Raw genomic sequence first — 115,343 nt, 5'->3', positions numbered from 1 at the left:
GATAATAGATTGCGCTTTATCGTCAGGCGTTGGTTGATTAAACATCCACCAGTAACCGCCGCCGATAACAAGCAACAACAACGCCACCACAATCGCAATATTGATAGGTGAACCAATGATTGAGCGAATAATAATCCTTTTTTCCACTTTCAATTCTCCTAAGGCCATTAGCTCACCGGGCAAAGGTTGCGCTTTTTTAAATGCATTTCGCACCCGAGATTCTGACTCATCATCGACATATCGAATCACCAGTGACTCAAAGAAATGTTCAGCTTCTGGTTGCGAAAGATCATCGATCTCAAGGGCGATAGGTTTGTGCGGCTGACCGTAACTAAGTCGTGTTAATAGCGTGTCTAGGTGACCAGTTTGCGAGAACAGAACGATATTAATCGTCCATTGAGGGTTTGATTGAGATTCAAGTACCAACATCCATAATTCTGATACCAGTAGCTCAGACAATCGGTGGGCGTCATCAATGACAATAAGCACATTACACGTATCTCCATCCAGTAACCTAGCAAGGCTATCAGATAAAGAATCATGTTGATTAAAGAGTGGGTCAGAAACAATCTGACTAAGAATAAGTGCGCGGCGCTGTTGATCGTCTTGGCTTGGGTGACAAAGCAGTAAACACTGATTTTTTTCTGTCGACCATGCTTCAAGATAACGCTGAGCTAACCAAGATCGGCCAGAACCCGTTTTACCAGCAACATTTACAAAGTTTGAACCAAAGTTAGTTAAAAGCTGTAAACGCTCTAGCAACTCAACTTGAGACTCTAACTCCAATACTCTTAAATCATGAGCCAAACTCATTGGGGATCCCTACTGATAAGTTCGATCTGTAAAGCGCTTCAGTTGCCTAACTTTTAGCTAGGCAACCTCACAACCGAATTTAAAGAGTACGGCAGAAATCAATCGCTTGTTTAATGATGTCTTGAGGTACATCAGCAACCACTTCAGCAGTACCAATACTTGTTGGTAATACCAGACGCAACTGACCAGACAGCACTTTTTTATCGCGCATCATGTGCTTCATAAAGTCTTCAAAAGACATGCTTTCTGGCGTATGGATTGGTAGTTTCGCATTCTTGAGTATAGAAATAATTCGCTCAAGTTGCTGCTGAGAAATCAGTCCCTGTAATTGGGCGGTTTTTGCTGCCATTACAGTGCCTGACGACACAGCTTCACCATGTAGCCAATTACCATAGCCTAGTTCTGCTTCAATCGCATGACCAAATGTATGACCTAGGTTCAATAACGCTCTGATTCCTGACTCTTTTTCATCGATAGCAACCACTTCAGCCTTAATTGCACAACAACGAGCAATCGCGGTAATCAGTGCGTCTTCATCAAGTTGATACAGTTTCTCTAGATTCTGTTCCAACCAGCCAAAAAAGGCTTCATCGTAAATGATGCCGTATTTGATCACCTCAGCCATACCCGCTGCAAACTCACGCTCTGGAAGCGTTGATAGGCAGTTAGTATCGATGATGACAGATTTTGGTTGGTAAAAAGCGCCGATCATATTCTTGCCAAGGGGATGGTTCACTGCAGTTTTACCACCTACAGAGGAGTCCACTTGAGAAAGAAGGGTCGTCGGGATTTGAATGAAATCAATACCGCGCTGGTAGCAAGAGGCAGCAAAACCGACCAAATCACCGATAACACCACCACCCAAAGCAATCACCACCACATCGCGGCTGTAATTTCCTTCAAGCATGTAGCTCATCACTGAGTTGAACGTTTCAAGTGTTTTGTATTGCTCACCGTCTGGCAACTCTAAAAGAGATGTCTGACAGCCGACTTGATCCAATAGCGATAAAATTTTATCAGCATAAAGAGGCGCTACTGTCACATTACTGATAACAACAACTTTCTGCTTACCTGATAAAAAAGAAAGGTACGCCGGGTCTTCAAATAACCCGGCGCCAATAGAGATAGGGTAGCTACGCTCAGCTAGATTGACCGTAATCCGTTCCATGGGTTTGCTCTCCGAAAAATGAACTTAACGTTCTTCTAGCATTTTTACGATCTGGTTGGCTACCACTTTTGCACTTTGGTCGTCAGTACGAACTGTGTAGTCCGCCACTTCTTCGTATAGTGCGTTGCGAGATACAGCTAGATCTTCTAGCACATCACGCGGGTTGTCTGTTTGAAGTAGAGGGCGTTTCTTGTCGCGGTTAGTGCGAGCAAGTTGCTTTTCAATTGTTGTCTCTAGGTATACAACAATGCCTCGTGCAGATAGACGGTTACGGTTTTCTTTGCTCAGCACTGAACCACCACCTGTCGCAAGAACAATACCTTGTTCTTCTGTCAGATCGTTGATTACAGATTCTTCGCGCTTACGGAAACCATCTTCGCCCTCAACATCAAAAACCCATGCGATGTCTGCGCCAGTGCGCTCTTCGATCACAGTGTCAGAGTCTAGAAACTCCATATGAAGTTGGGAAGCTAGGTGTCTACCAATTGTACTTTTGCCGGCGCCCATTGGGCCAACAAGAAAAATATTGCGTTTCTCAGCCATGTTTTTAGCAGTAATTTACAACGTTAATTCAATGACATCGCCACAAGGTAGGTCAGTACAAGTACTGAAATTAAAAGGCCCGTGGCACCGATTCCTCACAGATAATTCGTGATAAGACCCGAAATTATCAAGGTTAGGTGCCACTAATGCAACTTTATTTTTAATCTAATTGCTCATTACTGAATCACAACTTTAGGTGTAACAAAAATAAGTAGTTCACTTTTGCCTACATTTTCATAGCTACGACGGAACAATGCGCCAAGAACAGGAAGGTCTCCTAACAGTGGAACTTTATCAACTTGGCTGCTCACACTGTGTTGAAAAATACCACCTAACACGACCGTTTCACCATTATTAACAAGTACTTGCGTTCCAATTCTTTGCGTATCAATAGCGACAGCTTCACCGGTGCCGGTTTTCACCACTTGCCCCGGTCTATCTTGAGTCACGCTCAAATCCAATACCAAACGATTGTCGGGTGTGATCTGCGGAGTCACCTTGAGACTCAATACCGCTTTCTTAAATGCGACTGAAGTAGCACCACTTGAAGAAGACTCTAAATAAGGGATTTCAGTACCTTGCTCAATATAAGCGGGTTTTTTATTGGTGGTAATTAAGCGTGGGCTAGAAATAATCTCTGCTTTCGACTCTTGTTGCAGTGCTGACAATTCAAGATCAAGCAAGGTATCAGAACCCAGCTTGGCTACCTGAAACGCAATACTCGACGCGCTCGGGGAAGTTGCTCCTAAATTAACGTTGAGGAAATCGTCAATCGCACTATTCCCACCATTATCGTCATACGGTGTAATTTGCGATGGATGGTTGCCCTCTATCGAGCCGCCAACTTTGAAGCTTCCGTTGGTCGAGGAAACGCCCCAACGCACTCCTAGTTCATCAAGATTACCCTCAGTAACAGTGACAATACGTGCTTCTATCTGAACTTGCTTCACGGGAATGTCTAGCGATTCAATAATACCTCGTATCACCGCAATGTTTTCTTCCAATTCACGGATCAACAGGGAGTTAGTTCGCTCATCAATGGTAATCGAGCCTCGCTCGGACAACATGCTTACCGCCCCTTCCCCACCAATCATGTCGGCAATGTCGGTGGCTTTGGCAAAGTTAATCTTGATGATTTCCGACTTGAGTTCACCTAGCTCTTCTTCCAAACGAGATTTCTCTAGCGCTTGTTGCTCTCTAAGGTCGAGATCAGCTTTAGGTGCCACCAAGATAACGTTGCCATCAACACGCTTATCCAATCCCTTAACTTGCAAGATAATGTCGAGAACTTGCTGCCAAGGCACACCATCTAAACGTAAAGTCAGATTACCCGTGACTGAATCAGAAACAACGAGATTGAAATCGTTGTAATCAGCAATAAGCTGCAAAACATTACGTACAGGGATATCTTGGAAGTTAATCGATATCACCTTGCCTTCTTTTTCTAAAACATTTTTCTCTATTGTCACTTCATCAATAGTAGGCCTACTGATCATTACCTCAATAAAGCGACCTTTTAAGTTGTATTCATATTGATAGTCACCAGCGATCGTTGCCAACAATCGCGTACTGGGCGTTTCCTTATACACCTCAATACCTTCAACTGAGGTCGCGAAGTCCTTCACATCCAGGAGGTAAAGCTTATCGTCATTCACCTGAGTATTGAGTAACTCGATACTTAAACCTTCCTGAGCACGTTGAACATCCACCACAGCAGTGCTGGTTGCCAATTCGATAATGATGACGGCGTCTTTCTCCTTGTTGACCCTAAAATCAATATTTTCCAATTGATTTGGCAAGCTCTCGGCATAGCTGAACACGCTAACCACCAACATCACAGACACAACTAGGCTTTGCAGCCCTTTGTTTATTAACTTACTTAGTCCTTTAATCATATTTACATCTCATATCCACATCATGTGACATTGGTTTACTTCAGAGCGAGCTTAACGTTGCGCTTATGCCAACAACCTAAACCATCTGGAAGGGTTTCATTAATCTGTACGTACTGGCTCGTCACCTTAGTCACTCGACCATTATTTAAGCCAATAAACTGACCTTTTTTCACATTGACCACGTTCCCTTTCGGGGTTTGTACTAACCCTGAAACGCTTGTTCCACTGCCCATTACGCCTCTTAAACGCAGCTTACTCAGCGGGTATTTTTCTAGCTTGCCATTGCGAGAGCGTGCGTTCGGCTGCCAACAATCTTTCTTCACCAAGGGTTGGTTTTGTACGATGGCTTCTTTAGGGAGCTCAAAGGGAGGACGAAAGGCGTGGCGTTGATAAGTTGCGGCCAAGAACTCCGTTTCTGGGACAAGTTTTTCTACCTCTTTTCTCGCCTTAGCTTCAACTTGCCTCACAAAATCTTCTAACGAATCCTGATTGGCTTTACAGCCTGAAAGCACAAGCAGTAACAATAGGGACAAAAGGACGCTACTGAATTTCATCATTCACCTCCGATTTAAACTGATAGGTGTAAGCTCGAACCCTGAAATGTAGCGTGCTACTTTCTTGACTGACTCGCTGCCAATTCACATCATCGAAGCTAATAATGCGCGGCAGTTTTGCGATGGCCGCGGAGAAATCGCCAATCTCGTGGTAATCACCGGTTAGCTCAATATTGAGGGGTAACCGATAAAGGAATTCCTTGTTCTGCTTTTGCCCCCAATCAATGCGCGTAAAGGTTAGCGCATTATCCAAACCAAGTTCATTCACTGAGGCCAACATACTGGCGAGCTCCTTTTGAACTGGCAACTGTTCTAGCAGATAGTCGTAGCGACTGGTTAGCTCATCCAACTGACTCTGAAGCTTAGGCAAAGCCGCAACCTTGTTCGCTTTTATCCTTAATGTTGCTTTCAAAGTCTGCTCTTGCTGCTTCATCTGCTGCAGTTCATCGTCTAAAGGCAGCACATACAGCCAAGTCCCGACACCTTGGATTAATATCATCAGCAACAGAATAACGAGCAGTTGGGGCAACAACGGCCATTCGGTAATCTCATCAGCATCGAGATCTTGCAAGCTCACACTATTTTGCCAGCTAATCCTACTTTTAAGGTTAGCCATGATTTGCCCCCTTCTCTTTTCTGCTTGCGGTTGCGCTCTCTGCGGTTGTGTTTTCTAAAGAAACAGGGCTAAACACAAAAGAGACCTTGAAGGTCTGAAACTCTTTATTGAAGCGCTTTCGGTTATGGATAATAGAGTGCATCTCGACCCCTTTAAGAGAATCAGAACGCTCTAGATTGTCCAACATTGTGGCGAGGCGAGCCGTACTGTCGCTGATACCTGCCATCTCAATCTCCTGACCATTCATCTTCATCTTGTCGACATACACGCCCTCAGGAATCAGCTCCGGCATTAGATTCATAAAGTCGGTGGTCTTATTACGGCCAAGCTGTAACGACTCCACGACATCAAGTCGAGTCAGAATGGCTTTGTGTTCTTGTTCTGCAACTTTTAACGATTGAATTTGTCGGTCGAGCTCGGCAATGTATTGATTAAGATAATTGAGGCGAGCTTGCTGTTTGGCTTGTTGACCCTGAAAATAGTGACCAACCGCCCATTGCCCTGTAAGTACAATGATGACGCCAAGAATGACTAGGTGGATAAAACGCTTCTTGTGCTGAGCGCGAATCTCATCACGCCACGGCAGCAGGTTAATTTGATGCAACATGCTTCTCTCCTTGCCACTTGAGTCCACTCATCGCCATACCCGCGGCAATGCCGTAATGTTGCCAGTTCATCGGCAGTTGGTGCCGCTTCGCCACCTTGTTCTCAAATAACGATAAAGGATTGAGCGATTCACAACTCATCTGAAAATGGCGCTCTAGATCTTCAACTACCATCGGAATGCTGGCTCCTTCGCCCATCAGCCAGATCCCGGATATCGGCTCAAGTGCATTCACTGAGGAATAGAGTTGCAACTGCCGCTTAAGCTTTTCAACCAAATTGACAATAAACCGATGTGTCTCCTCTGCGTTGCCGAACACATCTTCTGTATAACTCGGGCTGTCAGCGCCGCGAAGATCTTGAGTACCAAAGGCGATGTCTTTATAGAAAGGTGCTGAATCCTGCGGGATAATGCCTAACGACGTTTGGTCAACTCCTACGTCCACCAGCAACCAGTTACTTTTTTCAGGATAAAGGCGTGAAGCCAACTGCCAAATATTGAGCAGACCATGTGCTTGGGTGTCGATGACAACAGGTTTAAATCCGGCTTTATTTAAAGCATCCGCTCGACTGTCTACAACTTCCTTACGAGTCGCATATATCTGATAGCTACTTGTCGATCCTTTACCAAATCGTTTGTCTTCCAGCTTTACAAAATCTAAACTCAGCTCCTCGATAGGAAAGGGAGATTGATGAGCAAAGGTTTGATAGATAGAAAACTCCTTTTCTCTGTCTTCTAAATCACTCTCTATTTGCAGTACTTTGCTGATCACCGTGTTATCGGGTACCGAAATGGCGACGTTGCGACAGCCAAAAGGCAGTCCTTTCCTAAGTTCTTTAAGTTTCTTAACAGTTTTCTGATACTCCAAAGTATGGTTAGCTGTAAAAATGTCGTCCGAAATCGGCAGCTCTTTGTATCCCACTAGGGCATACAACTCCCCCACGGGTTTTAGTACCACGGCTTTGATGCTGTGATGATTTATATCTATACCTGTAATTAATGATGAACCCATGTGACCTAGCTCCTGAAGTGCCAAGCATTTCGTTGATTATCTAGGGGTTGTGATTATTAGTTAAATAAGCGTTAATAAACGAAAGCTAAGTTTTTAACCTAGAGTACAAGGGTTTGCTGCTTATCAGCCTTAACTAATCAGGGATTATCCGGTGAAGTTCATAAAGCGATTATTCATATTTACATTGATTTGCATGATTCTTGGAGTCAGTACAATTTTCGGGTTTTACTATTACGTAAAACCAGAGTTGCCTGATGTTGCCACTTTGCGTGACGTAGAACTCCAAACGCCAATGCAAGTCTTCAGTCAAGACGGTAAATTGATCTCTCAATTTGGTGAAAAGCGTCGTAATCCAGTGACTTATGACGAGATTCCTCGCCACCTAGTTGAAGCTTTGATTGCTACCGAAGATAGCCGCTTCTACGAGCACCCTGGTATTGATCCAATTGGTATTACTCGAGCAGCACTCGTGGTTGCTATGTCCGGTTCAGCCAAACAAGGGGCGAGTACCATAACTCAGCAGCTTGCGCGTAACTTCTTCTTATCTAATGAGAAAAAGATTATGCGTAAAATCAAAGAGATCTTCATTGCGATCCACATTGAGCAACTTCTTAGTAAAGAAGAGATCATGGAGCTTTACGTAAACAAGATCTTCCTTGGCCACCGTTCATATGGTTTCGGCGCAGCAGCGCGTGTTTATTTTGGTAAGGATCTTCCTGAGCTCACCTTAAGTGAATTGGCTACGCTTGCGGGCATGCCAAAAGCACCTTCAACTATGAACCCTATTTATTCTGTTGAGCGTGCGACCAACCGTCGTAACGTGGTATTACGTCGTATGCTAGACGAAAAATACATCACTCAATCAGAGTACGATGAAGCTCGCAGTGAAGAGCTTATCTCGAAATATCACGGTGCCGAAATTGAACTGAGCGCGCCGTATGTAGCAGAAGTTGCACGAGCTTGGATGGTTGAACGCTATGGTGAAGCCGCTTACACATCAGGCATGAAGGTTTACACGACCGTTGATTCAAAACTGCAAAAAGCAGCGAACCAAGCCGCGATTAAGAACCTACTTGGCTACGATGAACGCCACGGTTACCGTGGTGCTGAAAAAGTATTGTGGCAAACGGCGCAGTCGGCTTGGGATCAAAAACAAATCGTTAAGCACCTTAAGTCTCAACCAACCTATGGTGACTTAGTACCAGCAGTTGTAACCGCTGTTGATTCGAAAAGCGCTCAAGTTTGGGTTAAGAACCAAGGCGAAGGCACTATCGAGTGGCAAGGCATGAACTGGGCGCGTAAATTCCTAACGGACAACCGCCAAGGTCCAGCGCCTTCTCAAGCGAAAGAGATTTTGGCTGTTGGTGAGCAAGTTTGGGTTCGCCATGAAGCAGTAACCGGCGATGAAGTATCTGAAGAGCCTACCGAAGAAACAACAACTGAACCTGAAACACCGGTTGTATGGCGACTAAGCCAAGTGCCAAATGCAAACACCGCGTTTGTTGCCATGAACCCTAACAACGGCGCAGTATTGTCGATGGTGGGTGGCTTTAACTTTGTACACAACAAATTCAACCGTGCGACCCAATCTATTCGTCAGGTGGGTTCTGGTATCAAACCATTTATCTACTCAGCAGCGATTGAAAAAGGCTTAACGCTAGCCTCACTGATCAACGATGCGCCTATCAATCAATGGGATAAGAGCCAAGGTACGGCATGGCGACCAAAGAACTCACCACCGACCTATGTGGGTCCAACTCGTTTACGTATTGGCTTAGCTCAATCTAAAAACGTAATGGCGGTACGTGTACTGCGCGAAGTGGGCTTGGATGATACTCGTAACTACCTAACTCGATTTGGTTTTGATATTGACGAAGTACCGCGTTCTGAAACCATTGCTCTGGGTGCGGGTAGCTTAACGCCAATGAAGGTAGCACAAGGTTACTCAGTATTTGCGAATGGCGGCTACTACGTTGAACCTTTCTACATCAGCCGTATTGAGACACCATTTGGTGAGACTGAATTCCAAGCGACACCGAAAGTTGTGTGTAAAGACGATTGCCAACAGCCAATGACCTCAGATTCAATGGCTAATGAGTTTGCAGAGCAAGATGTGGATGCCCAAGTACAGTACGCACCTCAAGTGATCACTGAGCAGAACGCGTTCCTTGTTCGTGAAATGATGTACAGCAACATCTGGGGTGGCGGTGATTGGAGCGCAGGTACGGGTTGGAACGGTACAGGTTGGCGTGCACAGCCGTTGAAGCGTCGTGACATTGGCGGCAAAACGGGAACCACCAACGATTCGAAAGATACTTGGTACAGCGGTTACGGCCCTGGCATGGTTGCAACGGTATGGGTTGGTTTTGATAACCACAACCGCAACCTAGGCAGAACCAAAGCGAACTCGAACCTTGGTAAAAATCAGATTACTGGTGCAGAAGCTGGCGCAAAAACAGCAGAACCGGCATGGGTTGATTTCATGGGTACGGCGTTAGCGGGCGTTCCTGCTGAGCGTAAAGAGATTCCGGAGAACATCGTCCGTGTTCGTATCGACCGTGAAACTGGCTTACTGACCAACAAGTTCGATAGCTCATCAATGTTCGAGTACTTCGAAAAAGGCACAGAGCCAACCGAGTACATCACTGAACGTTTCAATGACGACATCTACTCAACCTCATCAGGTGAAGCAGTAGAAGAACTGTTCTAACTAGGGTTTGTAGAACCTAGTAACATGAACCAATAAAAAGGGTTGATATGCATTCATATCAACCCTTTTTTTATATCTATATCTGACAGACTAGGCTCTAAACTCAAGCGCTAAGCCGTCTTCTCCAGTTGAGTTCGAATCGTCTCAGCCAATTGCTCGAAACGTCCCTTCAATGGAGAGCCCGGACGGTAAGCCACGACAATTCTACGTGAAGGTGTTGGATTCACTGCTGGCACGTAACACACACCATCTTTCTGCTTTTCCTTTGGCACCGATAACTGAGGTAGTAAGGTAATACCCGCCCCCGCCGCGACCATGTTACGCAGCGTTTCTAAGCTGGTTGCCTTAAAGCGCTCATCGTCTTTCGCACCCGCAGCAAAACAGAAGCCCAAGGCTTGGTCTCTTAAACAGTGACCGTCACCTAGCGCCAGTACGGTTTGTCCATTTAGCTGCAGCATATCGACAGTGTCTTGCTGAGCCCACTCGTGGTCACATGGAACAGCAACACTTAACGGCTCGTCATACACATCAATCTCTTTGAACACCGCGGTTTCATCAACCGCAGCCAGTACCAAGCAATCCAGCTTGCCATCTTCAAGTTGGCTCACTAATTGATGAGTCTGCGCTTCATGCAGGTAAAGCTCAAGATCGGGAAAGCACTCTTTAAGATGAGGAATGATCTTAGGTAAAATATAAGGGCCAACGGTCGGAATAAAACCAATGTGCATCGGCCCCGTCATCGCTTCACCGTGTCCACTTGCCATATCTTTAAAAGTCTTTACTTCATTGAGAATACGCTTGGCTTGTTCAACAAGTTGTAACCCTGATTCTGTAAATATTACCTTCCTTGGACTACGCTCGGTTAACTGAAGTCCAATTTCATCTTCGAGTTTGCGTATTTGACCGCTTAGTGTCGGCTGACTGACAAAGCACGCTTCTGCCGCTTTTCGGAAGTGTTTATGCTCTGCGAGCGCCACCAAGTATTCAAAGTCACGAATGTTCATGATCAGTCTCTTACCTCAGGTTTTAATAAGAACAAGGGTTCTAATAGAAACATTTAAAAGAAAAATGCTCTTGATAGAATTTACCTATCAAAACCATAACATCAAACGATTAGAGCTATCAAAGGATTTATCTAATAATGGGCTCAACGAAACGAAACAGAGCGAAGAAAAACGTTAAGCTCTGATAGAACAAAATTAAAAATACTATTTAAGGAAATCAATATGTTTGCATCTAAAGAAGGTCAATCAATCCCTCAAGTAACATTCCCAACTCGCCAAGGTGATGCATGGGTTAACGTAACGACTGAAGAGCTATTCAAAGACAAGACAGTTATCGTATTCAGCCTACCAGGTGCGTTTACGCCAACATGTTCGTCAAGCCACCTTCCTCGTTACAACGAGCTACACTCTGTATTCAAAGAAAACGGTGTTGATGACATTCTGTGTGTTTCAGTAAACGACACATTCGTAATGAACGCTTGGAAAGCAGACCAAGAAGCGGAAAACATCACATTCATCCCAGATGGTAACGGTGATTTCACAGACGGCATGGGTATGCTAGTTGAGAAAAACGACATCGGCTTCGGCAAACGTTCATGGCGCTACAGCATGCTGGTTAAAAACGGCGTGGTAGAAAAAATGTTCATCGAAGAAGACGTACCAGGCGACCCGTTCAAGGTTTCTGATGCTGATACTATGCTTAACTACCTTGCTCCTGAGCACAAAGAGCAAGAGTCAATCACAGTATTCACTAAGCCAGGCTGTCCTTTCTGTATGAAAGCAAAACAGAACCTAATCGACAAAGGTCTGAACTACGAAGAAGTGGTTCTAGGTAAAGATGCAACAACAGTAAGTCTGCGTGCAATCTCTGGTCGCACTACCGTTCCTCAAGTATTCATCGGTGGCAAACACATCGGTGGTAGCGAAGAACTAGAAACTTTCCTAGGCTAATCGCTTCATCGCCGATATAGGCTTAGAAGTATCCGCTAACCCACCCTCTTGTGGGTTAGCCATTCCAAACACTCTTATCTAAGTTTTGGAAAAAAGAATATAGCTGGTGACTCGCCTGTCTTTTACTAACCTATAGTTAGTAATAAAAGCAGAGTCACAAGCTAAACCTAATAAAACAGAATCACAAAACTGACCCACTATCCTGACTCTCAAGAAATCACCAGAGTTGGAGGGGTTCGTTCAAACCAAATTTAGCCATTGCGAGAAAATTATTATGAAACAAGTCAATGTAGATGTAGCAGTTATCGGGGGCGGTACGGCAGGTTTAGGTTCTTACCGCGCTGCAAAAGCACACACTGACAGTGTTGTGATGATTGAAGGCGGCCCTTACGGTACAACCTGTGCTCGTGTTGGTTGTATGCCATCCAAACTGCTTATTGCAGCAGCGGAAAGCGTACACCAAATCGAGAAAGCTCCGGCTTTTGGCGTTCACCCACAAGGTGATATCGTGATTAACGGCCGTGAAGTGATGGACCGAGTGAAGTTTGAACGTGACCGTTTTGTTGGTTTTGTTTTAGAAGGTGTTGATGAAATCCCAGAGCAAGACAAGATCTCTGGTTACGCAAAATTTTTAGACGACAACACACTACAAATTGATGACCACACGGTTGTCACCGCTAAACGTATTGTTATCGCGACCGGCTCTCGCCCTGCATACCCTGCCGTTTGGAATGAGCTTGGTGATCGTCTGATCATTAACGATGACGTGTTCAGCTGGGATGACTTACCAGAATCGGTTGCCGTATTTGGCCCTGGTGTTATTGGTCTTGAGCTTGGTCAGTCACTGCACCGCTTGGGTGTAAAAACAAAACTGTTCGGTTTAGGTGGTCAAGTTGGTCCAGTTACCGACCCAGAGATCATGGCTTACGCAGATAAAGCCTTCAATGAAGAGTTCTATCTAGATGCCGACGTGAAAATCGAAAGCATGAAGCGCATTACCACTGAATCGGGTGAGGCTCGCGTTGAAATCCAGTTCATCAATAAACAAGGTGAATTAGAAACTAACGTCGTTGAGTACGTACTGGCAGCGACAGGCCGTCGCCCTAACACTGACAAGCTTGGCTTAGAGAATACCTCTCTAGAACTTGATGAACGTGGTGTGCCAATCGCAGACCACTACACGCTACAAACATCGCTACCATCAGTATTTATCGCTGGTGATGCGAGTAACCAACTGCCTCTACTACATGAAGCAGCAGACCAAGCGCGTATTGCGGGTGACAATGCAGGTCGTTTCCCAGAAATTCGTGCAGGCCTACGCCGCTCTAAAATCTCGGCGGTATTCTCTGACCCGCAAATCGCGATGGTTGGTGAAACCTACAAAGAGATCATAACCCGCTTAGGCACATGTGGCTGTTTCGCAACGGGTGAAGTGTCTTTCGAGAACCAAGGTCGTTCTCGAGTGATGCTACGCAACAAAGGTATTCTGCATGTTTACGGCGAGCAAGGTACAGGTCGCTTCCTAGGTGCTGAAATGATGGGACCAAACGCGGAACACTTGGCTCACTTATTAGCATGGGCACACCAGAACAAGATGACGGTTTCTGAAATGCTAGACATGCCGTTCTACCACCCAGTAATCGAAGAGGGTGTGCGAACAGCGCTACGTGACCTCAATGCGAAACTGCACCTAGGTCCAGAGATGGTGAAACACTGTCTGGATTGTGGTCCGGGTTGTTAATCTCAGGCTATCGTTAGTCAGTTAACAAACGCTAGATACTAAAAAGGAAAGCCAGTGGCTTTCCTTTTTGTTTTTGGCAACAAGTAAACTATAGATTCCCGATTACGCTCCTTCGTCGCTCTCGGGAATGACAGCTATTTTCATACACGTCTAGGCGAAGCTAACCAGAATAGCGGTGCTCTTCAAACGCGTCTAAACTGAAGCAAATCAAAGTGACGCATCAGCTAAACCAAAACTAAACTCGTCATTCCAGAACCGCGGGACGAGGTATCTGGAATCTCTTGAAGCCATTGCTTATAGCTAAAGGCTTAGCAATTACTTCTCAGCAGCAATCACAGAGATCTCAACAAGTAGCGCTTCACGAGCCATATCACCCGTTACACATGCGCGAGCTGGAGCGTGACCTTCAGGAACCCATGCATCCCATACTGCGTTCATTTCTTGGAAGTCTTTCATGTCTTTCAAGTAAATCGTTGCTGACAGCATATGCTCTTTATCGCTGCCCGCTTGCTCAAGTAGGGCTTCCACTTTATCCAGCATCGTTTGTGTTTGCTCAGTGATGTCTTTGGTTGCATCAGCACACACTTGGCCACATAGGTAGATAGTGCCGTTGTGTTTCACAATACGGCTCATGCGTTGTTTGGTTTCTTGACGCTCAATCATCGACTTTCTCTCTCTGTGTCACCGTGATCCAATATCTTGTGACGTGTTATTATCAAGGCAACAAGCATAACGCGAATCAAACCCAAGATGACATGCATTCATTGCAATAAAAGTGAAAAAATCCGTAACAAACTCGGCCGCTGCCAGCGCTGCATGAATCAGCTGATGGTGTTGTCGATTTTAAGTTGGGGAGCATGGTGGGTATTTTTCAGAGAAGACCCAAAAACCATCAATGCCATCGCCTTGATGATGGCCGCTTTCGCGTTCAGTGGGTTGCTGTCGTTGCATTGGATAATGAAATTTGTCGTGCTGCCTTTAAGGAACAAAAAGCGTTAACAGAGAGACGTTGCTAGATAAGCGATAAAGGCCAGACGCCCAATTAAATGCCCCTACTTAGCAAGCTCCCATCATTTCCCAAACAGCAGATAGAAAAAAGCCCCAGAACCAATCGATTCTAGGGCTTTCTTAGAAAATTCTAAGAAAAAGCAGTGGTACTTTAATAGACCGGACTTTTCTCAGTTTGTTCCCAAAAAAGATCAGATTTTTGATCTTTTTTTTAGGCGCCATAAAATCAATGCCTTATGCAACATTTACCTTTGCGATGATCTGTTCAACCAAGTTCACTTCCAACGCCACTTCATCACATGCATGTTGGCGAGGACACTGATCACAATCTTTCAGTACCTTCTCAGGCAACAGAGATTTTGATGTCGGTAAAAAGTCATGCTTCATAAAGAACTCTGGGGTACGAGTCAGCACAAACACCTTCTTGATCGCCATTTGTCGCGCTTTATCAACCAAGTGCTGCACAATCGCGGTGCCCTGCCCTTGACCTTGCCAGCCAGCTTCAACACCTAACGAACGGATTTCCGCTAAACCAGAGTCATACACATAGAGTGATGCACAACCCGTCACCTCGCCATGATGCTCTGCGACGGCAAACGAGCCAATATCACGCACCAGTTCATTACGAGAACGAGGCAGGTTTTCACCCATATTCGCCCAGTAGGCCACCATGCCTTCCAACGCTTCAATATCGGTCAGACGAGCAGAACGAACCTTAACGATAGAAGTATCACGCTGTGATAAACGCTTCTCTGCTTGGTCAACCGCGTAAGCCACTTGTTGTGGAGATACACCGCCTAGCGCGCTACGTTTTTCAAGACACGACTCAATGGTCAGGATGTCATACACATCCTCTTCAATCACCTCAGAGAACTCTTTCATCTCCGCGATGGTTAATTCTTCTAATGCGCAGCCTTTAGCAATCGCAGCAACTACCGTCACACCAACAATATGGTGAGCTTCACGGAAAGGAATGCCTTTCGCTACTAAGTAATCAGCCAATTCTGTTGAGTTCGCATAACCTTGCTTCGCTGCTTCAAGTGTACGTTCGCCGTTCACTTTAATGCCATCAAAACAAAGAGCAGCCATTTCCATACAATCATTCCAAGTATCTAAAGCGTCGAACAGACCTTCTTTATCTTCTTGCATGTCTTTGTTGTACGCCAAAGGCAGAGCTTTTACAGTCATCATCATTGCAGCTAATGAACCGTACACACGGCCAGTTTTGCCACGGATTAGCTCTAGCGCATCTGGGTTTTTCTTTTGTGGCATCAGAGATGAACCTGATGTCACGGTATCTGCTAACTCGATGAAGTTCGATTCACCCGAGTTGTAGAAAATCATATCTTCTGCAAGACGCGAAAGGTGAAGCATAGAAATAGATGCAATCGACATCAGCTCCATCACATGATCACGGTCAGATACTGAATCTAGAGAGTTACGCGTTGCACGATGGAAACCTAAGTTGTGAGCTAACTCTTCACGGTCCATCGGGTAAGCAGTTCCAGCAAGGGCACCAGAACCCAGCGGACATGTATCTAGACGCTTAATCGCATCATTCAAACGAGAATAATCACGCTCAAGCATTTCAACGTAAGCCAAGCACCAGTGAGCAAAAGTTACCGGCTGAGCACGTTGTAAGTGAGTGTAGCCAGGAAGCACGGTTTCTTGATGCTGAGAAGCAACGTTCACCATTTGGCTTTGTAGGCGATCCAATGCCAGTAGCAGTTGATTACCTTGCTGACGACACCATAATTTCAGGTCGGTCGCCACTTGGTCATTACGAGAACGGCCAGTGTGAAGTTTTTTGCCCAAGTCACCGACTTTGCCGATAAGTTGTTGCTCAACCCAGCTGTGAATATCTTCTGCATCAGAACGTAGAATCTGTTCAGGATCTTCCATCACCTCAAGTTTTAGCTCATTCAACGCTAACTCAAGCTTCTGTTGCTCTTCTTCTGTTAATACGTTGACCGACAGTAGAGCTTTAGACCAGGCAATTGAGCCCACAATGTCTTGCTCAGCCAATCGGTAATCAAAACGAAGAGAATCGTTAAAATCTTTAAACCGGGTGTCTGCTGCTTGGGTAAATCTACCGCCCCATAATGCCATTGTGTATCTCCTAATTGCACAGTGCTCACTGTTTTTGCAAATGATAATTCTGATTAAAATTCAGTATTTTTCTGATGGTTTAAACTTACGGCAATTCAAAATAAAAATAAAGTATTAATTCACTATTTTCACATATTTATTCACCAATAGTTTAATCCATTATTTATTTTCAGCGTGATTCGCGAATTATATGCCATTCAATGATAAAAACCGAAGCTGATTTATTAGACTAATCGATAGAAAAAAGCCCATTCACTAATCAATAGTGGATGGGCTTTGCATAATAATGTCTATTTGCTAGCCTTCCGTTATTCGTAAAAGGCTAGCTCACTAACTCATGGTTATGATTACTTTTGGCTATTCAGAGCACGAATACGGCTTGATAACGAGTAAAGACGGATAAAGCCTTCAGCGTGGCTTTGGTCGTAAACTTCATCTTCACCAAAGGTTGCAAACTCTTCTGAGTACAAGCTGTTGTCAGAACGCTTCTGAGTCACCGTTGCATGGCCTTTGTAAAGTTTGATAACCACTTCACCATTCACGTCTTGTGCTAGCTCATCTGTTGCTGCAAGAATTGACTTACATAGCGGAGTGAACCAACGGCCATCGTATACAAGGTGAGAAGCTTTAACACCTAGCTCTTCACGGAATTCGAATGCCGCTTTATCAAGAACCAGTTGCTCTACTGCACGCAGTGCTTCCATCATGATTGTGCCACCTGGAGTTTCGTAACAACCACGAGACTTCATGCCAACAAGACGGTTTTCTACGATATCGATACGACCAACACCGTGCTTCGCACCCTTCTCATTTAGGTAAACCAGTGCGTTGTATGGCGTCATTGTTTCGCCATCAACCGCTACCACTTCACCTTTTTCAACTTTAAGCGTCACAGTTTCAGATTCGTTTGGCGCTTGCTCTGGGTCTACAGTCCAAGCCCAGCAATCTTCATCCGGTGCGTTCCATGTATTTTCTAGCACGCCGCCTTCTGTAGAGATGTGCCATGCGTTTGCATCACGCGAGTAGATCTTAGTAAGAGAAGCCGTACAAGGGATGTTACGTTCAGCTAGGTAATCTAGACACTCTTCACGGCTCACTAGATCCCATTCACGCCAAGGTGCAATTACGTGTAGATCCGGTGCTAGTGCAGCAAATGCGCCTTCAAAACGAACTTGGTCGTTACCCTTACCTGTACAGCCGTGACACAGTGCGTCTGCACCGACTTTACGTGCAACCTCAACCTGAGCTTTCGCGATAATTGGACGAGCCATTGAAGTACCTAGTAGGTATTTACCTTCGTAGTAAGCGCCAGTTTTTAGCGTTGGGTAGATGTAGTCAGCCACCATCTCTTCTTTAAGGTCTGCGATGTAGCACTCAGATGCACCAGAAGCTTTTGCTTTCTCTTCAATACCAATCAGCTCTTCATCGCCTTGGCCTACATCTGCAACAAATGCGATAACTTCGCAATCATAGTTCTCTTTCAACCATGGAATAATTACTGATGTGTCTAGACCGCCAGAGTAGGCTACTACAACTTTCTTTACGTTAACTTTGCTCATTTTCTTTCTCCTAGTTTCCATACTGCACATGGCGGTCAGCGTTGGAAATGACTTCATTATTATGTGTTAAATTTATTTGTCTAAATTCTTTAAGTAGTAACTCGTTGTGAGGTCTACTGAGGTAAAAACTGCGTTCCTATGCTTTTACCTGAAAACAGTTGTGTTAGCTTTTCTGGGTATCGCCAAGTGGCAACTTCGATTGGTCGCCCAAGGTCGTTAGCGGCTTCTAGTGCGGCTTGAACCTTAACGATCATGCCATCGGTAATCACTTTGCCTGTAATAAGGTCATCAGCTTGTTGTTGATTAAGGCTTGGAATCAGGTGACCTTTGCCATCCAACACACCGCTTACATCAGAAAGCAGTACCAGTTCAGCATCAAGCGCGCCTGCAACGGCAACCGCAGCTTGGTCGGCATTCACATTCATCAGTTGGCCTTGCTCAGTCAGACCAATTGAGCTAATGATTGGCAGTGCGCCCGCATTAAGAATCGCTTGCAGAACGGTTGAGTCGCCCGGCTCCGCTTTTCCTACCGCGCCCAGTTCAGGGTTCAGTTCGCTCACTTTGCATAAACCACCATCTGCAAGGCTCAAACCAACGGCATTGATACCGTCTTTAATTGCCTGACCTTGAAGTAGTTTGTTGGCCGTGCCCGCTAGCGCGCCAGCGATAACAGGGATCTGATCATAAGGAGTAACACGTAGCCCCTCTTTCTTAACGGTTTCGAGGTTCAACTTATTCATCAAATCATCAACAAGGTAACCGCCGCCGTGAACAATCACGATTGGTCGCTGTGCCTGTTGTTGGTAAGCTGAAATCGCACCAAATAACTTGCTAAGTGTTTCACCACAAGATAGCGCAGCGCCACCTAACTTTATGATTAATGGTTGATTATTAAGGCTCATATCTAGATTTCCTTACACTAACGCAGTTAATGGCGCAAAACCATAACGTAAATTTAAACACTGCATCGCTTGGCTAGATGCACCCTTTAATAAGTTATCAATCGCTGAAACAACGATGATGTGCTGACCTTGTACCTTCCAGCCTAAATCGCAGAAAGGTGTCTGTTCTACATCTTGAATTCTTGGCAATGTCTCTTCGAGCAATCTCACAGCTGGCTTACCTTGATAAGCTTGCTCGAAGGCATCTTGTATCTGTTGTTCTGCCACACCGTCAGCCAGTTTCATGGTAATGGTCGCTAAAATGCCACGCTTAAAGTTGCCGAGGTGCGGGGTGAAAATCACATCACGTCCTAAATGTGCGGCCATTTCAGGTTGATGACGGTGATTGAAGACGCCATAAGCTTGCAGGCTCACTTCGCAGAAGCTGTTAACCATGGTCGCCTTGCGGCCTGCGCCAGTCACACCGCTGGTTGCGTTAATCACTGGCCATTGGTTCTCATCAAGTAACTTGGCTTCAACCAAAGGCTTAATCGCCAGTTGTGATGCCGTTGGGTAACAACCCGCTACCGCAACAAGCTGAGCTTCTTTGATTTCTTGTTCGTTCCATTCCGCTAAACCGTAAGCCGCTTTGTCTAGCCATTGTTCGTGTTGATGTTCAAAACCGTAAAACTCTTGATAGAAGTTTTCACCTTTAACTCTGAATGCACCCGATAGGTCGAACACTTGGCAGTCGTTCTCTAGAAAAATTGGCGCTAGGTCGTGACTGACTTCGTGTGCCGTTGCTAGAAAAATCACATCAGACTGTTTGGCCACTTCTTCCGGATTTGTTAAAGGTTGTACTGGCATATCAATCAGGCCAGCTAACTTACCGTGCAGTGCAGCGATAGGTTTGCCCGCATCTACACTATTGGCTGAGACATATAAACCTGATAGCGTGAGCTCAGGGTGTCTGTTTATCATTAGAGCCAGTTCTGCTCCTGTATAGCCGCTTGCACCAATGATCGTGGTTTTCAACATCTCAACACATCCATTCTTGAGGTAAGTTATATTTCAAATTTGACTATTCATACTTAATTTTTAGCTATATTTGATTTCTTATGCATTAAATATGATTTAATATGTGTTTTACCGACTTATGGTTTTCCTGTCAATAGTAGAAGTGAAGATATTATGCAATTACCGAGTTTCCTTGAGGTCTATAAAGGCCTAATTTCCACCGACTCCATTAGCTCAACAGATCCAAGCTGGGATCATGGCAACGAGAAAGTGATCGAAAAAATGGCTCAATGGTTTGAAGACGTAGGCTTTAGCGTTGAGGTCGTGGAAGTCGAACCCGGCAAGCATAATATGGTCGCAAAGATGGGTTCAGGCGAAGGGGGCTTATTGCTTGCAGGACACAGCGATACCGTGCCATTCGATGAAGGACGTTGGAACTTCGACCCTCACGCATTGACAGAACACAACAACCGCTTCTACGGATTAGGCACCGCCGATATGAAAGGCTTTTTTGCCTTCGTTTATGAAGCTGCTAAGAAAATGGATTGGAGCAAGCAAACCAAGCCGCTTTATGTTTTAGCTACGTGTGACGAAGAAACCACTATGCTAGGTGCACGTCATTTCACTGAAAATGCGCCGTTTAAACCGGACTACTGCATTATTGGTGAGCCAACCAGCCTAGTGCCTATTCGCGGTCATAAAGGTCACGTCGCTAATGCCGTGCGAGTAACGGGTAAATCAGGTCACTCTTCTGATCCTGCATTAGGCGTTAACGCCATCGAGATCATGCATGAAGTGCTGTTTGCTTTAATGCAGCTGCGTGACAAGTTAGTCAAAGAGTACCATCACCCGGGTTTCGCGATACCAAGCCCTACTCTAAATCTTGGGCATATTCACGGAGGAGATAGCGCTAACCGAATCTGTGGTTGTTGTGAATTACACTACGACGTTCGTCCTTTACCGGGCATCAGCTTAGATGGTTTGGATAACATGCTGCGCAGCGCGCTCAAGGAAGTAGAAGCAAAATGGCCGGGCAGGATTGAGATTACTCCCCTGCATGAGCCGATTCCGGGTTACGAGTGTCAGCACGATCATCCATTTATCGGTGGCATGGAATCGGTGTGTGAAACCGAATCTCAAACCGTGAACTATTGTACTGAAGCACCTTTCCTTCAGGAGTTATGTCCAACCTTAGTGTTAGGCCCAGGCTCAATCGACCAAGCTCACCAACCGGATGAGTTCTTAAGCTTCGATTTTATTGACCCTACAATTGATGTTCTGAGTAAATCGATCCGTAAATATTGTTTCTAGTTATTACTTTCCTTCCGATATTTTCGTATAAAAGCCACCCGAAAAGGTGGCTTTTATTCTGTTATCCCTGACACAGCCCGATCTTGTAATTAAATTTCACTTTTTCCCTAAGTTTTGAAAAATTTACTTCTCCCGCATTTTTAAACCTAATAATTGCAAACTTAGAATGCTTTATTTGACTAGATACAGCACTTTTCGCTAGATTGTGTACTTAACAAGGAACAATGGATGTAATTTTTTTACGAGGCAGGATGACAATGAACGAGAAATACGCCGCTCTCAAGAGTAACGTAAGCATGCTGGGACGCTTGCTAGGTAACACAATCCAAGATGCACATGGTGACGTTATCTTAGAGAAAGTGGAGACTATCCGTAAACTTTCCAAATCCGCCCGCGCAGGCAACAAAGCTGACCGTGACAGCCTAGTTGAAGAAATCAAAAACCTGCCGAACGAACAACTCACTCCTGTTGCTCGTGCATTTAACCAATTTCTCAACCTCACCAACATGGCAGAGCAATACCATACGATCTCTCGCCACTGTGAGGAGCATGTTTGTGAACCAGATGTGCTGCAATCTCTATTTTCCAAATTAAATCAGAATGACATCAGCAAGCTAGACGCAGCTCAAGCCGTTCGCGACCTGAACATTGAACTCGTTCTGACTGCACACCCAACAGAAATCACTCGTCGCACCATGATCAACAAACTGGTTAAGATCAACGAGTGTCTGTCTAAATTAGAATTAAGCGACCTATCACACAAAGAGCGTGCCAAGACAGAACGCCGCCTAGAGCAACTTATTGCTCAAGGTTGGCACTCGGATGTGATTCGTCAGCAACGTCCTACTCCACTTGATGAAGCTAAGTGGGGCTTTGCGGTTGTCGAAAACTCACTTTGGGAAGCTGTGCCTGATTTCCTACGTGAAATGGATGGTCGATTAAAAGGTTACCTTGGTGAAGGCCTGCCAATTGATGCGCGCCCTGTTCATTTCTCATCTTGGATGGGTGGTGACCGCGATGGTAACCCATTCGTAACGCACACCATCACTAAAGAAGTACTGCGTCTGTCTCGCTGGAAAGCCGCTGATCTATACCTAGGTGACGTGAACGAGTTGATTACCGAACTGTCGATGACCAAGTGTAATGATGCCGTTCGTGAATTGGCTGGCGATGAGCACGAAGCTTACCGTGCAATCCTGAAGAGCCTACGTACTCTGCTGAACAACACGCTAGAAGTGCTTGATGCAAAACTGCACGACGCAGAAGTACCGAAGAAAGAAACTCTCCAGAACATAGACCAACTTTGGACACCACTTTACGCATGTTACCAATCACTGCACGAATGTGGCATGGGCGTAATCGCGGACGGTTCTCTACTTGATACGCTACGCCGCCTAAAAGCATTCGGCGTGCATTTGGTTCGTCTCGATGTTCGTCAAGAAAGTACTCGTCACTCAGATGTGCTATCTGAATTGACTCGCTACCTAGGCATTGGTGATTACGACCAATGGAGCGAGCAAGATAAGGTTGCTTTCTTAACCAATGAACTAAGCTCAAAGCGCCCACTGTTACCACGCGACTGGGAACCATCTGAGCAGGTCAAAGAGGTTTTAGACACCTGTAAGGTCGTTGCTGCTCAACCTCGTGAAGCCTTTGGTGCTTACGTGATCTCTATGGCTCGTACTGCCTCGGATGTATTGGCTGTACATTTGCTTCTACAAGAATGTGGTTGCCCGTACCGCATGGACGTATGTCCATTGTTCGAAACGCTAGACGACTTGAACAACTCAGAAGCCGTAATGAAACAGCTAATGAGCATCGATTTATACCGTGGCTTTATCCAGAACCACCAAATGGTGATGATCGGATATTCTGACTCAGCTAAAGATGCCGGTGTAATGTCTGCAGGCTGGGCGCAATACGATGCAATGGACAAGCTAGTTAAGGCTTGTGAAGAAGAAGGCATTGAACTGACTCTATTCCACGGTCGTGGTGGTACGGTTGGTCGTGGTGGTGCGCCAGCGCACGCAGCTCTTCTTTCTCAGCCACCTAAAAGCTTGAAAGGCGGCTTACGTGTAACTGAACAAGGCGAAATGATTCGCTTTAAACTTGGCTTGCCAGATGTTGCAGTTAATAGCTTCAACCTATACGCAAGTGCGATTCTAGAAGCGAACCTTCTGCCACCACCAGAGCCAAAACAAGAATGGCGCGACCTAATGGAAGTGCTGTCTGAAGTATCTTGCGAAGCTTACCGCAACGTCGTTCGTGGTGAAGAGAAGTTTGTTCCTTACTTCCGCCAAGCGACGCCAGAGCTAGAGTTAGGCAAGTTACCTCTTGGTTCTCGTCCTGCGAAACGTAACCCGAACGGCGGCGTAGAAAGCCTACGTGCGATCCCATGGATCTTCTCATGGAGCCAAAACCGTTTGGTACTTCCTGCATGGTTAGGCGCTGGTGAAGCGATTCAATACTCTGTCGATCAAGGCCATCAAGCGCTACTTGAAGAGATGTGTCGTGAATGGCCATTCTTCTCGACTCGTCTAGGTATGCTGGAAATGGTGTACTCGAAGTGCAACATGGAAATCGCTAAGTACTACGACCAGCGACTTGTTGACGAAGAGCTATTACCTCTGGGTGAGTTACTGCGTGAACAGCTGCAAAAAGACATCAAAGCGGTGCTGAATGTAGAAAATAACGAGAACTTGATGCAAAGCGACCCTTGGGGACTTGAGTCAATTCGTCTACGTAACATCTATGTTGAGCCACTAAACATGCTTCAAGCGGAACTGCTTTACCGTACTCGTAAGTGTGAAACACCACCAGCAGAGCTAGAAGAAGCGCTAATGGTGACGATTGCAGGTATTGCAGCAGGTATGCGAAACACTGGTTAATTAGTGATTCCTACTATAACCTGACCAGCATTTACATCTACAAAAAGAACAAAAGGTCGCCATTGGCGGCCTTTTTATTTTACCAAATGACCACTAATGAGTATTTTGTCAGTTTTTTGGGTTATTTTGTCCATGTATTCTACTTTATGCTTATTATTTAGATATACTACTGCTCCGCTGCAGAAACACTCCAAAATAATAATCTGCGGCACTCGACCAATAAACTGGTCAACCTAGGTGATAAACGGCTTTGTAAGGTGACATAACCAACGATTGAGTTGGTGCTACTTGAACATAACCAATATAACGTGCCATAGAAGCACACTTGTTGTTCAAGTATTTGTTTACTGTTTACCATTTGGATTTCAGACATGTCATTACCACACGTAATTTTAACCGTTTTAAGTACACGCGATGCTACTGGTTACGATATCACAAAAGAATTCTCCGCAAGCATTGGTTACTTCTGGAAAGCTAGCCACCAACAAGTTTACCGCGAGCTAAATAAAATGGCTCAGAACGACCAGGTAACTTGCGTACTTGAGCCTCAAGAAGGCAAACCTGATCGTAAAGTTTACTCTATCACCGATGCTGGCCGTGGCGCGCTAGGTGAATGGTTTGAACAACCAACTGCACACCCAACCGTTCGTGACGAGTTCTCAGCTAAGTTAATCGCTTGTGCTGTACAACCTTCTGATGCGTACCGTGTACAACTTGCTGAACTAGTAGAAGAGTCTCGCAAACTGGTTTCTCACTACAAAGAAATCGAAGCGGCTTACTACGCAACGCCATCTACACTAGACAAGCAAGCACGCCTAGAGCGTCTAACGCTTCGCCGTAACCTACTGATCCGTGAAGCATGGATTGTATGGGCTGACGAAGTACTGCTTGAACTTGGCGCTCTTGCTTAAGTTAAGCTAGAAGCTAGAAGCTAGAAGCTAGAAGCTAGAAAAGCAAAAGGCTTGAACTCTTAGAGTCCAAGCCTTTTTTGTATCTATAGGGTTTGAAATGTTACTACCAGAAGCTTTTACAAGCGCTTGGGCTTTACTTCCTAGACTTTACTTAAAGCGCAGCGACTTGTGGACGAACACCTAATGTGTGGCAAAGTGCATAAGTCATTTCTGCACGGTTTAGCGTGTAAAAGTGGAAATCTTTCACACCTTCACGGCTTAGCGTACGAACCATATCGATCGCTTGGCTAGCACCAACTAACTGACGAGTTGTTGGATCATCATCCAACCCTTCGAACTGCTTCGCCATCCAACCTGGTACTTTTACGTTATTCATCGCAGCAAAACGAGACGCTTGCTTGAAGTTAGAAACCGGCAAGATACCCGGTACAATCTCTACGTCAACGCCAGCCGCCACACAACGGTCACGAAAACGTAAGTAGCTTTCGACATCGAAGAAGAACTGAGTGATTGCACGGTTTGCACCCGCATCCACTTTACGTTTTAGGTTAATAAGATCAGATTGAGCGCTTTTTGCTTCAGGGTGAACCTCAGGGAATGCCGCTACTGATATATCAAAGTCGTGACGAGATTTAAGCAGCTCGACTAAATCAGACGCATACATATCTGGCGCACCACCGCCTGCTGGAATATCACCACGCAACGCAACAATACTTTCAATGCCATTTGCCCAGTAATCGTCGGCAATTTGAATAAGCTCTTCGCGGCTAGCATCAATACACGTTAAATGTGGCGCAGCAACTAAGCCTGTTTGGTTCTTAATTTCTTTAATGATTGAGTGGGTACGATCACGCTCACCCGAGTTTGCACCATAGGTTACTGATACAAATTTAGGTTGAAGTGTTTTAAGACGGTGAACAGAATTCCACAGGGTCTCTTCCATCTTCTCACTGCTTGGTGGGAAAAATTCAAATGACACATTGATGTTGTCAGAAAGCTCTGCAATATTCTGATTTAAAGCGTCGATATGACTTGCGTGTGTGTATCCCATCTTACTCTCCCTGTGGCAAAAGCAACCACTAAATAATCTCAAATCCCTAGCGACGTTTAGACGTCTATATGTCTCCAGAATGAATTGAATACGATTTAATGTCAACAGATCCATTATGAATTTTTTTCAAGTAGATAGTGAGAAAAGCTCAAGCCGATAGGTGGGTCGCAAAGAAGAAATAATGTAGAAAAAAGACTGAAAACACATCGTGCTTTCAGCCTTATTTATCTTAGTGGATAGTATGCTATTTACGCATTTAAACAATTAATCTGAGTATTAAAGCAATTGATCTGACTATTAAGCCAATCGCTCTAAGTATTAAGCCAACCGCTCTCAGTATTAAAACAGGCTAGACATTCTGTTTAAATCAGACTGAATTGCACCAGCTGTTACTTCACGACCAGCACCCGGGCCACGAATAACCAATGGATTATCTTTGTACCATTTGCTCTCAATCGCAAAGATGTTGTCGCAAGGCAGTAAGTTCGCCAGAGCGTGTTCTTTAGATAACGCTTCAACGCCTACCGTTGCCTTACCATTCTTCTCTAAACGCGCTACGTAACGAAGGACCTTCTGTTGAGACTGCGCTTTCTCTAAACGCTCGGCCAACTCTTCACTCAGTACAGAAGCTTTATCAAAGAAGTCATCCACTGACAGATCTTGTAATTCTTCAGGTACCAATGATTCTACTTTGACGTTTTCAGGCTCAATATCTAAACCCGATTCACGCGCCAGAATCACTAGCTTACGCATCACGTCTGAGCCATCGAGGTCAGCGCGAGGATCCGGTTCCGTCAGGCCTTGCTGCCACGCTAAGTCAACCAACTCGCTGAATGACACCGTGCCATCAAACTGTTGGAATAACCAAGATAGAGTGCCCGAGAAGATACCTGACAGAGCGATAATATCGTCACCGCTTTCACGCAAGTCACGTACCGTGTGGTTAATCGGTAAGCCAGCGCCGACTGTCGCGTTGTACAACCAGTGACGGCTGATCTTAGCGAAAGCATCCTGTACTTGATGGTAATACTCACTTGATGCAGAACCTGCCACCTTGTTAGCCGAGATCAGGTGAATACCTTGTTGTGCAATTTGCAAGTACTTTGCTGCAAGCACAGGGCTTGCAGTGACATCTAACACAACCGCTTCATCGTAGCCCTGAATAGAACCCAAACGCTCTAGCCAGTCGTTGCCGTTATTGGCAATCGCTTCATCATCAAAACGCTTGCTCACAGAAGTCGCATCAATGCCTTGATCATCGAACCAATAAGTTTGGCTATCAACCACCGCAACCAATTCAAAGTTCATTCCACGACGCTTTTCAAGTTCAGCCTTTTGTTCAGCAAACAAGCTTAACCAACTTGAACCAATGTTGCCCTTACCACACAAGGCAATCGCAACACGCTTTTGCGCTTGGAACAGTTGAGAGTGAATGCCTTTCACTAGGCTTGATGTTTCACTCTTACGAATCACAGCCACCAAGCTTAAGCCAGAGTTCGCTTCTGAAATGAACTCAACCGGCGAGCTCTTGAGTTGTTGGTAGAATCCATAACAATGGTTCGGGTTCTTAGTCACACCAGCACCCACCGCCGCAATCAGAGAGAAGCCTTCTTTAAGCTTAATTTCCGCTTCAATCGCGTGATCTTGTAGATATTCTAAAGCGCCACCAGCGATCTCTTCTGTATAAGCAAGGCGCAAACAGTGCTGATCGGGTTCAAGCTCATAAGCAAGCGGCTCAAGTTGAGCGCGCTTAAGCCCTTCCAGTACTTCACTTTCTAGACGGTCAAAATCATGACCGTGACCAAAAGTCAGCTGCACGATCAGAACTTCATCCAGAGAGGTAATGATTTTTGCGCCACGACCCGATGCCAGTACACGCTCTATCTGTGTAGAGCCCGCCTCTGGCTGGTAGCTGCAGCGCAAGCTGAGATCCATAGCACTTTGAGCCACAGGCTGTAGCGTTCGGCTATGGAGCACTGGAGCCGCCAGACGAGCGAGTTCACTCGCTTCATCAAGGCGAAGCAGAGGCAGTAAACACGCATCCGAAACCAAACGAGGGTCAGCGCTGTATACGCCCGCCACGTCACTCCAAATCGTCACACGTTCAACTTCAGCCAAGGCGCCAATCACAGTTGCTGAGTAATCCGAGCCGTTACGACCTAGCAGTACCGTTTCGCCTTCGCAGTTCTGAGCCATAAAGCCCGTAATCACCACTCGGCAATGCGTATGCTGAGCCAAAACTTCTTTAATCAGAGGATAAGAACGCGCGCGATCCACTTCGGGTTGAGCCCCCGCTTCTGCACGTAAAAAGGCACGCGCATCTTGAGCAACTGCTTGTAAGTCATGTTGGCACAACAGAGCAGCTAACAAACGTGAAGACCAAACCTCACCGTGTCCTAACACCTGTGCTTTTTGCGATTCGCTTAGAGGAGCAGTTAGCTCACCTAAAGCAGTAAATTCTTGTTGAATAGTGGCCGTTAGCTGAGCCGCAGACTCACCTTCAAGCAGCGCTTCAATCAGCTCAAGCTGGAACTGACGAAGGGTTTGTAGACATTCATGCGCAATACGACCATCTTTGTCGAGCGCTTCAACAAACTCAATCAAGCGGTTAGTTGTTTTACCCGCAGCCGATACCACGACCAAGTCAGTAGCTGACGAGTATTCTCTAAGAATATTGACCACGCGTTGGTAACACTCTGGGTTCGCTAAACTGCTGCCACCAAATTTATGTAGCTGGCGAAAGGTTGTCATTATTAAACCTCCCCTTCTGCGATAAAGCCTTGTGTTTTTTCAAACGCTTGCTTGAGATCATCAATCAAGTCTTCTGCATCTTCAAGGCCAACAGAAAGGCGCAGTAATTGTTGAGAAACACCCGCTTCTGCCAATGCTTCTTCGCCCATAGCACGGTGAGTCATCGACGCTGGATGACAAATCAGGCTTTCAACACCGCCCAATGATTCAGCCAAAGAAAATAGCTCTAATTTATCCACAAAATATTTAAGTGCCTCGAATGAACCCGCAAATTCAAAGCTCAACATTGAGCCAAAACCTGATTGCTGTTTCTTGGCAATATCATGACCCGGGTGTTCAGGCAGGCTTGGGTGGTAAATCGTACCCACCAGATCTTGTTGTTGCAGAGCCGTCAGAATTTCACGTGAGCTCTCTTCGTGAACGCGCATACGTGCACCTAGCGTACGAATACCACGTAGCGTCATGTAACTATCAAATGGTGTGCCGGTTGCACCAATACAGTTACCCCACCATGCTAGCTCTTCAGCGTGCTCTTCTGTCTTAGTAACTACAACACCACCAATGACATCTGAGTGTCCGTTGATGTATTTAGTGGTTGAGTGGATAACAAAATCCGCACCCAGCTCTAAAGGCTTTTGGAACACAGGCGTCAAAAACGTGTTGTCGACAGCAACCAGAGCACCTACTTCTTTCGCTTTACGGCAAGTTTCTGCAATATCAACCACACGAACCAATGGATTCGATGGCGTTTCAATTAAGATCAACTTTGGCTTAAGCGCGATCGCCGCATCCAGTGCAGCTTGATCCGATTGATCAACAAACAGAACTTTGAAGTCACCTTTGAGCGAGCGTGTGTTAAACAGACGGTAAGTACCGCCATAGCAGTCGTGCGGTGCAATAATAAGATCATCGCCACCTAAAAAAGCGGATACCCATAAGTTAAGTGCCGACGTACCACAGTTAGTGACAACCGCGCCTTTACCAGACTCAAGCTCAAATAGTGCCGTTTCTAATAGGCCGCGGTTTGGGTTACCAGAGCGGGTATAATCATACTTTGGCACTTCACCAAAAGCGGGAAACCCATAGTTAGTCGAAAGATAAATAGGTGGGACAACGGCATGGTGTTGCGTGTCTGACTCGATGCCAGTACGTACTGCGATGGTTGCTGGCTTCCGGCTGCTCATAGGTGCTTCCTTACAAGTTTTGCGTCTGAGAATCACAGCTGCTTGTCGGCATTTTGTGGCTGTGTTAGATATATGTTACTCACTTTACTTTCATAAACGTGAGACGTCAACACTTCTGGACGTCTATATGTCTTTGCTTATGGCAGTAAATCCCGCTAAAATCAGCACTATTAATTTATTCTAACAACTAAAGTGATGAAGGTACGCAATGGCCGACTGGAATGGTGAATACATAAGCCCATATGCTGAGCATGGAAAGAAAAGCGAACAAGTAAAGAAAATTACAGTTTCTATCCCTCTAAAAGTGTTAAAGGTTCTTACTGACGAGCGCACTCGCCGCCAGATCAATAACCTACGCCATGCAACAAACAGTGAGCTACTGTGCGAAGCCTTTCTACATGCGTACACAGGCCAACCACTGCCAACGGATGAAGACCTTCGTAAAGATCGTCCAGACGACATCCCAACTGAAGTCAAAAAACTGATGACAGAGATGGGCATCGAGTTCGAAGCGTTTGACGAAGAATAAAAACAACTCAGTCACCGCCTTCATTATTGATTCGCTATAGCTGAACCCTATTTGTCACATCACCCACTACGTTATCTGTAGCTGCGCTGTGAATGATAGACATAAAAAAACCGACTCCTATGAGTCGGTTTTTTATTATTCTTTTTCGCTCAATAGAGCAACAGCTACTGAGCTACTAAGCTACTAAGCTACTAAGCTACTAAGGCATTAAGGCATTAAGCCATATAGTTAGCAGGCATCTCAATTCGAGCAACGCCAGACTCAACAGCCGCTTCAGCAACTGCTTTTGCAACGCGAGGAAGCAGACGCGGGTCCATTGGCTTAGGAATGATGTAACCCTTACCGAACTCCAGTGCAGTCTCGCCCGCAGCTGCCAATACTTCAGCAGGAACTTCTTCTTTCGCTAGTTCACGAATCGCTTTAACCGCCGCTAGCTTCATTTCGTCATTGATTTCGCTCGCACGCACGTCTAGTGCACCACGGAAAATGAATGGAAAACAAAGTACGTTGTTTACTTGGTTAGGGTAATCACTACGGCCTGTACCCATGATTAGGTCAGAACGAACTTCATGTGCAAGCTCAGGTTTGATCTCTGGATCTGGGTTTGAACATGCAAACACAACAGGCTTATCAGCCATCAGCGTAAGTGCCTTAGCTGGTAGCAGATTAGGACCCGATACACCCAAGAACAGGTCAGCGCCTTCGATAACATCTTCAAGCGTGCGCTTGTCGGTGTTATTTGCGAACAGCTCTTTGTATTCATTCAAGTCATCACGACGAGTGTGGATCACACCTTTACGGTCAAGCATGTAGATCTTCTCACGCTGAGCGCCACACTTAATCAGTAGCTCCATACAAGCAACCGCTGCTGCGCCAGCACCTAAACAAACGATCTTACACTCTTCCAGTTTCTTACCTTGAAGCTCGATCGCGTTAAGCATACCCGCTGCCGTTACAATCGCAGTACCGTGTTGATCATCATGGAAAACAGGTACATCACAACGCTCAATCAGGCGACGCTCGATTTCAAAACAGTCTGGTGCTTTGATGTCTTCTAGGTTAATACCACCAAATGTATCTGCGATATTCGCAACCGTATCAACGAACTCATCGATTGTGCGGTGTTTTACTTCAATATCGATAGAATCTAAACCAGCAAAACGCTTAAACAGTAGCGCTTTACCTTCCATGACCGGTTTAGAAGCAATAGGACCAAGATTACCTAAGCCAAGAATTGCAGTACCGTTAGAGATAACTGCAACCATGTTGCCTTTACCTGTGTACTTATAAACGTTATCGACATTCTGTGCGATCTCGCGAACAGGCTCAGCTACGCCAGGGCTGTATGCCAGTGCTAGGTCTTCTGCAGAGTTTGCAGGCTTCGTCAGTTCTACGGCAATTTTGCCTGGAATTGGGAACTCATGATAATCAAGAGCTTGCTGACGGAATTGTTCTTGAGGCGATAATTCTTGAGGGGATTGATCTTGGCGGCTGTCTTCAGACATAGGTGTAGGTTCCTAGGATATTATTATTTGGGGGATCTTGTTCATGTTAATGGATGTACTTCAAAGTTCCTAGGTGGTTGAAGCATCTGTATCATTAAAAAACGAGATTTCACTACTAATAAGACCAGTGGGCAGTTGAAATTACTGTCGCCTGCTCAACTTTAGAGCGAATTTCGAGGAAGGAGTGTTGGGGTAAGCGATGAAATAAAATTTACGCCAGTAACCTACCACTTTAAATGAGCTAATAATGAAATACGATTCAGTATTTTTTCAAATTTAAGGCAACAAAAAAGGACACCGAAGTGTCCTTTTTATGTCTAAATAGCGAGAATTACTTCTTGCTAGAAAGAGCACCGAAACGCTTGTTGAAGCGATCAACACGGCCGCCCGTATCTACGATACGTTGCTTACCAGTGTAGAACGGGTGACATTTGTCACATACGTCTAGGTGGATTGATTCTTTTGCTAGCGTTGAGTTGAACTCAAATGTGTTGCCGCAAGAACAAGTTGCAGAAACTGCTTTGTATTCTGGGTGGATACCAACTTTCATGGGAAAACCTCAATTAGGCCGTGTCGCCATCCGATTCTAAGCCGGACACCACACGTAGTTAAAAAATAAATAAAGACACCGCTGTATCACTAAACCGCGATAAAGCCATACCTTTAAGGCGCAGTATAGTAATGAATCTGTGAGGTAGGATCAACTGATTTGATACATTTTTCACCAACACTGTCCTTAAACCTTCTATTAAGCGTTATTTTCTGGCTCCAGTAGCATTCAAGCCTCAAGTAAGCTCTGTCATCTAAACTGCTCCTCGAATTTAACGCCCTTATCCATTAGACTGTTCGCTCTCGTCAACTCAGATAAAGCCGTCCCTTTATGCGTCCAATGATTGCCCGTGTGGCACTGCCTGTTCCACTCGACAAGCAGTTCGATTACAAGATTCCTAGCCACCTATTTCCGATTATTGGCGGTCGAGTCTCTGTGCCTTTTGGACGACAAACCTTAACAGGCATTGTTACGGCTCTGGTTAACGAATCTGAATTCGAGTTAGACAAACTCAAGCCCATTAAAGCCTTACTAGACAACCAACCCGTTTGGCCGGAATCGGTCTACTCACTCTTGGTATGGTGCAGCCAGTTCTATCAGTATCCACTAGGTGAAACCTTGGCCAACGCACTACCAAGCGCCTTACGAAAGGGCAAAGCGGCCGATTTCGCGACGCTTGTTGAATGGCAACTGACCCCGTCAGGTAGAGATCAACTGATGCAGGGCTTTGGCCGTGCCGTCAAACAAGCCAAAGTAATGCACATGCTTGAGCACGGCCCAGTTCCCCATCAAGAATTCATTGATGAAGAAGTGGGCAGCGCGGTACTTAAGACGTTGGAAGAGAAAGGCTGGATTGAATCGGTAGAGAAAAAGCCAAAATGTCAGCCGTGGCCGGTTGATCTTGAAAACGACCAAGACAAACCTAAGCTCAATGAAGAACAGGCTATAGCAATAGCGACAGTAAATAGTCAAACCGACTTTGGTTGCTTCTTGCTAGAGGGTGTAACTGGCTCAGGTAAGACCGAAGTCTACCTGAATATGATCAAGCCGATTCTCGACCAAGGTAAACAAGCGTTAGTGTTAGTGCCCGAGATCGGTCTAACCCCTCAAACGATTAACCGCTTTAAGCGACGCTTTAATGTTCCAGTTGAGGTTATCCATTCTGGTTTAAACGATTCTGAGCGACTGAATGCTTGGTTATCGGCGCGTGATAAAATAGCGGGCATTGTGATCGGTACTCGTTCAGCTCTGTTCACACCGTTCGCGGATCTGGGCATTATCATTGTCGATGAAGAGCACGACGCCTCTTATAAGCAGCAAGATAGCCTGCGCTACCACGCTCGTGATGTTGCCATCATGCGTGCCCATAAAGCGCAGATTCCGGTTGTGTTAGGCTCGGCGACTCCGGCCTTTGAAACGCTGCACAACGCTCAGATCGGTAAATACAGTTACCTCACCCTGACCTCTCGTGCAGGTGTCGCGCTGCCGACCACCAATAAAGTGTTGGACGTTAAGGGTGAATATCTAGAAAGTGGCTTGTCTGCGTCGTTGATTGCTGAAATGCAAAGACACCTCAAAGCAGGCAACCAAGTGATGTTGTTCCTCAATCGTCGTGGGTTTTCTCCCGCATTAATGTGTCACGATTGTGGTTGGACAGCGGAATGTAAGCGTTGTGATGCCTACTACACCTATCATCAATACAGCAATGAGATGCGCTGCCACCACTGTGGCTCGCAGCAGCATATCGTGCATCATTGCCAAGGTTGTGGTTCAGCAAACTTAGTGACAGTAGGTGTTGGTACCGAACAGTTAGAGGCTCAACTGGGTCAACTATTCCCTGAATACAAAACAATTCGTATTGACCGAGACAGCACTCGCCGCAAAGGCAGTTTAGAAAGCGCGTTAGAATCGATTCGTAAAGGTGAATACCAAATTCTGATTGGTACACAGATGCTTGCTAAAGGGCATCACTTCCCGGATGTGACACTTGTGGCATTGCTGGACGTTGATGCCTCTTTATATAGCAGTGACTTCCGCGCCTCTGAGCGATTGGCTCAATTGTTTACTCAAGTCGCCGGTCGAGCAGGACGAGCCAGTAAGCCGGGGGAAGTTATCTTACAAACTCACCATCCAGAACACGGCTTATTACAGGCATTACTGCACAAAAACTACAACCACTTTGCTCAGACTGCATTAGCAGAGCGTAAACAAGCGATGTTGCCGCCTTATACCTTCATGACTCTGTTTAGAGCGGAAGCCAATGACACTCGCTTAGTGGAAGAATTTTTGCGTCAAGTGCGCCACACATTGGAATCGCATCCGTTATTTGACCAATATTGTATGGTGCTAGGGCCAACCCCTGCACCACTAGCCAAACGAGCAGGTAAATCTCGCTGGCAGCTTATTTTACAAACACAGACTCGCTCGTTGATGCAAAAGCTATTAATGAGCGCCAAGCCAGTAATAAATATGTTACCCGCTGCGAAAAAAGTCCGTTGGTCACTCGATATTGAGCCGCAAGATCTGAGCTAAACCCACTTGGGTTAAAACTAATGATAAGTTTGTTCACAAATATTTCATATTTCTCGTGAGCAACTTCACACTAGTCATGTGATTTTTGTTAATCTAGCCGTAACTTTACATGGGTGAAACGAATAAAATATTGCAATAAAAAAGTGTTAGCAACACTTTCACAATATCTATTCGATTACATTTATTATTCATGCCTTAGATACTTAGGCAGCAAAGGAATTAAAAAGAGGGTTTAATTTATGGCGACAATGAAGGATGTTGCCCAGCTAGCAGGCGTTTCAACAGCTACGGTATCACGTGCATTGATGAACCCTGAAAAAGTCTCGGTTTCTACTCGTAAGCGAGTTGAGACAGCAGTACTTGAAGCTGGATACTCACCCAATACATTAGCTAGAAACTTACGTCGCAACGAATCAAAAACCATCATCACTATTGTTCCTGATATCTGTGACCCGTATTTCGCAGAGATCATTCGTGGTATCGAAGATGCCGCAGTAGAAAATGACTACCTCGTTTTACTGGGTGATAGCGGCCAACAGAAGAAGCGTGAGTCTTCATTTGTTAACTTAGTATTCACCAAACAAGCTGACGGCATGCTACTACTTGGCACCGACCACCCGTTTGATGTCAGTAAGCCTGAACAAAAAAATTTACCGCCGATGGTGATGGCGTGTGAGTTTGCCCCTGAGCTTGAACTCCCTACCGTACACATCGATAACCTGACCTCAGCATTTGAAGCGGTGAATTACCTAGCTCAGTTAGGCCATAAACGTATTGCTCAAATCTCTGGTCCTATATCGGCAACGCTTTGTAAGTTCCGACAACAAGGCTACCAACAAGCGCTACGTCGTGCAGGAGTATCAATGAATCCTGCCTACAGCACTGTCGGCGACTTTACCTTTGAAGCGGGCGCTCAAGCTGTTCGTCAATTACTCGCTCTTCCTGAACAACCTACAGCGATCTTCTGTCATAACGATGCGATGGCCATCGGCGCGATTCAAGAAGCGAAAAAATTAGGCTTACGCGTTCCTCAAGACCTATCGATTGTCGGCTTTGATGACATCCAATTCGCTCAATACTGCGATCCACCGCTAACCACTATTTCTCAGCCTCGTTATGAGATTGGACGCCAAGCAATGTTGATGATGCTCGACGTACTTAAAGGCAACGATGTGCAAGCGGGGTCGCGTCTGCTTGAAGCCAAATTAGTCGTTCGAGGTAGTACAGCGCCGCCTCGAATCTAATCTGAAGAAATATCCTTATAATTCTGCGGCACATTTTGATGTGCCGCTTCCATTTCTGCACTGTTATCCTCGCTCAATCTGGATTACCATGAGAGCAGAATCAGCAACTATTGAATTGTCTTGTGGCTAATAGAGATTATGTAAAGCGCGGTCGTGGCACAAAAAAACCGACCAAGAAACAAGCCCCTCGCCGTAAACCATGGCGTAGTGGTCTTTTGGCGATCCTCCTTGCCGGTGGTTTTGGTTACGGTCTTTACCTATTGAGTAATGATCCTGAGCCGCCAGCACCGACTCCAGTGGTAACCAAACCAAAGCCTAAGCCGAAACCAGCAAAAGTAATTCCGCCGCCTCCAGAGGAGAAGTGGGATTACGTTGAAACCTTGCCAAGTCGTGAGATTGAAGTAAAAGCCAAAGAGCAACAGATCTCGAAGATCCCTTACATCATGCAATGTGGCGCTTACAAAACCTCAAGCCAAGCTGAAGCACGTAAGTTGGATATTGCTTTCCAAGGTATCTCAAGTTCAATCCGTAAAAAAGATGGAAGTAGCTGGTACCGTGTGGTTCTAGGGCCATATAAATTGAAGCGTGATGCAGAGCGAGATCGCCATAAGCTGCAGCGAGCGAAAATCGAACCTTGTGCTATTTGGAAAGACACCGAGTAGTTATAGATTTAGCCGCAGAAGCAGAAGCAGAAGCAGAAGCAGAAAACCAAACACCGAAAGCCTCCCATTGTGGAGGTTTTCTTTTATCTACACCCTTTAGCCAAATTTCCTTACAACTTCCGCCGATAAGTTGCGCGACATCACTCGACCTTCCTTGAATTATCCGAGCACCATCCTCATATACTTTTTATACCCAAAGATAAGAAATATTAAGAGGCCCTACTCGTGACTACCATTGTATCTGTACGTCGTAATAATAAAGTCGTCATCGCGGGTGATGGACAAGTATCTCTAGGCAATACTGTAATGAAGGGCAATGCCCGTAAAGTACGTCGCCTATACAACAACAAAGTACTGGCTGGTTTTGCTGGCGGTACCGCAGATGCTTTCACGCTATTCGAAAAATTTGAAAGCAAGCTGCAAATGCACCAAGGCCACCTAACCAAAGCTGCCGTTGAGCTGGCGAAGGATTGGCGTAGCGACCGTGCTCTACGTAAATTAGAAGCACTGCTAGCAGTAGCGGATGAAACTGCTTCATTGATCATCACAGGTAACGGTGACGTAGTTCAACCAGAGAACGACCTGATTGCTATCGGTTCCGGCGGTAACTTCGCTCAAGCAGCAGCCACTGCACTATTAGAAAATACAGATTTAGATGCGCGTGAAATCGCAGAAAAGTCGCTGAACATTGCGGGCGATATCTGTGTATTCACCAACCATCACCACACTATTGAAGAACTAGAAAGCACCGTTGAGCTACCAAAACCAGAGTAACGACCGCTTCCATCAATAACGTTGTATTCAACAGTGATTAAAGAATTAAGGAAAAACCATGTCTGAGATGACTCCTCGCGAAATTGTTCACGAACTCAATCGCCACATTATCGGCCAAGACAACGCTAAGCGCTCAGTGGCCATTGCACTGCGTAACCGCTGGCGTCGTATGCAGCTTGAAGAAAGCCTGCGTGTTGAAGTATCACCAAAAAACATCCTGATGATCGGCCCAACCGGTGTCGGTAAAACTGAAATTGCTCGCCGTCTTGCGAAACTAGCAAACGCGCCTTTCATCAAGGTAGAAGCGACTAAGTTCACTGAAGTTGGCTACGTAGGTAAAGAAGTTGAAACCATCATCCGTGACCTAACGGACGTTGCAATCAAGATGACACATCAACAAGCGATGGAAAAAGTACAATACCGCGCTGAAGAACAAGCTGAAGAACGTATTCTTGATGCCCTTCTACCACCAGCGCGTGATGCTTGGGGTCAGAACGAGCAATCAACTGAAGACACCACCTCTTCAAACACTCGCCAGATTTTCCGTAAGAAACTGCGTGAAGGTAAGCTAGACGACAAAGAGATTGAAGTTGATGTAGCGGCGCCACAAATGGGCGTAGAAATCATGTCACCTCCTGGCATGGAAGAGATGACCAACCAGCTGCAAGGCATGTTCCAAAACCTCGCTGGCGATACCAAGAAAAAGCGTAAGATGAAAATCAAAGACGCATTCAAAGCACTGACGGAAGAAGAAGCTGCGAAACTTGTGAACCAAGAAGAGCTAAAAGAGAGCGCAATCTTCAATGCTGAAAACAACGGCATCGTATTCATCGATGAGATCGACAAAATCTGTAAACGTGGCGACAGCTCTGGCCCAGACGTATCTCGTGAAGGTGTTCAGCGCGACCTACTGCCTCTAATCGAAGGCAGCACAGTATCAACGAAGCACGGCATGGTTAAAACTGACCACATCTTGTTTATCACATCAGGTGCATTCCAAGTGGCTAAGCCATCTGACCTGATCCCTGAACTGCAAGGTCGTCTGCCAATCCGCGTCGAACTTGAAGCACTATCAGCACATGATTTCAAACGTATTCTTACTGAGCCAAAGGCATCACTGACAGAGCAGTACATTGCCCTGATGAAAACAGAAGATGTCGGCATTGAGTTCACTGAAGATGGCATCAACCAAATTGCTGATGCAGCATGGCGTGTGAACGAAACCACAGAAAACATCGGTGCGCGTCGTCTGCACACAGTCATGGAACGCCTAATGGATGAGATTTCATTCGACGCAACAGACCGAGCAGGCAGCAAATTGGTGATTGATGAAGCTTATGTAATATCTAAGCTTGGCGAGCTCGTAGAAGACGAAGACCTAAGCCGCTTCATCCTGTAGCACACCAAACTCCAACTTATTGCTCTATCTCAAAGAAATAGCAGCTAATAAGCGAATTCAAGGCCCACTTTCGAGTGGGCTTTTTATTACCTGAAAAATGGGCGTATACTCAAATCACAGTATGATACGAAGACTTACAAAGAATTAGACCTACGATGAAACAATCTCTACTGATTTGGCTTGATGCCGCACGCCCAAAAACTCTGCCTCTCGCACTTGTCTCTATTCTTACAGGAAGTAGTTTAGCGTTCGCTGGTGGTCATTTTTCTTTATCAATCGCACTATTGGCTTTTTTAACCGCCACTCTATTACAGATTCTGTCGAACTTAGCCAATGACTATGGCGACGCGGTAAAAGGCACAGACAACGAAAACCGTCTAGGGCCAACACGTGCAATGCAATCTGGCGCGGTGACCGCGAAAACCATGAAGCAAGCGATCATCCTCAACATCGTATTTACCATGCTCGCTGGGCTGATTCTTATCTTTCATGCCTTAACCTCGATTGAGAGTATCTTATCTTTCATTGCGTTGGGCGTATTAGCCATTGTTGCAGCCATCGCTTACACCGTCGGCAATAAACCTTATGGTTATATTGGCCTTGGTGACTTATCGGTGTTTATCTTCTTCGGTTTGTTAGGCGTTTCAGGGACTTATTTCTTACACACTGGCCATGTTGAACCAAGCCTATTCCTTCCGGCATTGGGCTGCGGCTTGATGGCGGTTGCGGTACTCAATATCAACAACATGCGTGATATTGAAAACGACAGCGAATGTGGCAAACGCACCATGGCTGTTCGCCTAGGGCAGCGCAAAGCCAAACACTATCATTTTGCACTGCTTGGGCTCGCCCTTGCCTCTTTCGCTATCTATCTACTGATTCAAGAAAAACCGGTCTGGATCAGCCTGCCGTTTTTACTGAGCATTATTATTGTTTATAAGCACGGTAAGGCCGTTTGGGAAACCGAAAAGCCAGCACAGATTGCACCAATGATGCCCGTGATAGTGAAATGTTCACTGGTCACTAACCTATTGTTTGCAGGGGTTGTCGTAGCTCAAACTCTATTGAGTTAAATAAGACTAATCATTGCAAAGGGATCAAGCACCGATATACTCAAAGTAAGCTCATTGTTCAAAAGGTATACTAATGGAATACAACACTTCAGCACTGTGCGACATATATTTGGATCAAGTTGATGTCGTGGAGCCAATGTTCAGCAACTTCGGTGGACGTGCATCCTTCGCAGGACAGATCACGACATTAAAGTGTTTTGAAGACAATGCTTTAATTCGCTCCGTATTAGAACAAGATGGTTTGGGGCGTGTGTTGTTAATCGATGGTGGCGGCTCACTGCGTAAAGCGCTGATCGATGCTGAGATTGCCCTACTTGCTGAAGACAATGAGTGGGAAGGTATTGTGGTTTACGGCTGCGTACGCGAAGTCGATGAGTTAGAAGACATGAATCTTGGTATTCAGGCTTTAGCCTCTATTCCTGTGGGTGCAAGCCAAGAAGGTGTCGGCGAATTGGATGTACCTGTGAACTTTGGCAGCGTGACCTTCTTACCGGAAGATTACCTCTATGCAGACAACACTGGCATTATTCTTTCGGCAGAGCCTTTGGATGTAGAACTCGATCTGGATGTTGAAGAAGAAGAGGCCGAGTAACTCACTCAGCTTCAAATAATAAAACAAGCCAAAGAACACAAAGCATAAGAATACAAACGAAAACGCCCGCTACTGAGTAGCGGGCGTTTTTTTAAATCTGAAGAGTCGATTACTCTACGTCATCCATTTTACCAAGAAGGTTACGGATGCGATCTTGCCATGCTGAATGCTCTTCCTGCATTTGCTGAGTTTTTTGCTCTAGCTCGTGACGGCTTGCTTTAAGCTCACCAGCTTCTGTTGCTAGTGCTTGTTTCTCTTCTTTAAGCTCTTCCACTTCCATTTGAAGAAGTGCAATTGTATCTACTGCTGTTTGAATTTTTGCTTCTAGCTGCTCTAGTACTTCAAAAGACATTCTGGCCTACCTTTAAGTTATCCGTTTGATGGTGAAGGTTCACTCCACTTATTTCCCCATTCTACTCAGCAGAGCAAGGATAAACACTCAATATATTCGATATTTTGCGCCATTCGATGAAAAAAACAGCGCTTTTTACCGAATATTGACGTGAGTGATTACCGCCACAAGGGCAAACCGATTATTTTGATGAATAATAACTGTTTTCCACTGCGAATTGATCGAGAGCAATCTCCAAAAAACAAAAAAGCAAACGTTTCCTTTGGGATATGGTAAAATTCGCCGCGAAATTTCTATTCCCCCTTTGATAATTTTGGAGTCCGCATGAAACGCGATTTAGCAATGTCATTCTCTCGTGTCACAGAAGGTGCAGCACTAGCTGGTTACAAGTGGCTTGGTCGTGGCGATAAAAACGCTGCAGATGGCGCTGCTGTAGAAGTAATGCGTAGCCTACTAAACAAAACCGAAATTAGCGGTGAGATTGTTATCGGCGAAGGTGAAATCGATGATGCACCTATGCTATATATCGGTGAAAACGTCGGTGTGGGCGGCGATGCTGTCGATATCGCCGTAGACCCAATTGAAGGGACTCGCATGACAGCTATGGGTCAATCAAATGCATTGGCGGTATTGGCTGCAGGCGAAAAAGGCAGCTTCCTTAAAGCGCCTGACATGTACATGGAAAAATTGGTTGTTGGCCCTGGCGCTAAAGGCGTAATTGACCTAGAGCTGCCACTAACAGAAAACCTAGAAAACATCGCGAAAGCATTAGGTAAAACACTCGATACGCTAGTAGTAACCACACTGGCTAAGCCTCGTCACGATCAAGTCATTGCCGACATGCAAGCCATGGGCGTTCGTGTATTTGCTGTACCAGACGGTGATGTTGCTGCTTCTATCCTAACGTGTATGCCAGACAGCGAAGTAGACGTAATGTACTGCATCGGCGGCGCGCCTGAAGGTGTCGTTTCTGCTGCTGTTATTCGCGCACTCGACGGTGACATGCACGCTCGTCTTCTTCCTCGTCATGAAGTAAAAGGCGATACAGAAGAGAACCGCAAGCACGGTGAGCTTGAACTAGAGCGTTGTGCAGAAATGGGCGTAACGGCAGGCATCGTCTTGAAAATGGAAGACATGGCACGCAGCGATAATGTTGTATTCTCGGCAACAGGTATTACTAAGGGTGATCTTCTAGAGGGCATCACTCGCACAGGCAATATCGCAACCACAGAAACTCTGCTTATCCGTGGTCGCTGTCGTACGATTCGCCGCATCAAATCTATCCACTACCTAGAGCGTAAAGACCCAGAAGTAATCGGTCACATCCTGTAGACCTAAACTAGCTCTAACAGAAACGTTCCAAGGCTGATACCAAGTATCAGCCTTTTGTTTTATTAGTGCACCAGAATCTCACCATTTGCTGTCGCTAGAGTAAAACGCTGTCTATATAGTAAATCCCCATCAATATAGTAAATGGTTTGCTTTATAAACACCTTGCCTCATAATAGTAAGGTTGATGAGGTAGGGATAGTATGAAAACAAGCGACAAAATCTTACAGACCATTAAGCGTCAAGGCGCGGTAACCGCGAAACAACTGTCAGAAGAGTTTGGCATGACGACAATGGGTGCAAGGCAACATCTGCAAAGTCTGGAAGATGACGGTATTCTTGCGTTTCATGATGTGAAAGTAAAAGTGGGTCGCCCGACTCGCCACTGGTCCCTGACTCAACAAGGCCATAGCCAATTTTCAGACCGACACGGTGAACTCACTATTCAAGTAATTGATGCCGTAGAAAATCTATTTGGTCAAGAAGGGTTGGCTAAGGTTGCTGCCGAGCGAGAACAACACACTCTGAAGCAGTATCAATCTGCACTGTCTGGCTGTGATTCGCTCATGAGTAAGCTTGAAAAACTCACACAGCTTCGTGAAGACGAAGGCTACATGGCTGAACTTCAAGAGCATGATGAGCACTACATCTTAATTGAGAACCACTGCCCCATCTGTAAAGCAGCAACTCGCTGCCCTAGCCTATGCCAATCTGAGCTCAATGTTTTCACTGAACTGCTCAAAAATGAGTGTCATGTAAGCCGCACTGAACACATTATTGCCGGCGAGAGACGCTGTACTTATACCTTAACGCCCACGCCTTTATCGTAATACCAAGTGCTAAGGGCTAGTCCCAACCCACCGATTCCGTCTCAATATTGAGAAAATGAGAATAGATTAAAATTTGTACAAATTTATTTCTTAAGCTTAAAGCATATGAAACACGCTTAATGCTAAGGAAGGAATCATGGCACAGCCACAGCCAAATCAAAAACTGCCCCCCTTTGATGAACTGGTCCAACTCGCCAAAAGCGATCCGAAAGCATTCAATCAATTCAAACACGAAATGTGCGAGCAGATGATTTGTTCGGCCTCGGAAACTATGCAAGACAGGCTACGCGCTCAGCAAAGTCACATCGATTTGGTGGTCGGTCGCTGTAAAAATCCACATCATGTTAATGTCGTGCTCATGCAGGAGCTTCGTTGTCAGGTCTGTAAATTCCAAGATTCACTCGAAGGTCGCTGTAGTTTTGAAGAACCTAAAACTGAAAATGTCGTGCCTTTCAGGCCGAATACAGAACCCAAAATGTACTAAAAGTAGAAAAGTATCAAAAAGAAAAAAGGGAGCGCAATGCTCCCTTTTTACTGATGAATCATCCAATCTTTAAACTGGATCTTCACCGTAATCATTACGGCCTTCTGTGCCTTTCAACAAACCACACTCAATCAGAATCCATAAGCCACACACTAACGCTGCAACGGTCGCAACCATATGGATTGGCGATACCGGCTCAGTGGTAGTCGCTGCCATTGGCGAAGCCAAACGACCCAGTACTAGGGGCACATTTAGTAGTAACCAGTAATTCGACTTATTGCGGTCGTGCCAGCGCTTAGCGGTGACCGCAAGATCTGGGATCACTAGCAGCAATAGGAATACTGGCAGTAGGATGTAAGAGTAAGCAGGGAACAACACAGAGATACCAGAAGCAAAACCAGTAATCGCTATGTAGTAGAAAATATTCCAAATCCAGTAAGTCTTACGACCAATTCTCCCTTTGAAAGAGAGCAATAAATCTTTCATCGACATCTTAAAACACTCAAAAATTAATACGCTACCAAAAAGTTAGCAGCAAATAGTTAGTGAATCACTTTTAGTTAGTTGATTATTTTTAGCTAGTTAATCACTTTCTGAAAGCAACTTTTATCCATATCCCGTATGTTGACCGTTAGGCTACGGATATGGCTTGCCTGTTCTTGTAAGGTTTGCATTAACAAACGCGACAATTCTCTTTTCTGTTCTTCAGTACGTCCAGAAAGTAACTCGAAGCTAATATGAACAAAATCTACATTGTCCTCTTCATCACCGACCAACCAGTTATGACAGCGTAGTGAACGAGACTTCACAGAAGGTACATCAAACAAACCACAGTTTAATGTAACTTGATGAAGGTCTTCCAGTAAACCTTGGATATTCACTCGCTCATCCACTGAATTTGAGTACTCTAGAACTAGATTCGGCATTATTACTTCCTATTGTTAACGCAATCGTTTGTCCCTTAATAGCAACTAACGATGAAAAATCCGAGAAGTTAGCTATTATTCTGTCTGCCGGATCACTGATATTTGCTCAAAATCTACTCTGACCATTGAGTAAGATCCAAGAAAGTCATGACCACAGTCATGATCTGTTGATATTATTCTGTTATATTATTTCGTAATAAAGTTTACTTTTTTACATTCGATTTATTTAAATACTTTGGAGATATTCCTATGCGTCATCCTGTAGTTATGGGTAACTGGAAACTAAACGGCAGCAAAGAAATGGTTGTTGATCTACTAAACGGTCTTAACGCTGAACTTGAAGGCGTAACAGGCGTAGACGTAGCAGTTGCTCCACCAGCACTTTTCGTTGATCTTGCTGAGCGTACGCTTACTGAAGCGGGCAGCGCTATCATCCTAGGTGCTCAAAACTCTGACCTAAACAACAGCGGTGCATTCACTGGCGACATGTCTCCAGCAATGCTTAAAGAGTTCGGCGCATCTCACATCATCATCGGTCACTCTGAGCGTCGTGAATACCACGCTGAGTCTGACGAATTCGTTGCTAAGAAATTCGCATTCCTAAAAGAGAACGGCCTAACTCCAGTTCTTTGTATCGGTGAATCTGAAGCACAAAACGAAGCAGGCGAAACTGTTGCTGTATGTGCTCGTCAACTTGACGCTGTTATCAACACTCAAGGTGTTGAAGCTCTTGAAGGCGCTATCATCGCTTACGAACCAATCTGGGCTATCGGTACTGGTAAAGCAGCTACAGCTGAAGATGCACAACGCATCCACGCTCAAATCCGTGCACACATCGCAGAGAAATCTGAAGACGTTGCTAAGAAAGTTGTTATCCAATACGGCGGTTCTGTTAAGCCAGAAAACGCAGCAGCTTACTTCGCACAACCAGACATCGATGGTGCTCTAGTTGGCGGCGCAGCACTTGACGCGAAAAGCTTCGCAGCTATCGCTAAAGCAGCAGCTGAAGCAAAAGCTTAATTTAAACTTCACCGTTTAGATTAGATGAAAGGTCAACTTAGGTTGGCCTTTTTTGTGCCTGCCGTTTGTAAAAACTCAAACGACAGGCACAAAAAAACCGCTGAACAATCAGCGGTTTTTAATATTTTTTAAGCGAACGCTAAGCTTGGCTTAGAATAACTCTTCTGCAACGCGGAACAACTCAGAACGGTCTGGGTTCTGCATGTTCTCGATACAGTCGATGATATCGTGGTGAACAAGAGCTTCTTTCTCGATACCAACACAACGACCACCTTGACCTTCTTGAAGAAGGTGAACAGCGTAGTTGCCCATACGAGAAGCCAGTACACGGTCAAATGCAGTAGGACGACCACCACGTTGAATGTGACCAAGAACGGTTGCGCGAGTCTCACGACCTGTTGCCGTTTCAATCTCTTTAGCCAATTCGTTCGCGTCCATCATTAGCTCAGTTAGAGCGATAATTGCGTGCTTCTTGCCTTTCGCAATACCATCTTGGATATTGCTGATTAGCTGATCTTTATCTAGGCCAGTCTCAGGTGTAATGATGTACTCACAACCACCCGCGATTGCTGACATAAGCGTAAGGTCACCACAGTGACGGCCCATGATTTCAACAATAGAAATACGTTGGTGAGAAGAAGACGTATCACGTAGACGGTCGATTGAATCGATAACAGTGTTAAGCGCAGTTAGGTAACCGATAGTGTAATCAGTACCCGCGATATCATTATCGATTGTGCCTGGAAGACCGATACATGGGTAACCCATCTCAGTCAGTTTCTTAGCACCCATGTAAGAACCGTCACCACCGATAACAACAAGTGCTTCGATACCGTGCTTCTTAAGGTTCTCGATGCCTTTCTCACGAACAGCAACGTCTTTGAACTCAGGGAAACGTGCAGAACCTAAGAAAGTACCACCACGGTTGATCACGTCAGATACGCTTGAACGGTCAAGCTTTTCGATACGGTCTTCCACAAGGCCTTGGTAGCCGTCGTAAATGCCGTAAACTTCAATGCCAACTGATAGCGCAGTACGAACTACACCGCGAACTGCTGCGTTCATGCCTGGAGCGTCACCACCACTGGTCAAAACACCGATCTTCTTAATCATGCTCACCCTCGATTTTTGGGAATCTATTATTCAATTCTTGTTCTTGCTGATTGTATATCAACAAGATTTTAAATCTATATTTGTACGTTATGTTACATTTCCTCAACAGGAATAGCACTTAAATCACGTAAAATTATGTAACATTTCTACTTCTGTAAGAGTATTACAGTTTTACTCAATAACTTTGTTGATTCACATCAGAATCAACATTAATTGTTACTAAGGTGATTTTTGAATCACCTTCGAGTTAGCAATTTTTACTCACTTTAGTTCAAAAGCCATTCACTTGCCATTTGCTGCCTGATTTTTAGACGCATTACCATGAGTGAAATTTCTGCTGCTTCTCTGGTCCAAATACGACCGAATATGGATCTTGATGAATTAATACATCAGCATCAGGGAACACTGAAATAAGCTTGTCCTCTACTTCATCAGAAATGCGGTGTGCTTCAATCAGTGGGATATTGTCTTCGAGTTCTAAATGCAATTGAATGAAACGAACAGGCCCAGAACGGCGCGTTCTTAGTTGATGTACACCCAGTACCCCTTCCACACTCAACGATGCCTCTTTAATTTGTTTGAGCTCTTCATCGGGTAGCTTGTGATCAAGTAGAGATTGCACCGCTTCCATCGCCATTTGGTAAGCACTGTAAAGAATGTAGATGCCGATACCAATCGCGAATACCGAGTCTGCTTGACCGATACCAAACCAGCTCAGTGCTAGCGCCAGCATAATCGCCGCATTCATATAGAGGTCAGATTGATAATGCAGTGAGTCAGCCGCAATTGCTTGGCTACCCGTTTTGCTCACAACATGCTTTTGGAATCGAACCAAACCGAAGGTCATGACCATTGCGAACAAGCTGACATAAATACCAATTTCAGGAGAGTTCAGTTCATGCGGTCGGAAGAAACGTTCAATACCGTTAAGAATAAGGAAACAAGCAGAACCAGAAATAAACATCGCTTGTGCTAATGCAGCAAGAGATTCGGCCTTGCCATGACCAAAGGTATGTTCTTTATCAGCTGGCTGCAGAGAGTAACGAACCACCACAAGGTTGACGACAGAAGCGGCGATATCCAACAGTGAGTCAACAACAGAAGCTAATAAACTGACTGAGCCTGTCACCCACCACGCTGCAACCTTCACAACCAATAATATGGAGGCAATGATGGTGGCAGCCCAAGCGGCGAGCGTAACTAAACGTGCGTATTCTTGTTTCATAAATTGGCTATAAAGTGACTGATAGCACAAAGTATAACCCGCAAAACACCGCTTGAATATGACAGCTAGGATCTAATACATTCATTTTAAAGATCAAAAAAAGCGGCACTAGGCCGCTTCTTTCTAAACACTTTCAATCAATCCAGCTTTTTCAAACCATGAATTACTTGTCTTTGTTCATGCGTTTTTCCATTTTGTCCGCACATTTAGCCATGCGATCTTGCTGGATTTCTTTCAGTTGAGTCTTCTGTTCAGGTGTTAGTACGCTCATCATTTGATGTTGCTTCTTCAGCATGGTTAAACGACGCTCTGTTTGCTTCTCTACCATTTGGCTTGCTAGGTCGTTTGCCGCCGCTTCATCAAAGGTATCGGCTAGAACTAAATCTTGAACTTTCTCGTGGTGCGCTTTCATCTGCGCCATCTTGTCCGCTTTATTACCTGAATGTTTTGCTTTCATCTCAGCACGGTTCGCTTCACGTATCTCTTTTAGCTCTGCTTTTTGAGCATCCGTCAGATCCAGTTGACGCATCACTTTTTTGTCAAAGCCGCCACACTTGCCGTGCATGCCTTTGTGGTCACCTTTATCGCCACCGCCATATGCGAACGCGCTTGCTGTACCTAACATAAGTGGAAGTGCCGCAGCTACTAGTACAAGTTTCTTAGTCATTTTCATAATTTTTGCCTCAATTCGGTATAATCAGTCATGTGTTGCGTTTGTTTTCAGCGCTTAGATATAGATTAGTCTTTCCCTCGTAAAGCGACGTTTAGAAAGCGTAAAGAATCGTAAAGAGTGAAAGTTGACGAATAATTAGCAGTATTATTAACCTATAAACAACTGATTAAGGCTTCCCAATGGCGAACATTCTTCTTATAGATGACGACACCGAGCTAACCGGCTTACTTAAAGACATACTGAGCTTTGAGGGATTCACTGTTTCCGAAGCCAATGACGGCTATGCGGGGTTGGAAGCTATCAATGATGAGATAGATTTGATTCTTTTGGACGTGATGATGCCGCGCCTTAACGGTATGGAAACGCTAAAGAAACTAAGAGAAAATTGGGAAACGCCAGTACTGATGCTGACAGCTAAAGGTGAAGAGATCGACCGTGTTATTGGCCTTGAGCTTGGCGCAGATGATTACTTGCCAAAGCCTTTCAGTGACCGAGAGCTGCTCGCTCGTATTCGTGCCATCTTACGTAGAACGCAGATCAACACCGCTCCTAAAGCTGCCAGTGATAAGATTCAATATCAAGACATTGAAGTGTTCCCCGGCAAGCAAGAAGCTTATTGTAATGGCCAGCTTATCGATCTTACCACCACCGAGTTCGCTTTGCTGAGTCACCTAATCCAGAACCCAGGGCAAGTGATCACCAAGGAAGCGTTGAGTTTGGATGTGCTGGGCAAAAGGCTTGCAGCATTTGACCGTGCGATAGACATGCACATATCCAACCTACGTAAAAAAATCCCAGAACGCAGTGACGGTAAATCTCGCATCAAAACCTTACGAGGCCGTGGCTACTTATTGGTAGAGGAAGATTAATGCGTATACCTAAAATCACCAGCTTATATGGACGTATCTTTGCTATCTTTTGGTTCACCATGTTACTGGTGCTTTTGTCGGTACTGTCACTTCCCCATTTAGACCCGCGAGTGGCGCGCGATGTGCCTGCCGATCATCTCGATAAACTCGAACGTATCGCTAAATTCACAGAAAAGCGCTACGCCAAAGAATCTAACCTGGGAAAAATAGTGTTCCAACTTGAGGCACCGCGTAGCCGCAAGGATTCTCGTGCTCGTATTTACCTAACCGACCTTGAAGGCGCAGTCCTTACATCGAAAAGACACTCAAATTACAAACTTAAAGCAATTCGTAATTTTGTTACCTCGATAGATAACCCTGAATTACCCAAGCAAAAGTTATACGGACATTACATGGTAGCAGGGCCAGTGCCGATTACACTCGCAGGTGAAGAACTGTTGATGTACGCCGGAGTAAAGTGGAATCAACCTCCTCCATTTTTGCTGCGCTTATTTGATAGACCTTTACAGCTCTTGCTTGCGGTAATGCTAGCAAGTACCCCACTGCTATTATGGTTAGCTTGGGCATTGAGCCAACCTGCTCGTAGACTTGAACGCGCAGCGCAACGTGTGGCGAAAGGTCAGTTTGAGGTCGATCCCACACTCGAAAAAGGCACCTCAGAATTCAGACAAGCGGGTGAGAGCTTTAACCAGATGGTCGAAGCGGTTAATCAGATGATTTCGGGGCAACAACGCCTACTTTCTGATATCTCACACGAGCTACGATCGCCATTGACCCGCCTACGCATGGCGAATGCACTGGCGATTCGTAAACAAGGTGAGAGCCAAGAGTTAGAACGTATCGATATGGAAGCTCAGCGATTAGAGCAAATGATCAGTGAACTACTGACGCTATCACGCATGCAGGTCGACAGCCACATTACTCGTGAGGTTCAACCTATTTCGAGCTTATGGGAAGAGATCTTAAAAGATGCAGAATTTGAAGCTGAACAGATGGGTAAATTACTGACGTTTTCGGAGATCCCAGAGCGTTCTATTTCGGGTAACCCTAAGCTACTGATGAGTGCCTTGGACAATATTACGCGCAATGCTATCTACTACGGTAAAGACCAAGTCGATGTGCAATTCGATGTTGTCCAAGATCGGCTAACGATTTGCGTCAATGATAATGGCGATGGTGTGCCTGATGACGAACTGGATTCAATCTTTAGGCCTTTCTACCGCGTTTCTACCGCTCGAGATCGTAATTCCGGCGGCACAGGGCTTGGCCTAACCATTACAGAGAGTGCGATTCGTCAACACAGCGGAACCATCACTGCAAGCCGTAGCCAGCTCGGTGGATTACAACTTAAAATCACCCTGCCTATCCTGCCAGTGTAATACCCCTACAAAGATCACAGTTGATAATGATTTCTATTATCACTATGGTAAGTCCTCTAATTAAGGAGGATTTACCATGTCACACTCTTTTCCTGCTCTACCCTACGCCTACGACGCCCTAGAACCTTACATTGACGCTAAGACGATGGAAGTGCATTACAGCAAGCACCATAGAACCTACTACGATAAGTTTGTTGCGGCGATTTCTGGCAGTGAACTTGAGCAGCAATCTCTGACCGAGATCTTCGCTAACATCTCTCAGCACAGCCCTGCCGTTCGCAACAATGGCGGCGGTTACTACAACCATATTTTATATTGGAACTGCATGGCTCAAGATGGCGGGGGTGAACCGGCAGGTAAACTTGGCGACGCGATCCAAAGTACTTTCGGAGATTTCGAGACGTTCCAAGATCAGTTCGCTCAAGCTGCAATCAATACCTTCGGTTCAGGCTTTGCTTGGTTGGTAGTAGAAGAAGGACAATTGAAAATCATCTCGACCTCAAACCAAGACAACCCGTGGATGGATACCATCGCCAGCAACGGTGAGCCGATTCTTGCACTGGATGTCTGGGAACACGCCTACTACATCAGCTACCAAAACCGTCGCCCTGATTACATCAACGCATGGTGGAACGTGGTGAATTGGAATGCGGTTTCTGAAAACTACGCACAAGCACTCGCGAATAAAGCGTAAGCCAATGGTGGTGAACTGTACTCACTCAGCTTGCCACCGTATACTCTGGCTATCTTTGATTATTCTTGTGAACCAACATGTTTGATATCGCTCTATACGAACCTGAAATTGCGCCCAATACGGGTAACATCATCCGCCTATGTGCTAACTGCGGAGCAAACCTGCACCTGATTGAGCCGCTTGGCTTTGATTTTGAAGAGAAGAAAGTTCGTCGTGCTGGCTTGGATTACCACGACCTAGCGCGTGTTAAGCGTCACAAGAACCTAGAAGCCTTTCTTGAGTATCTAGAGAATGAACGCGAGGGTGACTTCCGCATCTTTGCTTGCACGACAAAGACCACAGGTCACCACGTGGATGCGAAATTCCAACAAGGTGATGTGTTGATGTTTGGCCCTGAGACACGTGGCCTGCCTGCAGAGTTCATCGAAAGCATGCCAATGGAACAACGCATTCGTATTCCAATGATGCCAGATGCGCGTAGCCTCAACCTATCTAACGCGGTTGCTATTATTGCATTCGAAGCGTGGCGACAAATGGGCTTTGAAGGCGCGGTATAACCGAAAGCTCCCCCCCCTGCTAGCAATAAAAAAGGCTCTTACCATTATCACTTTCTTGCGAAGGATAAAGGTAAAAGCCTTTTCTGTTTTTCCCTCTATATAAAGAAGAGATAAAAACAAAGAAGAGAAAAAACGGATTAGTTTAAGCGGTTACGATCGTTGTCATCGTCTTTCTTCTCAAATTCACCCTCAAAGGTGTTGCCGTCTTTTGATTGGTCTGATGGGTCGCGATTGAATGGGTCTTGTCCAAATAGGCTCTGACCAAAACCAGCCTGTCCACCCGCATGGAAACCGCCAGACATATTGGTCACCACCATTTTTTCCATCATTTTCTTAGCAATCATCGCTCTTGGTGCTGGTAGCAATACCAACATACCGAGTGCGTCCGTCATAAAGCCAGGAGTCAGCAGCAATACACCAGCAACCGCAAGCATCACGCCTTCAAGAATCTGTTGTGCTGGCATTTCGCCTTGTTGTAATCGACCTTGCACAGACATAAGTGTTTGAATGCCTTGGCTACGAACAAGCGATGCACCAACAAATGCAGTAATCAAAACCAACGCAATAGTTGGCCACAATCCTAAGAAGCCACCAACTTGAATAAATAGCCCAATCTCAATGATGGGTACGAAGATAAATAGTAATAATAAGATAGGAAACACACGCCCTCCTTTGTTACATCCAGTTTACGCTGAAAGCCCTATCAATCTCAAATTTATCCTGTAAATAAGCGTGTTTATTGACCGAGAATAACTTTGCAAAATATTGACGAAACAAAACCGAAAAAGGTGATCAACTTAATATTTTTATGCGCTAAGTACAGTATCATGTGCCACATAAGTCAGGACGGATTTATCAGCCCAATATTCTAGCGAACGGAGTATTTGCACACAGAATAGGCTAATAACTAACTATATAATCAGAATAATTCTCTAAGGATCCTGTTATGGCTAATCTATCAGAAGCTCAAGTTGAAGCTCCTCAAGCTACTCGTCTCGAAGAAGATCTACTAGGTCAACGTCATGTTCCGGCTGATGCTTACTACGGCATCCACACTCTACGCGCAGTTGAAAACTTCAACATCTCAAATGTAACGATCTCAGATGTACCTGAATTCGTTCGCGGTATGGTGATGACAAAAAAAGCAGCGGCTTTAGCAAACAAAGAGTTAGGTGTAATCCCAAGCGAAGTAGCTAAATACATCATCGAAGCTTGTGACCTCATTCTAGACACTGGTAAGTGCATGGATCAGTTCCCATCGGATGTATTCCAAGGTGGTGCTGGTACTTCTGTAAACATGAATGCTAACGAAGTAGTGGCAAACGTGGCTCTTGAACTTATGGGCAAAGAAAAAGGCCAATATGAGTTCATCAACCCAAATGACCATGTAAACCGCAGCCAATCAACTAACTGTGCTTACCCTACAGGTTTCCGTATCTCTGTTTACAACAGCGTTCGTAAACTGATCGATGCTATCGAATACCTAAAAGGTGCATTTGAGCTTAAGAGCCAAGAATTCAACACAATTTTGAAAATGGGTCGTACTCAACTTCAAGATGCTGTGCCTATGACGGTTGGCCAAGAGTTCCACGCTTGGGCTGTAACCATCAACGAAGAAATCAAAAACCTAGAATACACTTCAAAACTACTGCTTGAAGTTAACCTAGGCGCAACAGCTATCGGTACTGGTCTGAACGCAGCTCCGGGTTACCAAGGCCTAGCAGTTAAGCACCTAGCAGAAGTAACTGGCTTAGAGTGTGTAGCGGCTGAAGATTTAATCGAAGCAACGTCTGACTGTGGCGCATACGTAATGACGCACGGTGCACTTAAACGTCTAGCCGTTAAACTGTCTAAGATTTGTAACGACTTACGTCTTCTTTCTTCAGGTCCACGTACTGGCTTCAACGAGCTAAACCTACCTGAACTGCAAGCGGGTTCTTCAATCATGCCTGCTAAAGTAAACCCAGTTGTACCTGAAGTAGTAAACCAAGTTTGCTTTAAAGTTCTAGGTAACGACAACACGGTTTCTTTCGCAGCAGAAGGCGGTCAGCTTCAACTGAACGTAATGGAACCTGTTATCGCACAAAGCATGTTTGAGTCTCTAGACATTCTAACAAACGCATGTGTGAACCTACGCGACAAGTGTGTAGACGGCATTACTGTGAACAAAGAAGTGTGTGAATCTCACGTATTTAACTCTATCGGTATCGTCACTTACCTAAACCCATACATTGGCCACCACGAGGGTGATGTTGTTGGTAAGATCTGTGCTGAAACAGGTAAAAGCGTTCGTGATGTAGTTCTAGAGCGCGGGTTATTAACCGAAGAAGAACTTGATGACATTTTCTCTGTTGAAAATTTGATGCATCCTCAGTATAAAGCAAAACGCTACGAATAACGTTAGCGAAAAAGGGCTCCAAACGGAGCCCTTTTTTAGGCTCCAATACGGTTAACCATGTTAATTTTGTGGATTTCTGTTGGTTGCACTTTTGCGAAATAGAATCTAAACCATAGAACTATTATGTGAACATTCCAGCCGTGAATGCTCACATAATAAAATCTAAAATGAGGTGTTACTTATGATTGCAGTAGAACTATTTGTCGTCCTGCTCTTTATCTTTTTGGGGGCCAGAATTGGCGGTATCGGTATAGGTTTTGCCGGTGGTGCTGGTGTTATTGCCCTTTCACTGATTCTTGGCGTTCCAACAAGCCAGTCTTTCATCCCGATCGACGTAATCTTGATCATCATGTCGGTTATCACCGCAATTGCTGCTATGCAGGTTGCTGGCGGTATGGACTGGTTGGTGCAAATTGCAGAAAACTTTTTGCGTAAACACCCTGAACGCATCACCTTTTACGCGCCGATTGTGACCTTTGTAATGACACTAATGGCCGGTACTGGTCACACAGCATTCTCTACGCTTCCTGTAATCGCAGAAGTAGCGAAAGGCCAAGGTGTTCGTCCTTCTCGTCCACTGTCTATCGCAGTTGTCGCCTCTCAAATTGCTATCACAGCTTCGCCAATCTCGGCTGCCGTTGTCGCTTTCGCAGCAATGCTGGCACCGTTTGGTGTTGATTACCTAACGCTATTGATGGTTTGTATCCCAACAACCTTCATCGCTTGTATGGTTGGTGCGGTTGTTGCTAACTACATGGGTAGCGAACTGAAAGACGATCCTGTTTACCAAGAACGTCTAGAGAAAGGTCTAATCAAACTGGCGACAGAAGAGAAGCGTGAAATTCTACCAACAGCGAAGAGAGCAACGTACATCTTCCTAACAGCGATTGGTTTCGTGGTTTGCTACGCAGCGGCTATCTCTAGCTCTGTTGGCCTAATTGAAAACCCAGCGCTTGGTCGTAACGAAGCGATCATGTCTGTGATGCTAGCAGCAGCAGCGGCTATCGTGATGTTCACTAAGATTGATGCTGCGAAGATTTCTTCAGCGCCAACATTCCGCTCTGGTATGACAGCGTGTGTTTGTGTACTGGGTGTGGCTTGGTTAGGCTCAACGTTTGTAAACGCACACGTTGCTGAAATCAAAGACGTAGCCGGCGCTCTACTGGCTGACTACCCTTGGATGCTGGCTCTTGTTCTGTTCTTCGCTTCTATGCTGCTTTACTCTCAAGGCGCAACCACGGTTGCACTAATGCCTGCAGCTCTAGCGATTGGCGTAGCACCACTAACAGCCGTGGCTTCTTTTGCTGCAGTAAGTGCACTGTTCGTACTTCCAACTTACCCTACGCTACTGGCAGCGGTTGAGATGGATGACACAGGCTCAACGCGTATCGGTAAGTACGTATTCAACCACCCATTCTTCATTCCTGGTGTGGCAACAATCAGTACTGCGGTAGCACTCGGCTTCGCATTCGGCGGTCTGTTCATCTAACATTCGCTGATGATTAAAACTTTAAAAGGAAGCTTCGGCTTCCTTTTTTGTTTTCTACTCAATGTGTTATTTGATACACATCAAATAACTATTATAAACTTTAAAACCCGCCTAAAAATAAAATTTGAATAAAATTCCAAGATTATTCAACCCAACTAATAACAACACTTACCTAATCAATCTCCCCTCGCTTTCATCTAATCCACATCGAATATTAATCCAAGCTAACTAACCAAAAAACCTTGCTGTTTTTATGCCATTTTCAAGCCATCTTATTGGCCACTATTTTTGTGAACAGCACCAAACTTAAATAGTTAGGTAAGTAATAAAATAACCGCAGCTAAATTAAATCTAACTTCATTTGGATCAGTAAATATAAAAACGAACTTAATTTAAAGTCAGCAACTTTATATCGTTGGGAACTTTATAAGAATCAGTATATTTACAATCTATAAATCATTAGTCGCTAATTCACATCACTTTTATTTAAGATGGTGTAAGGAGATAGCTATGACGACTCAGACAATACCAAGCGAGACAAAAAAGGGCGGCTTCTTTGCCAATTTTAAATTCCCTTCTGCCTACACCATTTTATTTATCCTTATTGCGTTCGTAGCGCTCCTTACCTGGATTGTTCCGGCAGGCCAATACGACCGAGCCATGAATGAAGAACTCGGTCGAGAAGTACCCGTAACCGGAACCTATCAAGCCGTAGAAGGTAACCCTCAAGGTGTGATTGACGTACTGCTTGCGCCTATTGACGGTTTCTACGACCACAATAGCTATGAAGCTGCGGCCATCGACGTTTCACTGTTCATTCTAATCATTGGTGGCTTCTTAGGACTAGTAACCAAAACTGGCGCTATTGATGCCGGTATCGAACGTGTCACCGCCCGCCTAGAAGGGCGAGAAGAGTTGATGATACCGATACTGATGGCTCTGTTTGCTGCTGGCGGTACCGTCTACGGCATGGCGGAAGAATCACTGCCATTCTATACGCTGCTAGTACCAGTAATGATGGCCGCTCGCTTTGACCCTCTAGTGGCAGCTGCCACGGTATTGCTTGGCGCAGGCATTGGGGTGCTAGGCTCTACCATTAACCCATTCGCGACCGTTATTGCTGCCAACGCCTCTGGTATTCCATTTACCGACGGTATCGCGCTGCGTATTGGAATGCTGATTATTGGTTGGGGTATCTGTGTCGCCTACGTCATGCGCTACGCAAGAATGGTACAAGCCGATCCAACAACATCGATTGTTTACGACAAATACGAAGAGAACAAAGCGCACTTCCTTGGCAACGCAAGTGGTGAAAAACTGGAGTTCACCGCGACTCGCAAACTGATCCTGGCCATTTTTGGTGGCTCTTTCGCTGTGATGATTTACGGTGTATCCGTTGCTGGATGGTGGATGGCAGAGATCTCCGCGATGTTCTTAGCAGCGACTATTATTGTCGGTATTGTGTCTCGCATGAGCGAGGAAGAGTTCACAACTAGCTTCATTGACGGTGCTCGAGACCTACTGGGCGTTGCACTTATCATAGGTATCGCACGTGGTATCGTAGTCGTAATGGACCGCGGTATGATCACCGACACTATTCTTTTCTCAGCAGAACAAATGGTGACTGGTCTTTCTTCAGTTGTCTTCATTAACGTGATGTTCTTCTTAGAAATTCTACTGTCATTCTTAGTACCTTCGACCTCTGGTCTAGCAGTGCTGACTATGCCAATCATGGCGCCATTAGCCGATTTTGCTGGCGTAGGTCGTGACCTTGTTATCACCGCTTACCAATCAGCATCTGGCTTGGTCAACTTAATCACTCCAACCTCTGCAGTGGTAATGGGCGGCTTGGCGATTGCTCGTGTCCCTTACGTGCGCTGGGTTAAATGGGTGATGCCATTAATCGGAATCTTGATGGTGTTCTGCATCGTTGTACTAAGTATTGGTGCGCTTATCTAAAACCTACACACCAGCTTCTCGTTCAAAGCCGCTTTCTTAGCGGCTTTTTTGTTGCTATCGCCCTCAGAGCCATTCCCCAAAACAACCTCACGAGCTGCACACACTCTATTTAAAGCCTCTCTATAGTCAACCTCATCAGCCAACCTTAAACAATCCAAGGACACCTTCGACAAAGCGTAAATCAACGTTTTAATATTGATGTTAAGGCTAATAAAAAACAATCCATTCCTCTCCATTATTTTTATAAAAATATTTAGTCATTTATTAACGCTAATTATATTTAAAGTTATTCACCTTGTAATAATCAAAGGGGGAATAAAAGCTATTTTTATAGAAAACCGGCTTAAAAAAACCAATTATAAAGTGTGACCACAACAGCTTTATTCGCATTTATTTTGTTAATAAATAATTAATTTCACATCCAAAATTAAATATCTAAATAGAAACATTGCATACTTCCAAGCTAAGTACATTCTTATCAATAAAACTATTATGCATATAATACCTAACAATTTTGATTCTAGGCAGGTTCATCAAAAAAGCGTGCATAAAGTTCCCTAACAGCTAACTATTTAGAATGTAATCATCATGACTAAAAGTGCATAAAGTTTGTTAAAACCCTTAATTTTAAAGGGCTGCAGGATAAAAAACGATTTGTGATAGATCTCTAAGAATACCTGACTAGCAGGCGTAATATTAACTCCAGACAAGAGATATGAATAAAATAATTCATTATTCTCCACTGAAAATAAATAATTACTCTTAGCGATAAAAGTAATTCAAATATATAAGAGAGAGACGATCATGAGTAAGTTCTATGTAGGTTCTGAAATAGGTCAATTGCGCCGCGTTCTAGTTCACCGCCCAAGACGCGCACTGACTCACCTAACACCCTCTAACTGTCACGATTTACTATTTGATGACGTACTGGCTGTTGAGCGCGCAGGTAAAGAGCATGACGCATTTACTAAAACGCTACGTGATCAGGGTGTTGAAGTTCTTCTTCTTACTGACCTACTAGCAGACACACTAGCAGTGCCAGAAGCGAAAGACTGGCTACTAAGCTGCCAGGTATCTGATTACCGTTTGGGTAAAACATTCGCTAATGATGTGCGCTGCTACTTGGGCGACTTACCAAACTTAGAGCTAGCAAAAATCCTAACGGGCGGTCTGTCTTACGCTGAAATGCCAATGAAATCATCTTCAATGATGCAAGGCATGCACGCACCAACTGACTTCATTATCGAACCTCTACCAAACCACCTATTTACTCGTGACACATCTTGCTGGGTATACGGTGGCGTATCTATCAACCCGATGGCGAAACCTGCTCGTCAACGTGAAACAAACCACGTTCGCGCTATTTACCGCTGGCACCCAACATTCGCAGGCGAAGACTTCATTAAATACTTCGGTGATGAAGAAAACATCAACTACGACAACTCAACAATCGAAGGTGGTGACGTTCTTGTTCTCGGCCGTGGCGCGGTTCTTATCGGTATGTCTGAGCGTACAACAGCACAAGGTGTTGAACACTTAGCGTCTAGCCTATTCAAACACGGTCAAGCGACACAAGTTATCGCAATGCAGCTACCAAAACACCGTTCTTGCATGCACTTAGACACCGTGATGACTCACATGAACGAAGATACGTTCTCTGTTTACCCTGAAGTGGTAAGTAAAGACGTGCAGTGCTGGAACCTAACTGGCGATGAGTCAGGCGCAGTGAAAGTGAAAGAAGAAGGCTACTTCGTAACAGCTATCGAGAAAGCACTTGGCGTAGACAAGCTAAACCTAATCACAACGGGTGGCGACAACTTCCATGCAGAACGTGAGCAGTGGAACGATGCAAACAACGTTCTAACGGTTAAACCTGGCGTTGTTATTGGCTACGAAGGCAACACATACACCAACGAAAAATACGACAAAGCAGGCATCACGGTTCTTCCGATTCCAGGAGACGAACTTGGTCGCGGTCGCGGTGGTGCACGCTGCATGAGCTGCCCAATTGAGCGTGATGGTATCTAATCACTAAGACGAAACGGCCAAGTTGAACGACCTTAAATAATCTCAACTTGGCCAAAATGAGAGAACACAATTATGACTAAGCAAACTGTTGTTGTTGCACTCGGCGGTAATGCCCTACTTCGTCGCGGTGAGCCGTTAGAAGCCGATGTTCAACGCCGTAATATTGAAACGGCTGTTAAAACCATCTCTGAAATCGCGAAAGTGTACAACGTGGTTCTAGTGCACGGTAATGGTCCACAAGTTGGCTTACTTGCTCTGCAAGGTTTGGAGTACAAAAAAGTAAACCCGTATCCATTGGATGTATTGGGCAGTGAGACTCAAGGCATGATCGGCTACATGCTGATGCAAGAGTTCAAAAACTACCTGCCTGACCGCAACATCTCATGCATGTTGACGCAAATGACCGTTGATCCAAACGATCCTGCATTCGCAGATCCAACTAAGCCAATTGGCCCGATCTACGAAGAAGCAGAAGCGCGTGAGTTAGCGGAGAAATTCCACTGGATCGTAAAACCAGACGGTCAACATTTCCGTCGAGTAGTGCCAAGCCCACGCCCTACTGGCATTGTTGAACACGAAGCGATCACTCAACTTATCGATGCAGGTCACCTCGTAATTTGTACTGGCGGTGGTGGCATCCCAGTGAAAAAAGAAAATGGCAAATTAGTCGGCGTTGAAGCGGTTATCGACAAAGACATGTCAGCGGCTTTCTTGGCGAAACAATTGGATGCGGATGCACTACTTATTCTGACCGATGCTGACGCTGTTTATCTTGATTGGGGCAAACCGACTCAACACGCACTGCGCAGTACTACACCAAGTGAATTGGCGAAGTTTACATTTGATGCAGGCTCAATGGGGCCAAAAATCGAAGCATCGTGCGAGTTCATTCAGCAAGGCGGCAAAGTAGTGGGTATCGGCGCACTCGAAGATGGTTTGCAAATCCTGCAAGGCCAAGCGGGCACCAATATCACCAAAGGTTAATGCACTAGCGAGCTTTATCATCTTGAGAGCCTTAAACCTTGAGAGCTTTTAAAGCTTGCGAAAACAGATTAAACGAAACAAACAAAACCGAACAACTTTAACTAAAAATTGAATCGCGCTTTCTTGAATTTTATTTCCCTGTAACAAGGAAGCGCCTAAATCTAAGAAGGAATACATCATGGCTTTTAACCTACGCAATCGTAACTTCCTAAAACTACTAGATTTCACTCCACGCGAAATTCAACACTTGTTAGATCTTTCTATGGAGCTAAAAAAAGCGAAGTACAACGGTTACGAACAGCCAACACTGACTGGCAAAAACATTGCGCTTATCTTTGAAAAAACCTCAACTCGTACTCGCTGTGCATTCGAAGTAGCAGCATTCGACCAAGGTGCTCGAGTTTCTTACTTAGGCCCATCTGGCTCTCAAATTGGCCACAAAGAATCAATGAAAGACACCGCTCGCGTTCTAGGCCGTATGTACGATGGCATCGAATACCGCGGCTTTGGTCAAGAAATCGTTGAAGAGCTAGGCGCTTACGCTGGCGTTCCTGTGTGGAATGGCCTGACTGACGAATTCCACCCAACACAAATCCTAGCTGACTTCCTAACTATGACGGAATACGGCCGTGGCAAGCAACTGCATGAAATCAAGTTTGCTTACCTAGGTGATGCTCGCAACAACATGGGTAACTCTCTAATGGTTGGCGCTGCGAAAATGGGCATGGACATTCGCCTTGTTGCTCCAAAGCAATTCTGGCCAGAAGAAGAGCTATTAGCTCAATGTCGTGAAATCGCAGAACACACTGGCGGCAAAATCACGCTAACAGAAGATGTTCAAGAAGGCGTGCAAGGTTGTGACTTCCTATACACCGACGTTTGGGTATCAATGGGCGAAGCGAAAGAAGCATGGGCTGAGCGTATCAACCTAATGATGCCTTACCAAGTCAACATGGACATGATCAAAGCAACAGGCAACCCACATGTGAAATTCATGCACTGCCTACCGGCTTTCCACGGCGAAGATACCACAGTAGGCAAACAGCTTGCTGCTGAATATCCGCAGCTTAAAGATGGCGTAGAAGTGACAGATGAAGTGGTTGAGTCTGAATACTCTATCGTGTTCGATGAAGCAGAAAACCGCATGCACACCATTAAAGCAGTAATGGTTGCGACATTAGGCAGCTAATTACCTAAGAAACGAAACAGTTAAGACGTTAAAAATTAAGAAGCTAGGCACTCACTTGTTCGAAATACGTTGATAAGTTAAGTGCAATGACAGGGAAATGCGGGTGGCGTTCTTGGGATTTTGACCTTGAATAAAACTCGCATTTTTTTTCATGCGGTTGAAGAGATAATTTCCTAGAAAACCCTGCAAGTCTCAGCCCCAACAAAGACTTAAATGGGAGTTTAAAATGGACGTAATCTCGCATAAAAATCCATTAAATGAATACTTTACAGAAAGTATTGCATGGCCTTTTTATCTGAGTATAATCCTCCGCAATTTGTCTTAAGAGAGCAAAAAATGAACCGCAATTTTTTCGCACATGATTGTCAGCCAATACGCCTTAGAACGGCGTTGGTGTCATTTTTATTTTGCTCTATTGATCATTTCGAAGCCTCCTATTTTTAGGGGGCTTTTTTTTGTCCGCAATTTGACTGTATGCATAAAAAAAGGAAGACCCGTTATGGCGCATTCGTTATTTAACAAGCACATCATCTCCATTCCAGAACTATCTCGTGATGAACTGGAGCTTATCGTCGATACTGCAGCAAGACTCAAAGCAGAACCAAACCCTGAGCTGCTGAAAAATAAAGTCGTTGCGAGCTGCTTCTTTGAGCCTTCAACTCGAACTCGCCTCTCATTTGAAACCGCAGTTCAACGCCTTGGCGGCACAGTCATCGGCTTTGATAATGGCGGCAACACATCGCTGGCGAAAAAAGGCGAAACACTTGCCGATTCCGTTCAAGTGATTTCATCTTACGTGGATGCCTTTGTGATGCGTCACCCACAAGAAGGCGCGGCGCGCTTAGCGTCTGAATTTTCTAACGGTGTGCCAATTGTGAATGGTGGCGACGGTGCAAACCAACACCCAACGCAAACCTTATTGGATCTGTTCTCGATTTACGAAACGCAAGGCACGCTCGATAACCTCAATGTGGCTTTCGTCGGCGACCTAAAATATGGCCGTACCGTACACTCTTTGACGCAAGCACTATCAAAATTCAATAACGTGCGTTTCTTCTTTATCGCGCCAGAAGTGTTAGCGATGCCTGATTACATCTGTGAAGAATTGGAAGAGATGGGCATCCAATACAGCACCCACAGCAGCATTGAAGAAGTGGTGCCTGAACTGGATGTCCTGTACATGACTCGCGTACAGAAAGAGCGCTTTGATGCGTCAGAATACGCGCACATGAAGTCGGCTTACATTCTAACGGCCGATACCTTGAAAGATGCACGCCAGAACATGAAGGTGCTTCACCCATTACCACGCGTCGATGAAATCACAACCGACGTAGATAAAACGCCACACGCTTACTACTTTGAACAAGCTGAAAACGGTGTATACGCTCGCGAAGCCCTATTGGCCCTAGTTCTTAACGACACTTTATAAGCAGGAGAAACAGTCATGGTTAAACAAACTCAGCTACAAGTAGAAGCGATCCGTAACGGCAGCGTGATTGACCACATCCCTGCTCATCTTGGTATCAAAATCCTTAAACTGTTTAAGCTACACAAAACAGAACAACGCATCACCATGGGGTTGAATCTGCCATCATCTGCGCTTGGTCATAAAGATCTGATCAAGATTGAGAACATCTTTCTGACCAAGGAACAAGCCAACCAATTGGCTCTGTATGCGCCGCAAGCGACGGTAAATCAGATTGAAGAGTACAAGGTGGTTAATAAGCTAACATTAGTACTGCCAGACCAAATCAACAGTGTGTACTCTTGCCCGAATAGCAACTGTATTTCGCACGGTGAACCCGTTGAAAGTAGCTTTAAAGTGCAGCTAAAACACGAAAACGTCCAACTAAAATGTCACTATTGTGAAAAAGTATTCTCTCGCGAGATCATGAGTGAAATCCGCTAGCCCTTAGCGCTCTTACCTTCGTAAAAGAAACCGCTCAAACTACATGGATATTTATTCCTAACCCGGAATAAATATCCACTTACCTAAAGAATAAAATTCCACAAAAAAAGCAAATAACCAGAATTTTGTTTGGTGATCACCTTCAAAAAGATAACTATTCTTTAGTGGTAGACTGGATGAATAGAAGATCATACATCACGCATACCCTTCCTATTTATTTCGGGATTCATCGGTAAGCCCTAATTAACAATCGTACTCTACGGCTTTGGGAGTGCGTTCTGCGCTATGGACAAGCGATACCCACACGTTGGCTTTAAGGAGTTGTTCATGAACCAAATCACTGAGCACGGTTGCTTGTATTCAGCTGAAGATAAAACACTGACCGCAGCGTGCAAACGCTTACTACAACAGCAAAGCTTCTCGACCCAGAACCAGCTGCGAGAGAAACTCGTCGACATTGGTTATACAGGCATTAGCCAGTCGACTGTGTCTCGTATTTTGTCACAACTCGGTGTTGTCAAAATCCAGAACGCCTGTGGCAAAAAGGTTTACTGCATCACCGTAGAAAGCGCACCGGTACGTGTCGATGCGTCAATCTCATCACAAATCGAATTAATTACTCACAACCAAGCAATGGTGATCGTAAAAACAAACCCTGGTTGCGCACAGTTGGTCGCAAGATTGGTTGATATCGACCCACATACCGAGATTATCGGTACGGTTGGCGGCAATGACACGGTGTTAATTATTCCGAAAGACACCACGAATATAGATGCTTGCGAACAAGTAGTAAGAGCACGCTTAGGAGTGGCTTAAATGTCTTATTGGCAAAAGCTGACAACTCATGTTGAGCGACTGACACTCTCTCGACTGCCCCAGAAAATAGCCCACCCGCCTTAGGGGATATTTGCTGGTCGATGAAACTAATCACAAACTATTACGGTCTGATTGAGTTAAGATACCTTCAACTCCATTTTGATGACTAAATAGTATGCGACGACTTGCCACATTACTTTTTGTTTGTGTTTCCCTGTTCACCCAGCCTGCGTGGGCGCTTTTTGGAAACGACAACGCCGAGCCAAGCTTCGGAGGCAATAACAACGGTTTTGTCCCTGTAGACCAAGCTTTCCCTTTCAATTACTACCAGCAAGACGGCAAGGTCCTTCTCGACTGGCAAGTAAAAGAGGGCTACTACCTCTATCAACATAGCCTCTCGTTCACTGGCCAAAATCTCACTATCGGCAATGTTGAAATGGAAAATGGCCAACCACACCAAGATGAATTCTTCGGTGAGGTGAGCATTTATACTCAGCCGTTATTCGTGCAAGTTCCTCTACAGAGTTACCAAGATGGCTCACAGCTGATCGTTAAGTATCAAGGCTGTGCAGATGCTGGTTTCTGTTACCCACCAGAGATCCGAGTAATCGACATTGAACCGTTTACTGCGACGAGTTCTGGGGATATGAAAAGCAGTGATGTGCAAAACAGTGGTGCTTTACAAGGTTCTTCTGATGCAGCTGGTGAAGCTGACAATTCAGTACAAGCCTCTTCTCCTACCGCTGACGCAGCAAGCAATACCACTCAACAAACCAATGCTCCCGTTTCAAAAGAAGCAGGCTTAGCCGATAAGCTGGGTGACAGTTGGTGGACGCCATTATTATTCCTCGCACTCGGTGTTGGCTTGGCCTTTACGCCGTGTGTCCTGCCTATGTATCCGATTCTAACGGGTATTGTGCTAGGTGGCGGTAAGCTCAGCCAAGGTCGTGCGCTGATGCTGTCCTTCATCTACGTGCAAGGCATGGCGCTGACCTACACCTTATTAGGTTTAGTGGTTGCTTCAGCTGGCATGCAGTTCCAAGCTGCGATGCAACACCCTTACGTATTAATCGCGCTGAGTGTTCTGTTCGTGACGTTGGCGATGTCGATGTTCGGCGTTTATAACCTACAACTGCCAAGCAGTATCCAAACTTGGCTTAATAACCAAAGCAACAAACAACAAGGTGGTAATACCTTGGGCGTGTTCGCAATGGGCGCTATCTCTGGCTTGGTGTGTTCACCTTGTACCACAGCGCCACTGTCAGGCGCGTTATTGTATGTGGCTCAAAGTGGCGACCTATTAACCGGAGCGATCGCTCTGTATGCGTTAGCGATGGGTATGGGTATTCCGCTGATTTTGGTTGCGGTGTTTGGTAATAAGCTACTACCAAAAGCAGGCAGCTGGATGGACAAGGTGAAGATCGTATTCGGCTTTATCTTGCTGGCAGCGCCTATCTTCCTGCTAGAGCGAATTATTCCTGAATTGTGGGCAACGGTACTTTGGTCTGGTCTTGGGTTCATCGCCTTTGGTTGGCTTTACCACAGCAAGAATGCACTGCCATTCGGTGGTTGGAAACAGAGCGCTGTAGGTATCATCGCGATGCTTGGCCTGTTCGCATCAGCTCAACCTGCGCTAAATTACTGGTTCGCAGAAAAGAGCGTTGTGGTTGAGCAACAAATCCAATTTGCCCGTGTCAACACGGTTGAAGAGTTAGAAATCCAGCTCATCGAAGCCAAGAAACTCGGTAAGCCAGTGATGCTCGATTTCTACGCCGATTGGTGTGTGGCATGTAAAGAGTTTGAGAAGTACACCTTCCACCAAGCTGATGTTGAGAACAAGCTTTCTGATTTCGTCCTGCTTCAGGCTGATGTAACGAGAAACATGCCTCAAGACATTGAACTGCTTAAACAATTACAAGTGCTCGGTTTGCCAACCATTGAGTTCTGGGATGGCGAGGGTAACCATGTTCCAAATGCTCGTGTGACGGGCTTTATGCCTGCCGATGTATTCTTGAAACACATGCAAAACCACCAGCTATAACGGCAATATTCACCGGAATATCCGCCTAAACGAAAGCCGCACCGCCCCTCCGTAACGAGATGGCAGTGCGGCTTTTTTGTTATTCAGAGTAACGCTTTCTTATTCTGGGGATAAAAGTCGATATGGTTCAGACTTTTAATGCATAAATATTGTCCACATACTCAATCAGGATGATAATAAATATTAACTAAATTGTTAAAAGTATGAACGTCATGGACTCGACCTATACCATCATCATTGCTGATGACCACCCTCTCTTTCGCAACGCCCTGTTTCAGTCAGTTCATATGGCTATCAGCGGTGCGAACCTGCTTGAGGCTGATTCTCTCGATGCCTTACTGACTCTACTAAAAAAAGAAGATGAACCCGACCTGTTGCTTCTCGACCTTAAAATGCCGGGAGCAAACGGGATGTCGGGCTTAATTCAACTGCGTGCTGAATATCCAGATTTACCGATTGTGGTGATCTCAGCCAGCGAGGATGCCAGCGTTGTCACTCAAGTGAAGAGCCACGGTGCCTTTGGCTTCATTCCTAAGTCGAGTGATATGCGTGAATTGGTGAGTGCGCTGAATCAAGTGCTGAATGGCGACCCGTTCTTTCCTGAAGGCCTTATCACCAACAATGCAGCCTGTAGCGACCTTGCGGAAAAGCTTTCCACACTGACGCCTCAGCAATACAAGGTGTTAGGGATGCTTTCAGACGGCCTGCTAAACAAGCAAATCGCCTATGAATTGAATGTTTCGGAAGCGACCATCAAGGCACATATGACAGCCATCTTCCGTAAACTGGATGTGAAAAACCGAACTCAAGCAGTTATCTTGCTACAAGAAGTCCACAACTAAGCTTCACTTATATCCTCTTCTAAAGTCGTCTTTGGTAAACATAAACCCAACCTGACGACTTTATGATCATCGATCTCTGCAACCACCCAAGTAATGTCATGCCACACAAAACTATCGCCTAATACAGGGTGGGCACCAAGCTCTCGCTCAGCCAATTGTTTTAGCGTCATTTCTCGCTCTTCTTCCGAGCCCAGTTCAATGCCATAACAATCACTGACCGCTGCAACCGATAGTTCGACATCCAAGAAGAAATCACCAAAGAATCGAGCGGCCTCTTCAGCTAGAGGAGCCTCACTAAATAGGGCACTTAAGCTGTCTAGGTCTTTATCTTGACCAAGCACACAGAGAATATCGTTCGCCTCTAACACGGTGCTACCCGATGGGTGAAGCAAAGCATCTTTTCTAAACAGTGCCGTAATTCGCGTCCCTTCTGGCATAGACAAACGCTTAAGCGGTTCACCAACACACCACTTTTCCTCTTTCAGCTTGTAGACAAACATCTCCCACTCACTGGTCGGATAAATCTCCATGCCGGTACGAGAAATCGGTGTTGGTGTCGGTGGTAAGGTCACCTGAGCCAACCTCGCCACTTTCATCAAGCTACCGCCCTGAACAATCAGCGAAACCATAACCACGAAGAAGGCGATGTTGAAGTAAAGTTGGGCATTAGGCAGGCCAGCCATCATCGGGAACACCGCCAAAATGATCGGTACAGCGCCACGTAAACCTACCCAAGAAACAAACCAACGTTCTTTGGTGGTAAAGCTTCTGAACGGCAGTAAACCCAACCAAACAGACAACGGGCGAGCAAACAAGATCATACCGAAAGCCAATGCTAACGCAGGAAGTGCAATGTCCATCAACGTTGATGGCGTCACCAATAAACCCAATACCAAGAACATCACGATCTGGCTTAGCCACGTCATGCCATCAAGAACATTAAGGATAGAGTGTCGAGAGCGCGTCGGACGATTACCAATGAACAGACCGACTAGGTAAATCGATAAGATGCCACTACCACCAAGCATGTTAGAGAACGCAAACAGAGCCACGCCCCCGCTGAGCACCAGAATCGAGTAAAGGCCATCGGCCAGCTGCACTCGGTTAATTAGACTCCATAGAACCCAACCGCCACCAATACCAACAAGGGTGCCGATACCAAACTGCATCGCGAAGCTTTTGAGTAGGAAGTTCATTCCCATCTCGGCGTCTGGGGTGCCCAGTAGCGCAATTAAAGTCACTGTCAGGAAGACCGCCATTGGGTCATTGGTACCGGATTCGATCTCTAGGGTTGAGCCAACGCGTTCATTGAGGCTCTGCCCTTTCAACAAAAAAAATACCGCAGCGGCATCGGTCGAACCCACAATCGCACCAACTAAGATACCCTGCATCAATGACAAGTCGAACAGCCAAGCCGCCATTAAACCGGTTAGGGTTGCGGTACATGCGACACCTATCGTCGCCAGCGAGAGCGATGGCCAAAACGCGACCTTGAAGCTTGCGACCTTGGTTCGCATACCGCCATCAAGCAGGATCACAGCCAGCGCAAGATTACTCACCAAGTAGGTCAGCGAGTAATCATTGAAATTAATGCCGCCGGGGCCATCTTCGCCCGCCAACATACCAACGAACAAAAAGATTAAAAGAATCGGAACGCCCAATCGAGAGGACACTTGTGAGAAAAGTACACTGATGGCGATGAGTACGGCACCAGTCAAAAATAAGTGATTAATGGTTATTGCGTCCAATTCGTTCCCCCAAAGAATAAAACCCGAGCTTTAAGCCTGTTGATCTTTTGTCACTAGCTTGTTGATCTTCTGCCGTTAAGCAAGTCGCGGCCGGTGAAAGTACCGTAGTTACTATAACAAACTTATATTTCGCTTCGTGTCATAGGCAGGACTAAATACCGTTTCTCAGTCATTTAGTTGTTAAATTTTATGACTCGCACTCTAATTCATCCCTTTTTGTTAGACCTTTGGCTAATTTAACATCATTGCAACATCACGTTTTTCTATGGTTCTGTCTCCTAGCTCCCATATTTCAGTACATTAGCGCTAATAGCGTCCCGACTAAAGTTGCACAGATCCCTTGACTTATCCTTGCTACATTCTAAATCGTAACATTACGTTAACACAGCAATTTCTACAGAAACGGTTTCTACGAAAACGGAATTAAAGGAGAAGGCAATGGCGTTCGAATCTACGGAACATGCTCAAGCCTACTGGAAGGAAAACTTGGGAATAATGGGAACACTACTCGCAGTCTGGTTTGTGGTGTCTTATGGCGCTGGCATCTTATTTGTGGATGTCCTAAATACCATTCAATTTGGCGGATTTAAGCTAGGTTTTTGGTTCGCTCAACAAGGTTCAATTTATACCTTCGTGGCGTTGATATTTATTTACGTTGTTCGCATGAATAAGCTGGACAAAAAATACAACGTACAGGAAGACTAGAGGCTAGAACATGGATATTCAAACTTGGACGTTTATTCTCGTCGGTATTACTTTCGCAGTCTATATCGGCATCGCAATCTGGGCTCGCGCTGGAACAACGAGTGAATTCTACGTTGCTGGCGGCGGCGTACACCCAGTAGCAAACGGCATGGCAACAGCCGCTGACTGGATGTCGGCAGCATCATTCATCTCAATGGCTGGTATCATCTCATTCGTTGGTTACGACGGTGCGGTTTACCTAATGGGTTGGACAGGTGGCTATGTACTACTTGCGCTATGTTTAGCACCTTACCTACGTAAGTTCGGTCAGTTTACGGTTCCTGATTTCATCGGTGAACGTTACTACTCGAAAACAGCACGTATGGTAGCGGTATTCTGTGCAATCTTCGTATCATTTACGTACGTTGCAGGCCAGATGCGTGGTGTTGGCGTTGTATTCTCTCGTTTCCTAGAAGTTGATATTAACCTAGGCATCATCATTGGTATGGGTATTGTGTTCTTCTACGCAGTGCTTGGTGGCATGAAAGGCATCACTTATACGCAGGTAGCTCAATTCTGTGTCCTCATTTTCGCCTTCCTTGTTCCAGCAATCTTTACCTCAATCATGATGACAGGTAACCCACTTCCACAAGTTGGTATGGGCTCGACTCTATCAGGTACAGATGTATACCTACTTGATAAACTGGATGGACTAACAGAAGAACTCGGATTTACCGCCTATACCGAAGGTAACAAGAGTATGGTAGATGTATTCTTCATCTGTGCAGCTCTAATGGTAGGTACTGCTGGTCTTCCACACGTAATCATTCGTTTCTTTACGGTACCAAAAGTACGTGATGCTCGTATCTCAGCGGGTTGGGCACTACTGTTCATCTCATTGCTATACACAACAGCACCAGGCGTTGCAGCCTTCGCTCGTGTAAACATGATCGAAACGATTAACGGCCCAGACATGCAAGGTGTCGCAGCTGCAGAAGCACCAAGCTGGTACAAAAACTGGGAAAGCACTGGCCTAGTTGGTTGGGAAGATAAGAACGGCGATGGCAAAATGTTCTACTCGGGCGATGAGCGCAACGAGATGAAGATTAACCGTGACATCATCGTACTGGCTTCTCCAGAGCTAGCAAAACTACCAAACTGGGTTGTAGCACTACTTGCAGCCGGTGGCCTAGCAGCCGCACTATCAACAGCCGCGGGTCTACTATTGGTAATCTCAACGTCGATTTCACATGACTTGTTGAAGAAAGGCTTCAGACCAAACATGACCGACAAGCAGGAGCTGTTAGCCGCTCGTTTAGCTGCCATGATCGCGATTGTAGGTGCAGGTTACTTGGGTATTAACCCACCAGGCTTTGTAGCACAGGTAGTAGCGTTTGCCTTCGGCTTAGCCGCAGCATCCTTCTTCCCAGCGATCATCCTAGGTATCTTCTACAAGAAGATGAATAAGGAAGGCGCAATTGCAGGTATGTTGTCAGGTATTGCCTTCACAGCAAGCTACATCATCTACTTCAAGTTCATCAACCCAGCAGCAAGCACACCGGAAAACTGGTGGTTTGGTATCAGCCCAGAAGGCATCGGTACGCTAGGTATGTGTCTAAACTTCGTAGTATCAATTGCAGTGAACAAAGTGACCGCTGAAGTTCCTGAAGATGTACAAGAGATGGTTGAGAACATTCGTTACCCGAAAGGTGCTGGTGAAGCTCACGACCACTAAGCACTACCACGAAACAAAGATGTTTAGCAAAAAAGAATCAGTACTTACATTGTAGGGATTAGGTACTGAATCTCAGAAAGCCGATACGTCATGTATCGGCTTTTTCTTTTCCCCTCCATTTTATAAAAAGATAAACAAAGGGTTGTTTTTAAAACCTCATTTGATAATAATTATCATTAACATCTATTAAAGAGATGCAAATAATGATGAAAGAACAGCAGAGCCTCTATTCGAGGTTTTACAAAGCACAAGATCGCTTTGCTTCATTAGAGCAAGTTCAAGGCCATGAGCCGTTTGTGATTCGAGACTACATCGAGTGTGCACTAACGCTTTCCGCTTACTATGAAAAGCATGCCGCCCAAGAAAACATCTTGTTGTGCGAGCTGTACCTGCGCCAAGTTTTCTTCCATTTGATAGAAGCGATTGAGTCTCCAGAACGCAGTTTCGCCTTTCGTCATATCTGCCTAGACTCTATTCACTCACCACTATTTTATTTGAAACGCCACTACTGCCAGCAGCCTCAAGGCCAAGCGCGTTTTTTGAATCTCAGCCAAACACTACAACAAGTCCAAGCCCCACTTGGCTAACAAGGATAGAAGATGACCCTACAATTTCGGATAGAAAAAGACAGCATGGGCGAAGTGAAAGTTCCTGCCGATGCGCTATACCAAGCTCAAACTCAACGTGCCGCTGATAACTTCGCGTTTAGTTCACACAAGATGCCAACCAGCTTCATTCAAGCACTGGCGTTAATTAAGCTGGCCGCCGCCGATACTAATGCTCAGCTAGGTTTACTGGAAGGTGATATTGCCAACGCGATAGCCGAAGCCAGCCAAGAGATCATCGATGGTAAACACCTCGAGCAATTCCCTATTGATGTCTATCAGACGGGCTCTGGCACCAGCTCTAACATGAATGCTAACGAAGTGATTGCGACACTCGCTTCAAGAAGCCTGCAAGGAGACGTGAACCCGAATGATCACGTAAACATGGGGCAAAGCAGTAACGATGTCGTGCCAACAGCAATTCAAGTCAGTGTCGCTTTGATGGCAGAAAATAAACTACTGCCTGCACTTACCCACCTTTCTGCGGCACTTACCGTAAAACAGCATGAACTTGCTGAGGTAGTCAAAACTGGCCGTACCCATCTAATGGATGCAATGCCGATTACCTTTGCTCAAGAGCTTGGTGGTTGGAAATTTCAGATTGAACATGCCAAGCAAGCGATAGAAAGCAGCTTGCCAGCAGTCAAGGCGCTTGCTCAAGGTGGCACAGCGGTTGGTACGGGGATCAATGCCGACCCACGCTTTGCCGATAAGTTTGCAAGTAACCTGTCTCAATCGACAAAGATCAGTTTTACCTCGAGTGAAAACTTCTTTTTTAACCTCAGCAGCCAAGACGCGATCGTTGCGCTGTCAGGCCAGCTCAAAACTGCAGCAGTTTCGATCATGAAGATCTCAAACGATCTTCGCTGGATGAATTCAGGGCCGTTGGCTGGCTTAGGGGAAATTGAGTTGCAGGCTCTACAACCGGGCTCGTCTATCATGCCTGGCAAGGTAAACCCTGTAATTCCAGAAGCTGCAGCCATGGCGGCGGCTCAAGTAATAGGTAATGACACCACCATTACGATTGCAGGCCAATCGGGTAACTTCCAATTGAATGTGATGCTGCCCGTTATTGCTCATAACGTATTAGAAAGCATTGAGTTGTTAGCAAACAGTTCAGTCGCACTGGCTGATAAAGCAATTTCTACCTTCATGGTACGCCAAGACAACCTCGATTTGGCACTGTCAAAGAATCCAATTCTGGTGACCGCACTTAACCCTGTGATTGGCTACTTGAAGGCGGCTGATATTGCCAAGAAAGCCTATAAAGAAGGCCTACCAATTCTGGATGTCGCAGAAAGAGAAACCGATCTTAGCCGAGAAGAGCTCAGCAAACTGCTTGACCCAACTACACTCACTCAAGGCGGTATCGCGGGTTAAAGTAAATCGGTCATCCATAACCGAGCGAACAGATCGAAAAAGGCCTCAGCTGAGGCCTTTTTAATATCTAAGAGTTAATTAAACTAACTCACCCGATTTAAGACCGCTCTGAGTTTTAGCGGCTTGACGGGTTTAGCGATAAAGCTGAAGCTATTGGCTTTTATCGCTGCCAGCATGTCATCGGTTCTATCAGCACTGATGATGACCCCTTCAAAAGAATCTCCAAGGCGTAAACGACACTGCTGCAATACTTCGAGCCCCGTTCTGCCATTATCTAAACGGTAATCAGAGAAAATCACATCCGGCTGCCAATCATCATCGAGACACTTCAAACTTTCGACTAAGTCGACGGCGGTCTTAACCTCACAACCCCAGCGCCCTATCAAGTTCTCCATACCGACCAAAATTTCTCGCTCATTGTCGACACACAGTATTTTCAGGTGCTCGATGTCGCTTGTCGCCATTGGCGTCGAAGCTTGTACAACCGGAGCCACCTGCTCTGCTCTCGCTAAGGTGATGGAAAAGACGCTGCCTTCTCCCGGCCATGAACGCATCGATATTTGATGACCAAGCACATGAGCAATCCCTTTCGAGATAGCCAACCCTAATCCCAACCCTTGATCGGCACGAACTTGGCTGCCACGCGTAAACTCTTCGAAGATCTCTTGTTGCTTGTCTTCATCGATACCGGTTCCGTTATCCCACACATCAATTCGTACCTGACCATTGACTCGTCTCGCACCGAGTACCACTTTTCCTTCAGGGTTATAGCGAAACGCATTCGTTAAAAAGTTCTGAATCACTCGTCTTAATAACTTAGGGTCAGAATGAATAAACAGTGACGATGGAATCATCTGAAACTGTATTTTTTGCTGTGTCGCTAAAGCGCTAAATTCCGCATTCAAATTGGTCAGTACATCATGCACGGCAATCGCATGAACGTTGGTTTCTAATTTTCCTGACTCCAATCGCGAAATATCCAGTAAGTCGCCAATCAGATCTTCAGCCGCACCCAACGCACTTTCGATATGAGAAGAAAGCTGCTTCTCCTCTTGTTCTTTTGCGACCTCAGATAGCGAAGAAGCAAACAAGCGAGCAGCATTTAATGGCTGCATCAAATCGTGACTAACAGCCGCAAGAAAACGACTCTTAGATTGTGATTCTTGGTCAGATATTTGCGTCGCCTTTACCAAACGATGGTTAAGCTTCTCGAGCTCTTGAGTTCGTTCATGGACTCTCGATTCCAAGCTTTCATTAGCATCTTTTAGCGCTTGCTCTGCTTGTCTGAAAACCGTGATATCGGTAAAGCTCATGACGAAGCCACCACTTGGCATTGGGTTACCTTGCACCTCAATCACTCGACCATCCGGACGAATACGAGATGAGGTATGTCGCGTGCCTTGCTCAAGGTGATAAACACGGCGTCGAACGTGATCTTCTGGGTCGCCTGGGCCACACAAACCTTGCTCAGCATTGTGACGAATTACATCTGAAATGGGTCGACCCACCTGAATCAAGCCTGCAGGGAACTCAAACAGTTCTAAGTAACGTTGATTCCACGCCACCAGCCTCATTTGTTTGTCAATTACGGCAATGCCTTGACCAATATGTTCAATCGCACCTTGCAGTAAACCACGGCTGAAATCGTACAGTTCAGAGGCTTCATCAACGATGGTCGCAACTTCCTCAAGCTGCATATTTCTGCCCTGCAAGGCCGAAGTAAGTACTAACTTAGCTGAAGATGCACCGAATACACCAGCGAGCACACGTTCTGCATGTCGAATCAGGCTTGCGGGCGCTTGTTGGTTAGGAAGTAGCGGCTGCCCGTGCTGTTGCCAATAACTCTGTAAGGCACTTTTCGCACGCTTACGCCCCACAAAACGAGACGCCAGCATTTCTAATTCAGCGACCGTCACACGGCTCTGATAGAGGCTGATGTTCTCATTTTCTGGTAATGGTGTGCCAATAAAAGCAGCCGATTGTAAACGCTCACTTAGGCTTGGTCTGGTCACCATCGAAACCACGGCATAACACAAAGTATTCAGTAAAATACTCAGCACAATCCCCCAGTTTGAACTGCTGATCTCCCAACTGTTGAGCAACTCTGGTGACGTGATAATCCACAGTAAAAGGTTACTTTCACTATCGCCCGCCAGCATGCTGGTTTGGCTCATCAGGGTGATCAGCCAAATCAACGAGCCCACCATTAAGCCGACATAGACCCCCTTCCTGTTGCCCGGACGCCAGTACAAACCACCAATAAGTGCTGGCGCGAATTGAGCAATCGCCGCAAAGGAAAGAAAGCCAATCGCCGACAGTGAGTGAATGGTATCGAGCGCTTGATAGAACAGCCAAGCACCCAGTAACAGCAGTAAAATCAACCCGCGTCGAATCACCAGCAACATGCCAGAAAAATGTCGATGGGTTCTTTGAGTTAGACGCATACGGCGCAGCAGCAATGGCATCACTAAATCATTTGATACCATGATCGCTAATGCGATGGTCGAGACAATCACCATTCCACTCGCCGCCGAAGTACCTCCGAGGAAAGCTAACAAAGCAATGTGATTCGCACCTTCTGCCATTGGTACACTGATCACGTAAGTATCAGCCGGCATGTCGGTGAGCAGCCCTTGTCCTGCCCAAGCAATTGGCAGCACAAACAGGCCCATCAAAATCAGATAAAGTGGAAACAACCAGCGAGCGGTATGCAAATCTTGAGGACGTTCGTTCTCAACCACCATGGTGTGGAATTGGCGCGGCAGACAGACAATCGCCAACATGGTCAAAACGGTATGAATAATTAAGGTCGGAATATTAGGCGATTCGTAGGTGGAAGCCGCCACATCAAACAAGTCAATTTTGTCACTGCTCATCGCCAGGTAGATAATAAACAGGCCAACAATCAGGAATGCCGCTAGCTTAACAATTGACTCAAACGCCACCGCCATCATCATGCCACGGTGATGCTCTGTGTTATCGATATGCCGAGTACCAAACAGCATGGTAAAAATGGCCAAAGCACCGACCACAAACCAAGACACGTGATAATCCTGATAGCCGAAATCAGACGCTAGGTTTGGCGCAACAATATCTAGCCCCATCGTAATACCACGCAGCTGTAGCGCGATATAAGGAAGAATACCGACCACGGCAATCACGGTGACGGCAACAGCCAAGCCCTGAGATTTTCCATAACGAGCCGCGATAAAGTCGGCAATTGAAGTGATGTGTTCACGCTTTGCAATCAGGATCAACCGCGCCAAGATCCGCCACCCGAGTGTAAAGACCAGAATGGGGGCGAGATAGATGGGTAAAAAGGACCATGGGTTATTGCTCGCCTGTCCGACCGTTCCATAGAAAGTCCAAGAGGTACAATACACTGCAATCGAAAGACTATAGATCCATGGGCGCCAACGCGATAGCCAACGAACCTGCCTGTCTCCATACCAAGCGATCAGAAATAACACGCCCAAATAGGCTAAAGAGACTGGAATTACTATCCATCCTTGCATTAAAAACCCTTTTTCATCCATAAAAAAACCTCTCCATAAGGGAGAGGTTTCATTTAACTAAGGATGGGTCATTAACTCAATCGAATCGCTTAAATTCTGTGCTTCAGACTCTAATTATCAGCATTTGCTGTTAGATTCTAATTGTTCCGAACCTGATTGATTAATCTCAACCACTGAACTTCTCTCGTCCAACTTAATGAACAGAGCAAGAGCCCCCATCGCGGCCATACCCCAGAAGATGTTTGCCCCCCAAAGCTCATAGCCCCAACCACTTAAGGTCGTCATTAGTGCGATAACAGCCCCCAATGGGATCGCGTTATACAGAGCTTGCAGCGCGACCATTTTATTCTGTTCTTCTGATTGAATGTATTGAATGGCTGCGATGTGCGCCATAGCAAACGTCACACCATGCAGCATTTGCACCATAACCAAGGCGAAAATCGCCGTTGTTGATGCGGTAATCCCCCAACGAGCCATCACACCGATTGCAGCTACCACGAATAGAGTACGCATTGACCAGCCAGAGAATAAGCGCTTACTGAGAGCAAACACAGCCACCTCAGCAACAACGCCTAGGCTCCATAAATAACCAATAATCGCTTCTGAGTGACCGGCTTCTTTCCAGTAAATCGCACTAAAACTGTAGTAAGCCGCATGGCTACCTTGCAGCAACGCCATCAAGGCCAAAAATTTAACCACAGACGACTCACGCAGTAACTCACCTAATTTTGGTCGCACTGCTTGTTTCTCAGATTGCGTTACTGGCATCACGTTAGGGTTTCTCATCGCCAACACTAACGACAACAGCACACCAACAAGCGCTGTATACAAAATCATATCAGTGCCGAACTGTGCGACTAAATAACCCACCACGGTTGAACCCGCAATAAAAGCAATCGAACCCCATAAACGAGTGCGTCCATAGTCAAGCATCTTAAGACGACTGTAATGGTTAGCCATTGCGTCAGAAAGAGGGATAACCGGCCCACAACACAGGTTAAACAATACTGTTGCCAACAGCATCAATAGAAAACTGCCTCCAGTAAAGAAGTGGAAACCAACAAATAACAATGAGGCGAAGCTCAACCAGCGCAGAGCGGGCAAAAGATTCTCTACGTTATGGATGCGCGGCGTAATCACAAGGTTAGCAACACAGCGAGTCGCAAAACCAATACCAATCAATACACCGATGTCCCCTGCAGAAACGCCTTGGTCTTCAAACCACAACGCCCAAAATGGCAAGTACACACCATACGCAAAAAAGAAACCAAGAAAATACTGAGATATCCATCCGTAAGGAGAGGGGCTAAACATAAATAACCTATAAAGTGTGCGGAAAAAGGCGGCTCCAATTATGCCTATCTAGAGTAGGATGAAAAAGGGAATTATTACTGGGATAGCATTCCTATATTCAATTAGCCTAGATATCACTTATCACTTATCACTTATCACCAAGCTATATCACGTTCATCGATATCTAGTCTGCATTTAGACTAAAGTCGTCTGGAGCTTCGCTGGTATTTTGTCAGACTGATTAAAGACTCCCACTTCTTGTGATGCTTATGCCTGAAAAATTTAATATGCAGCACCCACCCTTCGATAGCCTGTCCGATACGGAACAATTGAAGCTTCGCTCTTCATTAGACGTGGTGTATTACCGCTCTCAAGAAGTGATACTGGAAGCAGATAGGCCGAGCAGACACCTGCATATCCTGATCAAAGGAGCCGTTGAAGAGCGCGCGAGCAGTGATGGTGAGATTTACGCACATTACGCCAATGACGATATTTTTGATGTGCGCAGCCAGTTTGAACCTCACACCAAACATCAATATATCGCACTCGAAGACACCTTAAGCTACCTACTGCCTACCGATATTTTTCTCGATCTTTATCACGCCAATGGTCAATTTGCCGCCTACTTTGATAGTAACCTGTCGACACGGAAAGCTCTGATTGAGGCCGCTCAGCAACAACAAAACCTTGCCGAGTTTATATTGACCAAAGTGGATGACTCTATCTATCACCCACCACTGATTCTTGAGCCAGGGCAACCCATCAACCAAGTAACTCAAATCCTAAAAGAGCAAGGCTTAGACTCGGCGCTGGTGCATTTAGACAACAAAGGCATAAAAGATTTTGGTTCAGGCTCCTTACCGTATGGGATCGTCACACGAACCAATTTATTGCACGCTGTAATGCTCGATAACTTCCCACAGGACGCGCCCGTTGGCGAGATTGCAACATTTCCAGTGATGCACGTAAACCAAGGGGATTTCTTATTTAATGCCATGATTACCATGACCAGAAACCGGGTAAAAAGGTTGATGGTTTGTGACGGTCTAAATGCTGTCGGCATGGTGGATATGACACAAATCCTCAGTGCATTCTCCACTCACTCTCACGTGCTCACTTTGCGTATTGCGCGATCCACCAGCATTGAAGAGCTCGCATTAGCCTCCAACAAACAACGTCAACTGGTCGAAAGCCTACTCAATAACGGCATTCGCACGCGCTTCATCATGGAGCTAATTTCAGCCGTTAATGAACAGATAATAGAGAAAGCGTTTGAGTTGGTTATCCCACCCGCACTGCATAATCATTGCTGCCTCATCGTGTTGGGTTCCGAAGGCCGTGGAGAACAAATTATCAAAACCGATCAAGACAACGCGCTGATTATTCAAGATGGTTTAGAGTGGCATCAATGCCAGAGTGCCATGAACGACCTCACTCACACATTGCAGCAATTGGGCTATCCACTCTGCCCCGGCAACGTGATGGTCAACAACCCCAAATGGGTGCATTCAGAACAAGAGTGGAAACAAACCCTCACCCGTTGGGTAAAAAAAGCCACGCCAGATACCGTGATGGATATCGCGATCATGGCGGATGCACACGCCGTTGCGGGTAATAGAGAGTTATTAAAACCCGTAAAGCAGCACCTAAGTGATTTGATGCTCGGACAAGAATTGATTCTGACTGAATTCTGCCGACCGGCTCTGAACTTCTCAGTACCCCTCACCCTGTTTGGCAATGTTAAACAATCCAAGTCAGGGCTCGATATCAAACAAGGCGGTATTTTCCCTATCGTGCATGGTGTGAGGGCACTCTGTCTTGAGCATGGTGTCACGGTAAACAATACCTTCGAACGCATTGAACAACTGGTTAGCAAGAAAGTGCTTGAGCAAAGTACTGCCGATAATCTCAGTGAAGCACTCAAGCAATTCTTTAAGTGGCGCTTAGCCCAAAGGCTTTCTCAACAGCACAGCAGCAACAAGATTAACGTTAAACTGATGGAGCGAGCAGACAGGGATCTGCTTCGTCATAGCCTGCACGTAGTGAAGAAATTCAAGCAATGGCTCGGCTACCATTATCAGATACGGGATTAGGCGATTGAACGATGAATAGGTTGGTTCGCTATTACTGGCATCATAAACTCAAAGGCTCTACTTATCAGCCTCTGTTTGCTGCGCCTGCTAATCACGAATACGTATCTCTCGATTGTGAAACCACCAGCCTCGACCCTAATCAGGCGGAATTAGTCACCATTGCCGCAACCAAGATCATCGGTAACCGAATCATTACCAGCCAACCTTTTGAAGTCCGATTGCGCGCCCCGCAATCACTCGATTGCAATTCAATAAAAATCCACCGTATTCGCCATCAAGATCTCAAGCATGGTATCGAAGAGAAACAGGCTTTGATCGATCTGCTCGACTTTATTGGTAATCGCCCTTTAGTTGGCTATCACATCCGCTATGACAAGAAAATTCTCGACCGCGCCTGTTTAAAACAACTCGGATTTCCACTGCCTAACCGGTTAGTCGAAGTGAGCCAGCTCTATCAAGAAAAACTCGAAAGACAGCTACCCAATGCCTATTTTGATCTCAGTATGGACGCCATCTGTCGCCAGCTGGATCTACCTATCCCGGTCAATAAACATGATGCATTACAAGACGCTATCTCCGCCGCCCTGATCTTTGTTCGCCTTAAACACGGTGATTTACCTCGTTTCAACTCTTCTTATTCTTAATTCAACCATTGCCTCTCTACATAGAGAGCAACATCTCAAAAATGAACTTAACTCGCTATTTTGTAAGTGAAAAGCAACGTCTCATCCTAAAGTCTAATTGTGGAAATCGCCGTCCTAGTCGAGAGTGATAACACAAAGATGGTTCTGTAATAGACCTAGAAACTGAACACAAAGGAAGTTGCCAGTTCATTAGGAATGTAGGCACAAGGAGAGATGCAATGAGTGAAGCCCACGTTTATCCGGTAAAAGAAAATATTAAATCAACCACACACGCGGATAATGACACTTACCTAGCCATGTACCAGCAATCTGTTTCTGACCCTGAAGGCTTTTGGGGTGAACACGGAAAAATCGTTGATTGGATTAAACCTTTCACACAGGTAAAAAATACCTCTTTCGACCCTGGCCACATTGATATTCGCTGGTTTGAAGATGGCACGCTTAACGTTTCGGCTAACTGTATCGACCGCCACCTTGCTGAACGCGGTGATGAAGTCGCTATTATCTGGGAAGGCGATGATCCGGCTGATGACAAAACGCTAACTTTTAATGAACTACACAAAGAAGTGTGCCTGTTTTCGAATGCTCTGAAAGAGCAAGGCGTGCGCAAAGGCGATGTGGTTTGTTTATACATGCCAATGGTTCCAGAAGCTGCGGTTGCCATGCTGGCATGTACCCGTATCGGGGCGGTTCACACAGTGGTATTTGGCGGTTTCTCACCAGAAGCACTGTCTGGTCGTATTATCGATTCAAATTCTAAAGTCGTTATCACTGCCGATGAAGGCGTGCGTGGCGGCCGTGCTGTTCCACTGAAGAAAAATGTCGATGAAGCACTGACGAATCCTGAAGTGAAGAACATCGAAAAGGTTGTAGTATTCAAACGTACTGGCGGCGATGTTGCATGGCACGAACACCGCGATGTGTGGTGGCACGATGCTATTGCTAATGTATCTGCAGATTGTCCTCCAGAAGAGATGAACGCAGAAGACCCACTATTCATCCTTTATACGTCAGGTTCAACAGGCAAACCTAAGGGTGTTATGCACACCACAGGTGGTTACCTTGTTTATGCAGCAATGACCTTCAAATACGTATTCGATTACCAAGAAGGCGAAACTTTCTGGTGTACAGCCGATGTGGGTTGGATTACCGGTCACACATACCTTGTTTACGGACCGCTTGCCAATGGTGCAAAAACCATTCTGTTTGAAGGCGTGCCGAACTACCCGAACACCAGCCGCATGAGTGAAGTGGTCGATAAGCACCAAGTTAATATTCTTTATACTGCACCAACAGCGATTCGCGCTTTGATGGCGAAAGGCAATGAAGCCGTTGAAGGCACGTCTCGTGACAGCCTAAGAATCATGGGCTCAGTGGGTGAACCTATCAACCCAGAGGCGTGGGAGTGGTACTACAAAACAATCGGTAATGAGCAGTCTCCAATTGTTGATACATGGTGGCAAACAGAAACGGGCGGAATCTTGATTGCACCGCTACCAGGCGCAACAGACCTAAAACCAGGCTCAGCGACGCGTCCATTCTTCGGTGTGCAACCGGCGCTGGTTGATAACATGGGTAACATCATTGAGGGTGCAACAGACGGCAACCTAGTGATTCTTGACTCTTGGCCAGGCCAGATGCGTACCGTTCACGGCGATCATGACCGTTTCGAACAAACTTACTTCTCGACCTTTAAAGGCATGTACTTCACCAGTGATGGTGCTCGTCGTGATGAAGACGGTTACTACTGGATTACTGGCCGTGTTGATGACGTTCTGAACGTATCAGGTCACCGTATGGGTACCGCTGAGATTGAATCGGCTCTAGTCGCATTTGATAAGATCGCAGAGGCTGCGATTGTAGGTATCCCTCATGATATTAAAGGCCAAGCGATTTACGCTTACATCACGTTGAATGATGGTGAATTCCCGACCGCAGAGCTTCATAAAGAAGTGAAAGACTGGGTACGCAAAGAGATAGGCCCAATCGCAACGCCAGATGTACTGCACTGGACCGACTCATTACCAAAAACTCGTTCAGGTAAAATCATGCGTCGTATCCTGCGTAAGATTGCCACTGGCGATACTGGCAACCTAGGCGATACGTCGACACTGGCAGACCCAAGCGTGGTCGATAAGCTGATTGCAGAGAAAGTGGAACTGGCATAAGCAACCCGTCACATTACGTAATTACTGTTTAAAACAGCGCCTTTCTAAACCGTCACCTATGTGGCGGTTTTTTTATGGCTGATCTTGATCTCAAATATCCTCGACAAAATTAAGGCTAAGGCGCTTTTTTGTTAAGTTGGTAACAATCTCACACTCTCTCAATAGGAGATTAGACCAGTAAATTGCTGCGATTTGCGCTGAATTAGCTATAATCTGGTTCTAATTTTTAAATTTGGGTTTTTCTTACTGGAAATTATCCCCAAATTTTCAATAAAATGGCAACATTCACGTTCGTAAACACGATAAAGGAAGATAGCCCCACAATGTCTACAAAGTTTCGCATTCTAGTTTTAAATGGACCAAACCTTAATCTGTTAGGCCTTAGAGAACCTGCACACTACGGTTCTCAAACACTTGACCAGATTATTAGCTCATTGACCGAGCAAGCGAAAACACACGATGTTGAGCTATCTCACTTACAGTCAAATCGTGAGTATGAGCTGATTGAAGCTATCCATAGTGCTTATCAAAATGTTGATTTCATTATTATCAACCCAGCGGCCTTTACACATACCAGTGTGGCGTTGCGTGATGCACTACTTGGTATTGCTATCCCATTTATTGAGGTTCATCTATCGAATGTTCACGCACGTGAACCATTCCGTCACCACTCTTACCTGTCTGATAAAGCAGAAGGTGTGATTTGTGGCTTAGGTGCCCAAGGTTATCAATTTGCTTTGACAGCTGCGCTCAACAAGCTCAACGCAAAGTAAATAAAAACAACGAACTATTACTAACCTACTCAGTCAAAGAGTAAGTTCAATCAACAGATAAAGAGAAAGAAACAATGGATATTCGCAAAATCAAGAAGCTAATCGAATTGGTTGAAGAGTCTGGTATTTCTGAGCTAGAGATCTCTGAAGGTGAAGAGTCAGTACGAATCAGTCGTAACAGCCCTGTATCTGCAGCGCCTATTCAATATGCAGCAGCTCCAGCTCCTGTAGCGGCAGCAGCACCTGCGGCGGCACCTGTAGCTGCAGAAGCGGCAGCTCCTGCGGTTCCTGCTGGTCACCAAGTTCTTTCTCCAATGGTTGGTACTTTCTACGGCGCTCCAAGCCCAGATGCAAAACCGTTCGTTAAAGTGGGTCAATCTGTAACTGCTGGCGAAACACTATGTATCGTTGAAGCAATGAAAATGATGAACCAAATCGAAGCTGATAAATCTGGTGTTGTAACGGCTATCCTAGTTGAAGACGGTCAACCAGTAGAATTCGACCAAGCTCTAGTAATTATCGAATAATAGAGAGCACTCATTATGTTAGATAAATTAGTAATCGCGAACCGTGGTGAAATTGCACTGCGTATTCTGCGAGCATGTAAAGAGCTTGGCATCAAAACGGTAGCGGTTCACTCAACAGCTGACCGCGATCTTAAGCACGTACTGCTTGCTGACGAAACCATTTGTATCGGTCCAGCTCGTGGTATCGATAGCTACCTGAACATTCCTCGTATCATCAGCGCTGCTGAAGTAACGGGTGCAGTCGCTATCCACCCTGGCTACGGCTTCCTATCTGAAAATGCAGATTTTGCAGAACAGGTAGAGCGCAGTGGTTTTATCTTCGTTGGCCCTAAAGCTGAAACCATTCGCATGATGGGTGACAAAGTGTCAGCTATCACGTCAATGAAAAAAGCGGGTGTACCTTGTGTACCAGGTTCTGACGGTCCTCTTGACGACGACGAAGCGAAAAACAAAGCGCACGCTAAGCGCATTGGTTTCCCTGTAATCATCAAGGCTTCTGGCGGCGGCGGCGGTCGTGGTATGCGTGTTGTTCGTACTGAAAAAGAACTAACAGAAGCTATCGCAATGACTCGTGCTGAAGCAAAAGCATGTTTCAATAACGACATGGTTTACATGGAAAAATTCCTAGAAAACCCACGTCATATTGAAGTACAAGTGCTTGCAGATGGTCAAGGTAATGCTATCCACCTAGGTGAGCGTGACTGTTCAATGCAGCGCCGTCACCAGAAAGTTGTGGAAGAAGCGCCAGCACCAGGTATCACTGAAGAAATGCGTAAATACATCGGCGACCGTTGTACTCGTGCATGTCTTGAGATTGGTTACCGCGGCGCAGGTACATTTGAATTCCTATACGAGAACGGTGAGTTCTACTTCATTGAAATGAACACTCGTATCCAGGTTGAGCACACGATTACTGAAATGGTAACGGGTATCGATCTAGTGAAAGAGCAACTTCGCATTGCTGCTGGTCAGCCTCTATCATTCACACAGGATGATATTAAGCTGCGCGGCCACTCAATCGAATGTCGTATCAATGCGGAAGATCCGGTTCGTTTCCTACCTTCTCCGGGTAAGATCACGCGCTTCCACGCTCCAGGCGGCATGGGTGTACGTTGGGAATCTCACATCTACACGGGCTACACAGTGCCACCGCATTACGATTCAATGATCGGCAAGCTGATCACTTACGGTGAGAACCGTGATGTTGCTATCGCTCGTATGAAGAACGCATTGGGTGAAATGATTGTTGAAGGTATTAACGTTAATACTGAGCTTCAACTGTCTATTATGAACGACGAAAACTTCCAACACGGTGGGGCAAACATCCACTACCTTGAGAAGAAGCTTGGTCTACAATAGAAGCTTGGTCTGCAACAGAAGCAGGTCTTCCATAATACGTTCTCTGTAGAACAGTAATAAATGCTCACTTCGGTGAGCATTTTTGTTTGTAAATACTCGCAATAATCAATTCATAATCCCCATTATATTCCGTGGGGTTTTGGTGAATTTGCTCATATTTTCTGCTAGACTCGCCATCCAATTTTTCTCATATAGAAGATGCAGCCATGCCTTGGATTCAAATCAAGCTTAATGCTACCAATGAAAATGCCGAACAAATCGGCGACATGTTAATGGAAGAGACTGGTGCTCTTTCTGTAACTTTCCTGGATGCACAAGATACCCCTGTATTTGAGCCTCTGCCGGGCGAAACTCGCCTTTGGGGTGATACTGACATTCTCGCGCTTTACGACGCTGAGACTGACACTGGTGTCGTTCTAGCGCAGATTAAAGCAAGCAACATGTTCCCTGCAGACTTTGCTCACAAAGTAGAGCAAATTGAAGACAAGGATTGGGAACGTGAATGGATGGACAACTTCCACCCAATGAAGTTTGGTGAGCGTTTATGGATTTGCCCTAGCTGGCGCGATATCCCTGAACCTGACGCTGTAAACGTCATGCTAGACCCTGGTCTTGCATTTGGTACGGGCACTCACCCAACAACAGCATTGTGTCTTGAATGGCTTGAAGGCCTAGACCTGACAGGTAAAACCGTGATCGACTTCGGTTGTGGTTCAGGCATTCTTGCGATCGCTGCGATCAAACTTGGCGCGGCAAAAGTTGTCGGGATCGACATTGATCCTCAAGCTCTGCTTGCATCAAAAGACAACGCACAACGCAATGGTGTTGCTGAGCAACTAGAGGTGTTCTTGCCACAAGATCAACCGGAAGGTTTGCTCGCTGACGTTGTTGTTGCCAACATTCTTGCCGGTCCATTACGCGACCTTTCTGGCATCATTAAAGGTCTAGTAAAGCCAAATGGTGTACTAGCAATGTCGGGTGTTTTAGATACACAAGCGGAAGATGTTGCAACTTATTATCGTGATGAGCTTCACATTGATCCGATCATTGAACAACAAGAATGGTGTCGAATCTCTGGTCGCAAGCAAGGCTAGGTAAGACTTTGGGTGCTAATTGATTGAAATTTAAACGAATTACAAAAACAAATTGTAAATGCTCAAATATTAGTCTTTTCACGCAGCGAAAAAATGCGTAAAATGCGCGCCCTTGCTGGTACAGAACTGTGATGACATTTTTGAAAATCGGAAATTATCAACTTAAGAACAATCTAATCGTCGCTCCTATGGCTGGCGTAACGGATAGACCATTCCGTGAGTTGTGTCTTCGTTACGGTGCGGGGATGGCAGTCAGTGAAATGATGTCCTCCAATCCGAAAGTTTGGAAAACGTCAAAATCTCAGCAGCGTATGGTACATGAAGGCGAATCGGGCATTCGTTCAGTACAAATCGCTGGTGCAGACCCACAGCTTATGGCCGAGGCTGCTCAATTCAATGTTGCTAACGGTGCGCAAATCATCGATATCAACATGGGTTGCCCAGCCAAAAAAGTGAATAAGAAGCTTGCGGGCTCAGCCCTACTTCAGCATCCAGAACTCATTGAAGATATTCTGAAGGCTGTGGTAAATGCTGTCGACGTTCCAGTAACGTTGAAAACGCGCACAGGCTGGGATACAGACAATAGAAACTGTGTCCAAATCGCGAAAATAGCCGAAGACTGCGGCATACAAGCTCTTGCCCTTCACGGGAGAACTCGCGCTTGTATGTACAAAGGTGAGGCAGAATACAAACACATTAAAGCAGCGAAACAAGCAGTATCTATTCCGGTTATCGCTAACGGTGATATCGATAGTCCGGAAAAAGCGAAGTTTGTGCTGGAGTACACCGGCGCTGATGCTTTAATGATAGGTCGACCTGCCCAAGGACGCCCTTGGATTTTTAACGAAATCCTACACTATTTGGAAAACGGCACCACGATGGACCCACTCCCGATTTCGGAAGTGAAAGACATCATGCTTGGTCATGTGCTCGCTCTACATGAATTTTATGGAGAGTTTTTAGGCCCTCGCATCGCTCGTAAGCATGTGGGTTGGTATCTAAAAGAGCATGAACAAGCGAGTGAGTTTCGCCGTACCTTCAACGCATTCGAAGCAGGTGATCTGCAGCTTGAAGCGCTAGAAGGTTTTTTTGATAACGTTGCACCATAATTACGAGAAGAGCTAGACCGAATATGTTCGAACAAAATCTGACTTCAGAAGCATTGACAGTAACTACAGTTACATCACAAGACCAAATCACGCAGAAGCCACTACGTGACTCAGTTAAAGCATCATTGAAAAATTACCTTGCTCAATTAAACGGTCAAGAAGTCAGCGAGTTATACGAATTAGTATTAGCTGAAGTTGAACAGCCACTACTAGACACTATCATGCAGTACACTCGCGGTAACCAAACTCGCGCAGCAACCATGATGGGTATTAACCGCGGTACTCTTCGCAAGAAACTTAAAAAATACGGCATGAACTAATCGTTCTTTCGTAATTTATTGAATTAGAAGCCGAGCTCTTTATTGAACTCGGCTTTTTTTTGTTTATATGGCAACAAGCGAACAATTATCAATCAATTAATGAGATGTAACGATTGATAACGTAATCACTACCGATATAATGACCCATTAATCTAATCGTCTGGAAGCTACATGCTTGATATGAAAAGGGAAGAATGGCTTAGCACACTGATCCGTGAACTGCCTGATCGTCATCTTCTGTTGGATACATCCGGACGTATTGTTGAAAACTTTGACAATCCAAATCACCACACAGTTTCAGAACTGTTGCCTCCCGCGGTTGAAAAGCAGCTGTTAGAGGCGGCAAAGCAAGCTTATTCCAGTCGCGAAATTCAATACATTCAATACTCTCTTGCGCCCTGTCAGCAACTTCAGCTTTCTATTGAACAACTTTTCGCTCAAGGGGAAGAGTCTGCAGAATCAGACGATCGATATTTTGAATCGACATTAAAGCCATTGTATCTCTCGCCAGAAAAGCAATACGTGCTGTGGCAAGAGCGAGATATTACTAAAGCACAGCAACGTGAAGCTGAGCTGATAGAACTCGCTGAAATCGATGAGCTAACTGGGATTTTAAATAGACGTGCCTTTTTACTTGGGTTGGAAAAAGAGTTCAGTCAATCGCCTAAGCAAAGCTTAACGTGTTTGATGATAGACATAGACCACTTCAAAGAAATCAATGATCAAGTTGGCCACCTCTCTGGTGATGAGGTAATCGTTCAAGTCGCGAGTTTATGCCAACAGTCAATAGACTGCGATGATTATCTAGGTCGCTTGGGTGGCGAAGAATTCGGTGTCATTCTCACACACACCAGTGCCATTGAAGCTTATTACGTTGCAGAGACGATTCGTAAAACGATTGAATCAACACCATGCACCGTAGACGGCCACATCATCTACCCAACAGTCAGCATCGGTGTTGCTGAATACACACCACATCTTAAAACCATAAAAGAACTATTGGCTCAAGCTGATAGAGCCATGTACTCTTCAAAGCAGACTGGCCGCAACCAAGTCACGCTTTACCATAATAACCTACCCACTTTAAAAATTGACGCTCAACTAAGAGCCAAAATACTGCAAGCTTCCTAGGGTTATCAACCATAGTAAACCTCTCTCCCTAACGGGGGACCTTCTCAGCTATTTACCATCAGCAGCACAGCATGAGCTTTGTTTATCTTCGCTCGCCAAAGCACCTAAGATAGAACAATGGCTCGCATCGTCATCTACATGTCCGCAGCAAGCATCATTAATCTTCTTTAATGCCGTGCGTATTCTGCCAAGTTCACTGATTTTTTCATCAATAAGTGTCAGCTTTGCCGTTGTGATGGCTTTCACTTCCGAGCAACTGTGCTGCGTTGCTTCCAAGCGAATCTCGAGCAATTCCTTAATTTCATCTAAACTCAGCCCTAACGCTTTAGATTTAAGAATAAAGGTCACCTGTTTTTGATTGTTTTCATCATATAAGCGATATCCTGAGTCACTGCGACTGGCAGGAGCAATCAGGTTACTTTTTTCATAAAACCGTAAGGTATCGGCTGTCACACCGCATCGTTTCGCTAATTCACCGATCTGAAACATGTTTTTTCCTATTGTTCCGTCCATTCCACAATTAACCTTATCGTTACTTTTCAGGCTGAAATGGCACTTTTCATAATTAATTTTGAGATGCCAAACGATTGCGCGAGCTTTTTTGTAATAAATTAGTTAGAATCTGCGCCATCAAATTTGGAGTTGGTTATCTTATAGCTTGATTATAAGAACACCCCAAAGGTCTTTACCAAAACTGGCCAATATTTTATCTCTTACTGGTATCTAAGATACTCCACGCTAAGAAGATAGAAACAAGTTCTTTTTTGGCAAATATCTTTATTTTAACCCCATGAATTTGAGGAAGATGGAAGCATGAATAACGCTCGTCCAATTCGCCGCGCTCTCATCAGCGTATCAGACAAAACTGGTATCGTTGAATTTGCACAAGCTCTTGCTAACCGTGGTGTAGATATCCTATCTACCGGTGGCACTGCTCGCCTGCTTGCTGAAAAAGGCATCTCTGTTACAGAAGTATCTGATTACACTGGTTTCCCAGAAATGATGGATGGCCGTGTTAAGACTCTGCACCCAAAAGTTCATGGTGGCGTTCTAGGCCGTCGTGGCCAAGATGATGACGTGATGGAAACTCACGGTATCAACCCTATCGATATGGTTGTTGTAAACCTATACCCATTCGCAGAAACCGTTGCTAAAGAAGGCTGTACCCTTGCTGACGCTGTTGAGAACATCGACATCGGCGGCCCTACAATGGTTCGCTCTGCTGCGAAAAACCACAAAGACGTGACTATCGTTGTAAACGCACACGACTACGAGCGCGTTGTCGCTGAAATGGACGCGAACGAGAAATCTCTAACACTAGAGACTCGCTTCGACCTTGCTATCGCAGCATTCGAACACACGGCTTCTTACGACGGCATGATCGCAAACTACTTCGGTACTATGGTTCCTAGCTACGGTGCCTCTTTACTTGATGAAGAAGGTAAGAAGGCTGACGAAGAGTCTAAATTCCCTCGCACGTTCAACCAACAGTTCGAGAAGAAACAAGACATGCGCTACGGTGAGAACAGCCACCAAGCGGCAGCATTCTACGTTGAAGCAAACCCTGAAGAAGCATCTGTTTCTACTGCTCGCCAAATCCAAGGTAAAGCGCTTTCTTACAACAACATCGCTGACACTGACGCAGCGCTTGAGTGTGTGAAAGAGTTCGACCAGCCAGCATGTGTCATTGTTAAGCACGCTAACCCATGTGGTGTTGCACTAGGTGAAGACATCCTAGAAGCTTACGACCGTGCATTCAAAACAGACCCAACGTCTGCATTTGGCGGCATCATCGCTTTCAACCGTGAGCTAGACGCTGCAACAGCAACGGCTATCACTGAGCGTCAATTCGTTGAAGTTATCATTGCACCATCTGTTTCTGCTGAAGCAGTAGTAATCGTAGCGGCTAAGAAAAACCTTCGCCTGCTTGAGTGCGGTGAGTGGACAACTAAGACAACTGGTTTTGACGTGAAACGCGTTAACGGCGGCCTGCTAGTTCAAGACCGCGACCAAGGCATGGTTTCTGAAGATGACCTGAAAGTGGTTTCTAAGCGTCAGCCAACAGCTGAAGAATTGAAAGATGCTCTATTCTGCTGGAAAGTAGCGAAGTACGTTAAATCTAACGCTATCGTTTACTCGAAAGGCGACATGACTATTGGTGTAGGCGCAGGCCAAATGAGCCGCGTTTACTCTGCGAAAATCGCAGGTATCAAAGCTGCAGACGAAGGTCTACAAGTTGAAGGTTGTGTGATGGCATCTGACGCGTTCTTCCCATTCCGTGACGGTATCGACGCGGCAGCAGAAGCGGGCATCAAGTGTGTTATCCAACCGGGCGGCTCTATGCGTGATGACGAAGTTATCGCAGCAGCAGACGAACACGGCATGGCGATGATATTCACAGGCATGCGTCACTTCCGCCACTAATTTCCTCTTCGTATTTGGCACTGTGGCGTCGTTAGCTGCTTTCGCCCACCCCGGTCACATAGTGGACTATGCTCCCGGGGATGGGCTCAATTGCTGCCTAGCCACATCACCAACTACTTTGAGCAAGACTTATAACTTTGTTTTTTTAAATATTTAGATATTTGAGATTAAGGATTTTACAATGCGAGTTTTAATCATCGGTGCTGGCGGTCGTGAGCACGCACTAGGTTGGAAAGCAGCACAAAACCCAAACGTTGACACAGTATTCATTGCTCCAGGTAACGCAGGTACTGCGCTTGAACCTAAACTTGAGAACGTAAACATCGGTGTTGAAGACATCGCTGGTTTAGTGGCGTTTGCTCAAGAGAAAAAAATCGAACTGACTATCGTTGGCCCTGAAGCGCCATTAGTTATTGGTGTAGTTGACGCATTCCGCGAAGTTGGCCTACCAATCTTCGGCCCAACTCAAGCGGCAGCACAGCTTGAAGGCTCTAAAGCATTCACCAAAGACTTCCTAGCTCGTCACGATATCCCAACAGGTTACTACTCAAACTTCACTGAGATCGAGCCAGCTATCGCTTACGTTCGCGAGCAAGGTGCTCCAATCGTAGTAAAAGCTGACGGCCTTGCGGCGGGTAAAGGCGTTATCGTTGCGATGACACTTGAAGAAGCTGAAGACGCAATCAAAGACATGCTAGCGGGCAACGCATTTGGCGAAGCAGGCAGTCGCGTGGTTATCGAAGAGTTCCTTGAAGGCGAAGAAGCAAGCTTCATCGTAATGGTTGACGGTTCTAGCGTGCTTCCTATGGCCACCAGCCAAGATCACAAACGTGTTGGCGACAAAGACACTGGCCCTAATACTGGCGGCATGGGTGCTTACTCTCCAGCTCCAGTGGTAACTCCTGAAATCCATAACCGCATCCTTGAGGAAGTTATCTATCCAACGGTACGTGGTATGGATGCAGAAGGCGCTCCTTACACTGGTTTCCTTTACGCAGGACTAATGATCGATGCTGACGGCACGCCTAAGGTTATCGAATACAACTGCCGCTTTGGCGACCCTGAAACGCAACCTATCATGATGCGTATGGAGTCAGACCTTGTTGAACTTTGCCTAATGGCTATCGATGAGAAGCTAGACGAAGCAGAATCAAAGTGGGACCCACGCGCTTCTATCGGTGTTGTTCTTGCTGCTGGCGGTTACCCTGCTGACTACGCAAAAGGTGACGTTATTTCACTGCCAACCAGCGAAGTTGAAGGCCAAAAGGTTTTCCACGCGGGTACGACAAATAACGAAGCTGGCGACGTTGTGACAAACGGTGGCCGTGTACTTTGTGCAACGGCACTGGGTAATACGGTTTCTGAAGCTCAGGAGCGCGCTTACGCGTTGACGAAGCAAGTTAGCTGGAATGGTATGTTCCACCGCAATGACATCGGTTACCGTGCGATTGCGCGCGAGCAAGAACAGTAATCAGTCTACGACTCGCTTATGTTCGAATGACCACAAGCAAGTAACAACAGAAAAGGCGCCTCGATTGGCGCCTTTTTTATCACTCAATTTCTCTAGGAATCTGTACCTGTACAGACAAATCAGCACTTGGCCTACAGCAAGCCAAATACCCTCAATCCTTTAGTTGATCGCTATTCTTTCAACAATGACGGCCTAACGACACAATCATGGCTGTCTTCAGCCAGCATCAGTAACTCTTCTACGCTCATCTTACCTAGTGAATCACTGCCAAGAAACGCCGCATAGCTTTCCACAGACGCCAATCGATCGATCACGAAGCTTGGCAAGGTCTGATTAAATTCAAAGCGCTCAAACTCACCACCAGCACACGTTTCAAAAGAACGACCATTCCAGTAACCCTGAACCAGTCTGAGCCCTTCGTCATGCTGCTTCATCGTAGTTTCTAAAACCGACTTGGCTTCTTTCTGGTAGCTTTCAAGTTGCTTAACTTGGATAGGCAAAATTTTGCTATCAATACGATACTGCTGATATACAGCTTCGCCTGACTTATTAAAACGCACATGGACACTATACGGAACCAGCTCATTAGAAGAATTACGTTGCTCACCTTCACGAATAAATTCACGAAGTATACCTTCCGACCAAGCATAGTCCGTTTGGTACCAGCCGTAATCGCCTACAGTGACGTAGTCAGCTGAAGTATGAGGTTGTGTTAGCTTGTTTGTAACCCAGTAGAAACTTGTCGCGTCGCCCATGACTTGGCCGCCGGTGTGAGTTTCAAATTGCTCTAGGTTTTTGCGAGGGCTGGTTGATGAACAGCCAATGAGAAATGTAGATAATAGTGAAACGAGAAGAAATGCTTTTTTCATAAAAACCTGTACCGAGGTGGAATACGACTACCTCGGTACAGTTTAGATTATTTCACTGAATCTTTCAGCGCTTTACCTGCAACAAATGCTGGAACATTTGCAGCAGCGATTTGGATCTCGTCACCAGTTTTTGGGTTACGACCAGTGCGAGCTGCACGGTGGTTTACTTTAAAAGTACCAAAACCAATTAGCTGAACTTGATCGCCATCTTTAAGAGCATCTGTAACACCGCCAAGAGTCGCTTCTAGAGCAGCTTTAGCTTGTGCTTTAGAAAGGTCCGCTTTTTCAGCAATAAAGTCGATTAATTGAGTCTTGTTCATTTTAGGTTTCCCTTCTTTGTATTTTTGAATTCGATTCACTCTAAAACATAAATGCCCCATCTGGCAAAGGTTTGTCGTCGATCTTTAGCTCTAATGCCGTAGTTTTAGCCATAATATGAGTAATAACTCACAATTTGTTACTGATTTTACTGAGCAAGCCCTTGTTTAAAAGGGGCTGAGAGCAAAATTAATGATGACCTAGCCACTACTTATTCTCTATAATCCACGCTGAATCGCTGCTAAAGCGTACAATTTAATTTAAGGGCAAACATGCTGCTGCTAACTATTTATGTCTCCATTGCTATTGGAGTTTCTTTCATTTGTTCTGTTTTGGAAGCTGTACTTTTGAGTATTAGTCCGAGCTACATTGCTCAACTAAAACAAAATGGGCACCCTGCAGCAGAGTCATTAGACAAACTGAAAACCGATATTGACCGCCCACTGGCGTCAATTTTAACGCTCAACACCATCGCGCACACCATCGGTGCTGCGACAGCGGGTGCACAAGCAGCAGTCGTTTTTGGTAGCCAATGGTTAGGCGTATTCTCTGCCGTATTAACTCTGGGTATTTTAGTTCTGTCTGAGATTGTTCCAAAAACCATTGGCGCGACCTACTGGCGTCAACTTGCTCCAGCATCATCAAATGTGCTTCGCTGGATGGTCTTTTTCCTAACACCATTTGTGTGGTTCTCAGAGCAAATCACCAAACGTTTAGCTCGCGGCCACCAGGCACCAAAAATGCGTGATGAGCTATCTGCAATGGCTATTTTGGCAAAAGAGAGCGGTGAATTTGCTGAAGGTGAATCAAAAATCCTGAGCAATCTGTTAGGTATTCAAGATGTGCCCGTGACTCAAGTCATGACACCACGCCCTGTTGTATTCCGCGTTGATGCAGAAATGAGTGTTAATACGTTCCTAGAACAACACAAAGACACGCCATTCTCACGCCCACTGGTTTACAGCGAGCAAACTGACAATATCATCGGTTTTGTCCACCGCTTAGAGCTGTTTAGATTGCAGCAAGCGGGTTGCGGTGAGAAGGCTCTGGGTGAAGTGATGCGCCCTATCCACGTCTTGCTAAACAACATGGGCTTAGCTAAGGCCTTTGACCAAATGATGGCAAACCGCCTGCAACTGTCTTTAGTTGTGGACGAGTACGGCACAATTCAGGGCATCATCACCCTAGAAGATATCTTTGAACACCTAGTGGGTGAAGAGATTGTCGACGAAGCAGATAAAACCACAGACATGCAAGAACTGGCGTTCCAACGCTGGGAAACGTGGAAAGAGACACACGGTGTTATCGAAAACCGCGATGAAGAGGACGAGCTAGAAGAAAAAACTCTAGCAGACAACGACACCTCAGACTCAAAGTCAGCGGATGAAAGCAAGGTTCAAAAAGAAGACAAGAAAGACGCTTAATCTAAATTTGATAGCGTCAGATACAACAAAGGCTCCCTAGGGAGCCTTTGTTTTTTATTCTATTCGCTACAACTCAACATCCGTTATAACGCAACACCAATGTTGCTCACTGGGTCTTCACGCAGTTCGTGGCGTAGGTCTTTGATCAGCTCTAAGTCACGCTCAGTCGTTTCACGTAGAGGTCGGAAAATGGCCCACTGAACGTCCCACTCTTCACATACCGCTTCGTTTTCTTTCTGGTTTTCGTTCGTCACTTCTTCAGCGCCTTGAGCAAACTCAAGCTCAGCAACCGTCTTCACCGATTGTTGACTCACTTTAATTACCGCTTCCAACATATGCTCACGATCAAGTAGACCATGGATTAATGTTGCTAAGCCTTGGCATGCATCCATTGCAGGGTAAACACCATAGAAATCAAAATCATCTGCGCTAGGGAATAGCTCTTCTACTTTCTCAAGTTGACGCTCAAAGTTCACCTTTGCCGTTTTAACGGTTAGGATTTCCCAAATGCTATCCAAAACATCACGGTAGATTCGAGCTTCCGCAAATTCTGTATTCTCACAAAACATGGCATAGTTAGGATACATACGCTCACATAGACACGCCATAAAAGTAATTTGTTGCCAAGGTTCTAACTTTTCAAGACGAACCTGCAGTGGATTCTGAAGCATAGTCACTCAATAATTGCAGAAAAAGACAGCGAAAGTGTACTTGATAAACCCTGGGGGGAAAAGGTAAGCCGATGAACAATTTTACGAATAAGCTCTATATTCTTACCGAGCATGACGATACCTATACGCAACTGATTCTAAACCAAGGGTTACCTGACCTCGAAATCACTCAAAACCCCGAATTAGCTGAGATCGTACTGGCTGCTCCTCCTTTAATAGTGGAGCGACTTAATGAGTTTAAAAAGCTAGACTGGGTGCAAAGTACCTATGCTGGAATCAATAAACTCACTCAGCCGGATCTTCGCCAAGATTATACGCTGACCAACGTCAAAGGCATCTTCGGCCCTGCGATTGCTGAATACGTGTTGGGTTACACGATCAGCCACTGTAGACACTTTCCTCACTACCACCAGCAACAAGTACAACGAAACTGGCAGCCGCAGCTTTATACCAGCCTAACTGACAAAACCATGGTGATTTTAGGAACGGGGTCAATTGGCAGTCATTTAGCTAAAACCGCTGCTGCTTTTGGTATTCACACCATAGGTGTCAACCGGACAGGTATCCCATCAAAGCAAGAAACCTTCAAAGACACTTTCCACATTAATGAACTAGAAGCCGCCCTCAAGCAAGCGGATATTGTAGTGAACACCCTGCCATCAACGGATGAGACCTACCAACTACTGAATCAAACCACCTTAAGCTACTGCTCTAACGTATTGCTGTTTAATGTGGGGCGCGGGGAAAGCGTAGACAATAAAGCGTTACTGCTTGCGATTAAGAATAAATGGGTTGAACACGCTTTCTTAGATGTCTTTGAATGCGAACCTCTCACACAAGAACACCCGTTTTGGACGTTGCCGCAAGTGACCATCACACCACACATTGCGGCTCTAAGTGAGCCAAGACAGGTCGTGGAGATCTTCGCCAATAATTACCAACAATGGCGAGATGGTTTTACACTGAATAACACCATTGATTTTGATAAAGGCTACTGATGTTCTCGTCACTGCTCACCGAGATACGACAATGCACCGCTTGTGAACCTCATTTATCACACGGTGCAAACCCAGTGATTCAGGCACACCCAAACGCGCGCTTGTTAATCATAGGCCAAGCACCCGGTATCAAGGTTCATCAATCATCTATCCCTTGGAACGACGCCAGTGGCGAGCGATTGAGAGAATGGCTAGAGATGGATAGCGATACGTTTTATGACGAACAAAAAGTCGCGATTGTCCCGATGGGCTTTTGCTATCCAGGAAAGGGAAAAAGTGGCGATCTACCGCCTCGAAAGGAGTGCGCTGCGCTATGGCACCAAAAAGTACTGCAATCACTGCCCAACATCCAAATGACCTTGCTGATTGGTCAGTATGCGCAAAACTATTATCTAAAAGATAAAGCCACCAGCACACTCACTGAAACGGTACGTAACTGGCAGGCTTGGGCTCCAGAATTTTTGCCACTTCCCCACCCTTCACCACGTAATAATATCTGGCTCAAGAAAAACCCATGGTTCGAAAGTGAAGTCATTCCCTATATCAGGAAGCACGTATCAGAGCATTTGGCCTGCCATGATCCAAATGCCTAATTAGCTGCACATCAACGATGATTTAGCCGATATTGAGTGCGGATAGAAAGATAATAAAAAAGCGCTGCCGATTTCTCGACAGCGCTTTTTCTAAAAACACATACTGAATTACTTATGGTATGGCTTAGATAGGTCGTGAACTGCGTCCACAAATACACCAGCATTTTCTGGTGGCACATCTAGGTGAATACCATGGCCAAGGTTAAATACGTGGCCAGTACCGCCGTCACCAAAACCTTCAAGGATAGTGCCGACTTCTTCACGAATACGCTCAGGTTGTGCGTAAAGTACTGATGGGTCCATGTTGCCTTGTAGAGCCACTTTATCGCCAATACGTGCTTTTGCATCAGCAATATTGATTGTCCAGTCTAGCCCAACTGCATCACAGCCAGTCGCTGCGATAGATTCTAGCCACATGCCACCGTTCTTAGTGAACAGAGTAACCGGTACACGGCGACCTTCGTTTTCACGAATTAGGCCATCGACAATTTTGTGCATGTACTGCAGTGAGAACAGGTTGTAGTCACGCGGAGTAAGTACACCACCCCATGTGTCGAATACCATTACCGATTGTGCACCTGCTTTAATTTGCGCGTTCAGGTATTCAATAACAGTGTCAGCCAGCTTATCTAGAAGTAAGTGCAACGTTTGTGGCTCTGCATACATCATCTTCTTGATCTTAGTGAACGCCTTCGAGCTGCTGCCTTCAACCATGTAAGTTGCCAATGTCCAAGGGCTACCAGAGAAACCAATCAGTGGCACTTCGCCTTTCAGGTCTTTACGGATCTGACGAACGGCATTCATTACGTATTGAAGTTCACCTTCAGGATCAGGTAGGCCAATTTTTTCTACGTCAGCTTTACATGTGATAGGGCGTTCAAACTTAGGGCCTTCACCTGTTTCGAAGTACAAACCTAAACCCATCGCATCTGGGATAGTTAGGATGTCAGAGAACAAGATTGCCGCATCAAGCGGGAAACGACGTAAAGGTTGAAGTGTTACTTCTGATGCTAGTTCAGCGTTTTTGCACAAAGACATGAAATCGCCCGCTTCAGCGCGCGTTGCTTTGTACTCTGGAAGATAGCGGCCAGCTTGGCGCATCATCCATACCGGTGTGTAATCAACAGGCTGTTTTAAAAGTGCGCGTAAATAGCGATCGTTTTTTAATTCGGTCATTCCGTTAAATTCCAATTCAATCTTGTCTAGTTTTGATGGCAAGTATTCTAACACTGATTGAAGGGTAAAAGCTGTGTGCTTTGCAACCTAGATCAAGTTATTAACTTTTAAATCCATGCTTAATTTGCACCCAATTACAGGAGCATGTTAAAAATTTGTTCGCTAGCGAAAATTACAATTATAACAACTGAGTAGTCACTACTCAGCATCTCATAACGACATCTTACTTACCCCCTCCACTTGTGGAGGGTTTTTTTTAGTGCTTGACCACCCATAGGCCAAATACTATCACAGGTAATTTAATGTTCTAGTTCTTGCTCCGCGACGCCGGCTTTCCTTATGTCATCGACTGTATTCTCAATCAATTGTCTCGCAATCGTTCCGACTGGAGCAACATCAGGTAGGCTTGTTACGTCAAACCATTGGGCATCTGACAGTTCGCTGTAATCAGGTTTGAGCGTTCCACCAGCATAGTCTGCAAGAAAGGCCATCATCATACTCGATGGAAACGCCCATGGCTGGCTACCAAAGTAACGAATGTTACTCACGTCGATACCCGTTTCTTCTTTGACTTCTCGCGCCACACACTGCTCTAGGGTTTCTCCAACCTCTAGGAAGCCCGCTATTACGGTGTACATACCCGTTTTATGCCTTGGGTGCTGCGCAAGTAATATCTTGTTGTCGTTTCGTACAGCGACAATGATGCACGGGAAGATACGAGGGTAATGAAGCGTTCGGCAGTCTCCACATTGCATCGCCACCTGATTATGATTGAGATGATTACGACCGCCGCACTGAGGACAAAAACGCATACTTTGTGTCATGTGCCCATACTGGATAGCTTTGCTTGCGATCAGAAAACTTGATTCAGACCAGTGAAGCAAATCTCTTAGGCTGACCATGCTCAGTTCAATCTCCACATCGCAATCGTTGAGCCAATAAACCTTACGACCTTGATGCTGACCAATGCAGATTGCATGCTCAACACTCAGCCCTAGCTCTTCAGCAGAGCCAAAAGGAAACTGATCATCATTAACCCAAATATCACTACCAGAAACGACGCACCAATAAGCTTGCTCTGTCATTTTGTTATCACTTTTTTTTAACATCCCTATGCCTCATTGCTTGCAGTTCGTTCATTTTACTGGCAATCTAATTTCATACTAGAGTTGTAGCAGAGAATATTTCAAGCTATTACTTTTAGTCGCTACCAATAAAACGGACCCTGCTTAGGCAATTACTTGATCACAAGGTTGTGATCAGATCATGAGGACATGGTCATGCTAAATAAATTCAAACAAATACAAGAACAATGGGGTGGCTCTAATGAGGTCATCGATCATTGGCTCGAAACTCGACAGTCTCTAATCGTTGAGTATTGTAAGCTAGGTGCCTTGCAGCCAGCTAGCAATGGGCAATCAAACGTTGTTGAACTCCCTTCTCCTAAAGAAATAAGCTCATTCTGCGATCATGTTGTCGATTATATCTCAGAGGGTCATTTTAAGATCTACGATATGGTCATGAAAAAATGGCAAGCAACAGGCTTTAAAACCAATGACGAGATTGATACAACTTACGCGAAGATCGTACTTACAACCGAGCCGCTTCTAGAGTTCAATGATAAGTACGTTAAAGTAAATGCAGACGATGAGTTGCCTAACTTCGAAGGAGATATGTCAAAAGTAGGTGAACTACTCGAAGTACGTTTTGAAGTAGAAGATAATCTTATCCAGCTTATTGCAGACAGTTTAGCGATTCCACCAGGCGCTTAGTTAGCCGAATCCTTAATAAGCTTGCCTCTGTGCAAGCTTTTTGTTTTGTCTGTAAGCTTATCCAAACTACCCAGAACCTTTCAGACAGAGCTTACTCGCTCGCCCTGACCTTTAGCCATAAGCATATGGTTACAGCCCTAATCAGCCTAATCATCTCTACCCTTTATCTTACTGGCCTCAAAGAGCACTCTTCAGGACATAAATCCAACCCCACCAGCTAGATAAGCACACCTATCACTTTATAAGTTCATAGCTAAATACCAATACGCCAGATACAAAAAAGGCACCCGAAGGTGCCTTTTTCTTATCTCTTAGAGACTACTCGTAGAGCTTACTCTTCTGAAGAGAAACCAGCGTTTAGAAGTGCTGCTAGATTGTCAGTAGCTTGTTCAGCTGAAGGACCTTCTTGCTCTTCTTCACGTTGCTTTTGACGCTCTTGGTGGTATGCGAAACCAGTACCAGCTGGGATCAGACGACCAACAATTACGTTCTCTTTCAGACCGCGAAGGTCATCACGCTTACCAGAAACCGCAGCTTCTGTTAGTACGCGAGTCGTTTCTTGGAACGATGCAGCTGAGATAAATGACTCAGTTGCAAGAGATGCTTTAGTAATACCTAGTAGGTCACGTTCGAAACGTACTAGTTCTTTACCTTCAGCTTCTAGCTTACGGTTAGCAATCTTAACATTGTGGTACTCAACTTGTTCGCCAGGTAGGAACGGAGAGTCACCAGAATGAGTGATTGTACACTTACGTAGCATTTGACGAACGATAGTCTCGATGTGCTTATCGTTAATCTTTACGCCTTGTAAGCGGTAAACTTCTTGAACTTCGTTCGCGATGTACTGAGTTACTGCGTGGATACCACGTAGACGCAGGATATCGTGTGGAGTTTCAGGGCCGTCAGCGATTACATCACCACGTTCAATCTTCTCACCTTCGAACACGTTCAATTGACGGTGCTTAGGAATCATCTCTTCGTAAGCGTCACCGCCTTCACGAGTGATTACTAGACGACGCTTACCTTTCGTTTCTTTACCGAAAGACACAGTACCTGTGTGCTCAGCAAGGATCGCAGGCTCTTTAGGCTTACGAGCTTCGAATAGGTCAGCTACGCGTGGTAGACCACCGGTGATATCTTTGTTTCCGCTCGATTTTTGAGGGATACGAGATAGTGTGTCACCAATGCCAACTTCAGCGCCATCTTCGATGTTTACAATCGCTTTGCCAGGTAGGAAGTAGTGAGCTGGCATATCAGTACCAGGAATCATTACGTCGTTACCTTGCTCATCAACAAGTTTGATAGCTGGACGCATATCTTTACCTGCTGCTGGGCGAGCTGCTGCGTCTGTTACTTCACTTGAAGAAAGACCCGTTAGATCGTCAGTTTGACGAGAAACTGTAATACCATCGATCATATCTACGAATTGGATACGACCTGCCACTTCAGTGATGATTGGCATGGTATGCGCTTCCCAGTTAGCTACAACTTCACCAGCAGTAACTGCTGCGTTGTCGCCTTTGGTTAGCATCGAACCGTAAGGAAGTTTGTGCTTCTCTTTAGTACGGCCGAATTCATCAATAATCGTCATCTCAGATGCACGAGAAGTGATAACCAGTTTCTTATCTTTGTTAACTACGAACTTAGCATTGTGAAGTTTCACAGTACCAGTTGTCTTAGCTTGGATGCTGTTCTCTGCTGCTGCAGTAGATGCCGCACCACCGATGTGGAACGTACGCATCGTTAGCTGTGTACCCGGTTCACCGATAGATTGTGCAGCGATAACACCAACTGCTTCACCTTGGTTCACTAGGTGACCACGTGCTAGGTCACGACCGTAACACTGTGCACAACAACCGAAGTCTGCATCACAGGTAACAACAGAGCGCACTTTCATGCTATCTACTGAGTTGTCTTCCATGATTTGACACCACTTCTCATCAATCAGAGTATTACGTGGAATCAGTACATCTTCAGTACCAGGCTTAAGAACGTCTTCAGCTACTACACGACCTAGAGCAAGCTCAGAAAGTGCAACTTTAACGTCACCACCTTCGATGTGAGGCATCATGTCGATACCTTCATGCGTGCCACAGTCATGTTCGTGTACTACAACGTCTTGAGCAACGTCTACTAGACGACGAGTTAGGTAACCCGAGTTTGCTGTTTTCAGTGCTGTATCCGCAAGACCCTTACGAGCACCGTGCGTTGAGATAAAGTACTGAAGGACGTTTAGACCTTCTTTAAAGTTCGCTGTGATCGGCGTTTCGATGATTGAACCATCTGGACGCGCCATCAGACCACGCATACCTGCTAGCTGACGAATCTGAGCTGCAGAACCACGTGCGCCCGAGTCGGCCATCATGTAAATGCTGTTGAACGATTCTTGCTGTTCTTCTTCGCCGTCACGGTTGATAACTGTTTCAGAAGATAGGTTATCCATCATTGCTTTCGCAACGCGGTCATTCGTAGATGCCCAGATATCGATAACTTTGTTGTAACGCTCACCCGCAGTAACAAGACCTGATTGGAATTGCTCTTGGATTTCACGAACTTCTTCTTCAGCAGATTCAATTTCATCGTATTTCGCTTGAGGAACAACCATATCGTTGATACCTACAGAAACACCAGAAAGTGCCGCGTATGCGAAACCTGCGTACATGATTTGGTCAGCAAATACTACTGTATCTTTTAGACCAAGCTTACGGTAACACTCGTTAAGAAGAGTAGAGATCTGCTTCTTACCTAACTTTTGGTTAACGATGCTGTACGGTAGGCCAGCTGGAACGATCTGCCATAGCATTGCACGACCTACAGTCGTATCAACTAGGCCAGTATTCGTTGTGCTATTGCCGTCTTCATCTACTACAGTTTCAGTGATACGTACTTTAACGCGAGCGTGTAGCTCAGCAGTCTTAGTACGGTATGCCTTTTCAGCCTCAGCAGGGCCAGCAAGGTACATACCTTCACCTTTCACGTTGATCTTGTCACGTGTCATGTAGTAAAGACCCAATACAACGTCCTGAGAAGGTACGATGATTGGATCACCTGATGCTGGCGACAGAATGTTATTCGTCGACATCATTAGGGTACGAGCTTCAAGCTGTGCTTCTAGAGTTAGAGGCACGTGTACAGCCATTTGGTCACCATCGAAGTCGGCGTTGTATGCCGCACACACTAGTGGGTGAAGCTGAATCGCTTTACCTTCGATTAGTACTGGTTCAAACGCTTGGATACCTAGACGGTGAAGTGTAGGTGCACGGTTAAGCAGTACTGGGTGTTCACGGATCACTTCGTCTAGGATATCCCAAACGATCGCTTCTTCGCGCTCTACCATTTTCTTAGCAGCTTTGATTGTCGTAGCCATGCCACGAGTTTCTAGCTTGCTGTAGATGAACGGCTTAAATAGCTCAAGTGCCATCTTCTTAGGAAGACCACACTGATGTAGACGAAGGTATGGACCAACTGTGATTACAGAACGGCCAGAGTAGTCTACACGTTTACCTAGAAGGTTCTGACGGAAACGACCTTGTTTACCCTTGATCATATCAGCAAGAGATTTCAGAGGACGCTTGTTAGAACCCGTGATCGCACGACCGCGACGACCGTTATCTAGAAGGGCATCAACAGACTCTTGCAGCATACGCTTTTCGTTACGTACGATGATGTCTGGAGCCGCTAGCTCTAGAAGACGCTTCAAACGGTTGTTACGGTTGATCACACGACGGTAAAGGTCGTTCAGATCAGAGGTCGCAAAACGACCGCCATCTAGTGGTACTAGAGGACGTAGATCTGGCGGTAGCACTGGAAGTACAGTTAGGATCATCCACTCAGGCTTGTTGCCTGACGAAATGAACGCTTCAACTAGCTTCAAACGCTTAGTAACTTTCTTACGCTTAGTTTCAGAGTTAGTTGTTTCCAACTCTTCGCGCATTTCTTCCACTTCTTGATGAAGGTCCATTGTTGAAAGCAGATCTTTGATCGCTTCAGCACCCATCTTAGCAGTGAATTCGTCACCCCACTCTTCTAGACGATCCAGATACTCTTCTTCAGTAAGCATCTGAGATTTTTCTAGATCAGTCATACCCGGTTCAGTTACTACGTACATTTCGAAGTAAAGAACACGTTCGATATCACGCAGAGGGATATCCATTAGTAGACCGATACGAGACGGTAGTGATTTTAGGAACCAGATGTGAGCAACTGGTGAAGCAAGCTCGATGTGGCCCATACGGTCACGACGAACTTTAGTTTGTGTAACTTCAACGCCACACTTCTCACAGATAACACCACGGTGCTTCAGGCGCTTGTATTTGCCACAAAGACATTCGTAGTCTTTAACTGGACCAAAAATACGTGCACAGAACAGACCATCACGTTCAGGTTTGAACGTACGATAGTTAATTGTTTCTGGCTTTTTAACTTCACCAAAAGACCACGAACGGATCGTGTCTGGTGAAGATAGACCGATTTTGATTGCATCAAATTCTTCGGTCTTATGCTGTGCTTTTAGAAAGTTTAATAAGTCTTTCACGTTCAGCTCCTGTAAGGAGTTAAAGGAGCTCACCGACTAAAGTGAGCCCCCTTTACCAAGTAATCCAATCTTCTTTATAAAAAAGAGGGATTACTCTTCGTCTTCTAGCTCGATGTTGATACCTAGCGAGCGAATCTCTTTCAACAGTACGTTGAACGACTCTGGCATGCCAGGTTCCATGCTATGGTTACCATCTACGATGTTCTTGTACATCTTAGTACGGCCGTTAACGTCATCCGACTTAACTGTTAGCATTTCTTGTAGAGTATATGCAGCACCGTATGCTTCTAGTGCCCATACTTCCATCTCACCGAAACGCTGACCACCGAACTGAGCTTTACCACCAAGTGGTTGCTGAGTTACTAGGCTGTAAGAACCAGTTGAACGAGCATGCATCTTGTCATCAACCAAGTGGTTCAGTTTCAGCATGTACATGTAACCAACAGTTACAGGACGCTCAAACGAATCACCAGTACGCCCATCAAACAGTTTAAGCTGACCAGATTCTGGCAGATCACCCAGTTTAAGTAGTTCTTTGATTAGAGACTCAGAAGCACCGTCGAACACAGGTGTAGCAATCGGTAGACCGCCACGTAGGTTCTTGATCAGTGTACGAACTTGATCATCAGACAGTTCAGCAATATCAACTTTCTGACGAGTATCGCCAAGATCGTAAACCTTCTGTAGGAACTCACGGAACTTATGCAGTTCTTGTTGTTCCTTAACCATTTGGTTGATCTTGTCACCGATACCTTTCGCAGCCAAACCTAAGTGAACTTCTAGGATCTGACCAATGTTCATACGCGATGGTACACCCAGCGGGTTAAGTACGATGTCTACAGGCTGACCTTTCTCATCGTATGGCATGTCTTCAACAGGGTTAATCTTAGAGATTACACCTTTGTTACCGTGACGACCGGCCATCTTATCACCAGGCTGGATACGACGTTTAACCGCTAGGTAAACTTTAACAATCTTAAGAACGCCAGGTGCTAGATCATCACCTTGAGTGATTTTACGACGCTTAGTTTCAAACTTCTTATCGAAGTCTGCTTTTAGCTCATCCCACTGCTCAGCAAGTTGCTCAAGCTGTGTTTGTAGCGCATCGTCTTCTAGAACTTGCTCTAGCCATTGCTTACGACCGATAGTATCAAGCTTAGCTTCAGAGTAACCACCAGACAGAAGTACAGCTTTAACACGGTTAAGAAGGCCACCCTCAAGAATTTGGAACTCTTCAGTTAGATCTTTCTTAGCTTCTTTAAGCTGCATCTGTTCGATTTCAAGTGCACGTTTGTCTTTCTCTACGCCATCGCGAGTAAAGACTTGTACATCGATGATAGTACCCGAAACAGAGTTTGGTACACGTAGAGAAGTATCTTTAACATCAGATGCTTTCTCACCGAAGATAGCACGTAGTAGCTTCTCTTCAGGAGTCAGTTGAGTTTCACCTTTAGGGGTTACTTTACCAACTAGGATGTCGCCACCCTTAACTTCAGCACCAATGTAAACGATACCTGACTCGTCTAGTTTAGACAGAGCAGACTCACCTACGTTTGGAATATCAGCTGTGATCTCTTCAGAACCCAGCTTAGTATCACGAGCCACACAAGATAATTCTTGAATGTGGATTGTCGTGAAACGGTCTTCTTGAACTACGCGCTCAGATACTAAGATCGAGTCTTCGAAGTTGTAACCGTTCCAAGGCATGAATGCGATACGCATGTTTTGGCCAAGAGCTAGTTCACCAAGGTCTGTTGAAGGACCGTCAGCAAGAACATCGCCGCGTGCAACTGGTTCACCAGGAAGTACAGTTGGACGTTGGTTAATACATGTGTTTTGGTTCGAACGCGTGTACTTAGTCAGGTTGTAGATATCGATACCAGCTTCGCCAGGTACCAATTCATCTTCGTTAACCTTAACTACGATACGAGAAGCGTCAACAGACTGAACTTGACCACCACGTTTAGCAACCGCTGTAACACCAGAGTCAACTGCGATGTTACGTTCGATACCCGTACCTACTAGAGGCTTATCAGCTCTCAGTGTTGGTACAGCTTGACGTTGCATGTTGGCACCCATCAATGCACGGTTCGCATCATCGTGTTCTAGGAACGGGATAAGCGAAGCAGCGATAGATACTACTTGGTTTGTCGCAACGTCCATGTAGTCAACGTGATCGCGTGGGTGAAGACCAGATTCACCTTTTTGACGAGCTGTGATTAGCTCATCTGCAAACGTACCTTCTTCAGTAAGAATGGTGTTTGCTTGCGCGATTACGAATTGACCTTCCTGGATTGCAGACAGGTAATCAACTTCTTCTGTTACTACACCATCTACTACACGACGGTACGGAGTTTCTAGGAAACCGTAATCGTTACAACGTGCAAATGCAGATAGCGAGTTAATTAGACCGATGTTTGGACCTTCAGGCGTTTCGATCGGACATAGACGACCGTAGTGAGTTACGTGAACGTCACGTACTTCGAAGCCTGCGCGCTCACGAGTAAGACCACCAGGACCTAAAGCAGAGATACGACGCTTGTGCGTAACTTCTGACAATGGGTTGTTTTGGTCCATAAACTGTGAAAGCTGTGAAGAGCCAAAGAATTCTTTAACTGCAGCAGAGATCGGCTTAGCGTTGATAAGATCTTGAGGCATGATTGCATCAAGGTCACCAAGGCTTAAACGTTCTTTAACGGCACGTTCTACACGAACTAGACCAACACGGAATTGGTTTTCTGCCATTTCACCTACAGAACGGATACGACGGTTGCCAAGGTGGTCGATATCGTCCACTTCACCAATGCCGTTACGGATACCAATCAGTTTCTTCATCACTTCGATGATGTCTGATTCATCCAGAGTACCGCGCTCTTCTTCTTCTTCACGCTCGATAGAGCTGTTGAATTTCATACGGCCTACAGTTGATAGGTCGTAACGATCTTCAGAGAAGAATAGGCTTTCGAACAATGATTCTGCAGCTTCTTTCGTTGGTGGCTCGCCAGGACGCATCATGCGGTAGATTTCTACCAATGCAGAGATGCGATCTACTGTGCTATCCGCACGTAGAGTGTCTGACATGAATGGACCATGGTCTAGGTCATTCGTGAACAGCACTTCTAGAGTCTTGTGACCTGCTTGAGACAGGTTAGCAAGTGCTTCTAGGCTAATCTCTTGGTTTGCGCCAACGATGATCTCGCCAGTTGCTTCGTTGATGTAATCTTTCGCAGCAATCTTTTCAACGATGTACTCTACTGGTACTTCGATGTGCTCAACGCCATCTTTTTCAAGTTGACGGATATGGCGAGCAGTTACACGACGACCAGTCTCAACGTAAGTTTTGCCGTTTGCTTCGATGTCGAATGACGCAGTTTCACCACGTAGACGATCAGGAACCAACTCCATAAGTAGAGTTTGGTCTTTCACTTCGAAGTTCACTTTGTCGAAGAACAGATCTAGGATCTCTTCAGTCGATTTACCAAGTGCACGAAGGATAATCGATGCTGGTAGCTTACGACGACGGTCGATACGTACGAATAAGTTATCCTTAGGATCGAACTCAAAGTCTAACCATGAGCCACGGTAAGGAATTACACGTGCGTTATAAAGAACTTTACCTGATGAGTGGGTCTTACCCTTATCACTGTCGAAGAACACGCCTGGGCTTCGGTGCAGCTGGGATACGATAACCCTCTCGGTACCATTAATTACGAAAGTACCATTGTCTGTCATAAGCGGAATTTCGCCCATGTAGACTTCTTGTTCTTTAATGTCTTTTACAGTACCTGCTGGTGCATCTCGATCAAAGATAACTAGACGTAGTTTTACGCGTAGTGGCTTTGAGTAAGTAACACCGCGGATTTGACATTCTTTAACGTCAAAAACTGGCTCACCAAGACGGTAGCTAACGTATTGCAGCTCAGAATTGCCGTTGTAGCTCTGAATTGGAAATACAGAACGGAAAGCAGCTTCAAGACCGTATTGACCTTCAGGATCCTGTTCGATGAATTTGTCGAAAGAATCAAGCTGGATCGATAACAGGTATGGAATGTCCAAAACTTGTGGACGAGTACCAAAATCCTTACGGATGCGCTTTTTCTCGGTATAAGAGTAAACCATGGGGTTCCTCAGCTCGCTGATAAGTGACCCAAACCACCCAAAACACTCTTCAGAGGGGGCGGTGACAAACAGCTGTTTACTGTAGTGAACAATCATTTCGAAAAAATGACTGTTTTTTTGCTTGGATTATGACGGTTAAACAGCGGAAATTTCGTCATAGCCCTACAGCGCAAAAAGGCCGGTGGTTAATAAACCACCAGCCATTAGCCTTGCGGCTAAGAAATTAAGTAATAATTACTTAACTTCAACAGAAGCGCCAGCTTCTTCTAGCTGTGCTTTAAGAGCTTCAGCTTCAGCTTTGTCAACGCCTTCTTTAAGCGCTGCAGGAGCTGAGTCTACAAGACCTTTAGCTTCTTTAAGACCTAGGCCAGTTGCGCCACGTACAGCTTTGATAACTTGTACTTTGTTAGCGCCAGCAGCAGTTAGGATTACGTCGAATTCAGTTTGCTCAGCAGCAGCTTCAGCAGAAGCACCACCAGCTACAACTGCAGCAGCAGCAGTAACACCGAATTTCTCTTCCATAGCTTCGATAAGCTCAACAACTTGCATTACAGACATTTCTGCAACTGCGTCTAGGATTTGCTCGTTAGTAATAGACATAACAATTCTCTTTTAAGTCAACAATAAGTTTAAATAGCAACCAGTGAAAAGCAAGGCTTAAGCCGCAGCTTCTTCTTTTTGGTCGCGAACAGCAGCGATAGTACGAACCAGCTTGCCAGCAGAAGCTTCTTTCATGCACATCATTAGGCGTGCGATAGCTTCGTCGTAAGTTGGTAGTGTCGCTAGTACTTCAGCATCAGTAACTGCGCCTTCAAATGCAGCAGCTTTGATCTCGAAATCTTTATTCTCTTTAGCGAAGTCTTTGAAAAGACGCGCTGCAGCACCTGGGTGCTCATTAGAGAATGCGATCAGAGTTGGACCAGTGAAAGTGTCAGTTAGACACTCGTAGTCTGTACCCTGAATCGCACGGCGTGCTAGTGTGTTACGAACAACTCTCATGTAAACACCCGCTTCGCGAGCTTGTTTACGTAGAGAAGTCATTGCGCCAACAGTAACGCCACGAGAATCAGCTACAACTGCAGAAAGTGCACCACTGGCAGCTTCGTTGACTTCAGCAACAATTGCTTTTTTGTCTTGAAGATTTAAAGCCATTTGGATTAACCTCTGGTTGTGATTACAGCACTCATACAAAATGTAATGAGCGTTTACGATGTTATTTAAAAATGAATAAATTCACTTCAAACCACAACATCGCCTACGTAGGTTTTATTAAGCCATATCTCCGAAGAGTACAGCGCCTACGGTCTTGGGACGGATGACCTGAATTGCTTCAAAAATCACCCAACCACAAATATTAGGCGCAGAAGTATACACTAAATCTGCGCCGAAGCAAATTAGTTTGCTTGAGTGTCAAGACTAGCTTGATCAACAGTAACACCAGCACCCATTGTAGTAGAGATGCTTACTTTCTTCAGGAAAGTACCTTTCGCTGAAGAAGGCTTAGCTTTCTTAAGAGCAACTAGAAGTGCTTCTAGGTTCTCTTGAAGCTGGTTAGCTTCGAAAGATGCTTTGCCGATAGTAGTGTGGATGATACCGTTCTTGTCGTTACGGTAACGAACCTGACCAGCTTTAGCGTTCTTAACCGCTTCAGCAACGTTAGGAGTTACAGTACCAACTTTAGGGTTTGGCATAAGGCCGCGTGGACCTAGGATTGTACCTAGTTGACCAACAACACGCATTGCATCAGGAGAAGCAACAACAACGTCGAAGTTCATTTCGCCTTTTTTCACTTGCTCAGCAAGATCTTCCATACCAACGATATCTGCGCCAGCTGCTTTAGCTGCTTCTGCGTTTGCACCTTGAGTGAACACAGCAACGCGGATGTCACGGCCAGTACCGTGAGGTAGCACAGTTGCGCCACGTACGTTTTGGTCAGATTTACGAGCATCAATGCCTAGGTTAACAGCAACATCTACAGACTCAACGAATTTAGCAGTAGCTAGTTCTTTAAGAAGAGCAACAGCTTCGTTGATTTCGTATTCTTTAGTTACTTCAACTTTGTCGCGGATTACGCGCATACGCTTAGTAAGTTTTGCCATGATCTTATCCCTCTACCACTAGGCCCATTGAACGAGCAGTACCAGCAATAGAACGCTTCATTGCTTCGATGTCAGCACCAGTCATATCAGCAGCTTTAGTTTCTGCGATTTCCTGAACTTGAGCGTCAGTTACAGTACCAACTTTCTCAGTGTTTGGACGACCTGAACCAGACTTAACGCCAGCAGCTTTCTTAAGAAGAACAGCAGCAGGTGGAGTCTTAGTTACGAACGTGAAAGAACGGTCGTTGTAAACAGTAATTACTACTGGAGTAGGTAGACCTTTCTCAACAGATTCTGTTTTTGCGTTGAACGCTTTACAGAATTCCATGATGTTCACGCCGTGTTGACCTAGAGCAGGACCAACCGGTGGACTTGGGTTTGCCATACCAGCTGCAACTTGCAGTTTGATATAAGCTTCAACTTTCTTAGCCATGATATTTCCTAATTTTTGGGTACATGCGCTAGCCCTGAGGCAAGCTCCCCTTAATTTCAATTAACTCTTTCTTACTTCGATAGAAGTAAAAAGGCGCGAAATTATAATCATAATTCGCGCCTTTAACAACCCTAAAAAGGTGGTTTTTTATACTCTTTTATTTTGAACAACTTATGAAGTATTTATCCACAGCTTGTTCAAAAGTTAGAGTTTTAGTCCAGCTTTTCAACTTGACCAAATTCAAGCTCAACCGGTGTTGCACGACCAAAGATCGATACAGATACCTTAATGCGGCTTTTCTCGTAATCTACTTCTTCAACTGTACCGTTGAAATCAGCAAACGGACCATCGTTCACACGAACCACTTCACCCGCTTCGAACATTGTCTTAGGACGTGGAGACTCGCTCGCTTTCTCTAGACGGTTCAAGATAGCATCAGCTTCTTTGTCAGTGATTGGTGCAGGACGATCAGAGGTACCACCAATGAAGCCCATAACACGAGGAATGCTGCGTACTAAGTGCCATGATTCATCATTCATGATCATTTGCACTAATACGTAGCCAGGGAAGAACTTACGTTCGCTTTTACGGCGTTGACCTGCACGCATTTCCACTACTTCTTCAGTAGGTACTAAAACGTCACCAAAGAATTCTTCCATGTCGTGCATTTTAATATGTTCGCGTAACGATTGAGATACACGACCTTCATAGCCAGAAAAGGCTTGAACTACATACCAACGTTTTTTTGGAGCTTCACTCATGAATCAGAACCCTCTACACTCCAGTTGCTAGAGAAACTAAACGGACCATAATGCCGTCAATTCCCCAAAGCACTAGAGACATAACAATACATACAGCTAAAACGATCAATGTAGTTTGCATAGTTTCTTGGCGAGTAGGCCAAACAACTTTACGAATCTCCATACGAGATTCTTTTGCAAAATCGATCGCAGCTTTACCTTTAGTTGTTGTTGCTGCAACGCCTAGTGCGGCAGCAATCAGCACAACTACACCTGCAGCGCGAATTACAACAGACAATTCACCATACAGGTAATTACCCACAACAGCAGCAGCCAACAGTACAAAAGCGACTACCCACTTCATTGTATCTGCTGCACCTGAGCTATCAGGAGTTTCAGCGTTTGCTTTCATAAAACCAACCTGTGATAAGTCTTAAATATAGACGACAATAACCCCGCTGTTGCAGGGCACATTCCTTTGCGTTGCAAAACAACACATCTAACAGTCATTTTAGTTAAAAAGACCGTTTAATTCTTTGCTAAGAGTTAAAATTGATGTCAAAACACCCAACTCTTTTTTCAGCGCAGAAAAAGGGCATCAAATGATGCCCTTTTTACTAGTGGTTCGTCAAATCTTATGCAAAGATTTTAGCTACAACACCAGCACCAACTGTACGGCCACCTTCGCGGATTGCGAAACGTAGACCTTCGTCCATTGCGATTGGAGCGATTAGCTCAACAGTCATTTGAACGTTGTCACCTGGCATTACCATTTCTACGCCTTCAGGTAGAGTGATGTCGCCTGTTACGTCAGTTGTACGGAAGTAGAACTGTGGACGGTAACCCTTGAAGAAAGGAGTGTGACGGCCGCCTTCGTCTTTAGAAAGTACGTATACTTCAGACTCAAACTTAGTGTGTGGGTTGATTGAACCTTTAGCAGAAAGTACTTGGCCACGTTCAACGTCATCACGCTTAGTACCACGTAGAAGTGCACCAACGTTCTCACCTGCACGACCTTCGTCAAGCAGTTTACGGAACATTTCAACACCAGTACAAGTAGTAAGAGTAGTCTCTTTGATACCAACGATTTCTACTTCGTCACCTACACGTAGGATACCGCGCTCGATACGACCAGTAACTACAGTACCACGACCTTGGATTGAGAATACATCTTCAATAGGAAGTAGGAACGGTAGATCAACAGCACGCTCTGGAAGTGGAATGTAAGAATCTAGTGCTTCTGCAAGCTCAACGATCTTGTCTTCCCACTGCTTTTC

General features: G+C 45.4%; 99 protein-coding genes (1 of these 99 running past the window's edge). 55 read left to right on the top strand and 44 right to left on the bottom strand.

The genetic code is table 11. The annotated features are described in order from the left end of the window. The 8 genes from ACED59_RS10470 to pilM all read right to left on the bottom strand — a co-directional run. Positions 1 to 813, bottom strand: partial view of an SPOR domain-containing protein gene (locus ACED59_RS10470; protein WP_017096552.1) — the 5' portion only. Its footprint begins 705 nt before the window's first position; the window shows 813 of its 1,518 coding nt (coding positions 1–813); it begins with the start codon at positions 811 to 813; the stop codon falls past the left edge of the window. Positions 814 to 892: 79 nt separating this feature from the next. Further along, positions 893 to 1,981, bottom strand: a complete 1,089-nt coding sequence (gene aroB / locus ACED59_RS10465; protein ID WP_009848908.1) for a 3-dehydroquinate synthase — start codon at positions 1,979 to 1,981, stop codon at positions 893 to 895. A gap of 24 nt (positions 1,982 to 2,005) precedes the next feature. After that, positions 2,006 to 2,524, bottom strand: a complete 519-nt coding sequence (aroK, locus tag ACED59_RS10460) for a shikimate kinase AroK (RefSeq protein WP_009848907.1) — start codon at positions 2,522 to 2,524, stop codon at positions 2,006 to 2,008. Between the two features lie 176 nt (positions 2,525 to 2,700). After that, on the bottom strand, positions 2,701 to 4,419 hold the full coding sequence (locus ACED59_RS10455; RefSeq protein ID WP_017096551.1) for a type IV pilus secretin PilQ family protein: 1,719 nt from the start codon (positions 4,417 to 4,419) through the stop codon (positions 2,701 to 2,703). Between the two features lie 35 nt (positions 4,420 to 4,454). Next, entirely contained in the window at positions 4,455 to 4,973 is a 519-nt protein-coding gene (locus ACED59_RS10450) for a pilus assembly protein PilP (protein ID WP_029223753.1), read from the bottom strand. Then, positions 4,960 to 5,589, bottom strand: a complete 630-nt coding sequence (locus tag ACED59_RS10445; RefSeq protein WP_017096549.1) for a type 4a pilus biogenesis protein PilO — start codon at positions 5,587 to 5,589, stop codon at positions 4,960 to 4,962. The genes ACED59_RS10450 and ACED59_RS10445 overlap by 14 nt, the downstream gene beginning before the upstream one ends. Beyond that, positions 5,582 to 6,196 (bottom strand): PilN domain-containing protein, encoded by a 615-nt coding sequence (locus tag ACED59_RS10440; RefSeq protein ID WP_017096548.1) that lies wholly within the window; start codon positions 6,194 to 6,196, stop codon positions 5,582 to 5,584. Before ACED59_RS10440 ends, ACED59_RS10445 begins: the two co-directional genes overlap by 8 nt. Beyond that, positions 6,180 to 7,205 (bottom strand): type IV pilus assembly protein PilM, encoded by a 1,026-nt coding sequence (gene pilM / locus ACED59_RS10435; RefSeq protein ID WP_029223752.1) that lies wholly within the window; start codon positions 7,203 to 7,205, stop codon positions 6,180 to 6,182. The genes ACED59_RS10440 and pilM overlap by 17 nt, the downstream gene beginning before the upstream one ends. Positions 7,206 to 7,356: 151 nt before the next feature. On the opposite strand from pilM, the gene ACED59_RS10430 reads away from it, so the two are divergent. Continuing rightward, complete coding sequence (locus ACED59_RS10430) at positions 7,357 to 9,915, top strand: penicillin-binding protein 1A (RefSeq protein WP_017096546.1); 2,559 nt, start codon at positions 7,357 to 7,359, stop codon at positions 9,913 to 9,915. 110 nt (positions 9,916 to 10,025) lie between these two features. Here the strand turns inward: ACED59_RS10430 and oxyR are convergent, their stop codons facing one another. Then, on the bottom strand, positions 10,026 to 10,919 hold the full coding sequence (gene oxyR, locus ACED59_RS10425) for a DNA-binding transcriptional regulator OxyR (RefSeq protein ID WP_017096545.1): 894 nt from the start codon (positions 10,917 to 10,919) through the stop codon (positions 10,026 to 10,028). Here oxyR and ACED59_RS10420 point away from each other — a divergent pair. From ACED59_RS10420 to ACED59_RS10410, 3 genes are all read left to right on the top strand, one after another. Further along, on the top strand, positions 10,918 to 11,097 hold the full coding sequence (locus ACED59_RS10420; RefSeq protein WP_017096544.1) for a hypothetical protein: 180 nt from the start codon (positions 10,918 to 10,920) through the stop codon (positions 11,095 to 11,097). The two genes, oxyR and ACED59_RS10420, sit on opposite strands and share 2 nt — an antisense overlap. Positions 11,098 to 11,141: 44 nt before the next feature. Continuing rightward, positions 11,142 to 11,870, top strand: coding sequence for a glutathione peroxidase (locus tag ACED59_RS10415; protein WP_017061133.1), 729 nt, complete (start codon positions 11,142 to 11,144; stop codon positions 11,868 to 11,870). Between the two features lie 274 nt (positions 11,871 to 12,144). Further along, positions 12,145 to 13,611, top strand: a complete 1,467-nt coding sequence (locus ACED59_RS10410; protein ID WP_017096543.1) for a dihydrolipoyl dehydrogenase — start codon at positions 12,145 to 12,147, stop codon at positions 13,609 to 13,611. Positions 13,612 to 13,926: 315 nt separating this feature from the next. On the opposite strand, the gene ACED59_RS10405 is transcribed toward ACED59_RS10410, so the two are convergent. After that, entirely contained in the window at positions 13,927 to 14,274 is a 348-nt protein-coding gene (locus ACED59_RS10405) for a RidA family protein (RefSeq protein ID WP_004729674.1), read from the bottom strand. An 87-nt stretch (positions 14,275 to 14,361) separates the two neighbouring features. Here ACED59_RS10405 and ACED59_RS10400 point away from each other — a divergent pair, with 87 nt between their 5' ends. Beyond that, on the top strand, positions 14,362 to 14,610 hold the full coding sequence (locus ACED59_RS10400) for a DUF3624 domain-containing protein (protein ID WP_029223751.1): 249 nt from the start codon (positions 14,362 to 14,364) through the stop codon (positions 14,608 to 14,610). Between the two features lie 243 nt (positions 14,611 to 14,853). Here ACED59_RS10400 and argH read toward each other — a convergent pair whose 3' ends face one another. The 4 genes from argH to argC all read right to left on the bottom strand — a co-directional run bounded on the left by argH (position 14,854) and on the right by argC (position 20,206). Beyond that, a complete protein-coding gene (gene argH / locus ACED59_RS10395) occupies positions 14,854 to 16,728 on the bottom strand; it encodes an argininosuccinate lyase (protein WP_009848895.1) in 1,875 nt (624 codons plus the stop codon). Between the two features lie 347 nt (positions 16,729 to 17,075). Further along, positions 17,076 to 18,287: an argininosuccinate synthase gene (locus ACED59_RS10390; protein ID WP_009848894.1), complete on the bottom strand. Its 1,212-nt coding sequence runs from the start codon at positions 18,285 to 18,287 to the stop codon at positions 17,076 to 17,078. 113 nt (positions 18,288 to 18,400) lie between these two features. Beyond that, positions 18,401 to 19,189 carry an acetylglutamate kinase gene (gene argB, locus ACED59_RS10385; RefSeq protein ID WP_017061138.1) on the bottom strand — a complete coding sequence of 263 codons (789 nt, stop codon included), beginning with the start codon at positions 19,187 to 19,189 and terminating at the stop codon, positions 18,401 to 18,403. Between the two features lie 12 nt (positions 19,190 to 19,201). Next, the gene (gene argC, locus ACED59_RS10380; protein WP_017096541.1) at positions 19,202 to 20,206 is read right to left on the bottom strand and encodes an N-acetyl-gamma-glutamyl-phosphate reductase; all 1,005 of its coding nucleotides are present in this window, start codon (positions 20,204 to 20,206) and stop codon (positions 19,202 to 19,204) included. A gap of 153 nt (positions 20,207 to 20,359) precedes the next feature. On the opposite strand from argC, the gene argE reads away from it, so the two are divergent. From argE to ACED59_RS10365, 3 genes are all read left to right on the top strand, one after another. After that, positions 20,360 to 21,496: an acetylornithine deacetylase gene (gene argE / locus ACED59_RS10375; protein WP_017096540.1), complete on the top strand. Its 1,137-nt coding sequence runs from the start codon at positions 20,360 to 20,362 to the stop codon at positions 21,494 to 21,496. A gap of 251 nt (positions 21,497 to 21,747) precedes the next feature. After that, positions 21,748 to 24,384: a phosphoenolpyruvate carboxylase gene (gene ppc, locus ACED59_RS10370; RefSeq protein ID WP_017096539.1), complete on the top strand. Its 2,637-nt coding sequence runs from the start codon at positions 21,748 to 21,750 to the stop codon at positions 24,382 to 24,384. A gap of 371 nt (positions 24,385 to 24,755) precedes the next feature. Then, the gene (locus tag ACED59_RS10365) at positions 24,756 to 25,295 is read left to right on the top strand and encodes a PadR family transcriptional regulator (RefSeq protein WP_009848889.1); all 540 of its coding nucleotides are present in this window, start codon (positions 24,756 to 24,758) and stop codon (positions 25,293 to 25,295) included. A gap of 151 nt (positions 25,296 to 25,446) precedes the next feature. On the opposite strand, the gene metF is transcribed toward ACED59_RS10365, so the two are convergent. From metF to ACED59_RS10350, 3 genes are all read right to left on the bottom strand, one after another. Then, positions 25,447 to 26,346 carry a methylenetetrahydrofolate reductase gene (metF, locus tag ACED59_RS10360; protein ID WP_009848888.1) on the bottom strand — a complete coding sequence of 300 codons (900 nt, stop codon included), beginning with the start codon at positions 26,344 to 26,346 and terminating at the stop codon, positions 25,447 to 25,449. Between the two features lie 339 nt (positions 26,347 to 26,685). Further along, on the bottom strand, positions 26,686 to 29,097 hold the full coding sequence (locus ACED59_RS10355) for a bifunctional aspartate kinase/homoserine dehydrogenase II (RefSeq protein ID WP_017096538.1): 2,412 nt from the start codon (positions 29,095 to 29,097) through the stop codon (positions 26,686 to 26,688). 2 nt (positions 29,098 to 29,099) lie between these two features. Beyond that, on the bottom strand, positions 29,100 to 30,281 hold the full coding sequence (locus ACED59_RS10350) for an O-succinylhomoserine (thiol)-lyase (RefSeq protein ID WP_029223750.1): 1,182 nt from the start codon (positions 30,279 to 30,281) through the stop codon (positions 29,100 to 29,102). A gap of 208 nt (positions 30,282 to 30,489) precedes the next feature. On the opposite strand from ACED59_RS10350, the gene metJ reads away from it, so the two are divergent. After that, positions 30,490 to 30,810 carry a met regulon transcriptional regulator MetJ gene (metJ, locus tag ACED59_RS10345; RefSeq protein ID WP_004729686.1) on the top strand — a complete coding sequence of 107 codons (321 nt, stop codon included), beginning with the start codon at positions 30,490 to 30,492 and terminating at the stop codon, positions 30,808 to 30,810. 215 nt (positions 30,811 to 31,025) lie between these two features. Here the strand turns inward: metJ and ACED59_RS10340 are convergent, their stop codons facing one another. Together ACED59_RS10340 and rpmE are read right to left on the bottom strand one after the other, a co-directional pair. Further along, complete coding sequence (locus tag ACED59_RS10340; RefSeq protein WP_009848885.1) at positions 31,026 to 32,315, bottom strand: malic enzyme-like NAD(P)-binding protein; 1,290 nt, start codon at positions 32,313 to 32,315, stop codon at positions 31,026 to 31,028. 331 nt (positions 32,316 to 32,646) lie between these two features. Continuing rightward, a complete protein-coding gene (gene rpmE, locus ACED59_RS10335; protein ID WP_009848884.1) occupies positions 32,647 to 32,865 on the bottom strand; it encodes a 50S ribosomal protein L31 in 219 nt (72 codons plus the stop codon). A gap of 330 nt (positions 32,866 to 33,195) precedes the next feature. Between rpmE and priA the strand changes: the two genes are divergently transcribed. From priA to rraA, 7 genes are all read left to right on the top strand, one after another. Further along, entirely contained in the window at positions 33,196 to 35,397 is a 2,202-nt protein-coding gene (gene priA / locus ACED59_RS10330; protein WP_371704919.1) for a primosomal protein N', read from the top strand. 239 nt (positions 35,398 to 35,636) lie between these two features. Beyond that, positions 35,637 to 36,641, top strand: coding sequence for a DNA-binding transcriptional regulator CytR (cytR, locus tag ACED59_RS10325; RefSeq protein WP_009848882.1), 1,005 nt, complete (start codon positions 35,637 to 35,639; stop codon positions 36,639 to 36,641). A gap of 122 nt (positions 36,642 to 36,763) precedes the next feature. After that, complete coding sequence (locus ACED59_RS10320) at positions 36,764 to 37,303, top strand: SPOR domain-containing protein (RefSeq protein WP_009848881.1); 540 nt, start codon at positions 36,764 to 36,766, stop codon at positions 37,301 to 37,303. Between the two features lie 225 nt (positions 37,304 to 37,528). Next, complete coding sequence (gene hslV, locus ACED59_RS10315) at positions 37,529 to 38,077, top strand: ATP-dependent protease subunit HslV (protein ID WP_004729692.1); 549 nt, start codon at positions 37,529 to 37,531, stop codon at positions 38,075 to 38,077. A gap of 58 nt (positions 38,078 to 38,135) precedes the next feature. Beyond that, positions 38,136 to 39,476: an HslU--HslV peptidase ATPase subunit gene (hslU, locus tag ACED59_RS10310; RefSeq protein ID WP_009848880.1), complete on the top strand. Its 1,341-nt coding sequence runs from the start codon at positions 38,136 to 38,138 to the stop codon at positions 39,474 to 39,476. Between the two features lie 155 nt (positions 39,477 to 39,631). Beyond that, positions 39,632 to 40,549, top strand: coding sequence for a 1,4-dihydroxy-2-naphthoate polyprenyltransferase (locus ACED59_RS10305; RefSeq protein ID WP_009848879.1), 918 nt, complete (start codon positions 39,632 to 39,634; stop codon positions 40,547 to 40,549). A gap of 73 nt (positions 40,550 to 40,622) precedes the next feature. After that, entirely contained in the window at positions 40,623 to 41,141 is a 519-nt protein-coding gene (gene rraA, locus ACED59_RS10300) for a ribonuclease E activity regulator RraA (protein WP_009848878.1), read from the top strand. A gap of 109 nt (positions 41,142 to 41,250) precedes the next feature. Here the strand turns inward: rraA and zapB are convergent, their stop codons facing one another. Next, positions 41,251 to 41,493 (bottom strand): cell division protein ZapB, encoded by a 243-nt coding sequence (gene zapB / locus ACED59_RS10295; RefSeq protein ID WP_009848877.1) that lies wholly within the window; start codon positions 41,491 to 41,493, stop codon positions 41,251 to 41,253. Positions 41,494 to 41,817: 324 nt separating this feature from the next. Between zapB and glpX the strand changes: the two genes are divergently transcribed. The 3 genes from glpX to ACED59_RS10280 all read left to right on the top strand — a co-directional run bounded on the left by glpX (position 41,818) and on the right by ACED59_RS10280 (position 44,136). After that, positions 41,818 to 42,825: a class II fructose-bisphosphatase gene (glpX, locus tag ACED59_RS10290; protein WP_009848876.1), complete on the top strand. Its 1,008-nt coding sequence runs from the start codon at positions 41,818 to 41,820 to the stop codon at positions 42,823 to 42,825. Between the two features lie 200 nt (positions 42,826 to 43,025). After that, positions 43,026 to 43,652, top strand: a complete 627-nt coding sequence (locus tag ACED59_RS10285; RefSeq protein WP_009848875.1) for a metalloregulator ArsR/SmtB family transcription factor — start codon at positions 43,026 to 43,028, stop codon at positions 43,650 to 43,652. Between the two features lie 136 nt (positions 43,653 to 43,788). Continuing rightward, complete coding sequence (locus tag ACED59_RS10280; protein WP_009848874.1) at positions 43,789 to 44,136, top strand: DUF3135 domain-containing protein; 348 nt, start codon at positions 43,789 to 43,791, stop codon at positions 44,134 to 44,136. A 69-nt stretch (positions 44,137 to 44,205) separates the two neighbouring features. On the opposite strand, the gene ACED59_RS10275 is transcribed toward ACED59_RS10280, so the two are convergent. After that, on the bottom strand, positions 44,206 to 44,628 hold the full coding sequence (locus ACED59_RS10275; protein WP_009848873.1) for a DUF805 domain-containing protein: 423 nt from the start codon (positions 44,626 to 44,628) through the stop codon (positions 44,206 to 44,208). An 86-nt stretch (positions 44,629 to 44,714) separates the two neighbouring features. Beyond that, positions 44,715 to 45,062: a 5-carboxymethyl-2-hydroxymuconate Delta-isomerase gene (locus tag ACED59_RS10270; RefSeq protein WP_004729703.1), complete on the bottom strand. Its 348-nt coding sequence runs from the start codon at positions 45,060 to 45,062 to the stop codon at positions 44,715 to 44,717. 249 nt (positions 45,063 to 45,311) lie between these two features. Between ACED59_RS10270 and tpiA the strand changes: the two genes are divergently transcribed. Continuing rightward, positions 45,312 to 46,082 carry a triose-phosphate isomerase gene (gene tpiA, locus ACED59_RS10265; RefSeq protein WP_012604968.1) on the top strand — a complete coding sequence of 257 codons (771 nt, stop codon included), beginning with the start codon at positions 45,312 to 45,314 and terminating at the stop codon, positions 46,080 to 46,082. Between the two features lie 150 nt (positions 46,083 to 46,232). On the opposite strand, the gene pfkA is transcribed toward tpiA, so the two are convergent. The 3 genes from pfkA to ACED59_RS10250 form a co-directional block, all read right to left on the bottom strand. After that, positions 46,233 to 47,195: a 6-phosphofructokinase gene (gene pfkA / locus ACED59_RS10260; RefSeq protein ID WP_009848871.1), complete on the bottom strand. Its 963-nt coding sequence runs from the start codon at positions 47,193 to 47,195 to the stop codon at positions 46,233 to 46,235. A gap of 316 nt (positions 47,196 to 47,511) precedes the next feature. Continuing rightward, on the bottom strand, positions 47,512 to 48,420 hold the full coding sequence (fieF, locus tag ACED59_RS10255) for a CDF family cation-efflux transporter FieF (RefSeq protein ID WP_009848870.1): 909 nt from the start codon (positions 48,418 to 48,420) through the stop codon (positions 47,512 to 47,514). A 163-nt stretch (positions 48,421 to 48,583) separates the two neighbouring features. After that, on the bottom strand, positions 48,584 to 49,093 hold the full coding sequence (locus ACED59_RS10250) for a CpxP family protein (protein ID WP_017096535.1): 510 nt from the start codon (positions 49,091 to 49,093) through the stop codon (positions 48,584 to 48,586). Positions 49,094 to 49,272: 179 nt separating this feature from the next. Here ACED59_RS10250 and ACED59_RS10245 point away from each other — a divergent pair, with 179 nt between their 5' ends. The 4 genes from ACED59_RS10245 (at position 49,273) to trmL (ending at position 52,592) form a co-directional block, all read left to right on the top strand. After that, positions 49,273 to 49,962, top strand: a complete 690-nt coding sequence (locus ACED59_RS10245) for a response regulator (protein WP_009844719.1) — start codon at positions 49,273 to 49,275, stop codon at positions 49,960 to 49,962. Then, a complete protein-coding gene (gene cpxA / locus ACED59_RS10240; RefSeq protein WP_017096534.1) occupies positions 49,962 to 51,341 on the top strand; it encodes an envelope stress sensor histidine kinase CpxA in 1,380 nt (459 codons plus the stop codon). Before ACED59_RS10245 ends, cpxA begins: the two co-directional genes overlap by 1 nt. 76 nt (positions 51,342 to 51,417) lie before the next feature. Beyond that, complete coding sequence (locus ACED59_RS10235; RefSeq protein WP_012604973.1) at positions 51,418 to 52,035, top strand: superoxide dismutase; 618 nt, start codon at positions 51,418 to 51,420, stop codon at positions 52,033 to 52,035. Positions 52,036 to 52,112: 77 nt separating this feature from the next. Further along, positions 52,113 to 52,592, top strand: a complete 480-nt coding sequence (gene trmL, locus ACED59_RS10230) for a tRNA (uridine(34)/cytosine(34)/5-carboxymethylaminomethyluridine(34)-2'-O)-methyltransferase TrmL (protein WP_009844716.1) — start codon at positions 52,113 to 52,115, stop codon at positions 52,590 to 52,592. Positions 52,593 to 52,729: 137 nt separating this feature from the next. Here the strand turns inward: trmL and ACED59_RS10225 are convergent, their stop codons facing one another. After that, on the bottom strand, positions 52,730 to 53,254 hold the full coding sequence (locus tag ACED59_RS10225) for an FxsA family protein (protein ID WP_017096533.1): 525 nt from the start codon (positions 53,252 to 53,254) through the stop codon (positions 52,730 to 52,732). A 284-nt stretch (positions 53,255 to 53,538) separates the two neighbouring features. On the opposite strand from ACED59_RS10225, the gene aspA reads away from it, so the two are divergent. The 11 genes from aspA (at position 53,539) to ACED59_RS10170 (ending at position 68,247) form a co-directional block, all read left to right on the top strand. Further along, positions 53,539 to 54,990, top strand: coding sequence for an aspartate ammonia-lyase (aspA, locus tag ACED59_RS10220; protein WP_009844714.1), 1,452 nt, complete (start codon positions 53,539 to 53,541; stop codon positions 54,988 to 54,990). Between the two features lie 181 nt (positions 54,991 to 55,171). Beyond that, positions 55,172 to 56,479, top strand: coding sequence for an anaerobic C4-dicarboxylate transporter (locus tag ACED59_RS10215; RefSeq protein ID WP_017096532.1), 1,308 nt, complete (start codon positions 55,172 to 55,174; stop codon positions 56,477 to 56,479). 510 nt (positions 56,480 to 56,989) lie between these two features. Next, positions 56,990 to 58,438, top strand: coding sequence for a YfcC family protein (locus ACED59_RS10210; RefSeq protein WP_017096531.1), 1,449 nt, complete (start codon positions 56,990 to 56,992; stop codon positions 58,436 to 58,438). 804 nt (positions 58,439 to 59,242) lie between these two features. Next, complete coding sequence (arcA, locus tag ACED59_RS10205; protein ID WP_009844709.1) at positions 59,243 to 60,466, top strand: arginine deiminase; 1,224 nt, start codon at positions 59,243 to 59,245, stop codon at positions 60,464 to 60,466. A 72-nt stretch (positions 60,467 to 60,538) separates the two neighbouring features. Further along, positions 60,539 to 61,450, top strand: a complete 912-nt coding sequence (gene arcC / locus ACED59_RS10200) for a carbamate kinase (protein WP_009844708.1) — start codon at positions 60,539 to 60,541, stop codon at positions 61,448 to 61,450. A 178-nt stretch (positions 61,451 to 61,628) separates the two neighbouring features. Then, entirely contained in the window at positions 61,629 to 62,639 is a 1,011-nt protein-coding gene (locus tag ACED59_RS10195; protein WP_009844707.1) for an ornithine carbamoyltransferase, read from the top strand. Between the two features lie 499 nt (positions 62,640 to 63,138). Further along, positions 63,139 to 64,068 (top strand): aspartate carbamoyltransferase, encoded by a 930-nt coding sequence (pyrB, locus tag ACED59_RS10190; RefSeq protein ID WP_004729720.1) that lies wholly within the window; start codon positions 63,139 to 63,141, stop codon positions 64,066 to 64,068. Between the two features lie 15 nt (positions 64,069 to 64,083). Continuing rightward, on the top strand, positions 64,084 to 64,548 hold the full coding sequence (pyrI, locus tag ACED59_RS10185; RefSeq protein WP_009844706.1) for an aspartate carbamoyltransferase regulatory subunit: 465 nt from the start codon (positions 64,084 to 64,086) through the stop codon (positions 64,546 to 64,548). A gap of 327 nt (positions 64,549 to 64,875) precedes the next feature. Next, on the top strand, positions 64,876 to 65,364 hold the full coding sequence (locus ACED59_RS10180) for an arginine repressor (protein WP_009844705.1): 489 nt from the start codon (positions 64,876 to 64,878) through the stop codon (positions 65,362 to 65,364). A 175-nt stretch (positions 65,365 to 65,539) separates the two neighbouring features. Beyond that, positions 65,540 to 67,405 (top strand): protein-disulfide reductase DsbD, encoded by a 1,866-nt coding sequence (locus ACED59_RS10175; RefSeq protein WP_017096529.1) that lies wholly within the window; start codon positions 65,540 to 65,542, stop codon positions 67,403 to 67,405. Between the two features lie 212 nt (positions 67,406 to 67,617). Beyond that, positions 67,618 to 68,247, top strand: coding sequence for a response regulator transcription factor (locus ACED59_RS10170; protein WP_012604978.1), 630 nt, complete (start codon positions 67,618 to 67,620; stop codon positions 68,245 to 68,247). On the opposite strand, the gene ACED59_RS10165 is transcribed toward ACED59_RS10170, so the two are convergent. Continuing rightward, positions 68,244 to 69,995: a potassium/proton antiporter gene (locus tag ACED59_RS10165; protein ID WP_017096528.1), complete on the bottom strand. Its 1,752-nt coding sequence runs from the start codon at positions 69,993 to 69,995 to the stop codon at positions 68,244 to 68,246. The two genes, ACED59_RS10170 and ACED59_RS10165, sit on opposite strands and share 4 nt — an antisense overlap. Before the next feature lie 438 nt (positions 69,996 to 70,433). Between ACED59_RS10165 and ACED59_RS10160 the strand changes: the two genes are divergently transcribed. From ACED59_RS10160 to ACED59_RS10145, 4 genes are all read left to right on the top strand, one after another. Further along, the gene (locus ACED59_RS10160) at positions 70,434 to 70,700 is read left to right on the top strand and encodes a DUF4212 domain-containing protein (protein WP_009844701.1); all 267 of its coding nucleotides are present in this window, start codon (positions 70,434 to 70,436) and stop codon (positions 70,698 to 70,700) included. Positions 70,701 to 70,710: 10 nt separating this feature from the next. Continuing rightward, complete coding sequence (locus ACED59_RS10155) at positions 70,711 to 72,414, top strand: sodium:solute symporter family protein (protein ID WP_009844700.1); 1,704 nt, start codon at positions 70,711 to 70,713, stop codon at positions 72,412 to 72,414. A gap of 203 nt (positions 72,415 to 72,617) precedes the next feature. Further along, a complete protein-coding gene (locus ACED59_RS10150) occupies positions 72,618 to 73,001 on the top strand; it encodes a hypothetical protein (protein ID WP_017096527.1) in 384 nt (127 codons plus the stop codon). A gap of 12 nt (positions 73,002 to 73,013) precedes the next feature. Then, a complete protein-coding gene (locus tag ACED59_RS10145; RefSeq protein WP_017096526.1) occupies positions 73,014 to 74,399 on the top strand; it encodes a lyase family protein in 1,386 nt (461 codons plus the stop codon). Between the two features lie 83 nt (positions 74,400 to 74,482). Here the strand turns inward: ACED59_RS10145 and ACED59_RS10140 are convergent, their stop codons facing one another. Next, positions 74,483 to 77,914: a PAS domain-containing hybrid sensor histidine kinase/response regulator gene (locus ACED59_RS10140; RefSeq protein ID WP_069595651.1), complete on the bottom strand. Its 3,432-nt coding sequence runs from the start codon at positions 77,912 to 77,914 to the stop codon at positions 74,483 to 74,485. Between the two features lie 117 nt (positions 77,915 to 78,031). After that, on the bottom strand, positions 78,032 to 79,228 hold the full coding sequence (locus ACED59_RS10135; RefSeq protein ID WP_009844696.1) for a 3-phenylpropionate MFS transporter: 1,197 nt from the start codon (positions 79,226 to 79,228) through the stop codon (positions 78,032 to 78,034). Positions 79,229 to 79,470: 242 nt separating this feature from the next. Here ACED59_RS10135 and ACED59_RS10130 point away from each other — a divergent pair, with 242 nt between their 5' ends. The 10 genes from ACED59_RS10130 (at position 79,471) to ACED59_RS10085 (ending at position 90,425) form a co-directional block, all read left to right on the top strand. Further along, positions 79,471 to 81,300 carry a DUF294 nucleotidyltransferase-like domain-containing protein gene (locus ACED59_RS10130; RefSeq protein ID WP_017096524.1) on the top strand — a complete coding sequence of 610 codons (1,830 nt, stop codon included), beginning with the start codon at positions 79,471 to 79,473 and terminating at the stop codon, positions 81,298 to 81,300. Between the two features lie 11 nt (positions 81,301 to 81,311). Beyond that, positions 81,312 to 81,944, top strand: a complete 633-nt coding sequence (locus ACED59_RS10125) for a 3'-5' exonuclease (protein ID WP_017096523.1) — start codon at positions 81,312 to 81,314, stop codon at positions 81,942 to 81,944. A gap of 218 nt (positions 81,945 to 82,162) precedes the next feature. Further along, a complete protein-coding gene (acs, locus tag ACED59_RS10120; protein ID WP_017096522.1) occupies positions 82,163 to 84,112 on the top strand; it encodes an acetate--CoA ligase in 1,950 nt (649 codons plus the stop codon). Between the two features lie 323 nt (positions 84,113 to 84,435). Further along, complete coding sequence (gene aroQ / locus ACED59_RS10115; RefSeq protein ID WP_029223748.1) at positions 84,436 to 84,885, top strand: type II 3-dehydroquinate dehydratase; 450 nt, start codon at positions 84,436 to 84,438, stop codon at positions 84,883 to 84,885. Positions 84,886 to 84,959: 74 nt separating this feature from the next. Beyond that, positions 84,960 to 85,412, top strand: coding sequence for an acetyl-CoA carboxylase biotin carboxyl carrier protein (accB, locus tag ACED59_RS10110; RefSeq protein ID WP_004729736.1), 453 nt, complete (start codon positions 84,960 to 84,962; stop codon positions 85,410 to 85,412). 15 nt (positions 85,413 to 85,427) lie between these two features. Beyond that, positions 85,428 to 86,771, top strand: a complete 1,344-nt coding sequence (gene accC, locus ACED59_RS10105; protein ID WP_009844691.1) for an acetyl-CoA carboxylase biotin carboxylase subunit — start codon at positions 85,428 to 85,430, stop codon at positions 86,769 to 86,771. A 206-nt stretch (positions 86,772 to 86,977) separates the two neighbouring features. After that, on the top strand, positions 86,978 to 87,865 hold the full coding sequence (gene prmA / locus ACED59_RS10100; protein WP_012604987.1) for a 50S ribosomal protein L11 methyltransferase: 888 nt from the start codon (positions 86,978 to 86,980) through the stop codon (positions 87,863 to 87,865). Positions 87,866 to 88,005: 140 nt separating this feature from the next. Beyond that, on the top strand, positions 88,006 to 88,974 hold the full coding sequence (dusB, locus tag ACED59_RS10095) for a tRNA dihydrouridine synthase DusB (protein ID WP_009844689.1): 969 nt from the start codon (positions 88,006 to 88,008) through the stop codon (positions 88,972 to 88,974). Between the two features lie 23 nt (positions 88,975 to 88,997). Continuing rightward, positions 88,998 to 89,294, top strand: coding sequence for a DNA-binding transcriptional regulator Fis (fis, locus tag ACED59_RS10090; protein ID WP_004729744.1), 297 nt, complete (start codon positions 88,998 to 89,000; stop codon positions 89,292 to 89,294). Between the two features lie 171 nt (positions 89,295 to 89,465). After that, complete coding sequence (locus ACED59_RS10085) at positions 89,466 to 90,425, top strand: GGDEF domain-containing protein (RefSeq protein ID WP_017096520.1); 960 nt, start codon at positions 89,466 to 89,468, stop codon at positions 90,423 to 90,425. 48 nt (positions 90,426 to 90,473) lie between these two features. Here the strand turns inward: ACED59_RS10085 and zntR are convergent, their stop codons facing one another. Then, entirely contained in the window at positions 90,474 to 90,914 is a 441-nt protein-coding gene (gene zntR / locus ACED59_RS10080; RefSeq protein WP_009844687.1) for a Zn(2+)-responsive transcriptional regulator, read from the bottom strand. Between the two features lie 324 nt (positions 90,915 to 91,238). On the opposite strand from zntR, the gene purH reads away from it, so the two are divergent. Beyond that, positions 91,239 to 92,849: a bifunctional phosphoribosylaminoimidazolecarboxamide formyltransferase/IMP cyclohydrolase gene (gene purH / locus ACED59_RS10075; RefSeq protein ID WP_017096518.1), complete on the top strand. Its 1,611-nt coding sequence runs from the start codon at positions 91,239 to 91,241 to the stop codon at positions 92,847 to 92,849. 181 nt (positions 92,850 to 93,030) lie between these two features. Further along, positions 93,031 to 94,320 carry a phosphoribosylamine--glycine ligase gene (gene purD, locus ACED59_RS10070; protein WP_017096517.1) on the top strand — a complete coding sequence of 430 codons (1,290 nt, stop codon included), beginning with the start codon at positions 93,031 to 93,033 and terminating at the stop codon, positions 94,318 to 94,320. Between the two features lie 170 nt (positions 94,321 to 94,490). Here purD and ACED59_RS10065 read toward each other — a convergent pair whose 3' ends face one another. Both ACED59_RS10065 and hupA read right to left on the bottom strand, forming a co-directional pair. Continuing rightward, positions 94,491 to 95,189, bottom strand: a complete 699-nt coding sequence (locus ACED59_RS10065; RefSeq protein WP_017096516.1) for a DUF1481 domain-containing protein — start codon at positions 95,187 to 95,189, stop codon at positions 94,491 to 94,493. 47 nt (positions 95,190 to 95,236) lie between these two features. Beyond that, positions 95,237 to 95,509 (bottom strand): nucleoid-associated protein HU-alpha, encoded by a 273-nt coding sequence (hupA, locus tag ACED59_RS10060; protein ID WP_004729753.1) that lies wholly within the window; start codon positions 95,507 to 95,509, stop codon positions 95,237 to 95,239. 270 nt (positions 95,510 to 95,779) lie between these two features. Between hupA and ACED59_RS10055 the strand changes: the two genes are divergently transcribed. Continuing rightward, positions 95,780 to 96,931, top strand: coding sequence for a CNNM domain-containing protein (locus ACED59_RS10055; protein WP_009844683.1), 1,152 nt, complete (start codon positions 95,780 to 95,782; stop codon positions 96,929 to 96,931). Between the two features lie 83 nt (positions 96,932 to 97,014). Here ACED59_RS10055 and ACED59_RS10050 read toward each other — a convergent pair whose 3' ends face one another. Further along, positions 97,015 to 97,602 carry a YjaG family protein gene (locus tag ACED59_RS10050; protein ID WP_017055908.1) on the bottom strand — a complete coding sequence of 196 codons (588 nt, stop codon included), beginning with the start codon at positions 97,600 to 97,602 and terminating at the stop codon, positions 97,015 to 97,017. 71 nt (positions 97,603 to 97,673) lie between these two features. On the opposite strand from ACED59_RS10050, the gene ACED59_RS10045 reads away from it, so the two are divergent. Together ACED59_RS10045 and ACED59_RS10040 are read left to right on the top strand one after the other, a co-directional pair. After that, positions 97,674 to 98,600 carry a D-2-hydroxyacid dehydrogenase gene (locus ACED59_RS10045; protein WP_017096515.1) on the top strand — a complete coding sequence of 309 codons (927 nt, stop codon included), beginning with the start codon at positions 97,674 to 97,676 and terminating at the stop codon, positions 98,598 to 98,600. Next, entirely contained in the window at positions 98,600 to 99,193 is a 594-nt protein-coding gene (locus ACED59_RS10040; protein ID WP_017096514.1) for a uracil-DNA glycosylase family protein, read from the top strand. Before ACED59_RS10045 ends, ACED59_RS10040 begins: the two co-directional genes overlap by 1 nt. A gap of 108 nt (positions 99,194 to 99,301) precedes the next feature. On the opposite strand, the gene hemE is transcribed toward ACED59_RS10040, so the two are convergent. Further along, positions 99,302 to 100,369: a uroporphyrinogen decarboxylase gene (hemE, locus tag ACED59_RS10035; protein WP_004729761.1), complete on the bottom strand. Its 1,068-nt coding sequence runs from the start codon at positions 100,367 to 100,369 to the stop codon at positions 99,302 to 99,304. A gap of 299 nt (positions 100,370 to 100,668) precedes the next feature. Next, positions 100,669 to 101,478: an NAD(+) diphosphatase gene (nudC, locus tag ACED59_RS10030; RefSeq protein WP_017096513.1), complete on the bottom strand. Its 810-nt coding sequence runs from the start codon at positions 101,476 to 101,478 to the stop codon at positions 100,669 to 100,671. 165 nt (positions 101,479 to 101,643) lie between these two features. Here nudC and ACED59_RS10025 point away from each other — a divergent pair, with 165 nt between their 5' ends. Next, the gene (locus ACED59_RS10025; protein WP_017096512.1) at positions 101,644 to 102,141 is read left to right on the top strand and encodes an Rsd/AlgQ family anti-sigma factor; all 498 of its coding nucleotides are present in this window, start codon (positions 101,644 to 101,646) and stop codon (positions 102,139 to 102,141) included. A gap of 331 nt (positions 102,142 to 102,472) precedes the next feature. Here the strand turns inward: ACED59_RS10025 and rpoC are convergent, their stop codons facing one another. From rpoC to ACED59_RS09980, 9 genes are all read right to left on the bottom strand, one after another. Continuing rightward, positions 102,473 to 106,675 (bottom strand): DNA-directed RNA polymerase subunit beta', encoded by a 4,203-nt coding sequence (rpoC, locus tag ACED59_RS10020; protein ID WP_009844676.1) that lies wholly within the window; start codon positions 106,673 to 106,675, stop codon positions 102,473 to 102,475. A 90-nt stretch (positions 106,676 to 106,765) separates the two neighbouring features. Further along, positions 106,766 to 110,794, bottom strand: coding sequence for a DNA-directed RNA polymerase subunit beta (gene rpoB, locus ACED59_RS10015; protein WP_009844675.1), 4,029 nt, complete (start codon positions 110,792 to 110,794; stop codon positions 106,766 to 106,768). A gap of 234 nt (positions 110,795 to 111,028) precedes the next feature. After that, positions 111,029 to 111,394, bottom strand: coding sequence for a 50S ribosomal protein L7/L12 (gene rplL / locus ACED59_RS10010; RefSeq protein WP_009844674.1), 366 nt, complete (start codon positions 111,392 to 111,394; stop codon positions 111,029 to 111,031). Positions 111,395 to 111,451: 57 nt separating this feature from the next. Then, on the bottom strand, positions 111,452 to 111,946 hold the full coding sequence (gene rplJ, locus ACED59_RS10005) for a 50S ribosomal protein L10 (protein ID WP_009844673.1): 495 nt from the start codon (positions 111,944 to 111,946) through the stop codon (positions 111,452 to 111,454). Positions 111,947 to 112,188: 242 nt separating this feature from the next. Further along, positions 112,189 to 112,893, bottom strand: coding sequence for a 50S ribosomal protein L1 (gene rplA, locus ACED59_RS10000; RefSeq protein WP_012605004.1), 705 nt, complete (start codon positions 112,891 to 112,893; stop codon positions 112,189 to 112,191). A gap of 4 nt (positions 112,894 to 112,897) precedes the next feature. Beyond that, complete coding sequence (gene rplK / locus ACED59_RS09995) at positions 112,898 to 113,326, bottom strand: 50S ribosomal protein L11 (RefSeq protein WP_010435555.1); 429 nt, start codon at positions 113,324 to 113,326, stop codon at positions 112,898 to 112,900. A gap of 212 nt (positions 113,327 to 113,538) precedes the next feature. Next, positions 113,539 to 114,087, bottom strand: coding sequence for a transcription termination/antitermination protein NusG (gene nusG, locus ACED59_RS09990; RefSeq protein ID WP_012605006.1), 549 nt, complete (start codon positions 114,085 to 114,087; stop codon positions 113,539 to 113,541). A 13-nt stretch (positions 114,088 to 114,100) separates the two neighbouring features. Continuing rightward, positions 114,101 to 114,478 (bottom strand): preprotein translocase subunit SecE, encoded by a 378-nt coding sequence (gene secE / locus ACED59_RS09985; RefSeq protein WP_017096511.1) that lies wholly within the window; start codon positions 114,476 to 114,478, stop codon positions 114,101 to 114,103. Between the two features lie 223 nt (positions 114,479 to 114,701). After that, positions 114,702 to 115,343 (bottom strand): EF-Tu/IF-2/RF-3 family GTPase (locus ACED59_RS09980; protein ID WP_258186080.1); only part of this gene is annotated, 642 nt, incomplete at its 5' end.

Source organism: Vibrio sp. FF266, from assembly GCF_041439695.1.
GTDB lineage: Bacteria > Pseudomonadota > Gammaproteobacteria > Enterobacterales > Vibrionaceae > Vibrio > Vibrio tasmaniensis_A.
Note: the sequence above shows the minus strand (reverse complement) of the source record. Positions and strands in the feature narration are given on the sequence as shown.

Bases quoted from the DNA above. Each gene is read 5' to 3' on its own strand.
- aroB (WP_009848908.1), bottom strand. From the start codon at position 1,981: ATGGAACGGATTACGGTCAATCTAGCTGAGCGTAGCTACCCTATCTCT.
- aroK (WP_009848907.1), bottom strand. From the start codon at position 2,524: ATGGCTGAGAAACGCAATATTTTTCTTGTTGGCCCAATGGGCGCCGGC.
- ACED59_RS10455 (WP_017096551.1), bottom strand. From the start codon at position 4,419: ATGATTAAAGGACTAAGTAAGTTAATAAACAAAGGGCTGCAAAGCCTA.
- ACED59_RS10450 (WP_029223753.1), bottom strand. From the start codon at position 4,973: ATGAAATTCAGTAGCGTCCTTTTGTCCCTATTGTTACTGCTTGTGCTT.
- ACED59_RS10445 (WP_017096549.1), bottom strand. From the start codon at position 5,589: ATGGCTAACCTTAAAAGTAGGATTAGCTGGCAAAATAGTGTGAGCTTG.
- ACED59_RS10440 (WP_017096548.1), bottom strand. From the start codon at position 6,196: ATGTTGCATCAAATTAACCTGCTGCCGTGGCGTGATGAGATTCGCGCT.
- pilM (WP_029223752.1), bottom strand. From the start codon at position 7,205: ATGGGTTCATCATTAATTACAGGTATAGATATAAATCATCACAGCATC.
- ACED59_RS10420 (WP_017096544.1), top strand. From the start codon at position 10,918: ATGATCAGTCTCTTACCTCAGGTTTTAATAAGAACAAGGGTTCTAATA.
- oxyR (WP_017096545.1), bottom strand. From the start codon at position 10,919: ATGAACATTCGTGACTTTGAATACTTGGTGGCGCTCGCAGAGCATAAA.
- ACED59_RS10415 (WP_017061133.1), top strand. From the start codon at position 11,142: ATGTTTGCATCTAAAGAAGGTCAATCAATCCCTCAAGTAACATTCCCA.
- ACED59_RS10410 (WP_017096543.1), top strand. From the start codon at position 12,145: ATGAAACAAGTCAATGTAGATGTAGCAGTTATCGGGGGCGGTACGGCA.
- ACED59_RS10405 (WP_004729674.1), bottom strand. From the start codon at position 14,274: ATGATTGAGCGTCAAGAAACCAAACAACGCATGAGCCGTATTGTGAAA.
- ACED59_RS10400 (WP_029223751.1), top strand. From the start codon at position 14,362: ATGACATGCATTCATTGCAATAAAAGTGAAAAAATCCGTAACAAACTC.
- argH (WP_009848895.1), bottom strand. From the start codon at position 16,728: ATGGCATTATGGGGCGGTAGATTTACCCAAGCAGCAGACACCCGGTTT.
- ACED59_RS10390 (WP_009848894.1), bottom strand. From the start codon at position 18,287: ATGAGCAAAGTTAACGTAAAGAAAGTTGTAGTAGCCTACTCTGGCGGT.
- argB (WP_017061138.1), bottom strand. From the start codon at position 19,189: ATGAGCCTTAATAATCAACCATTAATCATAAAGTTAGGTGGCGCTGCG.
- argC (WP_017096541.1), bottom strand. From the start codon at position 20,206: ATGTTGAAAACCACGATCATTGGTGCAAGCGGCTATACAGGAGCAGAA.
- argE (WP_017096540.1), top strand. From the start codon at position 20,360: ATGCAATTACCGAGTTTCCTTGAGGTCTATAAAGGCCTAATTTCCACC.
- ppc (WP_017096539.1), top strand. From the start codon at position 21,748: ATGACAATGAACGAGAAATACGCCGCTCTCAAGAGTAACGTAAGCATG.
- ACED59_RS10365 (WP_009848889.1), top strand. From the start codon at position 24,756: ATGTCATTACCACACGTAATTTTAACCGTTTTAAGTACACGCGATGCT.
- metF (WP_009848888.1), bottom strand. From the start codon at position 26,346: ATGGGATACACACACGCAAGTCATATCGACGCTTTAAATCAGAATATT.
- ACED59_RS10355 (WP_017096538.1), bottom strand. From the start codon at position 29,097: ATGACAACCTTTCGCCAGCTACATAAATTTGGTGGCAGCAGTTTAGCG.
- ACED59_RS10350 (WP_029223750.1), bottom strand. From the start codon at position 30,281: ATGAGCAGCCGGAAGCCAGCAACCATCGCAGTACGTACTGGCATCGAG.
- metJ (WP_004729686.1), top strand. From the start codon at position 30,490: ATGGCCGACTGGAATGGTGAATACATAAGCCCATATGCTGAGCATGGA.
- ACED59_RS10340 (WP_009848885.1), bottom strand. From the start codon at position 32,315: ATGTCTGAAGACAGCCGCCAAGATCAATCCCCTCAAGAATTATCGCCT.
- rpmE (WP_009848884.1), bottom strand. From the start codon at position 32,865: ATGAAAGTTGGTATCCACCCAGAATACAAAGCAGTTTCTGCAACTTGT.
- priA (WP_371704919.1), top strand. From the start codon at position 33,196: ATGCGTCCAATGATTGCCCGTGTGGCACTGCCTGTTCCACTCGACAAG.
- cytR (WP_009848882.1), top strand. From the start codon at position 35,637: ATGGCGACAATGAAGGATGTTGCCCAGCTAGCAGGCGTTTCAACAGCT.
- hslU (WP_009848880.1), top strand. From the start codon at position 38,136: ATGTCTGAGATGACTCCTCGCGAAATTGTTCACGAACTCAATCGCCAC.
- ACED59_RS10305 (WP_009848879.1), top strand. From the start codon at position 39,632: ATGAAACAATCTCTACTGATTTGGCTTGATGCCGCACGCCCAAAAACT.
- rraA (WP_009848878.1), top strand. From the start codon at position 40,623: ATGGAATACAACACTTCAGCACTGTGCGACATATATTTGGATCAAGTT.
- zapB (WP_009848877.1), bottom strand. From the start codon at position 41,493: ATGTCTTTTGAAGTACTAGAGCAGCTAGAAGCAAAAATTCAAACAGCA.
- glpX (WP_009848876.1), top strand. From the start codon at position 41,818: ATGAAACGCGATTTAGCAATGTCATTCTCTCGTGTCACAGAAGGTGCA.
- ACED59_RS10285 (WP_009848875.1), top strand. From the start codon at position 43,026: ATGAAAACAAGCGACAAAATCTTACAGACCATTAAGCGTCAAGGCGCG.
- ACED59_RS10280 (WP_009848874.1), top strand. From the start codon at position 43,789: ATGGCACAGCCACAGCCAAATCAAAAACTGCCCCCCTTTGATGAACTG.
- ACED59_RS10275 (WP_009848873.1), bottom strand. From the start codon at position 44,628: ATGTCGATGAAAGATTTATTGCTCTCTTTCAAAGGGAGAATTGGTCGT.
- ACED59_RS10270 (WP_004729703.1), bottom strand. From the start codon at position 45,062: ATGCCGAATCTAGTTCTAGAGTACTCAAATTCAGTGGATGAGCGAGTG.
- tpiA (WP_012604968.1), top strand. From the start codon at position 45,312: ATGCGTCATCCTGTAGTTATGGGTAACTGGAAACTAAACGGCAGCAAA.
- pfkA (WP_009848871.1), bottom strand. From the start codon at position 47,195: ATGATTAAGAAGATCGGTGTTTTGACCAGTGGTGGTGACGCTCCAGGC.
- fieF (WP_009848870.1), bottom strand. From the start codon at position 48,420: ATGAAACAAGAATACGCACGTTTAGTTACGCTCGCCGCTTGGGCTGCC.
- ACED59_RS10250 (WP_017096535.1), bottom strand. From the start codon at position 49,093: ATGAAAATGACTAAGAAACTTGTACTAGTAGCTGCGGCACTTCCACTT.
- ACED59_RS10245 (WP_009844719.1), top strand. From the start codon at position 49,273: ATGGCGAACATTCTTCTTATAGATGACGACACCGAGCTAACCGGCTTA.
- cpxA (WP_017096534.1), top strand. From the start codon at position 49,962: ATGCGTATACCTAAAATCACCAGCTTATATGGACGTATCTTTGCTATC.
- ACED59_RS10235 (WP_012604973.1), top strand. From the start codon at position 51,418: ATGTCACACTCTTTTCCTGCTCTACCCTACGCCTACGACGCCCTAGAA.
- trmL (WP_009844716.1), top strand. From the start codon at position 52,113: ATGTTTGATATCGCTCTATACGAACCTGAAATTGCGCCCAATACGGGT.
- aspA (WP_009844714.1), top strand. From the start codon at position 53,539: ATGGCTAATCTATCAGAAGCTCAAGTTGAAGCTCCTCAAGCTACTCGT.
- ACED59_RS10215 (WP_017096532.1), top strand. From the start codon at position 55,172: ATGATTGCAGTAGAACTATTTGTCGTCCTGCTCTTTATCTTTTTGGGG.
- ACED59_RS10210 (WP_017096531.1), top strand. From the start codon at position 56,990: ATGACGACTCAGACAATACCAAGCGAGACAAAAAAGGGCGGCTTCTTT.
- arcA (WP_009844709.1), top strand. From the start codon at position 59,243: ATGAGTAAGTTCTATGTAGGTTCTGAAATAGGTCAATTGCGCCGCGTT.
- arcC (WP_009844708.1), top strand. From the start codon at position 60,539: ATGACTAAGCAAACTGTTGTTGTTGCACTCGGCGGTAATGCCCTACTT.
- ACED59_RS10195 (WP_009844707.1), top strand. From the start codon at position 61,629: ATGGCTTTTAACCTACGCAATCGTAACTTCCTAAAACTACTAGATTTC.
- pyrB (WP_004729720.1), top strand. From the start codon at position 63,139: ATGGCGCATTCGTTATTTAACAAGCACATCATCTCCATTCCAGAACTA.
- pyrI (WP_009844706.1), top strand. From the start codon at position 64,084: ATGGTTAAACAAACTCAGCTACAAGTAGAAGCGATCCGTAACGGCAGC.
- ACED59_RS10180 (WP_009844705.1), top strand. From the start codon at position 64,876: ATGAACCAAATCACTGAGCACGGTTGCTTGTATTCAGCTGAAGATAAA.
- ACED59_RS10175 (WP_017096529.1), top strand. From the start codon at position 65,540: ATGCGACGACTTGCCACATTACTTTTTGTTTGTGTTTCCCTGTTCACC.
- ACED59_RS10170 (WP_012604978.1), top strand. From the start codon at position 67,618: ATGGACTCGACCTATACCATCATCATTGCTGATGACCACCCTCTCTTT.
- ACED59_RS10160 (WP_009844701.1), top strand. From the start codon at position 70,434: ATGGCGTTCGAATCTACGGAACATGCTCAAGCCTACTGGAAGGAAAAC.
- ACED59_RS10155 (WP_009844700.1), top strand. From the start codon at position 70,711: ATGGATATTCAAACTTGGACGTTTATTCTCGTCGGTATTACTTTCGCA.
- ACED59_RS10150 (WP_017096527.1), top strand. From the start codon at position 72,618: ATGATGAAAGAACAGCAGAGCCTCTATTCGAGGTTTTACAAAGCACAA.
- ACED59_RS10145 (WP_017096526.1), top strand. From the start codon at position 73,014: ATGACCCTACAATTTCGGATAGAAAAAGACAGCATGGGCGAAGTGAAA.
- ACED59_RS10140 (WP_069595651.1), bottom strand. From the start codon at position 77,914: ATGCAAGGATGGATAGTAATTCCAGTCTCTTTAGCCTATTTGGGCGTG.
- ACED59_RS10135 (WP_009844696.1), bottom strand. From the start codon at position 79,228: ATGTTTAGCCCCTCTCCTTACGGATGGATATCTCAGTATTTTCTTGGT.
- ACED59_RS10130 (WP_017096524.1), top strand. From the start codon at position 79,471: ATGCTTATGCCTGAAAAATTTAATATGCAGCACCCACCCTTCGATAGC.
- ACED59_RS10125 (WP_017096523.1), top strand. From the start codon at position 81,312: ATGAATAGGTTGGTTCGCTATTACTGGCATCATAAACTCAAAGGCTCT.
- acs (WP_017096522.1), top strand. From the start codon at position 82,163: ATGAGTGAAGCCCACGTTTATCCGGTAAAAGAAAATATTAAATCAACC.
- aroQ (WP_029223748.1), top strand. From the start codon at position 84,436: ATGTCTACAAAGTTTCGCATTCTAGTTTTAAATGGACCAAACCTTAAT.
- accB (WP_004729736.1), top strand. From the start codon at position 84,960: ATGGATATTCGCAAAATCAAGAAGCTAATCGAATTGGTTGAAGAGTCT.
- accC (WP_009844691.1), top strand. From the start codon at position 85,428: ATGTTAGATAAATTAGTAATCGCGAACCGTGGTGAAATTGCACTGCGT.
- prmA (WP_012604987.1), top strand. From the start codon at position 86,978: ATGCCTTGGATTCAAATCAAGCTTAATGCTACCAATGAAAATGCCGAA.
- fis (WP_004729744.1), top strand. From the start codon at position 88,998: ATGTTCGAACAAAATCTGACTTCAGAAGCATTGACAGTAACTACAGTT.
- ACED59_RS10085 (WP_017096520.1), top strand. From the start codon at position 89,466: ATGCTTGATATGAAAAGGGAAGAATGGCTTAGCACACTGATCCGTGAA.
- zntR (WP_009844687.1), bottom strand. From the start codon at position 90,914: ATGTTTCAGATCGGTGAATTAGCGAAACGATGCGGTGTGACAGCCGAT.
- purH (WP_017096518.1), top strand. From the start codon at position 91,239: ATGAATAACGCTCGTCCAATTCGCCGCGCTCTCATCAGCGTATCAGAC.
- purD (WP_017096517.1), top strand. From the start codon at position 93,031: ATGCGAGTTTTAATCATCGGTGCTGGCGGTCGTGAGCACGCACTAGGT.
- ACED59_RS10065 (WP_017096516.1), bottom strand. From the start codon at position 95,189: ATGAAAAAAGCATTTCTTCTCGTTTCACTATTATCTACATTTCTCATT.
- hupA (WP_004729753.1), bottom strand. From the start codon at position 95,509: ATGAACAAGACTCAATTAATCGACTTTATTGCTGAAAAAGCGGACCTT.
- ACED59_RS10055 (WP_009844683.1), top strand. From the start codon at position 95,780: ATGCTGCTGCTAACTATTTATGTCTCCATTGCTATTGGAGTTTCTTTC.
- ACED59_RS10050 (WP_017055908.1), bottom strand. From the start codon at position 97,602: ATGCTTCAGAATCCACTGCAGGTTCGTCTTGAAAAGTTAGAACCTTGG.
- ACED59_RS10045 (WP_017096515.1), top strand. From the start codon at position 97,674: ATGAACAATTTTACGAATAAGCTCTATATTCTTACCGAGCATGACGAT.
- ACED59_RS10040 (WP_017096514.1), top strand. From the start codon at position 98,600: ATGTTCTCGTCACTGCTCACCGAGATACGACAATGCACCGCTTGTGAA.
- hemE (WP_004729761.1), bottom strand. From the start codon at position 100,369: ATGACCGAATTAAAAAACGATCGCTATTTACGCGCACTTTTAAAACAG.
- nudC (WP_017096513.1), bottom strand. From the start codon at position 101,478: ATGTTAAAAAAAAGTGATAACAAAATGACAGAGCAAGCTTATTGGTGC.
- ACED59_RS10025 (WP_017096512.1), top strand. From the start codon at position 101,644: ATGGTCATGCTAAATAAATTCAAACAAATACAAGAACAATGGGGTGGC.
- rpoB (WP_009844675.1), bottom strand. From the start codon at position 110,794: ATGGTTTACTCTTATACCGAGAAAAAGCGCATCCGTAAGGATTTTGGT.
- rplL (WP_009844674.1), bottom strand. From the start codon at position 111,394: ATGTCTATTACTAACGAGCAAATCCTAGACGCAGTTGCAGAAATGTCT.
- rplJ (WP_009844673.1), bottom strand. From the start codon at position 111,946: ATGGCTTTAAATCTTCAAGACAAAAAAGCAATTGTTGCTGAAGTCAAC.
- rplA (WP_012605004.1), bottom strand. From the start codon at position 112,893: ATGGCAAAACTTACTAAGCGTATGCGCGTAATCCGCGACAAAGTTGAA.
- rplK (WP_010435555.1), bottom strand. From the start codon at position 113,326: ATGGCTAAGAAAGTTGAAGCTTATATCAAACTGCAAGTTGCAGCTGGT.
- nusG (WP_012605006.1), bottom strand. From the start codon at position 114,087: ATGAGTGAAGCTCCAAAAAAACGTTGGTATGTAGTTCAAGCCTTTTCT.
- secE (WP_017096511.1), bottom strand. From the start codon at position 114,478: ATGAAAGCAAACGCTGAAACTCCTGATAGCTCAGGTGCAGCAGATACA.